Origin of the sequence: Rubidibacter lacunae KORDI 51-2 (assembly GCF_000473895.1) — a bacterium.
GTDB classification, from domain to species: Bacteria; Cyanobacteriota; Cyanobacteriia; order Cyanobacteriales; family Rubidibacteraceae; genus Rubidibacter; species Rubidibacter lacunae.
On record NZ_ASSJ01000017.1, the window covers coordinates 1 to 115,343 of the forward strand.

General features: G+C 56.0%; 95 protein-coding genes, 2 tRNA genes and 3 pseudogenes (1 of these 100 running past the window's edge). 67 read left to right on the forward strand and 33 right to left on the reverse strand.

Annotated features, from left to right (window positions below; all coding sequences use genetic code 11):
* Positions 1-22: 22 nt before the first annotated feature.
* Positions 23-220 (reverse strand): hypothetical protein, encoded by a 198-nt coding sequence (locus KR51_RS20505; protein WP_232214521.1) that lies wholly within the window; start codon positions 218-220, stop codon positions 23-25.
* Between KR51_RS20505 and KR51_RS03270 the strand changes: the two genes are divergently transcribed.
* From KR51_RS03270 to KR51_RS03290, 6 genes are all read left to right on the forward strand, one after another.
* Positions 125-808 (forward strand): thioesterase II family protein, encoded by a 684-nt coding sequence (locus KR51_RS03270; protein ID WP_232214514.1) that lies wholly within the window; start codon positions 125-127, stop codon positions 806-808. The genes KR51_RS20505 and KR51_RS03270 overlap by 96 nt on opposite strands.
* Before the next feature lie 240 nt (positions 809-1,048).
* Positions 1,049-2,116 (forward strand): helix-turn-helix transcriptional regulator, encoded by a 1,068-nt coding sequence (locus KR51_RS03275; RefSeq protein ID WP_022604824.1) that lies wholly within the window; start codon positions 1,049-1,051, stop codon positions 2,114-2,116.
* Positions 2,117-2,508: 392 nt separating this feature from the next.
* Positions 2,509-3,135 (forward strand): beta-ketoacyl synthase N-terminal-like domain-containing protein, encoded by a 627-nt coding sequence (locus KR51_RS03280; protein WP_232214515.1) that lies wholly within the window; start codon positions 2,509-2,511, stop codon positions 3,133-3,135.
* On the forward strand, positions 3,113-3,532 hold the full coding sequence (locus KR51_RS20070; protein ID WP_051358054.1) for a hypothetical protein: 420 nt from the start codon (positions 3,113-3,115) through the stop codon (positions 3,530-3,532). The genes KR51_RS03280 and KR51_RS20070 overlap by 23 nt, the downstream gene beginning before the upstream one ends.
* Positions 3,421-3,906, forward strand: coding sequence for a sucrase ferredoxin (locus KR51_RS19145; RefSeq protein ID WP_198016678.1), 486 nt, complete (start codon positions 3,421-3,423; stop codon positions 3,904-3,906). Before KR51_RS20070 ends, KR51_RS19145 begins: the two co-directional genes overlap by 112 nt.
* 51 nt (positions 3,907-3,957) lie before the next feature.
* Complete coding sequence (locus KR51_RS03290) at positions 3,958-5,310, forward strand: MFS transporter (RefSeq protein ID WP_022604829.1); 1,353 nt, start codon at positions 3,958-3,960, stop codon at positions 5,308-5,310.
* Positions 5,311-5,674: 364 nt separating this feature from the next.
* On the opposite strand, the gene KR51_RS03295 is transcribed toward KR51_RS03290, so the two are convergent.
* Positions 5,675-5,896: a hypothetical protein gene (locus KR51_RS03295; RefSeq protein WP_022604830.1), complete on the reverse strand. Its 222-nt coding sequence runs from the start codon at positions 5,894-5,896 to the stop codon at positions 5,675-5,677.
* A 269-nt stretch (positions 5,897-6,165) separates the two neighbouring features.
* On the opposite strand from KR51_RS03295, the gene KR51_RS03300 reads away from it, so the two are divergent.
* Entirely contained in the window at positions 6,166-6,363 is a 198-nt protein-coding gene (locus KR51_RS03300) for a hypothetical protein (protein WP_040655021.1), read from the forward strand.
* A 682-nt stretch (positions 6,364-7,045) separates the two neighbouring features.
* Here the strand turns inward: KR51_RS03300 and KR51_RS03305 are convergent.
* On the reverse strand, positions 7,046-7,735 hold the full coding sequence (locus tag KR51_RS03305) for a riboflavin synthase (RefSeq protein WP_022604834.1): 690 nt from the start codon (positions 7,733-7,735) through the stop codon (positions 7,046-7,048).
* 405 nt (positions 7,736-8,140) lie between these two features.
* On the opposite strand from KR51_RS03305, the gene KR51_RS03310 reads away from it, so the two are divergent.
* The 6 genes from KR51_RS03310 (at position 8,141) to fni (ending at position 15,087) form a co-directional block, all read left to right on the forward strand.
* The gene (locus tag KR51_RS03310; protein ID WP_022604836.1) at positions 8,141-8,656 is read left to right on the forward strand and encodes a bifunctional nuclease family protein; all 516 of its coding nucleotides are present in this window, start codon (positions 8,141-8,143) and stop codon (positions 8,654-8,656) included.
* Positions 8,657-8,659: 3 nt separating this feature from the next.
* Positions 8,660-9,784 carry an aldo/keto reductase gene (locus KR51_RS03315; RefSeq protein WP_022604837.1) on the forward strand — a complete coding sequence of 375 codons (1,125 nt, stop codon included), beginning with the start codon at positions 8,660-8,662 and terminating at the stop codon, positions 9,782-9,784.
* A 75-nt stretch (positions 9,785-9,859) separates the two neighbouring features.
* Positions 9,860-10,402, forward strand: coding sequence for a bifunctional pyr operon transcriptional regulator/uracil phosphoribosyltransferase PyrR (pyrR, locus tag KR51_RS03320; protein WP_022604839.1), 543 nt, complete (start codon positions 9,860-9,862; stop codon positions 10,400-10,402).
* 91 nt (positions 10,403-10,493) lie between these two features.
* On the forward strand, positions 10,494-12,122 hold the full coding sequence (locus KR51_RS03325; protein ID WP_022604842.1) for a B12-binding domain-containing radical SAM protein: 1,629 nt from the start codon (positions 10,494-10,496) through the stop codon (positions 12,120-12,122).
* 231 nt (positions 12,123-12,353) lie between these two features.
* Positions 12,354-13,778 carry an MFS transporter gene (locus tag KR51_RS03330; protein ID WP_022604843.1) on the forward strand — a complete coding sequence of 475 codons (1,425 nt, stop codon included), beginning with the start codon at positions 12,354-12,356 and terminating at the stop codon, positions 13,776-13,778.
* 256 nt (positions 13,779-14,034) lie between these two features.
* Positions 14,035-15,087: a type 2 isopentenyl-diphosphate Delta-isomerase gene (fni, locus tag KR51_RS03335; protein WP_022604845.1), complete on the forward strand. Its 1,053-nt coding sequence runs from the start codon at positions 14,035-14,037 to the stop codon at positions 15,085-15,087.
* Positions 15,088-15,115: 28 nt separating this feature from the next.
* On the opposite strand, the gene surE is transcribed toward fni, so the two are convergent.
* On the reverse strand, positions 15,116-15,793 hold the full coding sequence (surE, locus tag KR51_RS03340; RefSeq protein WP_022604847.1) for a 5'/3'-nucleotidase SurE: 678 nt from the start codon (positions 15,791-15,793) through the stop codon (positions 15,116-15,118).
* Between the two features lie 15 nt (positions 15,794-15,808).
* Here surE and KR51_RS20510 point away from each other — a divergent pair, with 15 nt between their 5' ends.
* A complete protein-coding gene (locus KR51_RS20510; RefSeq protein ID WP_156914950.1) occupies positions 15,809-16,036 on the forward strand; it encodes a hypothetical protein in 228 nt (75 codons plus the stop codon).
* Between the two features lie 208 nt (positions 16,037-16,244).
* On the opposite strand, the gene KR51_RS03350 is transcribed toward KR51_RS20510, so the two are convergent.
* Both KR51_RS03350 and KR51_RS03355 read right to left on the reverse strand, forming a co-directional pair.
* Positions 16,245-18,032, reverse strand: a complete 1,788-nt coding sequence (locus KR51_RS03350; protein ID WP_022604851.1) for a M61 family metallopeptidase — start codon at positions 18,030-18,032, stop codon at positions 16,245-16,247.
* A 125-nt stretch (positions 18,033-18,157) separates the two neighbouring features.
* Positions 18,158-18,835: a Crp/Fnr family transcriptional regulator gene (locus KR51_RS03355; RefSeq protein ID WP_022604853.1), complete on the reverse strand. Its 678-nt coding sequence runs from the start codon at positions 18,833-18,835 to the stop codon at positions 18,158-18,160.
* 128 nt (positions 18,836-18,963) lie between these two features.
* On the opposite strand from KR51_RS03355, the gene KR51_RS03360 reads away from it, so the two are divergent.
* A complete protein-coding gene (locus tag KR51_RS03360) occupies positions 18,964-19,284 on the forward strand; it encodes a hypothetical protein (protein ID WP_022604854.1) in 321 nt (106 codons plus the stop codon).
* A 106-nt stretch (positions 19,285-19,390) separates the two neighbouring features.
* On the opposite strand, the gene KR51_RS03365 is transcribed toward KR51_RS03360, so the two are convergent.
* Complete coding sequence (locus KR51_RS03365; RefSeq protein ID WP_198016680.1) at positions 19,391-20,743, reverse strand: WD40 repeat domain-containing protein; 1,353 nt, start codon at positions 20,741-20,743, stop codon at positions 19,391-19,393.
* A gap of 499 nt (positions 20,744-21,242) precedes the next feature.
* On the opposite strand from KR51_RS03365, the gene KR51_RS03375 reads away from it, so the two are divergent.
* The 9 genes from KR51_RS03375 (at position 21,243) to KR51_RS03410 (ending at position 29,563) form a co-directional block, all read left to right on the forward strand.
* Entirely contained in the window at positions 21,243-21,983 is a 741-nt protein-coding gene (locus KR51_RS03375) for a cytochrome c biogenesis protein CcdA (RefSeq protein ID WP_040655023.1), read from the forward strand.
* 226 nt (positions 21,984-22,209) lie between these two features.
* Positions 22,210-23,505 (forward strand): cytochrome c biogenesis protein, encoded by a 1,296-nt coding sequence (locus KR51_RS03380; RefSeq protein ID WP_051358057.1) that lies wholly within the window; start codon positions 22,210-22,212, stop codon positions 23,503-23,505.
* Positions 23,506-23,676: 171 nt separating this feature from the next.
* Positions 23,677-23,886, forward strand: coding sequence for a hypothetical protein (locus tag KR51_RS19155; RefSeq protein ID WP_156914951.1), 210 nt, complete (start codon positions 23,677-23,679; stop codon positions 23,884-23,886).
* Positions 23,887-24,341: 455 nt separating this feature from the next.
* Positions 24,342-25,238 (forward strand): phosphate/phosphite/phosphonate ABC transporter substrate-binding protein, encoded by an 897-nt coding sequence (gene phnD / locus KR51_RS03385; RefSeq protein WP_022604858.1) that lies wholly within the window; start codon positions 24,342-24,344, stop codon positions 25,236-25,238.
* A gap of 142 nt (positions 25,239-25,380) precedes the next feature.
* On the forward strand, positions 25,381-26,157 hold the full coding sequence (gene phnC / locus KR51_RS03390; RefSeq protein ID WP_022604860.1) for a phosphonate ABC transporter ATP-binding protein: 777 nt from the start codon (positions 25,381-25,383) through the stop codon (positions 26,155-26,157).
* Positions 26,135-26,968: a phosphonate ABC transporter, permease protein PhnE gene (phnE, locus tag KR51_RS03395; RefSeq protein WP_022604861.1), complete on the forward strand. Its 834-nt coding sequence runs from the start codon at positions 26,135-26,137 to the stop codon at positions 26,966-26,968. The genes phnC and phnE overlap by 23 nt, the downstream gene beginning before the upstream one ends.
* A 57-nt stretch (positions 26,969-27,025) precedes the next feature.
* Positions 27,026-27,691 (forward strand): class I SAM-dependent methyltransferase, encoded by a 666-nt coding sequence (locus KR51_RS03400; RefSeq protein WP_022604863.1) that lies wholly within the window; start codon positions 27,026-27,028, stop codon positions 27,689-27,691.
* 939 nt (positions 27,692-28,630) lie between these two features.
* Entirely contained in the window at positions 28,631-29,113 is a 483-nt protein-coding gene (locus KR51_RS03405; RefSeq protein ID WP_022604865.1) for a hypothetical protein, read from the forward strand.
* A gap of 9 nt (positions 29,114-29,122) precedes the next feature.
* Complete coding sequence (locus KR51_RS03410) at positions 29,123-29,563, forward strand: TFIIB-type zinc ribbon-containing protein (protein WP_232214517.1); 441 nt, start codon at positions 29,123-29,125, stop codon at positions 29,561-29,563.
* Here KR51_RS03410 and KR51_RS17980 read toward each other — a convergent pair.
* A complete protein-coding gene (locus KR51_RS17980) occupies positions 29,560-31,581 on the reverse strand; it encodes a DNA polymerase III subunit gamma/tau (protein ID WP_022604868.1) in 2,022 nt (673 codons plus the stop codon). The two genes, KR51_RS03410 and KR51_RS17980, sit on opposite strands and share 4 nt — an antisense overlap.
* A 217-nt stretch (positions 31,582-31,798) precedes the next feature.
* Here KR51_RS17980 and KR51_RS03420 point away from each other — a divergent pair, with 217 nt between their 5' ends.
* The 8 genes from KR51_RS03420 (at position 31,799) to KR51_RS03455 (ending at position 50,744) form a co-directional block, all read left to right on the forward strand.
* On the forward strand, positions 31,799-33,088 hold the full coding sequence (locus KR51_RS03420) for a hypothetical protein (protein ID WP_040655024.1): 1,290 nt from the start codon (positions 31,799-31,801) through the stop codon (positions 33,086-33,088).
* 735 nt (positions 33,089-33,823) lie between these two features.
* The gene (locus KR51_RS17240) at positions 33,824-41,488 is read left to right on the forward strand and encodes an ExeM/NucH family extracellular endonuclease (RefSeq protein ID WP_022604870.1); all 7,665 of its coding nucleotides are present in this window, start codon (positions 33,824-33,826) and stop codon (positions 41,486-41,488) included.
* Between the two features lie 251 nt (positions 41,489-41,739).
* On the forward strand, positions 41,740-44,001 hold the full coding sequence (locus tag KR51_RS03435; protein ID WP_022604871.1) for a cadherin domain-containing protein: 2,262 nt from the start codon (positions 41,740-41,742) through the stop codon (positions 43,999-44,001).
* A 142-nt stretch (positions 44,002-44,143) separates the two neighbouring features.
* Complete coding sequence (locus KR51_RS03440; RefSeq protein ID WP_022604873.1) at positions 44,144-44,884, forward strand: hypothetical protein; 741 nt, start codon at positions 44,144-44,146, stop codon at positions 44,882-44,884.
* Positions 44,885-45,036: 152 nt separating this feature from the next.
* The gene (locus KR51_RS03445) at positions 45,037-45,846 is read left to right on the forward strand and encodes a peptidylprolyl isomerase (RefSeq protein ID WP_022604876.1); all 810 of its coding nucleotides are present in this window, start codon (positions 45,037-45,039) and stop codon (positions 45,844-45,846) included.
* Positions 45,843-48,896, forward strand: a complete 3,054-nt coding sequence (locus tag KR51_RS03450) for a peptidase domain-containing ABC transporter (RefSeq protein ID WP_022604878.1) — start codon at positions 45,843-45,845, stop codon at positions 48,894-48,896. Before KR51_RS03445 ends, KR51_RS03450 begins: the two co-directional genes overlap by 4 nt.
* 48 nt (positions 48,897-48,944) lie before the next feature.
* Positions 48,945-49,109: a hypothetical protein gene (locus tag KR51_RS19160; RefSeq protein WP_156914952.1), complete on the forward strand. Its 165-nt coding sequence runs from the start codon at positions 48,945-48,947 to the stop codon at positions 49,107-49,109.
* A 54-nt stretch (positions 49,110-49,163) separates the two neighbouring features.
* Positions 49,164-50,744 (forward strand): HlyD family efflux transporter periplasmic adaptor subunit, encoded by a 1,581-nt coding sequence (locus KR51_RS03455; protein WP_022604880.1) that lies wholly within the window; start codon positions 49,164-49,166, stop codon positions 50,742-50,744.
* Between the two features lie 588 nt (positions 50,745-51,332).
* Here KR51_RS03455 and psb28 read toward each other — a convergent pair.
* On the reverse strand, positions 51,333-51,671 hold the full coding sequence (gene psb28 / locus KR51_RS03460; RefSeq protein ID WP_022604882.1) for a photosystem II reaction center protein Psb28: 339 nt from the start codon (positions 51,669-51,671) through the stop codon (positions 51,333-51,335).
* 190 nt (positions 51,672-51,861) lie between these two features.
* Here psb28 and KR51_RS03465 point away from each other — a divergent pair, with 190 nt between their 5' ends.
* The 3 genes from KR51_RS03465 (at position 51,862) to KR51_RS03475 (ending at position 53,744) form a co-directional block, all read left to right on the forward strand.
* Positions 51,862-52,893, forward strand: a complete 1,032-nt coding sequence (locus tag KR51_RS03465; protein ID WP_198016683.1) for a glycosyltransferase family 4 protein — start codon at positions 51,862-51,864, stop codon at positions 52,891-52,893.
* A 225-nt stretch (positions 52,894-53,118) separates the two neighbouring features.
* Positions 53,119-53,559 carry a PPC domain-containing protein gene (locus tag KR51_RS03470; protein WP_022604886.1) on the forward strand — a complete coding sequence of 147 codons (441 nt, stop codon included), beginning with the start codon at positions 53,119-53,121 and terminating at the stop codon, positions 53,557-53,559.
* Between the two features lie 111 nt (positions 53,560-53,670).
* A tRNA-Asp gene (locus tag KR51_RS03475) sits at positions 53,671-53,744 on the forward strand.
* A 482-nt stretch (positions 53,745-54,226) separates the two neighbouring features.
* Here KR51_RS03475 and KR51_RS03480 read toward each other — a convergent pair.
* From KR51_RS03480 to psaM, 3 genes are all read right to left on the reverse strand, one after another.
* A complete protein-coding gene (locus KR51_RS03480; RefSeq protein WP_022604887.1) occupies positions 54,227-54,691 on the reverse strand; it encodes a hypothetical protein in 465 nt (154 codons plus the stop codon).
* 314 nt (positions 54,692-55,005) lie between these two features.
* On the reverse strand, positions 55,006-55,365 hold the full coding sequence (locus KR51_RS03485) for a slr1601 family putative cell division protein (RefSeq protein ID WP_022604889.1): 360 nt from the start codon (positions 55,363-55,365) through the stop codon (positions 55,006-55,008).
* A 338-nt stretch (positions 55,366-55,703) separates the two neighbouring features.
* Entirely contained in the window at positions 55,704-55,796 is a 93-nt protein-coding gene (gene psaM / locus KR51_RS17985) for a photosystem I reaction center subunit XII (protein ID WP_022604891.1), read from the reverse strand.
* Between the two features lie 237 nt (positions 55,797-56,033).
* Here psaM and KR51_RS03490 point away from each other — a divergent pair, with 237 nt between their 5' ends.
* From KR51_RS03490 to KR51_RS19170, 6 genes are all read left to right on the forward strand, one after another.
* Positions 56,034-56,495: a hypothetical protein gene (locus KR51_RS03490; protein WP_022604893.1), complete on the forward strand. Its 462-nt coding sequence runs from the start codon at positions 56,034-56,036 to the stop codon at positions 56,493-56,495.
* 107 nt (positions 56,496-56,602) lie between these two features.
* A complete protein-coding gene (locus KR51_RS03495) occupies positions 56,603-57,295 on the forward strand; it encodes a hypothetical protein (RefSeq protein WP_051358058.1) in 693 nt (230 codons plus the stop codon).
* A 98-nt stretch (positions 57,296-57,393) separates the two neighbouring features.
* Entirely contained in the window at positions 57,394-58,647 is a 1,254-nt protein-coding gene (locus KR51_RS03500) for an RNA-guided endonuclease InsQ/TnpB family protein (RefSeq protein ID WP_022604898.1), read from the forward strand.
* Positions 58,648-58,726: 79 nt separating this feature from the next.
* Positions 58,727-59,509 (forward strand): hypothetical protein, encoded by a 783-nt coding sequence (locus KR51_RS03505; protein WP_198016681.1) that lies wholly within the window; start codon positions 58,727-58,729, stop codon positions 59,507-59,509.
* Between the two features lie 151 nt (positions 59,510-59,660).
* Positions 59,661-59,804, forward strand: a complete 144-nt coding sequence (locus KR51_RS19165; protein ID WP_022604900.1) for a hypothetical protein — start codon at positions 59,661-59,663, stop codon at positions 59,802-59,804.
* Positions 59,805-60,164: 360 nt separating this feature from the next.
* The gene (locus tag KR51_RS19170) at positions 60,165-60,380 is read left to right on the forward strand and encodes a hypothetical protein (RefSeq protein WP_156914953.1); all 216 of its coding nucleotides are present in this window, start codon (positions 60,165-60,167) and stop codon (positions 60,378-60,380) included.
* Positions 60,381-60,503: 123 nt separating this feature from the next.
* On the opposite strand, the gene KR51_RS03510 is transcribed toward KR51_RS19170, so the two are convergent.
* Both KR51_RS03510 and KR51_RS03515 read right to left on the reverse strand, forming a co-directional pair.
* On the reverse strand, positions 60,504-60,980 hold the full coding sequence (locus KR51_RS03510; RefSeq protein ID WP_022604902.1) for a YraN family protein: 477 nt from the start codon (positions 60,978-60,980) through the stop codon (positions 60,504-60,506).
* 206 nt (positions 60,981-61,186) lie between these two features.
* A tRNA-Leu gene (locus KR51_RS03515) sits at positions 61,187-61,270 on the reverse strand.
* Between the two features lie 549 nt (positions 61,271-61,819).
* On the opposite strand from KR51_RS03515, the gene murA reads away from it, so the two are divergent.
* The 6 genes from murA (at position 61,820) to KR51_RS03545 (ending at position 66,613) form a co-directional block, all read left to right on the forward strand.
* Positions 61,820-63,169 (forward strand): UDP-N-acetylglucosamine 1-carboxyvinyltransferase, encoded by a 1,350-nt coding sequence (murA, locus tag KR51_RS03520; RefSeq protein ID WP_022604906.1) that lies wholly within the window; start codon positions 61,820-61,822, stop codon positions 63,167-63,169.
* Between the two features lie 57 nt (positions 63,170-63,226).
* Positions 63,227-63,604, forward strand: coding sequence for a hypothetical protein (locus tag KR51_RS03525; protein ID WP_156914954.1), 378 nt, complete (start codon positions 63,227-63,229; stop codon positions 63,602-63,604).
* A gap of 27 nt (positions 63,605-63,631) precedes the next feature.
* Positions 63,632-63,835: a DUF751 family protein gene (locus KR51_RS03530; protein ID WP_022604908.1), complete on the forward strand. Its 204-nt coding sequence runs from the start codon at positions 63,632-63,634 to the stop codon at positions 63,833-63,835.
* A gap of 92 nt (positions 63,836-63,927) precedes the next feature.
* Complete coding sequence (gene rbfA / locus KR51_RS03535; RefSeq protein WP_022604909.1) at positions 63,928-64,326, forward strand: 30S ribosome-binding factor RbfA; 399 nt, start codon at positions 63,928-63,930, stop codon at positions 64,324-64,326.
* Positions 64,327-64,450: 124 nt separating this feature from the next.
* Entirely contained in the window at positions 64,451-66,112 is a 1,662-nt protein-coding gene (locus KR51_RS03540) for a glycoside hydrolase family 3 N-terminal domain-containing protein (protein WP_084202383.1), read from the forward strand.
* Between the two features lie 249 nt (positions 66,113-66,361).
* The gene (locus KR51_RS03545; RefSeq protein ID WP_040655026.1) at positions 66,362-66,613 is read left to right on the forward strand and encodes a DUF4327 family protein; all 252 of its coding nucleotides are present in this window, start codon (positions 66,362-66,364) and stop codon (positions 66,611-66,613) included.
* Positions 66,614-66,944: 331 nt separating this feature from the next.
* Here the strand turns inward: KR51_RS03545 and alaS are convergent, their stop codons facing one another.
* Positions 66,945-69,602, reverse strand: a complete 2,658-nt coding sequence (gene alaS / locus KR51_RS03550; protein WP_022604915.1) for an alanine--tRNA ligase — start codon at positions 69,600-69,602, stop codon at positions 66,945-66,947.
* Between the two features lie 915 nt (positions 69,603-70,517).
* On the opposite strand from alaS, the gene KR51_RS19175 reads away from it, so the two are divergent.
* A complete protein-coding gene (locus KR51_RS19175) occupies positions 70,518-70,655 on the forward strand; it encodes a hypothetical protein (protein WP_156914955.1) in 138 nt (45 codons plus the stop codon).
* 11 nt (positions 70,656-70,666) lie between these two features.
* Here KR51_RS19175 and KR51_RS03560 read toward each other — a convergent pair whose 3' ends face one another.
* Positions 70,667-71,365 carry an HhH-GPD family protein gene (locus KR51_RS03560; protein WP_040655066.1) on the reverse strand — a complete coding sequence of 233 codons (699 nt, stop codon included), beginning with the start codon at positions 71,363-71,365 and terminating at the stop codon, positions 70,667-70,669.
* Positions 71,366-71,727: 362 nt separating this feature from the next.
* Positions 71,728-73,494 (reverse strand): ABC transporter substrate-binding protein, encoded by a 1,767-nt coding sequence (locus KR51_RS03565; RefSeq protein ID WP_022604924.1) that lies wholly within the window; start codon positions 73,492-73,494, stop codon positions 71,728-71,730.
* A 130-nt stretch (positions 73,495-73,624) separates the two neighbouring features.
* On the opposite strand from KR51_RS03565, the gene KR51_RS20870 reads away from it, so the two are divergent.
* From KR51_RS20870 to argZ, 3 genes are all read left to right on the forward strand, one after another.
* The gene (locus tag KR51_RS20870) at positions 73,625-73,759 is read left to right on the forward strand and encodes a hypothetical protein (protein WP_269634872.1); all 135 of its coding nucleotides are present in this window, start codon (positions 73,625-73,627) and stop codon (positions 73,757-73,759) included.
* 31 nt (positions 73,760-73,790) lie between these two features.
* The gene (locus tag KR51_RS17245) at positions 73,791-74,861 is read left to right on the forward strand and encodes a hypothetical protein (RefSeq protein WP_022604926.1); all 1,071 of its coding nucleotides are present in this window, start codon (positions 73,791-73,793) and stop codon (positions 74,859-74,861) included.
* A 288-nt stretch (positions 74,862-75,149) separates the two neighbouring features.
* Positions 75,150-77,261, forward strand: a complete 2,112-nt coding sequence (gene argZ / locus KR51_RS03575) for a bifunctional arginine dihydrolase/ornithine cyclodeaminase (RefSeq protein WP_022604928.1) — start codon at positions 75,150-75,152, stop codon at positions 77,259-77,261.
* 290 nt (positions 77,262-77,551) lie between these two features.
* Here argZ and KR51_RS20515 read toward each other — a convergent pair.
* The 4 genes and pseudogenes from KR51_RS20515 to KR51_RS03590 all read right to left on the reverse strand — a co-directional run.
* A pseudogene (locus KR51_RS20515) lies at positions 77,552-77,650 on the reverse strand (transposase family protein); the annotation flags it as partial.
* 754 nt (positions 77,651-78,404) lie between these two features.
* Positions 78,405-78,716 carry a P-II family nitrogen regulator gene (locus tag KR51_RS03580; protein WP_022604932.1) on the reverse strand — a complete coding sequence of 104 codons (312 nt, stop codon included), beginning with the start codon at positions 78,714-78,716 and terminating at the stop codon, positions 78,405-78,407.
* Positions 78,717-78,720: 4 nt separating this feature from the next.
* Positions 78,721-79,689 (reverse strand): sodium-dependent bicarbonate transport family permease, encoded by a 969-nt coding sequence (locus tag KR51_RS03585; RefSeq protein WP_022604935.1) that lies wholly within the window; start codon positions 79,687-79,689, stop codon positions 78,721-78,723.
* A gap of 753 nt (positions 79,690-80,442) precedes the next feature.
* Complete coding sequence (locus KR51_RS03590) at positions 80,443-81,480, reverse strand: agmatinase family protein (RefSeq protein WP_022604936.1); 1,038 nt, start codon at positions 81,478-81,480, stop codon at positions 80,443-80,445.
* A 135-nt stretch (positions 81,481-81,615) separates the two neighbouring features.
* On the opposite strand from KR51_RS03590, the gene KR51_RS03595 reads away from it, so the two are divergent.
* Positions 81,616-83,892 carry an ankyrin repeat domain-containing protein gene (locus tag KR51_RS03595; RefSeq protein ID WP_022604937.1) on the forward strand — a complete coding sequence of 759 codons (2,277 nt, stop codon included), beginning with the start codon at positions 81,616-81,618 and terminating at the stop codon, positions 83,890-83,892.
* Between the two features lie 291 nt (positions 83,893-84,183).
* Here the strand turns inward: KR51_RS03595 and ureC are convergent, their stop codons facing one another.
* Positions 84,184-85,893 (reverse strand): urease subunit alpha, encoded by a 1,710-nt coding sequence (gene ureC, locus KR51_RS03600; RefSeq protein WP_022604938.1) that lies wholly within the window; start codon positions 85,891-85,893, stop codon positions 84,184-84,186.
* A gap of 153 nt (positions 85,894-86,046) precedes the next feature.
* Between ureC and KR51_RS19185 the strand changes: the two genes are divergently transcribed.
* Both KR51_RS19185 and KR51_RS03610 read left to right on the forward strand, forming a co-directional pair.
* A complete protein-coding gene (locus KR51_RS19185) occupies positions 86,047-86,229 on the forward strand; it encodes a hypothetical protein (RefSeq protein ID WP_156914956.1) in 183 nt (60 codons plus the stop codon).
* 63 nt (positions 86,230-86,292) lie between these two features.
* A pseudogene (locus KR51_RS03610) lies at positions 86,293-86,523 on the forward strand (transposase); the annotation flags it as partial.
* Between the two features lie 196 nt (positions 86,524-86,719).
* Here the strand turns inward: KR51_RS03610 and KR51_RS03615 are convergent.
* A complete protein-coding gene (locus KR51_RS03615) occupies positions 86,720-88,048 on the reverse strand; it encodes an aminotransferase class I/II-fold pyridoxal phosphate-dependent enzyme (protein WP_022604939.1) in 1,329 nt (442 codons plus the stop codon).
* Positions 88,049-89,016: 968 nt separating this feature from the next.
* Entirely contained in the window at positions 89,017-89,244 is a 228-nt protein-coding gene (locus tag KR51_RS03620) for a glycoside hydrolase family protein (protein ID WP_040655035.1), read from the reverse strand.
* 332 nt (positions 89,245-89,576) lie between these two features.
* Here KR51_RS03620 and KR51_RS03625 point away from each other — a divergent pair, with 332 nt between their 5' ends.
* Together KR51_RS03625 and KR51_RS18630 are read left to right on the forward strand one after the other, a co-directional pair.
* Positions 89,577-89,807 (forward strand): hypothetical protein, encoded by a 231-nt coding sequence (locus KR51_RS03625; protein ID WP_040655037.1) that lies wholly within the window; start codon positions 89,577-89,579, stop codon positions 89,805-89,807.
* Between the two features lie 476 nt (positions 89,808-90,283).
* Positions 90,284-91,129: a hypothetical protein gene (locus tag KR51_RS18630; RefSeq protein ID WP_022604940.1), complete on the forward strand. Its 846-nt coding sequence runs from the start codon at positions 90,284-90,286 to the stop codon at positions 91,127-91,129.
* Positions 91,130-91,676: 547 nt separating this feature from the next.
* On the opposite strand, the gene KR51_RS03635 is transcribed toward KR51_RS18630, so the two are convergent.
* The gene (locus KR51_RS03635) at positions 91,677-92,645 is read right to left on the reverse strand and encodes a GDP-mannose 4,6-dehydratase (RefSeq protein ID WP_022604941.1); all 969 of its coding nucleotides are present in this window, start codon (positions 92,643-92,645) and stop codon (positions 91,677-91,679) included.
* A gap of 63 nt (positions 92,646-92,708) precedes the next feature.
* On the opposite strand from KR51_RS03635, the gene KR51_RS19195 reads away from it, so the two are divergent.
* Positions 92,709-92,942, forward strand: coding sequence for a hypothetical protein (locus KR51_RS19195; RefSeq protein WP_156914959.1), 234 nt, complete (start codon positions 92,709-92,711; stop codon positions 92,940-92,942).
* Positions 92,943-93,017: 75 nt separating this feature from the next.
* Here KR51_RS19195 and KR51_RS21085 read toward each other — a convergent pair whose 3' ends face one another.
* Both KR51_RS21085 and KR51_RS03645 read right to left on the reverse strand, forming a co-directional pair.
* Positions 93,018-93,200, reverse strand: coding sequence for a hypothetical protein (locus KR51_RS21085; RefSeq protein ID WP_040655038.1), 183 nt, complete (start codon positions 93,198-93,200; stop codon positions 93,018-93,020).
* 13 nt (positions 93,201-93,213) lie between these two features.
* Positions 93,214-93,522: a hypothetical protein gene (locus KR51_RS03645; RefSeq protein WP_040655039.1), complete on the reverse strand. Its 309-nt coding sequence runs from the start codon at positions 93,520-93,522 to the stop codon at positions 93,214-93,216.
* Here KR51_RS03645 and bioF point away from each other — a divergent pair.
* Positions 93,521-94,705, forward strand: coding sequence for an 8-amino-7-oxononanoate synthase (bioF, locus tag KR51_RS03650; protein WP_022604942.1), 1,185 nt, complete (start codon positions 93,521-93,523; stop codon positions 94,703-94,705). The two genes, KR51_RS03645 and bioF, sit on opposite strands and share 2 nt — an antisense overlap.
* 154 nt (positions 94,706-94,859) lie before the next feature.
* On the opposite strand, the gene apcB is transcribed toward bioF, so the two are convergent.
* On the reverse strand, positions 94,860-95,369 hold the full coding sequence (gene apcB / locus KR51_RS03655; protein ID WP_022604943.1) for an allophycocyanin subunit beta: 510 nt from the start codon (positions 95,367-95,369) through the stop codon (positions 94,860-94,862).
* 220 nt (positions 95,370-95,589) lie between these two features.
* Between apcB and glnA the strand changes: the two genes are divergently transcribed.
* The 5 genes and pseudogenes from glnA (at position 95,590) to KR51_RS03680 (ending at position 102,389) form a co-directional block, all read left to right on the forward strand.
* Entirely contained in the window at positions 95,590-97,014 is a 1,425-nt protein-coding gene (glnA, locus tag KR51_RS03660) for a type I glutamate--ammonia ligase (RefSeq protein ID WP_022604944.1), read from the forward strand.
* A gap of 487 nt (positions 97,015-97,501) precedes the next feature.
* A pseudogene (locus KR51_RS18635) lies at positions 97,502-97,919 on the forward strand (LptA/OstA family protein); the annotation flags it as partial.
* A 249-nt stretch (positions 97,920-98,168) separates the two neighbouring features.
* On the forward strand, positions 98,169-98,897 hold the full coding sequence (lptB, locus tag KR51_RS03670) for an LPS export ABC transporter ATP-binding protein (protein WP_022604946.1): 729 nt from the start codon (positions 98,169-98,171) through the stop codon (positions 98,895-98,897).
* Positions 98,898-98,982: 85 nt separating this feature from the next.
* On the forward strand, positions 98,983-100,161 hold the full coding sequence (locus KR51_RS03675; RefSeq protein WP_022604948.1) for an LptF/LptG family permease: 1,179 nt from the start codon (positions 98,983-98,985) through the stop codon (positions 100,159-100,161).
* 632 nt (positions 100,162-100,793) lie between these two features.
* A complete protein-coding gene (locus KR51_RS03680; RefSeq protein ID WP_022604952.1) occupies positions 100,794-102,389 on the forward strand; it encodes an ArnT family glycosyltransferase in 1,596 nt (531 codons plus the stop codon).
* A gap of 783 nt (positions 102,390-103,172) precedes the next feature.
* Here KR51_RS03680 and KR51_RS03685 read toward each other — a convergent pair.
* The 5 genes from KR51_RS03685 to priA form a co-directional block, all read right to left on the reverse strand.
* Positions 103,173-104,378: a phosphoglycerate kinase gene (locus KR51_RS03685; protein WP_022604954.1), complete on the reverse strand. Its 1,206-nt coding sequence runs from the start codon at positions 104,376-104,378 to the stop codon at positions 103,173-103,175.
* A gap of 216 nt (positions 104,379-104,594) precedes the next feature.
* A complete protein-coding gene (locus KR51_RS03690; RefSeq protein ID WP_022604956.1) occupies positions 104,595-105,308 on the reverse strand; it encodes a hypothetical protein in 714 nt (237 codons plus the stop codon).
* 205 nt (positions 105,309-105,513) lie between these two features.
* Positions 105,514-106,341 carry a 4-hydroxy-tetrahydrodipicolinate reductase gene (gene dapB / locus KR51_RS03695; RefSeq protein ID WP_022604958.1) on the reverse strand — a complete coding sequence of 276 codons (828 nt, stop codon included), beginning with the start codon at positions 106,339-106,341 and terminating at the stop codon, positions 105,514-105,516.
* A 413-nt stretch (positions 106,342-106,754) separates the two neighbouring features.
* On the reverse strand, positions 106,755-107,510 hold the full coding sequence (locus tag KR51_RS03700) for a tetratricopeptide repeat protein (protein WP_022604962.1): 756 nt from the start codon (positions 107,508-107,510) through the stop codon (positions 106,755-106,757).
* A gap of 1,308 nt (positions 107,511-108,818) precedes the next feature.
* Positions 108,819-111,392 carry a primosomal protein N' gene (gene priA / locus KR51_RS03705; RefSeq protein WP_022604964.1) on the reverse strand — a complete coding sequence of 858 codons (2,574 nt, stop codon included), beginning with the start codon at positions 111,390-111,392 and terminating at the stop codon, positions 108,819-108,821.
* 479 nt (positions 111,393-111,871) lie between these two features.
* Here priA and KR51_RS03710 point away from each other — a divergent pair, with 479 nt between their 5' ends.
* The 4 genes from KR51_RS03710 to KR51_RS03730 all read left to right on the forward strand — a co-directional run.
* The gene (locus tag KR51_RS03710; RefSeq protein WP_022604966.1) at positions 111,872-112,978 is read left to right on the forward strand and encodes an RNA polymerase sigma factor, RpoD/SigA family; all 1,107 of its coding nucleotides are present in this window, start codon (positions 111,872-111,874) and stop codon (positions 112,976-112,978) included.
* A 167-nt stretch (positions 112,979-113,145) separates the two neighbouring features.
* Positions 113,146-113,655, forward strand: a complete 510-nt coding sequence (locus tag KR51_RS03715; RefSeq protein ID WP_022604968.1) for a YbjN domain-containing protein — start codon at positions 113,146-113,148, stop codon at positions 113,653-113,655.
* A gap of 55 nt (positions 113,656-113,710) precedes the next feature.
* Positions 113,711-114,376: a lipoate--protein ligase family protein gene (locus KR51_RS03720; protein WP_084202385.1), complete on the forward strand. Its 666-nt coding sequence runs from the start codon at positions 113,711-113,713 to the stop codon at positions 114,374-114,376.
* A 930-nt stretch (positions 114,377-115,306) separates the two neighbouring features.
* Positions 115,307-115,343 carry the start of a Calvin cycle protein CP12 gene (locus KR51_RS03730; protein ID WP_022604974.1) on the forward strand. It continues 185 nt past the right edge of the window, so only the first 37 of its 222 coding nucleotides appear in the window; the start codon lies at positions 115,307-115,309; its stop codon lies beyond the right edge, outside the window.

Below are 115,343 nucleotides of genomic sequence, written 5' to 3' on the forward strand. Positions count from 1 at the left end.
CGCGGGGCTTCCCGTCTAAAAGCTAAACTAATAGAATAAATTGATAATCTCTTCCTCCTCCGCACGGAATTGCTGGATCAAAGCCATTACGGTTAGACCCAACGCCCGCTTGCGGCTCTTTTGCTTGCACTATGCTGGCGGCAATGCCTTTGTCTTTCGCAGCTGGGCCAATCAGGTGCTCGATGGGGTAGATGTGTATGCCATTGAACTTCCAGGTCATGGTACGCGACTAGCCGAACCACCCTACGATCGCATGGAACGTCTCATCCAAGATCTCAAGGCGGCACTGATGCCCCATTCAAATCAGCCCTTCGCCTTCTTTGGTCACAGCATGGGATCGCTAATCAGCTATGAGTTGGCCCAGGCACTCAGGGAGGAGAATTTGTGCCCGCTACATCTGTTTGTGTCGGGCCATCGCGCCCCTCACATTCCCGATGCTGAGCCTCCCATTCACGCCTTGCCGACAGCCGATTTCCTCAATGCCTTACGTCGTTACAACGGCACCCCAGAAGCCATTCTGCAAAACACTGAGCTAATGGAGCTCCTGCTGCCCACGCTGCGGGCTGATTTTGCGCTGCTGGAAGCCTATCAGTATCAGCCTCGTCTTCCCTTGGACTGCCCCATTACAGCATTTGGCGGTGCAAAAGACTGGAAAGCCTCCGCAGAAGAGATTAACGCTTGGCGCAGCCATACCCAATCCAATTTTTCCTGCTATCAGTTTCCCGGCGATCATTTTTTCATCCATTCCGCTCAGTCCTCGCTGCTGCGGGTACTCAACGCCGCGTTACAATACCCGGTCAAGGTATAACAACATCTCAAATAACTAGCATGTATAGCGCTCAGCGCTTAGTAAAACTAATCTTTTTGGGACAGCTACACTCCGCACGGCTTTCCCAGAAAGATATGTCCTGAGCTACGGGCGTAGTGCCAGAGCCATACCAGTTCATAACCGCCGCCTATTCAAACAGATTGGTTGATCTTTACAACAAACTAGTGTAAAACTTGATCTTAATGAGAATTAATTTCAACTAAGACAAGCGCGTTTGTAATGACAATGGGAATTTCTTCGGCCTGTGACACGTATACGCTGACCTCAACAGAACTGAATGAGCTACTCGAACAGGCCCAACAACAGGGTGAACCAATCTTTCGGCAAATGGAGCTGGGCACGCAGATCAATCTGCCCAAAGCGCTCGGGAAAGGGTGCGATCGCATTATCAACTTGCGGGGGGGATTAACGCTTCATCTTCGCCATGCTACTCTTCATCAGACCATCCGCGTGGAGCAGCAGCATGCGGCTGATTTTCCCTTAACGGCAAAGTTTTATTTGTCGGGATCGTCCAAAGTTCTAACTCAAGGCGTTCCAGGCATTCGCTCTGAGTGTGAAGAACAAGCCGATGTCCACTATCTCTACTACCTACCGGATTTGATTGAAGTCGAAGAATGGCAGGCTCAAGAGCCAATAAAAATCGTCATGATTTATGCAGAAACAGACTATTTTCAGTCGTTTCAGTGGACGGATGGCACTCTGCCAGAACCGCTACAGTACCTCATGCAAGTGCAGTCTCAGCCAGTTACTGACCTCCGGTTTCACCAAACCCTGGGTAAAGTCACCACCGCGATGCATCAGGTGCTCCAGCAAATTCTTCATTGTCCGTATCAGGGCATGATAGAGCAGCTTTATCTGGAGAGCAAAGCGCTGGAACTGTTAGCCCTACAGTTTGCCCATTGGCAAGCGGATGGAGTCGTTTCTGAACACAAGCTGTCTGGAGAGGTGCTATTGCGCTCAGAAGATCTGGGGCGGCTTCATGATGCCAAAGAAATTCTAATTGAACGGTCAGTTGAACCCCCATCACTCGTGGAATTAGCTCGTCAGGTAGGGCTGAACGATCGCAAGCTCAAACAGGGCTTCCGTAAACTGTTTGGCACAACTGTTTTTGGGTACCTGCAAGACTACCGGATGCAGCAGGCCAAGCAGCTACTGCATGACTCAGACTTATCGATTGCTTCGGTTGCAACAACTGTCGGCTACAAAAATCCAGAGGCTTTCAGTACGGCCTTCCGGCGAAAATTTCACATCAGCCCAAAAGGATATCAGTTAAGTCAACGAAATTAAATGCACGGTTAAAGGTGCAAGCTCAGTATCTTCGTAGAAAGTCCGGTTGACAAAGGGAAAAGTCCGGCTTGCAAAGAAAAGCTAGGCGTTTGTCCCCTATGATTTGGAAAGAAGTATTTGAGAATTACTCTTATTTGCTTTGCTGTCGCCGAAAAGTTTGAGGGAGTTGCTTTTTTCGTTATAGGGCTAGCTACAGGTGAAACTCCCCACGGCTGGTTCCTTTTGAGCCACATGATGCTCATTTCGTTGCCCTACGTTGGAGTCGTCGCATGACGAATCAAGCTATTGGCATTTGTTCCCTTGCTGTGAGTTTTCCGAGTGTAATCCACACTCCAGAAGCTTGGGGTGAGACGTTTCCTGAGCTGGCAGCTCAGTCCCAGGCAAGAGTCCGGTTGCCGAGAAAACCTCAACCTGGCATTGCTCAGGATTCTGAGTATCAGGACGCTGAACCGGACTGGGCAATTTGGTCGCAGGAAGTGGCACCTTATCTAAGCGATCCGTTTCGGGGCAATGTCGAGCGATGCAGGTTGGCTGCGCAGGAGTCGCCGCGAGCGATTGAATGTCGGGCTGCCCAGGATGCAATGGTGGCGGCAGGTCTTCAGCCTGATGATATTGAGTTGGTAATTGCCAGTACGCTTTTCTCAGAATCGATGGGCGTGGGTAATGCCTCCAGCCTAGCTCGGCAATTGGGGTTGCGCTGTCCCGCCTGGACGTTGGAATCGGCCTGCTCCAGTGCATTGGTCACCCTGCAAGCGGCGCGATCGCTAGCGCAGGCTGGCGAGTATCGCACTGTGCTCTTCATCGTTTCCCACTTTGGATCGCGAGCCGTAGATCCGGCTGATACCCTCTCGTGGGCAATGGGAGATGGTGCAGGAGCGTTCATCGTTAGGGTACAGCCCGATCGGCAGGGAGTTCTCGCCACCCATGTGATGAGTACCACTGATACCTGTGGCGCCTATACCTATGAATTTATTGCCGACGATCGGGGAGTGAGATGTGTCAGTCAGCCAAGACCGTAGCTATCCTGACCGTGACTATTCTGTTGCCGAATACACGCGCGTCTTGCTTTTTCAGCGCCCAGCTCCGTTCTTTGCCCAGTTCGACAAACAGGAATTTCTCCTTCCGTTTGTGCAACTTCCCCATTTGGTGCAAACCGTTCTCACCCAACCCACCGATCTGCAAATCTTCGACTGCTACAAACAGCCGACTTCGCCGACCCGCGATCTCTTTATTTGCACCCACGGCAACGTCGATGTAGCCTGCGCCCGCTTTGGCACACCAGTCTATTACGCACTTCGAAAATATTGCGAGAGGATCGAAGACGAAGGGAAATCTTCGCCAAAATCCAAAATCCAAAATCGCTTCGCGTCTGGCGCTGTTCTCACTTTGGCGGACATCAGTTTGTGCCAACTCTAGTTGATCTGCCCACCGGACAAATTTGGGGACGTTTGGAGACGGAGGTGCTCGACACGCTGATACAGCGGCATCGTCCCGTTACGGAATTGCGGCAATTTTATCGGGGTTGGTCAGGTCTGCCTCAGTATGCCCAAATTGTGGAACGGGAAGTCTGGATGCAGCAGGGATGGGACTGGTTGACCTACAACAAATCAGGGCGCATCCTGGCTCAAGATACTGACCATGAACAGTGGGATGCGGACTGGGCCGACGTGCGCCTAGAGTTTGCCGCGCCGGATGGCTGCGTTCAAGGGGCGTATGAGGCCAGGGTGGAAGCGAGTGGTTTGGTCATGACTGTCTGGAATTCCGGCGAGGAGCCAGAAGCGGTAAAGTAGTACCGCGTCAATCAGTTAATTCGTGTTGCCTAGCAATTTGTTGAGTCTAGCGTGCGTACGTTCATCTTTCTCTGGCTAGGACAACTTGCCTCTTCAGTTGGCAGCAGCATGACCTATTTTGCGCTCAACCTTTGGGTATGGCAGCAAACTCAGTCCGCAACGGCGATCGCCCTCATCCTAGTCTTTTATCAACTACCTCAAATTGCGATCTCACCTCTGTCTGGTCTGCTGGCCGATCGCGTTTCCCGTAAACGCCTGCTGATACTTAGCGATACAGCATCTGCTTGCTGCACCGTTGCCGTGGGCATACTGGCCGCTCTCCAAATCCTGCAGCTTTGGCATGTGTATTTGATTGCAGCAGTTGTAGGCAGCTTTGGCAATATTCAAGCCCTCACCTATTCAACTCTGATTCCCCTGATTGTGCCCAAACAACACCATACCAGAGCCAGCAGTATGGGGACGATGGTGGGTTATGGAGCCAATATTTTTTCTCCGGCTCTGGCGGGACTCCTGTATCCGCAGATTGGACTGCTGGGAATTACCTTGATTGACATGAGTACGTTTGCGATCGCAATGTTGACGCTGTTGATAACCCCCATTCCCGCGATTGTGAACCGTTATCAGGACACGCAAAAGCAACAATTTACACTGCAAACGACTCCTCAAAAAATCGAGAACGTGGAAGAAACAAAACGGAACATCTGGCATGAGGTGACGTTTGGGTTTCGCTACATTGCCTCGCAGCCCAGCTTATTAGCGATGGTCGTCGCTATGTCTGTCTTTGCGTTTCTCCACCAAGTCAGTGAAACCCTCTGTCAGCCGATGATTTTGGCTCGTACAGGTGGCGACACGCAGATCTTAGGCTTAGTCGTAGCTGTATCGGGGCTGGGGGGAGTAGTTGGGGCAATTGCCCTCAGTATTTGGGGTGGGTTTCGGCGGCGATTAGCTGGCATATTGGCGGGATTTATAGGAACTGGTTTCAGTTACCTCATGTTGGGACTTGGACGTTTGTCTGGACTCTGGGCAACGGCTCGGTTTGGGTCATCGTTTCACAATCCACTGGTTATGAGTTCTTACATGGCCGTCTGGTACGCTAAAGTCGCACCAAAGTACCAAGGTCGCGTTTTCGCGGCTGACTATCTAGTGGGAATTGTGATTGAATCTACTGCCGGTTTGAGTGCAGGGTTATTAGCCGATCGTATACTCGAACCTGCCCTTCAGTCTGGGGGCTGGCTGGCTGTATATCTGGGAGGATGGATTGGCACAGGCCCCGGCAGTGGCATGGCGTTGTTAATCACGATGAGCGCGATGGGCATGGTACTGATTGGCATCATGGGATTCACGGTTCGGCAATTACGGGAGGCCGAAACCCTCATCGTTGACCATGACTCGATTGGAAGGTAGCAACATTGCTACTAATTAATTCCTGATATATCTTCTCCTGGTAATGCTGGAAGGTTGATGACTTCCGCTTCTTACAGCATAGTACAGCCTTTATGTGAGCCTCTTGAATAAGAAGATGAATAACCAAAGTATTGCCAGCGTTCGCGTTGAAGTTGAACACCACATCGGTGGCATTTAGCGATGTCAGATTTTGGTGCAGCCATTTTGCAATTGGCGCGACCATTACGTCGATGAGGTGATGGAAACGGCCTGCGGCTTACACAATTTCCGCTTGACTTATCGGAAAACGCAAGGTGATGCTTTAAGCCAAGCTGCTTAGTTTCCAAAGAATTGGGAGAGATGCTGACTCACAACAATCTCTTCTCTATTTCCGATAAAGTCTAATAGATTTTTCAAGCTCATCAATCTTATCCAAGTTGTGTTTCTCGATTAGTTTCTGCTGTTCAGGTTGCGACAACCACAACTCCAATGCCTCATTGAACAGTTCAGAAATACTGGTATTTCTGAGCGCGGCCAAGGTTTTTACCAGTGTTGCCAATTCTTCATCAGTGAACGCTCTAAATTCTGGTTTCCTTTTCGCACTCATTCTAGACTCAGCTTTAACGTTTCTTTCTCTCACATTGTCTTATACGGCAGATCTATTATGTGGCAATGTGGCGTTTTCGGTGCGACTATGATTTCCCTCACTCCAGATGAGGTTGCTCTCATCAAATCTGTTCTGATCGCTCTTAGAGGTATTAAAGTTCGTGTTATTGATCGGGCGTTGCTCATTCTCAGCAAGAACGACAGTTCTTGTAGTTCAACTTTTGAACCTAGATCGCCTAAATCCACTGATGAGGTGTAGTAATGCTTGTTATGAATGATGCTCAAGCACTCGTAATTGAAGACCTGCTAACGAAGATGCTGGTTAACGATCCCTACTCTGTTGCTGAACTGGAAGAAGCGATTACCTGGTTTCAGCGCGATCGCGATCGTGTTTCTTGTCCATTTGAACAGGTATGGAGCCGGAATTTAGCTCGGGAAATTGTTCGAGAGCTACGCGAACAAGGTTAAGCAATTTAGATCGGTCTTGAACAAAAGCATTTTACCTTAAGGCGCATCTTATGTAAGACAATATAATACAGATGCAATGCAAGGGTGGTCGTAAAGTCGTAGTGCTAACCAGAGCAATGGATAGTACCTAGAAGGTTTCGATATGCCAAATCTTGTAAATTTTGATAAACATGCTCATAGGTAGTAGTTGTAGCTTTGCCGTCAGCAAAGATGGCAAAGCTACTAAATTTTGCTGTGATGACACGATTTCCTTCTAAGCTGAACATCAGACTGGAAGACCAATTAGCGCTTTCAGATAAAGAAACTTGTTCAAGAAATATTGCTCCAAACTCAAACGTAAAATAAATTCAGTCATTATCAGTCTGGTATGGGCATGAATTGAGTATGAAGTTTGACGAGCTATGTTGAAAGCCGTTATCAAATAAGAGATTCAAAGCTGAGACTCTCACCTTGGGGTGGTGGGGGTCGTGGGTTCAAATCCTGCCGCTCCGATTGAGATTAAAGATCGCATGAAAAAGCCGCCAGCCATTTTTTTGCCAGCGGCTGTTTTTTAAGCAGCATTTTTTAAAAGTGTTGTCTTGATGCCATGGTTATGGTGACAGGCGGCACGTAGTTTGGCAACGAGTTAATGCCGGCCGGCGAGACTGCACGACGGCAACGCGCCGATCGGGCGCGCAGTTGTTTAGACGTATCCATGTTCGGATAGAAATGCTAGTTCGACTCCATCAGCATCAGCCGCCGCGTCCGGCACGCGGCCATGGAGCAAGCGTTCGACGTACTTGCCGAGGATATCGGCTTCTAGGTTGACCCAGCTGCCGATTGCCAATCCTGCCAAGTTTGTGTCGGCGTAGGTTACGGGAATGACAGCCGAGGAAAACCAGCTCCCGTCCGGGGCGCAGTCGGCAACGGTGAGGCTGATGCCGTTAACAGCAATACTGCCTTTCGGCAAAATATAGCGCGCGAGCCTCGAGTGCCATAGCTCTTGTCGATCTGGTAGTGCGGCGAAGGTCATCTCCCAGGCACGATTGCGCTGCAGCGACTCGACCAACTGCCCGAGGGCATCCACGTGCCCGGTGACAAAGTGCCCGCCTAGTTTGCCACCCGCTCGTAACGACGGCTCCAGGTTGACGCTGGCGGCCGCGCGATCGCGGTGGCCCAAATTCGTGCGTGCCAGGGTTTCCGAGGATGCCGTTGCCACAAACCCGTCAGGCAGCAACTCCTCTACGGTCAAACAAACGCCGTCAACGGCAACACTATCGCCAAGTTCCAGGTCTTGGAGAATGTCAGATTCAGCGGACGATAATAACACGGCATAGCGTCCGAGCCCCTGCGGGCGCAGCTGTCCCTGCGCGCGGATCAATCCGGTAAACATCTGCTGAGGAATGAGGGAGTTAGCTAGATAGCGTCACGGCCGAATGGCTAGCAATCCGGTACGGTTAGATGGGCATTTGAGCCGTCAGTCGCTAACAGTGTTTGCTCCAGGCTAGCACTACCGTAAGGGGTCCGTTGCAGCGCGATCTCGGTGAATTTTCTTTATAAAGACGAACGGCAAAAAAATTTATACTGAAGCATACTTGGATAGGAGAGATGCCCAATCGCCACCTGCGGTCGTCCGCTGCCATCTACTTACTCGCGTCTGCCCGAAGTATCCATGAGAACGCGAGTCTGGCAACGCCATTCTAGTCTTCTCCAGGCTGGTGCTCGTGCAGCCGATCGTTTCTGGTAGACTCGAGCGGGCCGGGATTACAAAGACGTCGACTTACCCCGAGGCTCAGTCATGATCGAAATGAAAGTCGCCGGTATTGCTCTCGATGCCGTCACCCGCAGTCCGATCGCGCTGCTTAAAGACGGGTCGGACCGCCGGGCACTTCCAATCTATATCGGTCAAGATCAAGCCAAAGCAATCGTCAGTGCCCTCGAGAAGCAAACGCCACCGCGTCCCCTGACCCACGATCTGATCGGCAATATTTTATCGGCGTGGGAGATGCAGGTTACTCGCACGGTGATCCACTCCCTCCAAGACAATACTTTCTATGCCATCCTCTGCGTGCAACAGGGTGAGGAGATGCGCGAAATCGACTGCCGTCCCAGCGACGCGATCGCGATTGCCCTGCGGACGAATAGCCCGATCTGGGTGATGGAAGAAGTGATTGCCGAAGCATCAATTCCGGTCGACCGCGATGCCGATGAAGAAGAACAGCGAGCGTTTCGCGAGTTCGTCTCCAATCTGCGACCGGAAGATTTTACGCGCGGTAGCTCCTCAGGTAGCAGCAACAGCGAAAGCGAGTGCTAGACGGTGCGCTACCGGCGTTACGGGCGCACCGACCTCAATTTGTCGGTCTTCTCCCTCGGGACGATGCGTGCTCTGACCGATGAGGAGACCTTTCGGCAGACGTTTCAGCGCGCGATCGCGTCTGGTATTAACCATATCGAAACAGCAAACGGCTACGGTGCCAGTGAGGACTACCTCGGGCGAGCGCTGCAGACAGTCGATTCGGACGTCCGCGCTCGCCTGACGGTTACCACTAAGATTCCGCCGACGCCGGATGCCGCCGCCTTCGAGCGCCAATTGACGCGATCGCTGCAGCGCTTGCAGACCGACACGATCGATTGCGTGGCGCTCCACGGAATCAATACATGGGAGCACCTGCACTGGGCGCTCGCGTACAATCTACCTCGGTTGGCTGCTGCCCGCGCGGACGGACGCGTCCGGCACGTGGGGTTTTCCACGCACGCGCCCTTGGATGTCGTGCTGGCCGCGATCGCCTCCGATGCCTTTGCCTTTGTAGAGCTGCACTACTATTTACTCTTTCAACGCCAGGCCGAAGCGATCGCGCGCGCCTGGGAACGCGACCTCGGAATCTTCATTATTTCCCCAGCTGACAAAGGCGGACAGTTATTTTTTCCCTCCGAGGCACTCCGAGCGGTTTGCGCGCCGAGCGCGCCGCTGACCTTAAATTATCGATTTCTCTTGAGCGACCCGCGCATAACGACATTGAGCTGCGGGCCGGCAACGCCAGTCGAGCTGGATCTGCCGCTGCTAGTTGCCGACGCAGACGGACCCCTCGACCATGCCGAGCAGACCGCGATCGCTCGCCTCGATGCCCAGCTCGACGCTAAACTAGGCAGCGACCGGTGTCGGCAGTGCTACCAATGCCTGCCCTGCCCCGAAAGCATCCACATTCCAGAAGTGCTGCGCCTGCGCAATTTGGCAGTTGGCTGCGATTTGCAAGCGTTCGGCACCTATCGCTACGGCATGTTCGAACGCGCCGGACACTGGTTTCCCGGTCGACGCGGCGATCGGTGCACGGACTGCGGCGACTGTTTGCCACGCTGTCCGGAGCGTTTGGATATTCCCGCCCTGTTGCGCGATGCCCACAACCGCTTGAGCGGTCCGCGCCGCCGCCGCCTCTGGGAGTGACGCGTTCCGCCTGCAGTCCCTTTCGACCGTCGGCTTGCTCTCGTTCTTGTCGTCCACCCTCGCCAGACACTGCCGATGCCCGCTTCCGTTGTCGAGATCCTCTCTGCCGACGAGATCCGGCGGACCCTAACCCGCCTCGCCTCGCAAACAATCGAAAAGGCAGGCGATCTCTCGGATGTCTTGTTGGTGGGGATTCACACGCGCGGCGTGCCACTGGCGCACATGTTGGCGGAGCACATCGAATTGCTTGAAAATACGCGAGTGGCCGTGGGCGCGCTCGACATCACTTTTTATCGCGACGATCTAGATCGACTCCCGACCCGGACGCCCGAGCGAACGGACATCCCCTGCGACCTGACGGACAAGCGCGTCGTATTGGTGGATGACGTAATTTACAGCGGTCGGACGGTGCGGGCCGCACTGAATGCCGTGCACGAGTTCGGGCGCCCGGCAGCAATATGGCTGCTGGTGTTGGTCGATCGCGGCCACCGCCAGATCCCCGTACACCCGGACTTTACGGGTAAGACCCTGCCGACAGCCAAGGACGAGCGCGTCAAGGTTTATCTCAGTGCCGTGGACGATCGCGATGCGGTCGAGTTGATCCGCGCCGAGGCTTAGGGAAGGGTGCCCCCCGACCGCAGGTGGGTTGCTCGAAGGGTACAAACTTTACAATTGAAACCGAGACGCGCCGCATTCTCCGAATCGCCCCGTGAATTTTGCCAGCGAACGCCTGTTGTTTGCCCCCGCTCCGCCAACTGACGGCGCTATTCCTACGATTTTTTCCTTCCCCAGCGATTATTCGGTCGGGATGACCAGCCTCGGCTATCAGATTGTGTGGGCGACCTTGGCGATGCGGCCGGACGTGCGGGTAAGCCGCCTGTTTACCGACGATCGCGAGGTGTTGCCGCGATCGCCCGAGCTGTTGGGATTCTCCTTGTCCTGGGAGCTCGATTACGCCAACGTGTTGGGGTTGTTGGAAGAACTAGACATTCCCACGCGGGCTGAGGCGCGATCGGACGCCCACCCGCTGGTATTTGGCGGCGGTCCCGTGCTTACGGCCAATCCCGAACCCTTTGCGGCGTTCTTCGATGTCATCCTTCTCGGCGACGGCGAAGACTTACTCGGAAACTTCATCGATGCGTACAAGGAAGTCCGCAACGCCGATCGCCGCACGCAACTGCTGCACCTCGGAGGGGTTCCGGGTATTTACGTTCCCAGCCTCTATAGCGTCACCTACGACGCACCAGATGGGGAAATCATCGAGATTGCGCCTGTCGACGAGTGCATACCCGCCACTATCCAAAAGCAAACCTATCGCGGCAAGGTGCTCTCGGCATCGACAGTGGTGACCGAAAAGGCTGCCTGGTCTAACATCTTCATGGTGGAAGTAGTGCGCAGTTGCCCGGAACTGTGCCGCTTCTGTCTGGCCAGCTACCTTACCCTGCCGTTTCGGACCGCTAGCCTTGAAAGCTCATTAATCCCGGCAATCGAGCGCGGACTGACCGTCACCGATCGCATCGGACTCTTGGGCGCGTCGGTCACGCAACACCCCGAGTTCGAAGACCTACTAGCATACTTGGGGCGATCGCAATTTGCCGACGTGCGCCTAAGCATCGCCTCCGTCCGCACCAACACCGTGACCGAACAGCTCGCGCGGACTCTGGCCGAGCGCCAGACGCGATCGCTGACCATTGCTGTCGAAAGCGGCTCCGAGCGCGTGCGCCGCATTGTCAACAAGAAGCTCGCCAATGCAGAAATCGAACGCGCGGCTGCCAATGCCCAAGCCGGCGGACTCAAAGGACTCAAACTCTACGGTATGGCTGGCATTCCCGGCGAAGCGCACGAGGATATTGACTCGACTGTCGCGATGCTTGCCGCTGTCAAACAAGTCGCTCCGAACCTGCACCTCACCTTCGGCTGCAGCACCTTCGTTCCCAAAGCCCATACGCCCTTCCAGTGGTTCGGCGTCCGCCCCGACGCACAAAAGCGGCTGAAGATCCTGCAAAAACAGTTGGGCAAACGCGGCGTTGACTTCCGTCCGGAAAGCTACAACTGGTCCCTCGTTCAAGCTCTAATCGCCCGCGGCGATCGCCGCCTAACGCCCGTGCTGGAGTTGGCGCGCGAGTTTGGCAATTCTGCTGGCAGCTACAAACGTGCCTGCAAGCAACTGCGCGGGCACGTCCCCGACTTCGATACGATCGTCCATGCCGACTGGTCGGGCGATCGCGTGTTGCCTTGGAGCCACTTGCAAGGACCGCTACCGCTGGCGACCTTGCAGAAACACCGCGACGAAGCCGTCGGTCACTTTCGTCCCGAGCGAGCGGTGCAACCGATATAACCTGTTACGATGAAGGGCGGTTAAATCCTCAGCATGCCCTGGCAGAAAGAGCTTTTGGGCGTTCGGTCTTGGGTTCCCCCGAAACTTCTTTAGGGCGAAACAGGTTGCTGTCATTACTGCAGGGCCGAGAACCTCGACCCCGAATAGACTTACAGATTGAAATCGGTTCCCACCCTACTGCTGCGAGAGGTGTCTATCGGAGCACTAGATCGTCGATATTAAGCACAATTCATGAGTCAAGACACTGTTCTTAAAACCGTCGTGCCCCTTGGTATCAAGACGAAGCTGGGATATGGAATCGGCGAGATCGGCAAAGAGATTCCCAGCAGTATCATCGTCTTCTTCCTACTATTTTTTCTCACCAATGTTGCGGGTCTGTCTCCGGGATGGGCGGGTAGCGTCCTGCTCGTTGGAAAGGTGTGGGATGCAGTCAACGACCCCCTCGTCGGCTGGCTCAGCGATCGCACGCGATCGCGGTGGGGGCGCCGCTTCTCGTGGATGATGTGCGGGGCATTTCCCTTGGGACTGAGCTTCTGGCTGCTTTGGCTGGTGCCACCGTTGACCGGTCAGGGCCAGCTTGCTATCTACTACAGTGGCGTGATGATTTTATTCTTCGCGGCTCTGACGGCGGTCGCTATTCCGCACTCCACCCTGGCTGCCGAACTCACACAAACGTATGACGAACGCACGCAGCTAGTTAGTTTTAAAGCCGCCTTCAGCATAGGCAGCAGTATTTTAGGACTGGTCATTGCGCAGATTATCTTTGCGACGGTGACGGATGTGAGCCGTCGCTATGTATTGATGGGAGGAATATTCGGAGCTATTGTCATCGTTGCTGTATACGCATGCGTTTGGGCAACCTATGACCGTTTTTGGCAGCTTCAAAGCGCGCGCGTTGACGTAAATAAGATAACTCCTCGTAGCTCCATCGTGCAGCAATTACGCGCCATCCTCAGACTGAAACCCTTTCTTTACATTATGGGTGTTTATCTGTGTTCTTGGCTGGGTCTACAAACAACAGCTGCAATTTTGCCCTATTTTGTAATCGACTGGATGGAGCTGCCGGATCGGCATTTTACTCAAATGGTCTTGGTCGTGCAGGGAACGGCCTTGCTCATGATGTTTGTTTGGAGCCCTGTCGGTCAGAGAATCGGGAAACGCGAGATTTATTGTTTGGGAATTCCCCTGACAGTTGCAGCCCAAATCGGGCTCTTTTTTCTGAGACCTGACCAAATTTTCTGGATGTATGCTCTGGGTGCGATGGCCGGGATCGGACTCGCGACAGCATACCTAGTGCCGTGGTCCATGCTGCCAGACGCGATCGATCTCGACGAACTCCAGACCGGACAGCGCCGAGAAGGAATGTTTTGTGCGTTGCTAGTGCAGCTGCAAAAACTAGGCACTGCGCTGGCGATCTTTTTGGTAGGGAAAACTCTAGAGGCAGCCGGCTACGTTGCTCGCAGCGGCGGTGACGACCTTGTCTTGTCCCAACCAGACAGCGCACTTACAGCCATTCGCTGGATCTTAGGGCCCTTGCCTGCAATAGTCTTGAGCGCTGGCATTTATTTCGCAGTAGGCTACCCGATTACTCGTCAGGTTCACGACAGCATTGTGTTGAAGCTCCACGCCCGCCGAGAACGTTCGGGCTCGGCTTGAATCGGGGTGCAGTCGTCTCCCACCTAGACGCAGAAGTAAGGGGGCGCGGATCCCTAACCTCCGGGTCGTGGCGGGATACTGTGACCCGTGATAAAAAACAAGCAGCCTCATCAGATCGGTAACGCTGGCGCTTCATATCAGTAGCGATAGAGTTGCCATATTTATCTTGGAACAGAACTCGGTGCTCCATCCCCGAGTCCGCGCTCGACACTCTTGTATACGTTACGTTGCGGTTTAACTGCCCGCGAGTAGTCTCATGCATGACATGCAGGAAACGACCGCCGATCGCAAAAGCGAACACATCGATGTCGTCCTCCAAAAAGACGTTCGAGCTAAAGGTATCACCACCGGCTTCGAGCGCTTCTCCTTCGACCACGTAGCCTTACCGGAACTCAACCTCGACGCGATCGACTTGAGTTGCGAGTTGTGGGGACGCTCATTGCGATCGCCCCTACTGATCGGCAGCATGACTGGCGGTACGGAATCCGCCCGCACCATCAACCTCCACTTGGCTGAAGCCGCTCAGGAGTTGGGCATTGCGATGGGGGTCGGGTCGCAGCGTGCCGCGATCGAGCGCGAAGACCTTGCCGTTACCTACCAAGTGCGTCGGGTTGCGCCGGATATTTTGCTGTTCGCCAACCTCGGTGCCGTACAGCTCAACTACGGTTACGGTCTCGACCAAGCCCGCCGTGCAATCGACATGTTGGAGGCCGATGCGCTGTTTCTGCACTTGAACCCCCTGCAAGAAGCTGTTCAACCGCGCGGCGATCGCGACTGGCGCAACTTGTACGATAAAATCGCGCAACTCGTCCACCAGCTTGACGTTCCCGTCATTGCCAAAGAAGTCGGCAACGGCATCGATGCAACCACTGCCCGACGGCTAGCCGAGTGCGGCATTGCGGCGATCGACGTGGCTGGAGCCGGCGGCACGAGCTGGAGCGAAGTCGAAGCCTATCGACAAAGCGATCCGCTCCGCCGCCATGTCGCCCATTGTTTTGCCGGGTGGGGTATTCCCACGGCCCTATCGTTACAGCTGGTCCGCCATGCCGTTCCGGACCTGCCGGTCTTCGCCAGCGGCGGCATCCGCACCGGCATTGATGCGGCTAAGGCAATTGCTCTCGGGGCCGTGCTCGTCGGGAGTGCTGCCCCCGTCCTCAGTGCGGCCATCGATCGCCCCCAAGCCGTCCGCGATAAATTTGCCGCGATCGCCGAGGAGCTCCGCATTGCTGCTTTTTGTGCGGGGGCAGGCAGTCTCGCTAGGCTACGAAACACGCCGCTGCGCCGTACGGATACCTGGGAGTCGATCTAGAAAAGTGTGGAAATGCGATCGCTCGAGCCTACAAACTCAACTGCACGATCGCGATGCTGCCTGAGAAGCAGACATCAACGTCGGTGCCGGGAGTGCGTCCGCGATCGGGATACGCGCCGGTGTAGTGATAGCGATCGCCCTCAACGCGGTAGGTCACCGGGAGCGGTTGCGTACTCGGCGTGCAGAACACCAACTCCGGATCGGGACTGCCGGGGTCGAGGTGAGGGAAGTTAACGTTCCAGAATTTGCCGGGCGGCAGCGATCGCCCCATCAATTCGTCTAACACGTGCCGCGTCCAGCGCGCGGTCGTCTCCCAATCGATCGGCAGCGGCCGCCGAATCCAGTGAGACAGGGCGATGCCGGGAACGCCCAGGATGGCTGCTTCGCGCACGGCGGCAACGGTACCGGACATGTAGACGTCGATGCCGAGATTGCCGCCGGCGTTAATGCCCGAGAGCACCCATCGGGCATCGGGATACTTTTGGGTCAGGGCGATGCGGGAGCAGTCGGCAGGCGTTCCATCCAAACAGAAGGCGCGATCGCCGCGCTGTTGCAATTTCAGCGCTCGCTGGGTAGTCACTTGATGCCCGCAGCCGGAATATTCCCGGTCGGGTGCGAACATGACGCCCTTGCCGTCGATCGCGTCTTGAAGCGCTTGTAACCCGGGAGCGTCGATGCCGTCGTCGTTGGTCAAAATGATGGTCATCGGTGGGATTGCATCGTGCGAGGTAAGGACGCGATCGCGCACCACCATTCATTCCGAGCGCTCGGCGATCGCGGTGCCGTGCATTCAAAGGTCGGGCCGAGGGGAGCGCGCCAAGATTTTAGCGAAGAACGGCCGCGATCGCCTGACGAGCAGTCAAAACCCCAAGCGATCGCGCTCCTCAAAGGCGGATCGCTGCCGCTTTCCCGCTCGGACCTGCGTGCTCTGGGGAGCGAGAACGAATAGCAACGACCCGATGGCAAAGGCAATGCTTCCAATGAAATACAGCCACGCCCGCGGACCGGGCGACGACGCGATCGCGATCCCGGCATCGATGGTCAGCAGCACGCTCCCGAAGGAAAACAGCCAACTTCCAAGGCGATAGTATCTGTCTGACATCAGTCCCTAGCAAAGATTCAGATCGGGCGCATGCCTGGCCAAGTGGTCGCGCGGGCTAAAGCTGATTTGGCTCTACGCCCAACCAACCGCGACAGAGGCGGATTTGGTCGTCTGTCGGCTCCGCGATCGCGGCAATTTTATAGCCGCTCGGTTGAGGTTCTGCTAGGGTGACGCGGTGCTCGACGAGTTCGTCTTGGTGGAAGACTGTCACGGCGATCGCGGCGCCCGGCTGGAAATCCTTCAAGCGATCGCTCAGGCGATCGGCAGTGGCGCGGAGCCCTGCGACCGCTAGCAGTTCGTCGCCGGCATCGAAACCGACTTTACCGGCAGGCGAGGAGGCATCGACAAATTTGATAATGTTCTTGCCGCCCTCATTCACAACTTTGAGGCCGAGATAAGGGGCCGGATCGTCGTCGAGAACCGGCCGCAGTTTTAGTCCGAAGGGGGCAAGGTAGTCATCGAGCGGCAGTTCGTCCAGGCCGCGGACGTACCGAGCAAAGAAGTCGCTCAGATCGGTGCCAATTGCGGTTGCGATCAGGGTTTCTAATTCGTCGGTCGTGAAGCCAATTTCATCCCGGCCAAACTGCTCCCACAACGCTCGCATGACGTTGTCGAGGGAGCGCTGGTTGTCGGAGCGCGATCGGGCCAATAAATCTAGTTGAAAGGACACGAGTTCGCCTTTCAGGTAGTAAGAAATCTGGTTGTTGTCGCTGAAGGCGTCGCGGCGGTAGAGCTTGATCCAGGCATCGAAACTGGATTCGCCGAGCGGTTGAACTGCCCGTCCCGGTGTCGCGAAGTACCGGGATATATCTTTGCTGAGATTTTCCAGGCAGGTCTTCGCATCGTACACGCCTGCTCGTAGCGGAATGATGGCATCGTAGTAACTGGTCGTGCCTTCGCAAAACCACAGCGCGGTCGTGTAATTCTCGCGCTCGTAATCGAAGGTTTCCAGCTCCTTTGGGCGAATGCGCTTGACGTTCCAGAGGTGAAAGAACTCATGGGCGACCAGTTGCATAAAGCGATTGTACTTATCCCGCGCGCGGAAGCCGAGGCGCGGGTAGTTCAAGGAACACGCATTCTTGTGCTCCAGCCCGCCGTATCCGCTGCCGGATAAATGCAATAGGAACAAATAGCGATCGTACGGGAGACCGCCGAAGATCTCGGCTTCGGTTTCGATCAGTTTTTGCGTGTCGGCAACGATCTGTTCTGGGTTGGCGTTGCCTTGCCCCCAAATGGCGAGCTCGTGGGGCTTGCCACCCGCCTCGAACTCGAAGGTGCGATGGGTGCCGATTTCGAAGGGGCTGTCGACTAACGTATCGAAATCGGCAGCGATGAAGGTATTGGCTGCTCCTTGAACGGCTGGTAACGGCGTCGAAATCTGCCAGCCAGCCGGGGGGCGAATTGTAATGCGGGCGGGTTGTTGCTCCCATCCAGGCACGAACATCAGTAGTGCTGCTGGATTGAAGTACCCGTGGGTGGCATCGAGGTGATTGGTGCGAACGGTCAGGTCGTTCGCGTAAACCCGATAGCGGATGGCGACATCTGAAGCTCCTTCTTTGCCGATCGCAATTTGCCAGTGGTTTTTGCCGAGTTTCTGCCCAGTAGCTGGCCGACCTGCGACCGTAGCGCTCAGGTCCTGGACGTGGCGGGCGTACTCCCGTAGCAGGTAGGAGCCCGGCGTCCAGGCGGCCATTTTGAGGTCGAGGTGAGGGTCGCGCCACCCGCGCGCGTAGAGCGTAACGACAAATAAATGTGATGCCGGCTCCGGCATCGCCACCTCGTAGGTCAACTGGGGAGCGACTTCGGTCGCATCTGGTGCGCGCACGGCAGTAGCGTCGGTCATGGGCTGCGTAAACTCGACGGGGTAAATCGACGGTAACCGATCGCGACTGGCACTCGCGCGATCCGCGGGCGAGTGCGTTATCGAGGGTCGCGCTCTCCGAGGTTGGAGGCGGCCGGTTTAGACCCCTACAACCCGCCGGTCAGGTGTTCGAGCTGCTTGAGATTGGTTACGCACATGATGCGATCGCCGAGTTCGAGCCAACCTTTCCCCTGCCACTTGGCAAGTAAATTAGCGACATCGTCGACTCCGATGCCGCTCAGGTCTGCCCAATCTCTCGCCGGCAGGTTGACGATCTCCATTCCCTCTTCGGTTGGCGTGCCGTATTCCTCGGCAATCGTCACGATCGTCCATGCCAAGCGGACAAGTACGGGCTGGTGGCGCAGCGACAGCAATGTATGGGCTTGTCGCCAGCGCCGGACAACATGCTGCAACAGCTTGTGGTGGAGTTGGGGGTCTTTGAACAGCGCTTGGATGAAGCGTTGGGCCGAAACCCCTAACGTGCGGACGTCGGTAAGGGCAATGGCTTCAGTGGCGCGCGGCGGCTCGTCAAGAATGGCGGCATCACCGATGAAATCGCCGCGCCCGAGGACCGCTTGCGTTATGGCGCGATCGCCGTGCTTGCGCTGCATCCGCAGCCATCCCGATTCGATGAAATAGACAGCTGTACCCCAGGATCCGTCTGTTAAGAGTGTCGTGCCTGCAGAAAACTCGCATTCGTCTGCAACGGATAGCAGCCATTCCAGCGTTTCTGGTTCGGCAACAGTAAAAAGCGGGAAAAGCTCGCTGAGCTCGGTGGTCTCCATTCAGCAGTCTGCTAAATCAGGCGATCGCGAGGGCGTTGCTCGGCCGTCCCAGGCGGGCAAGTCGGTCGCAGCCGCATCCCAATCCACTCCATTACATCACAGATACATCCCGGAGTCTGCCTGCGTGGGTGACGCGCCCAGGGAAACGCATACCCACTGAGCTCAAAATCTATTCTGGGAAAGATTCCTCAATCATCGCGAAGCTGGGTGATGATGTTTGCGATCGTGCCGAGGAAATCGAACCAGCGACGCCGGCACTGATGGCGATCGTGGATGCTATGGTGCTGCCGATCGCTCTCATCGTTCAAGAATTTGAAATCGAGGTCCGGCTTGCGATCGCGGGGGACGGCGATCGCTCATGGCAGCAGCAGCGTTTTCAAGCCGAGCCGGAAATTGCTCCTGCGGCTAAACCTGTCGGACCGAAAGTGGGAGTGACATTATCCCGATAGCAATGCTTCGCATATAGATCCGGAAATGTCGCCCCTTGCAAACCCCCCTTGGTAGCTTCGGGTGGGGTGTCGGGGTTGGTCATGTAGTCGCGCAGCCTATTGTTGATTAGTCGTCGCGATCCAGGTTCCAGAGAATCACGGTGCCATCATGGCTGGCGCTGGCGAGTGTCTCTCCATCCGGGGCAAAACTCGCGCTCAAGACCCAACCCGAATGACCGGTGAGAGTCAGAAGTTCGCGACCGCTGCGGTCCCACAACTTTACCGTGCCATCATTGCTGGTGCTGGCGAGGGCCTCCCCATCCGGTGCAAAACTCACGCTATTGACCCCATCCGAATGAGCTGCGAAGGTCTGGAGTTCGCGACCATTGAGGTCCCAAAGCTTTACCGTGCCATCTAAGCTGGCGCTGGCGAGAGTCTTCCCATCCGGTGCAAAACTCACGCTATAGACCCGATCCGAATGACCTGCGAGGGTGTGGAGTTCGCGACCGCTGCGGTCCCACAACTTTACCGTGCCATCCCAGCTGGCGCTAGCGAGGGTCTCCCCATCCGGGGCAAAACTCACGCTATAGACCGGACCCGAATGACCTGTAAGAGTCAGTAGTTCTCGGCCGCTGAGGTCCCACAGCTTCACCGTCCGATCCTCGCCGGCGCTAGCGAGGGTCTCCCCATCCGGGGCAAAACTCACGCTCCTGATAAAACTCGAATGACCTGCGAAGCTCTGGAGCTCGCGACCGCTGCGGTCCCACAGCTTCACCGTGCCATCCTCGCCGGCGCTGGCGAGGGTCTCTCCATCCGGCGCAAAACTCACGCTATTGACAAAACCCCAATGACCCGAAAGGGTCTGGAGTTCGCGACCGCTGCGGTCCCACAGCTTCACCGTGCCATCAAAGCTAGCGCTGGCAAGAGTCTCTCCATCCGGTGAAAAATTCACGCCCAAGACCCCAGACGAGTGCCCTGCGAGAGTCTTGAATTTGCGATCGCTGCGGTCCCACTGCTCCACCGAGCTAACAGTTCTGCTGGTGCTGACGAGGGTTTCTCCGTCCGGTGTAAAACTCACGCTCCTGACCGGATCCAAATACCCCTCGAGGGTATTCCGATGCCGATATCCGTCAAGTTGATAAGCTTCGCGTAAAGCAGACATTAAATGTAGCTGAACCGGCAGATTGATTTGCTTTGCATCCTCTGCTCGAAGATGTTGTCCCAGTTTCACCCCCGTCAGTAAGGCTTTAAAGTTTTGATCTAAAGCCATCAAGTTCTCAACAGCAATACTCTCCGCCCGGATGTCTGTATTCAAAGCTGCGATCTCTACTTCCTGTTGTTGCTGCCCAGCGCAAACCGGTAGGGCTCCCAGAAACGCTACGACAACAGAGAGTCCTGCAATGAAGGCATCAAACACCGGCTTGCATCCAGGATTGGGGGACAATCCCTCGATCGCTTTTGTTCGAAAAGCTCCTTCCACTAGCCTTTCGCAGGGTCTGATTTCTTGTGGTGACATCGCCGCAGCACGAAGCTTTGCATTCACTTTCATCAGCTTGCTCCGAGAAATCCCTTTTTCTTGGACGGGGAGGAATAGGTTTGCGAGGGGGAGGGTTCGGCGCCCACAACACGAGCAGAGTGGCATTTCGAGAGGTCAACTCGACTTTTGATTTGGCAAACTTCCCAACCCTTTTCCAGCTCGTGTTACCCACCGAAACTCGATTTTGGGAAATGGTTACTTCGCAAAGAGCCTCCGCCAAACCTATGGTTTTGAATCAGTCCTCTGCATTGTTGTTGCCCTCGGCTGCAAAGCTTATGAGCACTTCGATTGATTCGCTCAAGACTGTAGGTCGGCACGGCATCACGGACATTTCAACTGTCGTCACGCCATAACCTGGCAGTTTTTTTCGAGATGCCATTTAGCTCAACTGCGCCAAAGTCCTGAGATAAGATCCGATCCAGTAGTCGCATGCGTGCCATCCGTGCTGGAATCCCTACAGCTTTCACTCTACAAAATCGAGCAGTTTGCCGACGCGCTCGTATCACAACAATTGACGCATCTCAGCGCGCTCAGTCTGGCGATCGTCTTTGCGGCCGGGTTGCTGACAAGTCTGACGCCATGCATGCTTTCGATGCTACCGCTGACTGTCGGATATATCGGTGGCTATCAGGCACAGGGGCGCGCCCGCGCGGCAGTTCAGTCGATGTGGTTCGCGCTGGGCTTGGCGACGATGCTCGCGGGATTGGGCGCGATCGCAGCCGCCGCCGGCAAAGTATACGGACAAATCGGCAGCGGCTTACCGATCGTCGTCAGCTTGTTGGCGATCGCTATGGGGTTAAACCTATTAGAGATTTTGCCTCTCCGCTTTCCGTCTCTGGGTGCGACAACTTGGATTGCCGAAGACTGGCCGGCTGGGTTGCGATCGTACTTGTTGGGTTTGACCTTTGGATTGGTGGCATCGCCTTGTAGCACGCCAGTGCTGGCAACGCTGCTGGCTTGGGTGGCGTCGTCGCAGAACCTCGCGATTGGATCGGGGTTGTTGCTAGCCTATGCGATCGGCTACGTCGCGCCGCTGGTCGTTGCCGGAACGTTTGCTGCCGCCATTAAGAAATTCCTAGAATTCCGTCGCTGGTCGGGCTGGATCGTTCCCACGAGCGGGGCACTGCTCCTGGGGTTTGGCGTCGTTTCGCTGCTAACGCGCTTGCCCTCCGAGCTCCTTTAAACCGACAGCATTTGCCTCCCATTGAGGCGATCGCGCACGACTGCTTTTTAGTCTTAAACTTCACCTTTTTCAACCTCGTTTATCACTCGTCAACCAGCTACCCGCTCGCGCGCCGATGTCTTTAAAACCGCCTTTAGAAACTGAGTCGTCCCCGGAAACGCTTTTATCAACTCCGACCGAGACGGATGGCAAACCATCGCTACTTGTCTCGGGACGTCGTGCCTGGATGCGACTACTACGCAGCATTGCCGACCTGAGGTTGGCGATCGCGCTCCTCTTAGCGATCGCGTTATTCAGTGTCAGCGGGACGCTCATCGAACAAGGGCAAGCGATCGCCTATTACCAGCAGAACTATCCTGAAAATCCAGCCCTCTTCGGATTCCTGTCCTGGAAAGTCTTGCTGTTCCTAGGGCTGGATCGCGTTTACTCGACGTGGTGGTTCTTGTCACTCCTGGTGCTGTTTGGCTCAAGCCTGACGGCTTGCACGTTCACCCGTCAGTTGCCAACGCTCAAAGCCGCGCGCCGCTGGCAGTTCTTCAAACGCCCCGGCAATTTCGAGAAGCTAGCCCTGAGTGCCGAATTGCCAGCGGGAACGACCGACGCGATCGCGGATCTGCTGCAGTCGCGCAGCTACAAAGTCTTTCGGGCCGGCGACACCCTTTACGCGCGCAAGGGAATCGCCGGACGCATCGGTCCGATCGTGGTTCATGCCAGCATGTTGCTGGTTTTAGCCGGGGCAATCTGGGGTACGCTGACCGGTTTCACCTCGCAAGAGATGATTCCAAGCGGCAACCGTTTCCAAATCCACAACATCACCTCTGCCGGTCCTTGGGCGCAGTCGCCGATGCCGCTCGATTGGTCCCTGCGTGTCAACCGCTTCTGGATCGACTATGCGCCTGATGGCAGCATCGACCAATTCTATTCGGATCTGTCGGTGCTAGATGGAGAGGGCAACGAACGCGATCGCCAAACCATCCACGTCAACCAACCGCTGCGCGCGAGCGGCGTGACTTTTTATCAAACCAACTGGGGCGTTGCCGGCGTTAAAGTCCGCATCAACAATAGCCCGCAGTTCCGCCTGCCCGCTGCCCAGCTCGACACGGGCGGTAACGGTCGTATGTGGGGAACCTGGGTTCCGATTAAACCCGATATGAGCGCCGGGGTTTCCTTGCTGACCCGCGATCTCCAGGGAACCCTGATGGCCTATGACTCGGCCGGCAACTTAGCCGGTGCCGTGCGAACGGGCAGTTCGATCCACCTCGACGGCGTTACCCTCTTCGTCGACGAACTGATCGGCAGCACGGGCTTACAAATCAAGTCCGACCCTGGCATTCCGATTGTCTATGCCGGCTTCGGATTCTTGATGCTCGGCGTAATGATGAGCTACGTATCGCACTCGCAAGTATGGGCGCTACAGTCCGGCGATCGCCTGTTCGTGGGCGGTAAAACCAACCGCGCGCAGTTGACCTTCGAACGCGAATTGCTGGGCATCCTCGAACGATTAACGGAGCAAAAGCTTTAACCACCAATTCGTTGAGGTCTTCTGCCGACGGGGCTACCTTACTGAGGTCCGGCAGAACTGCCGGCAACCTTATCGCGAAAGCCAGGGCATCCGCAGTATCGAGCGTTTTACAGGATCTGGAATAACGCAGTCATCAGCTGGGTTCGCCCGAGCGCAGCAGCCTGCCCGGACTTGTCAACCAACAATACCCCCCTACCCGAGATTGGAGAACTCGACGAAATGCAGACGTTTGTGAACTCCAACAGAAAAAGCGATCGCTCTGTACTGCCGTCAACTACCAACAACAGAGATTTAGGGTTTACCGAGGGCGACCCTGGAGCGGGAGGTTCGATCGCGTTGGGAGCGAGGGAAGATCTGGGATTGCTTCAACTGGCTAAGTGACGGCTACCGGGTCTATGAGAAGGGCATCGACGCGGTCAGCCATGGAGCGAGCAAGACCTTACATGTCGCGGGCGGATGGAGAGAACACGAGGCTGAGGCACTACCTCGCGAGGCAGAAGCGGAAGAGCCTGTAACAACCAAAGTCCAAGGCAGGCTGAAGCGATCGTTGAGACTACTGCTGCACTATTTAACCCACTGGGAGGTTCCGATTTTCAAGGAAACCATCGGTTACCGTGGCTGGTGCGTTTGTGTTTGTGAGATTTGAGATGGTCCTAGAAGGGGCAATGCATTGCAACTCACTTAATCTGTGTATTTTCTATTAGCAATCCCAAGCTTCTTGAGTTCGGTACCGGCTTGAATCAGGTTTAACTTGCTGATAACCATTTATTAACCCGTGATTTGGTACTTTTCAGGTAAGTTAGGGTGATATCAATTTGGCCAACTCTTTATCCACCATGAAAAGACGTTCCTTTTTGCAATCTACTGCGCTTTTTTTCGCAGGGTTGGCTATTGCTGCTTGTACAAATTCTCAAACCACTAGCGATCGCACTCCGGACACTATCAAATTCGCCGTCACGGATGTGCAAGGGCTGGAAGAATTACAGCGAGATTATGAACCTTTCCGCGATGCATTGACTGAAGCCTTAGGCAAAGATATTGAATTTTTCCCGGTAGCCGATCGCACCGCGGCTGCCGTTGCTCTACAGTCCGATCAGGTTGATGTGGTTCTCACCGGTCCTGCCGAATATGTTGTAATTCGGGCCAAGACCAATGCAGTCCCCGTTGTGGCGCTTACCCGGCTCAACTATCGTTCCGCGATCGCAGTTCAGCCTGACAGTGGCATTCGAGAAGTTAGCGAACTGAAAGGGAAGAAAGTCGCTATGTCTGACCTAGGTTCCACCAGCGGTCAGCTTGGTCCTACCAAGATTTTGGTGGATGGCGGCATCGATCCGGAGGCTGATGTAGAAATTCTGCTTTTGGGCGACACCGATTTACAAGCCTTTAAGAATGGTGAGACCGATGCCTGGGGTGGGTCAGCGTTAGACTACGAGCGCTTCCTAGAGGCAGAAGGACTAAAAGAAGAAGACTTTCCATTAATTGAAGTCGGTTCAGCACTCCCCAATGATGTCTTTGTGGCCAGCAGCAGCCTTGCACCTGAAGTTGTGGATGAAATAAAACAGGCAATGGTTGAGAATCAAGAGATATTGGTCAATGCCATTATTTCCGTAGATGCCAACCAGAAATACACGGGCTCTGAGATTATTGAAGTCCAAGATTCTGACTATGACTCCATCCGTGAGGCATACCAGGCAATCGGCATCGATGACTTCACTGAATTTGTCGGTGATTAGTAGTTAATTTGAGTTGGGTTTGCGGCAGCGCAACCCAACCATTCTTTTCAGTTGAGTTATGACTCAAGTGGGTTATGGCTAACGATATCGCATCCGCCAATTTTCTTCAACTCACCTTCCACATTTCAGGCTGTTAGCATTAATGCTTTCCTTAGCGGTTGACCGATTATCAAAAACCTACCCCAATGGAACGGTTGCACTCAACCGTGTCAGTTTCAGTGCTCAGCCGGGGGAAGGTATTGTATTGCTGGGATCGAATGGTTCTGGCAAATCCACATTATTACGCTGTATAGTGGGCCTAGAAAAACCTACCTCTGGCCGGATCGGAGTAGGGAATTCTCAACTAGAAACGGCGAATGCTTGCCAATTGCGTCAGTTGCGGCAACAGATTGGCATTGTGTTTCAGCGATTTCATTTGGTGGCTAACCTGAGTGCTTTTCATAATGTGTTGCAGGGTTCTTTAGGTCGCAGCAAGGGACCACGCTACTGGTTTCCCGCCACGGCTCCCAAACAAGAACGGGATCGGGTTATGCAATGTTTGGAGCGGGTAAATCTGGCTCATTTGGCCCAACAGCGAGTGGATACCCTGTCTGGGGGGCAACAACAACGGGTGGCGATCGCCCGGATGTTAATGCAAGACACCAGCCTACTACTGGTCGATGAGCCTGTCGCTAGTCTCGATCCCAAATCCGGTCGGGAAGCGATGGACTTGTTGTGGGATATTGTGCGAGAGCGTCAACTTACAGCAATTTGCACCCTACACCAACTAGATTTAGCCAAAGATTATGCCGATCGCATTATTGGGTTGCGACAGGGCGAAATCCAAATCGATGCTCCCGCCCATATATTAACTGACCGCGAACTAAGCTGGCTCTATGAATCATCCCCAATCTCCAATGCGGTCGAAAGCAACGCCTAATTCCAACAATCGACTTTACTCCGCTCCTCCTCGCTGGCGAAAACCTTCCTCCCTGGTATTTGTAATTTTGGTAATTGGCTCGGCTTTCTTTTTTCATGGCCTCTGGATTAGTGAACTTACCCCCCTCCGAATTTGGCAAGGCTTTTCTCGCCTCTGGAACTTTCTCGATCAAGCCATTCCCCCTAATCCCAAGCGCTTAGGCAGTACGATCGAAGCTACCTTGGAAACATTTGAAATGGCACTTGTGGGGACCGTATTCGGGGCGGTTTTGAGCCTGCCTCTGGCGATTCTCGCAGCGGAAAACACCACTCCCCATCCAATTGCCTTAGGCTTCACTCGCAGTTTTATCACGCTTCTGCGAGTGATCCCAGACTTGGTGTGGGGACTGATTTTTATTATTGTCGTTGGACTTGGTCCCGTCGCCGGCATTATGGCCTTGACCGCCGATACGATGGGTTTTTGCGGCAAGTTTTTTGCCGAACGGATTGAAGAAGTCGAACCGGGACCTGTGGAGGCACTCAGCGCGATCGGGGCCTCGAAAGCCAGCATCATCATGCTGGCTATTTTTCCCACCACCTTACCTTCATTTGTCGCGTCTACCCTATTTGCCCTGGAATCCTCGGTGCGATCGGCAGTGGTTTTAGGATTGGTGGGAGCCGGAGGTATTGGCGTGGAGTTGTCTACCTCAATGCAACTCTTGCGCTACGATGAAGCGTTCATGGTAATTATTGTGATTTTCGGCGTAGTGCTGCTAGTCGAACAAATCTCCAGTTTTATCCGCCGCAATATTATTGGTAATGCCTACGGGTAGTAGGTTGCCATAAACAACCTACAGTCAAAATTCACTGCTTCACTGTAGGAAAAGATAATGGACAATACTGCAACAGCACATTTGGCTTGGGATAGCCGCTGGCAAACAGATTCGGGTCGAGAAGACTGGTTGCAAGCAGAGCCTGACGTGGTCGAATTTTCCTCCCATCTCTTGACTCAATTGTCCCAACTAAGTACCAAACGGGCATTAGATTTAGGGTGTGGCGTGGGTCGTCATGCGATTCAGTTAGCTCAATTGGGTTTTGAGGTCTCCGGGCTAGATGGCAGTAGCGCAGGACTAGAATTCGCCACTAAAACTGCAGAGGAACAAGGAGTTGCCATTGATTTTATCCAAGGTTCAATGGAGTCACTTCCTTATCCAGATATGACCTTTGATTATGTGCTGGCGTTCAATGTTATTTATCATGGCGATCGCCCAGTCGTATCCCGCTGCATCAGCGAAATTCATCGTATTCTCAAACCAGGGGGATTTTTCCAAGGCACCATGTTGTCTAAGCGCAATGGGAACTATGGAAAGGGCACGGAAATTTCTGCCAATACCTTCGTCGATCTGAACAACGGCGATAAAGATCACCCTCATTTTTATTGCAATGCTGAAGAACTATGCGAGCTATTGCATAATTTTGAACTTCTCAGCTTGATCGATCGGGTGCACAAGAAACCCAATTCTTGGCATTGGCATCTCATTGCAGAACGGTTCTAAAAAAAGATTTGAAGCTCGGCAGTTGAGTGCGCCCCCTTTTTTTGCCCAACAAATTTTCATCTAACCCCTTTTCCAAAGAGTCGGCTAACAAAAATTCATCTCGTCAATTGGCAACTTTAAGATTTTAAGAGAGTTCATCATATTTGATATGCGCTCAGCATGAGTTCGCTAGCTCGAAAATCAACTTCCGGTCGTGGCAAACACTTTTGTTGGAATGGTGAGACCCAATTAATTTGGGAAGTAGTGTTTGATATCTTTTCCCCAGGTACAAATTATAGAAGTCCCCTTTACTTAGGGCTTGCTGAAAAAGTCCACAAAGTGAATTTAGGGGACAGAGAGCTCATGAAATTAGGCTTTCGCCATCTAGCCCCAGATTTTTGCCCCTAGATCTCGGCTCAAGTGCAAGGGTTTTGAGGCTCTAGCAACCATAACCTTGCACTCCTCTGACGCAGAAAACGCTGGAACCTTCTCGCTGAAACAATTCCAGCCTTTTTCAGCAAGCCCTACTTAAAAGTATGCCAACTCCTGATGAAGCAACTTTTTTCCATAACACCGAAGGAATGCACTTTCGGGTACATTACGATCCCAATCGACAATCCAATCAGTGTTATGGCGGGGCTCGAATAAATGGAGTACTCTTCAAGCCATACAAAAACAATAGGCTCTATCTTTTCTGTGTACCTCATCCACTGAGCAGAGCTATGCCGAGCCGCAGTCAGTTGCCGAACAAGTATCCGTGCCGGACCTATCTAAATCTGCCTGGTAACATTGCTTCTCCGCACGCACGGCAGCGATTGCAGCGCTCAACTGTACCCTCGGTGAGTTCACCTGAATTGGGTCAGTCTTGCCAAATTTGGACTGGGTCGCAAGCACCGTCGCTCAAGACCGGTCATAATAGGTAATTTGCGGTAACTCTCGCGAGCAGGAGTCACGAGTTCGATGGCAACGAGCAATACGCAGGTCAAGAAGGCAATCGCGCAAAACGTTAAGGACGCCCTGCGCAAGGCCGAAATCAATCCGACGACGAAGGCTGGCAACCGCGAGCTGAGTAAACTCATCCACATGTTGATGGAGGAGGATGAGTTGCCGAGCGACCTAGCTGCAGCGAGCGAGCAGCTTAGCAAACACGTGGTGGCTACTCTCCAGGAGCGCAATAAGAAGAACATCGACGGTGCGGCTATTCGGACGCTGATCGCGCAACGGCGATCGCTGTTCGGCGACGCAACGGAAGCAGCTGTCCCCGAATCCACCAAGCCAGCAGCAGCAATCGAATCAGACCCGCCTACCAGCGAGGCCGCTGACGCCCCCGCTAAGCCAGATGATGCCCCTGCTGCGAGTGCAGATGCGGAGGCTGGAACCAAATCAAAAACCAAGTCTAAAGCCAAGTCAAAAACCGCAGAAAACAAGACCGCAGAAGAATAGACGAGCGCGTTGTGGCGCCGAGTCGTTGTCCAAGCTGAAGACACGAATTTGTGCAACCGACGGATGGCTCTCTCCTGTCCGAAGTGTGGCGATCGCTTTGAGGTAGTAGTTTTCGCCGAGATCGAAGTCGATCGCTGCATTGGCTGCGGCGGTCTTTGGTTCGACTGCGAAGAAGTCGAGCACCTCAAGCTGGCGGCTGGCTCGGAAGCGATTGACGTGGGCGATCCGCAGTGCGGCCGCCAGCTGGATCGCTTGGCGAGCGCGGTCGCTTGCCCGCGCTGCGGGGATGCCATGACCCGCATGCTAGACATGGACGCTCACGCCATTTGGTACGAGCGCTGTTGTGTCTGTTGCGGCATTTGGCTGGACGCTGGCGAATTTGTCAAATTCAAGGACAACTTCCTGCCCCAATCGGCAATCGCTCGCATTCGCAATTGGTTTCGCCCCTAAAACGGAACCTCGTCGGAGAAGGTATCCGCTGCGTCAGCAGGTATCTCCAAGTCGATACTGTTGCCGGCAACTGCGGTGAGGTCGAGTTGCTCGGCTGCCGGACTTTCGGGCAAGGGCATGTCGGGCAGGACTTCGCCATTGAAAGCGCTGGCAAGACTGCGGGCCGCCCGGTCGATATCGGCGTCGGTCGGTTTGGATCCGGACGGCTGGGTTTCATTAGCAGGCACTGACGGTGCTTGCGTTTCTATAGGTAGGGCAGACAATTCTGGGGCAGTCGGCTTGGAGACGAGAGTCTGTGAGTCCGGTGGCGGTGATGGCGCGATCGCTGCGGTCTGGGCTGGTAGATCGGCCGGGGGTCGATCTACTGGTACTTTTTCAGTTGGTTTTGGCTCGGCGTCGATAACAAACTGAACTTTAAAAGGACATTCACAGGCCCGCGTGAACGCTTCCTCAAGGGCGGCCTTGCGATTTTCTGCTTGGGCGAGGATACCTTTGGAGCTAACGCCAATCAGCGCAATGCTGCGGTCGAAGTCGATCCCGATTGGATGGCATTGCTGCCGGAGCAGCGCCTGAGTAAACCGCGGTAGCGATTCGATGACTTGCTTCCAAACAGCCGGATAGGCCGTTGGGGTGGGAGCAGGACTGGGTGACGGCAATTCCGTTGCTGCCGGTTGCGAAACTGTTACGGGTAGCGGGCGATCGCTCGCTGCGGGGGGGGCAGAAGCCGTGCGCCCCTGCGGTTCGGCAGTCGGGGTGCTTGGCTGGCGATCGCGTGACGGGGTTGGCGGGGTTGGAGCCGTGTCTGGTCTCGGGCGCGACTGGGCAGCCTGTAGGGGCGGTTTGCGATCGCGCGGTACGACTGCCGGTGCCGGTTCCGGACGCTCTTGCGACACGACCGTTGGCTCGGCGGTCGGTGCGACGGGTTGGCGATCGCGCTCGAGCAATCCGAGCAAGGTCACTTCTAACCAGAGGCGCGGCTGTGTAGTGTGGCGCAACTGCGGTTCGCCATCCCGGAGCACTTGCTGGCCGCGCATCATGTCTGTAATCGTCCAGCGATCGGCTTCTGCAATCAGTTGCTCCCAAGTCGGCGTCGTCAGCGCCACGAGGTTGGCGTGTTGGGGAGCGGTTTTAGCAATCAGCAGGTCGCGATAGAAACCGGCGAGATTGTGTAAAACAGTGAGCGGTTCGCGGCCGCGATCGAGCAAGTGGCGGCTTTGTGCCAGTACGTCGGCAATTGCGCCGGTGCGAATCGCCCGCAACAGCGCCAGCAAGTCGCGTTCGGGAATCGCCCCGACCAAGTCCCAAACCCGTTGGGGCGTCACCGTTCCCGACAGCAAACTCAGTTGGTCGAGCAAGCTTTCTGCATCTCGCATGCCGCCGTCAGCCACTTGAGCCACCAGCGTTAGCGCTTCCGGAGCGATCGCGATCTGCTCGCGGCGGGCGATCTCGCCGAGGTGCGTCACCATTGCCGCGAGCGGAATCCGGCGGAAGTCGAAACGTTGGCAGCGCGAAATAATCGTCGGCAGCACGCGCTGCGGGTCGGTCGTTGCCAGGATAAACACCACGCGCGAAGGGGGCTCTTCGAGGGTTTTCAGCAGTGCATTAAACGCGGCTGCACTGAGCATGTGTACCTCATCGATCAGGTACACCTTGTAGCGGCACAGCACTGGAGCAAACTGGGCCCGTTCGATCAACTCGCGGATGTTATCCACGCCCGTGTTGCTAGCGGCATCAATTTCGATCGCGTCTAGAGCCGTACCCCGCGCGATCGTCTGGCATGCTTCACAGCGGCCGCAGGGCGTTGTGGTCGGGCGATCGCCGCTGAGACAGTTCAGCGACTTGGCAAAGATGCGTGCGGAGGAGGTTTTGCCGGTGCCGCGCGGTCCGGCGAACAAGTAAGCAGGGGCAATGCGTTCGGTAGCGATCGCGTTGGCAAGCGTGGTGGCGATCGCGTCTTGCCCGACGAGGTCGGCAAAGGTCTGCGGACGGTATTTGTGGTGAAGCGGTTCGTAGGTCATGGAGCGAACGGCGTCCTGGACTTACGAGTGTAACGAAGAGTCGGAGCGCGAGCGCCTGGCTCTGGGTAGCTCGCGCTCTCCGAACCGCTCGCTCGGGCGGTAAGTTCCTGCCAACCGAAGCACATTCGCAGCAACCGCTCGGCGCGTTCTGGGACCCGGATCGCGGTTGTAGAATCGAAATTGCCTCGGGCACAGGTTCCGGGAGAGATTTGCCGCGATGCGACTCAATGCCGTCACGACGTTTCAATACGATCGCAAAACCTACAGTTGTGCGGTCAAACAGCAAGATTTGCACCTGGAGTTGCGCGTGCAAAACTTCAAAACCAAGTATATTCTTGCCGTTCGCCAAGGCGAAACCCTCGGATTGCTCGGTCGCGACCGGGCGACCGCCCGCCCGATCGATATTTCACAACCCTATTTCTTTAACTTGATCAAAGCTGCACTCGGCGCGCTAAAAATTGCCGAACTCGAAGCTGAAGCCCGCAAGACAGACGCGCTTTTTGCCGAATTAAGCAAAGCGGTGGAGTGCCAAGCCGAGCAAATCGAACTATTAGAAACTCAATTGCAACTCCTAGAAACCGAAAAAGATAAACTTTCTGCATCCGCACAACAGCGACTCGGGGGGCTGCGCTCCGAGTCAGCTGCCAGCGACCGGCGAACGCGCAGCGAGCGGGAACTCGTTGCCAAACTGCAGGCCGAACTGGCGGCCGAGAAACAGAAGGCGATCGCCCTCGAAACCGAACTCGACCGCGCCATCCCGCGGGTCAATCGCCAAGAGTTCTGGCAGCAAGTCGAGGGCGAACTGGGCGAAGATACGTGGGCGAATCTCGATCGCGCCGTCCGAGGTCCGCTCTTTGAGAAATTACTCGAATCCGAACAACAAGCCGCGGTTATCGAGTCGCTCAACTGTGTTGGCGCAGACATCTTTGCCGGCAGCACACCCGCGGCCGACTATTCGACGGCGGGATTGCCTCTTTGCGAAATCGTCGAACGCGCGATCGTGAACGACTTCTTTACCGAGCTGTATCGGTTTTTGTGCGATCGCTACCCCGAGCGCCGCACGCCATCCGGACACTGCGAACTCGGCGGTCTGAAAATTCGCGCTGCCCATCAAAGCGGAACGCGCAGTGCGCCCTGGGGTAACCTCGCGCAATTGCTCGCACCGAATTGGCACTGCCTGCGACGAGACGCACTCGACGCCGATCGCCCGCCTGCTAGGGACGTTTACGTAACCGCCCGCGCCCGCGAGCTTACCGAACGCGATCGCCAGATCGTTCGCGACTGCCTGGACGCCTGGGACAGCCCGATTGCGCGCTGGATGCAGCGCAGCACTTTGGCCGCATCGGCGCTCGACCAAATCCGCCAGCTCCGCAACCGCATCGCACATCCCGGGCCGCTCCACATTTGGCAGTACCGCCACCTGCGCGCCTCAATTATCGGTGATGCTAGCCGACGCGGCATCCTCGCACAGATCTATTCCGCTTCGACCGCGCGCACGCTTCCATAGCAGCACTGCCATGCCCTCATAGCAGCTGAGGAGCTGCTGTGGACACTGCAAGTCAGTAAAGACATGTAAAATGACCTCCCATGGTGGAGATTGTCCGGACTAACTTTTCCGCTGGCATACCTCGCCGTCCGATGCATGACGCCATCTCATGCCTGGGAATATTTTCTGGTGTATTGATGCCATGAGTGTTGTCCCGGAGCATTGATGTCTGATGCACCGATCCCTGGAGCGTTGCTACCCGGATGAGCATCGGTGCTGGGCGCGAACTCGTCATCGCTGCTTGCAAGCTTTTTACAATCCTTTTGCAAACACTGTATAGCCCTGCGCTTGACATTTCTCCCTGCCAAGAATAATGCAGAATTGCATGTCTTGATTTTATTTTGTCCATAAAAAAGACCTGCGTTCTCCTAGCGTTCCCGTCAAATCTGGCTCCAAAACAGTCACTTGACAACAACCCACAAGCTTGGTTAAGAAGGGGTTAACTCGACAATAACCACCTCTTAAGCTGGCTGGGTTCATCTCTTAATGTTTCTGGGCTAGTTTGTGAAAGGCATTTTTTTTGCTCGCTGAGGACAGTGATGCCGGCGATCGGGGTAAGCGAGTTGTGGCAAGCGATCGATGCGATCTGTCTGCCCACTACCCGTCACCGACAAGCCCCGCACAACTGCCGTCCGAGCAACGGCACGCCTAGGTGCAGACTGCTGCCGTAATGACGAATTCCTGGAATAAGGCTAAATGGAAGAGCTCACCGCCCCGCAACCGTCGAACGCGATTACTCTGACGCCAATCGGAACGTTCTCTACGGGCGTTTTCGATGAGAGCGCCGCTGAAATCGTTGCCTTTGACCCCGGCAGCCAGCGCCTCTTCGTCGTCAACGCCAACAATGCCACGATTGACATCCTCGACGTTAGCGACCCGAGCAACCCGGTCGCCAACCCGATGAGCGAGGACCAGGAAGTACCGCCCATTACCGACGGGCCGGCAACCGGTGACTTTACTTTCACCATAAGCAGCACCAACGTCCTCACCGTTACCGGCACGTTCAGCGGTCTCTCCAGTGCGCTGAACCCAGTCGGTGCCGTTGATGCTGAAGGCAATCCGGTAAGCGCGATCCACGTTCACACGGCGGATGCGGGGACGAACGGTCCGATCCTTCGCAATCTGACAGTAACGACCTTCGGCGACGGACTCTCGGGCGTTTATAGCGGTGAGTTTCAACTGACTGCAGACGAAGCCGCTGCCGCGCTCGACGAAGGGTTTTACGTTAATCTCCACACCATTAACAACCCAAGCGGCGAGTTGCGCGGTCAGTTCGTGCAGTCGTCGATCGACGCCACCAACCTCGGCGGCGGTGCTAATAGCGTCGATGTCGCGAACGGCATCGTGGCGGTTGCAATCGAAGCCGATAATAGCCAGGACCCCGGCACGATCGCGTTCTACACCACCGATGGTGACTTTCTCAACTCCGTGACGGTCGGCGCGCTGCCCGACATGGTGACCTTCACGCCCGATGGCACCAAGCTGATCGTTGCGAACGAAGGCGAGCCCAACGACGACTACAGCGTCGACCCCGAAGGTTCGGTCAGTATCATCGACATCAGTGAAGCTGGCAACGATTTAGCGGGCTTAACTCAGGACAACGTCTCTACAGCAGACTTCATCGCGTTTAACGATCGCATCGAAGACCTCCGCGGTCGCGGCGTGCGGATCTTTGGACCGAACGCAACCGTCGCACGGGATCTCGAGCCGGAGTACATCGCAGTCAGCGGCGACGGCAGCACTGCCTACGTATCCCTGCAGGAAAACAACGCCTTCGCGGTCGTCGATATCGAAACATCAACGGTTTTGGATATCCTGCCGCTCGGCTTCAAGGACTACAGCATCGGCCTGCCGACCCTGACGGAATTCAGCCTCGACGACGCGATCGCTGCTGAATCCCTAGGGTCCACCCTGGAGGGTGAGGACATCCCCCTCGGCGGGCTGTCGGGTTTGTTCTTCGAAGGCGTCGATGAGAACGGGTTCTACACCTTCATCACCCACCCCGATCGCGGACCGGATGCCGGTACCAGCGACGTGGACGGTGACGGTGACAACGAGCGCATCTTCAAGTTGCCGGAATTCCAACCTGAAGTCGTGCGCTTCACCCTCGATCCGGAAACGGGCAACATCGCGATCGTCGATCGCATCGGTTTGACCGATGGCAACGGCAATCCGCTCACCGGTTTGCCGAACCTGGAGGGCGACGATAATGGCGCAGCTCCGGCCGATCTCGAGGGCAACCTGCTGGAGTTCGACCCGCTGGGTGCTGACCTGGAGGGCATCGTTGTCGATGGGAGCGGCAATTTCTGGATGGTGGACGAGTACCGCCCGGCAGTCTACCAGTTCGACCCGAACGGCGCGCTGCTGAACCGCTTCGTTCCCGAGGGCACCGATCCGAACGGCGCGGACACCTTCGGTACGGAAACGCTTCCGGCTGAGTACGCCACCGCTCGCGACAACCGCGGCTTTGAAGCCGTTGCCCTGGACACGACGAACGGCATCCTGTACGCCTTCATCCAAACCCCGCTGGGCAACGACGGCACCGGCACCTTCAACCGCGACGTTTCCGACGAATCCCAGGTGATTCGCATCCTCGGCATCGACCCCGCCACTGGCACCCCGGTCGCCGAGTACGTTTACTTGCTCGAACGTCCGGATGTCCGCCAGGGCGGCAGCGTCGATAAGATCGGCGATGCAGTCTTTGACCCAGCAACGGGGAACTTCTTTGTCATCGAGCGCGACTCCGGCTCCTCACCAGAGAGCACCAAAGCGATCTACGAAATTAGCCTATCAGGTGCAACCAACGTGCTCGGGGCCGTACTGCCGGCCGGCCAAACCCTGGAGACTCTGACGCCCGACGAATTAGGAGGCATCCGCCCGGTCAGCAAGCGGGAAGTCACCAACCTGCCGTCCTTGGGTTACCTGCCCAGCGACAAACCCGAAGGTCTCGCGATCGTGCCCGGTCCGACCGCCGGCAACTTCGCGCTGGCGGTGCTCAACGACAATGACTTCGAGCCGGAGGACAAAGCTACGGTGCTCGGCATCGTGGAATTTGCTAAGAGCAACAAGCTCGACGCCAGCGACGAAGATGGTATTAATCTGCAGAACTTTCCGCTGCTAACTGCCTACCAGCCCGACGCGATCGCCACCTTTGAAGGACTCGACGGCCGCACCTACATCGTTACGGCGAACGAAGGCGACGCGCGCGACTACGACACATTTTCGGAAGAAGCCAAACTCGCCGACCTACAGGCAGCCGGACTGCTCGACCTCAACGACGATGGCGTGCCCGACTCAGTAACCGACTCGCCGTTTGCCGAACTCAACGCGGACGACCAGCTCGGCGAGAAGAACCTCACCAATGTTAACGGCGACCTCGATGGCGACGGGCTGATCGAGCAGCTGGTTGCCTTCGGCGGTCGTTCCTTTTCGGTGTTCGACCCATTCGGCAACCTGGTCTTCGATAGCGGCGACGATTTCGAATTAATCACTGCCGAGGTTCTGCCGGAGGACTTCAACTCCAATAATGACGAGAACGACTCCTTCGACAACCGCAGCGACAACAAGGGACCGGAGCCGGAGGCCGTTGACGTCGGCTTTATCAACGGTATCCCCTACGCCTTCATCGGCTTCGAGCGCGTCGGCGGCATCGCAGTCTACGACTTGACCGACCCGAGTGCGCCCGAGTTCGTGCAGTACCTCAACAACCGGACTTTCCGCGACGGCGACGGCAACCCGATCGATGCAGTTTTCGAGATCGAGAACGACCCAGCTACCGAGGACGATAACGTACTCATTACCAACCCGGCGGTCGGCGACCTCGGTCCCGAAAGCATCACCTTTATTCCCGCAGAAGACAGTCCTACGGGCGCACCGCTGATTGCTGTCGGCAACGAAGTCAGCGGGACGACCACGCTCTTCTCAATCGATGCGCCGGTTCCCCAGCGCACCACCTTCGAAATCCAGGGCAGTGGCGATTCCAGTCCCCTGGAAGGCACGGTCGCCGTGGTTGAAGGTGTTGTTACCGGCAGCTTTGAAGGGCTGGACGGCTTCTTCATTCAAGACCCCACGGGCGACGGCGATCCGGCAACCTCTGACGGACTCTTCGTCGACGCACCAGGCGTGACGGTCTCCCCGGGCGACATCGTCCGGGTTACCGGCACCGTTGTCGAGTTCTTCGGTCAAACCCAACTCGGCGAAAACGTCGTGGTCGAGACGCTGGGTACAAATGGCGGAGTCACACCCATCGTAATTGACCTGCCGGTTGCCTCCGTCGGCGACTTGGAAGCCCTCGAAGGCATGCTCGTGACCTTCCCCGAAGCGCTCTTCGTCACGGATGTCTTCAACCTCGGTCGCTTCGGCGAGGTGCTCCTGTCGTCCGATGGTACGCTGCCGATTCCGACGGAGGTTGCCCAGCCAGGCGCTGCCGCCAACGACGTTGCCGCCGCCAATGCGCTGCAACAGATCTTGCTCGATGACGGCAGCAACGAAAGCGACCCAGAAACAACACCGTTTGTCGATCGCACCGGCGACAATCCGGTAACCTTGCGGCGTGGCAGCACGGTGGAAGGACTAACCGGAAACCTCGGCTTCGGCTTTGGCAACTATCGCGTTCAGCCGACTGAGGAGCCGACCTTCGACTTCGCAGAACGCCCGGCGGTGCCGGATGTGGGCGATGCCGAGGTCACGATCGCGGCCTTCAACGTCCTCAACTACTTCACCACGATCGACGACGGCAACACGCTGACCGGTCCGAACGGCGACCAGAGCCCGCGAGGTGCCGACAGCCAAAACGAGTTCGAGCGCCAAGAAGCCAAGATCGTGGCCGCACTGCTCGAACTCAACGCAGATATTGTGGGCTTGGTCGAAATCGAGAATAACGGCGACACGGCAGTCTCGACGCTGGTCGATGCGCTCAACAGCGCCATCGGAGCGACCACCTACAGCTTCATCAGCGATCCGGCTGGCTTCACCACCGTGCCCGGCGGCGACGACGCCATCAAGACGGCGTTTATCTACAAGCCGGCAGTTGTAACCCCGGTAGGCGATGCTCAGACCATCAACGACGAGTCCTTTGCGATCGGACGCGCACCGGTTGCTCAGACCTTCGAAACGGTCGCAGACGGGGAGGTGTTCACGGCGATCGTCAACCACTTCAAGTCCAAGGGTTCCTCGGGTGCTGAGGGCGACGACCTCGACCAAGGCGACGGACAGGGTGCGTTCAACGCTACGCGCGTCCGGCAAGCGGAAGCACTGGCTGGTTTCGTCACTGACTTGCAAGCCAGCACGGGAGACAGCGACGTCATTGTCATCGGCGATATCAACGCTTACCCCACCGAAGATCCGATCGCCACGCTCGAAGACGCCGGTCTGACGCGCCTGGAAACCGACCCTACCTTCGTTTTCTTCGGTCAGGAAGGCGCGCTGGACCATGCATTGGTCACCAGCAGCCTGAACGGGCAGGTCACTGGGGCCGCTGCCTGGGCGATCGATGCCGACGAGCCTCGCTCCCTCGACTACGAAGACAACATCGAAGACAACACGGACGATAACTTCGAGCGCACCAACGCCGATCCTTCTCTCTTCCAACCGGATCCGTTCCGTTCCTCCGACCACGATCCGGTTCTCGTCGGACTCAACCTCGATTCCAGCGCTTTCACCTTGGAGTTACTTCACGGCTCGGACCAGGAAGCAGGCTCGGCTGCCGTTCGGGATGCACCTGGCTTCTCCGCCGTTCTCAACGCCCTGCGAGCGCAGGATGTGGGCGACGACGGCCTCGAAGACAACACCATCACCCTGTCTTCGGGCGATGCCTTCATCCCTGGCGTATTCTTCGATGCCTCCGAAGCGGTGTTCGGCGCACCTGGTATTGCCGACATCCTGATTCAGAACGAGCTGGGCTTCCAGGCGATCGCGCTGGGCAACCACGAGTTCGACTTCGGTTCTGAAGTACTGGCTGATTTGATTAGCGGTGCGGCCGGCAGCGAATTCGAGGGCATCGACGGGTTGGATGACTTCACGGGCACCAATTTCCCGTACCTGTCGGCGAATCTCGACTTCTCCACCGATGTCAACCTGGCACCGCTGGAAACCGAAGGCGGTCAGCCCCCTGCGCCCAACACGGTGACCTCTTCAACGGTCATCGATGTCAATGGCGAATTAATTGGTGTGGTCGGTGCGACCACGCCCACCCTCGCTAGTATCTCCAGCCCGGATGGTGTCGGCGTCTTGCCGAGTCCGTTCGACTCCAACCCAACGCCGGAACAGCTCGACGCTCTGGCAGCGGTGATTCAGAGTGAAGTTGACGCGCTGCTGGCGGCTAACCCCGAGATGAACAAGGTGATTCTGCTGTCGCACATGCAGCGGATCGCTATCGAAGAAGAGCTGGCAACGCGGTTGACGAACGTGGACATCATCGTGGCAGGGGGGTCCAACACTCGCCTGTTCGATGAAAACGACCGCCCCCGCGATGGCGACAGCGTCCAAGGCGAGTATCCCAAGTTCTTCACGAACGCGGGCGGCACGCAAACGGCGCTGGTGAACACGGACGGCAGCTACAAGTACGTGGGTCGCTTGGTGCTGGACTTTGATAGTGCAGGCAACATCATTCCCGAAAGCTACGACCCGTCAGTCTCCGGTGCCTACGCGACCGACGACCAAGGCGTCGAAGACCTGAATGCGGGCGACTTAGTCGATCCCGAAGTGCAAGCGATCGCCGATGCCATTGGGGAGCGAATTTTCGAAATTGAAGGCAACATCTTGGGCGTCTCCGAGGTGTTCCTCAACGGCAACCGCTCTGGCGTTGACGACGACCCCACCGATCTCGATGGCGTCCGTACCCAGGAGACCAACCTGGGCAACCTGACCGCCGATGCCAACTTGGCGGCGGCGAAGGAGTCCGACGCGACGGTGGTGCTGTCGCTCAAGAACGGCGGCGGTATCCGCGCCTCCATCGGTCAGACCTTGGTTCCTCCAGGTGGTGACGAGCCGGAACGCCTGCCCACCGAGGAAATCCTCGATGATGAGGGCAACGTAGTCAAACCCGAGGGCGGCATCAGCCAGAACGACATCCAGACGACCCTGGCATTCAACAACGGCTTGACGTTGCTGACCCTGACCAAGACCGAGTTGATCGATTTGCTCGAGCACGGCGTCAGCGCCATTCCCGGTGTCAGCGGTCGCTTCCCCCAAATTGCAGGAGTCGCGTTCTCCTACGACCCCGATTTGGAAGCAGGCGATCGCATCCTGACCGCCAGCATCCTCGACGAGAATGGCGAGCTGCTGACCGAGCTGGTGCGCGATGGCGAAATCGTAGGCGATGCCAATGAATTGTTCCGCATCGTCACCCTGAACTTCCTAGCAGCACCCCGCTTTGACGACGACGGCAACTTCATCGGAGGCGGCGACGGTTATCCGTTCCCCAATACCAACACCGACCCAGACCTGGGCGAAGTGGGCGACCCCGACGTCATCGAACGGGTCAACACGGTGCAGCTGGAGCAGGAGGGCGTCACAACGGGCGATGCTGTCTTCGCCGACGACGGTACCGAGCAGGATGCCCTGGCGGAATACTTGCTCGACAACTTCCCGAACGACGACGACCCGAACACGCCGGTGTTCGGTGAAGAAGACACCGGCCGCGACGTCGACGAACGCATCCAAAATCTCAACTTCCGCGAAGACACTGTTCCAACCGGCGATGACGGCGAGCCCTTTGCCGGTCCGATACCCACCTTCGGGACGCTTGGGGACGATGTCCTCGACTCGGCACTAGGCGATTTCGACGGCACAAACGCGCTAGTTTTCGCCGGCAGCGGCAACGACCTGATCGACAACTCCACCAGTGGCGGCAGCCGCCTGTTCGGCGGTTCCGGGAACAACGAGATCCTCGCCGGCACGAACGATCGCGCGTTCGGGGGAGCGAATGACGATATCCTCGATAGCTCGGCCGGTGGCGGCGGCAACCGCCTCTACGGTCTCGCCGGCGACGATTTCTTCTTCCTCGGCAGCACCGATCGCGCCTTCGGCGGCGGCGACAACGATGCCTTCTTCTTCCCGAACGGCGGCGGCGACAACCTCGTCACGGGTGGCGAAGGGGACGACCAATTCTGGGTTGCCAATGCCATCCTGCCGACCTCGGCGAACACCTTCACCGACTTCACCATCGGCAGTGATGTCATCGGTATTGCCGGTATCGACGGCATTACCGAGTTCGAGGACGTAATCCTCGGCGGCACCGATGATGCGACGATCTCGCTCGGGGAAGCCGGACCGATCGCCGTGTTGTTGGGTGTCACGCCCGATAGCCTGAGCTCGTCGGACTTCCTCATTCTTGAGGGTCCGGTGACTTTCCCTGCTTAAACCTGGGTGGCGAGTGACGCTACTTGCCAGTAGCGTCACTCGCATCGCTCTGGAGAGCGAGCGCGCGGAGATCGCCTCGTATCTAAAAAACTCCGAAGACATTTCCGCTGCCGTGCCGGGCAGCTATTACTATCCGGAAGGGCAAGCCGCGAGCCGCATCCCAGTTGCCAAAGCTGCAACTCACCGGATCTCAAACACACACGAGCTATTCGCCAACACCGACGAGGCAATAACGAGGAGGACGAACGAGCATGGCAGAGCTTTTTGCTACCGAAGACGGTCAAATTTTAACCGGCACCCTGGAAAACGATATCCTCGACGCCACGGGGTTTTCAGACAACACCCTGAACGGTCTTGAAGGCGACGACGAGCTATTCGCAGGGACTAACGGCCAACTTTTTGGCAACGAGGGTAATGACTCCCTATTCGGGACAGCCGGTGGCGGCGGTAACAGCCTCGATGGCGGTTCCGGTAACGACTTTTTGTCCTCTAACACGAACGACACGCTCATTGGCGGAACGGGCGACGATACTTTGAGTGCCGGGGGGGGTGGCGATAACTCGCTCACGGGTGGAGAGGACAACGACCTGTTCATCCTGACTTCGGGCGAATTTCCCGCCTCGATCAACTTCATCGAGGATTTCACTCAAGGCGACGATCTCCTGAGCATCGGTGGCACCGATATTGCCAACAGCTATGGCGATCTCACCTTCACCCTGACCGATGACGGTACGCTGATTACCGTTACGGAATTCGACCAAGACATTGCATTATTGCGCGGCTTCTTCGGGCTGTTGCGGGTTAGCGATTTCCTCTTTCCCGACGATGACGAAAACTACCCGCCGACGGTCAGAGACGCCACCTTTGAACTCGATGCCAATAGCCCTAATGGCACGAGTGTCGGCACGCTGTTTGCTGCGGACCCCAATGACACTCCCGACGAAACCTCGTTAACCTTCGATATCACTGCAGGGAATGTCGATGGCGATGGCGATGGCATTACACCCTTTGCGATCGATGCCGAAACGGGCGAAATCACCGTCGCCGATAGCGACGACCTCGATCTCGAGACCTTGCCAACCTTCTCGCTAGAGGTGACGGCGACCGACCCCGACGGGCTGAGCGACACCGGCACTGCGACGGTAGACCTGGTCGAAGACTCCAACGAACCACCGGTCGTTGCAGACGATACCTTCAGCGTGCCCGAAGCCAGTGCAAACGGCACGTTTGTCGGCACGGTTGTTGCCACCGACCCCGACGATGACGCGTTGACCTTCGCGATCGCTAGCGGCAACGTCGACGCAGATGGCGACGGCATCGCTGCCTTTGCGATCGATGAAAGTACGGGCGACATTACGGTTGCTGACAGCGACGACCTGGATTTCGAGACGCGCGATCGCTTCGAATTAGTCGTCAGTGCCACCGACCCTGACGGGCTGAGCGATACCGGCGAGATCGGCATCGATATCACCGACGTTGCCCCTACCGCCAGCCTCGGACCCGACAGCACGATCGACATTTCCGCACCGCCTGGCGAAAGCGCCACCTTCCGCTACACCCTGGAAGGGAACACTGCTCCGAGCGTCTTCGAAATCGGCTTCTTCGACCAGCAAGATAGTGACTTGGGTGGAGTGGTGCCTGGCGATGCTGGCTTCAACGAGATTGCCGCCTTGGAAGACGCCACCACGATCTTCTCGGTATTGGCCGGTGGAGATGCTCTTGAGGTACTGCCTCAACTGCTTTCTGGGTTGGCACGCACGATTCCCGACCATGGCGGGCGCATCAGTTATTACGTAATTGAAGACGCGACGCGCGATGAAGTGTTGGAAACGGGAGATACTGACGGGTTGTCCTTCGGCAGCGATGTGCTCGAGATCGTCACGGCAGACAACGAGACCTTCGACCTCAGCTTCTTCGGTGGCGACTTGCTGGTCACTGCCGATTTGACCGGTGACGTACCCCCGCTGGGAACTAACAGCCAAGGCAACGTTGAAGGCGAGTCGATCGACCTCCGCGGCAGCGGCAACGCAACAGCAACCCTGGGTTTGGGCGGCGTCGACTCATTTGCAGTGTTTGATAACCTTGCCGGTTTGTACGTTGTGGACGACCTGAACGGCACCATTGACGGTCTTGCTCCCGGCCAGGACGGTTACGACGCTGCCGTGCTTGAGCGGGCCTTAGAAGACTCGCTGATGCGCGGGGGCTCGGGCGGCAACACCAGTGCGGCAGAATTCGGCTTGCTGGCCCTTGAAGGAGGAGCAATTTATGCACCTTTCCTTCTGTCGGAAGGCGGCAGCCTCTTCGACTCCAGCAACGGAGGTTCGGTGCTGCCCGACACGAGCGACGGGAACGATCCCGACTTCCCCGTGTACACGCCATTCCTGGCATCCGACGGCGGAATCGACCACCTGCGCGTGCTCGGCGACAACACGTTTGCTTTCGAAGACCAGTCGGGCGGCGGCGATCGCGACTTCAACGACTTCGTTTTCCAGCTCCAGATCGAGGTCGCCTAGCCTCGCCGGGCACCCTACCATTACACTGCGAGCAGTCGGTCAGTCGCGGCCGGCCGCTCGCTTCCACGCAGCTTTATTTACGGGATTTTTAGTAAGCCCATAGCGAACCGTTTGCTCTTTTACGTCTGTCAACACCCGTCTTATGGATGCAGCCACGCTACCGACTTTGCAGACCCAAACAAACGTCAGCGAGCTAGCGATCGCGATCGCCGCCCAATCGCTGACTCCAAGCCTGATAGCGCCGGAATTCCTCACCTCCAGCGGCGTCGTCCCCGGTGACTGGGAATTCGCAAAACCGCCTCAATTTAATCAAACCCAGGGACGACTGACTTACAAAAACGGTCTGGGCGTCGTTGCCCAACCTCGCCTCGTTACCTTCGCTGAAGCCCTGTCCGACAGGCGCGCGCTGGTTGCCCCCGATACCGCGCGCCGCTTCGCCGAGCGGCTGCCGAATGCGGACTATCAAGGTGTCAGCATTGCGCCGAAGACGCTCGTCCCCTTTCCCGACGCGGCCGACGGACCGCGCAACTTCATCGTCGGGCAACTGCTGGCTGCCGGTCCCTGGCAGCAAATCGGTACGAAGCCGCCTCAAGCAGCGGTTAGTTTGGTGTACCAATTCGAGCGCTGCCAACTCAGCCTCACCATTACCGAGGTGCGCCTGCGCCCGCAAAACCAAACCGCCGGCGTTCCAGCCCTTCTGTTCTCCGGCAGCTTCAACTACGCGATCGTGCCCGACAGCCCACCTGGCGAGCGGCTCGCGCAGTTGCAGTCCGCAATTGGTAACTGGCAGGACGACCTAGTGGCGTTTGCAGATCTGGTGCAAGCAAAATTCTTAGGTAAACCCGACAATCCCCTATTTCCTTCGGGAGCCTTGCCAACGTGAGACCGAGGAGTTGGTTCCGGTAAGCCCTCCAGTTAGCAGCAACCGGAAGCTGGCTATTGCACGATCTGACAGACGGAAAGCGAGAGCGTACAATTGCCTAAAGGCAGGCAAAACCCGCCATCACTGCGAGAGAAGCACTTCCGAGATAGCGCATGAGCGTCGTACTCAAGATCGATCGAGAACCCGTCGCCTCCGACCATTTACTGCCGTTGCTGGCCGGATATCAACTCCTTCCCCAGCTAGCGCGCGAGCTGCTGATCGACCGCGCGATCGCATCGGTCGAGTGCCCGCCAGAAGAAGAGCAGCTGGCACGAAAGCAGTTTTTCGAGCGCAACCAACTGAGCGATCCACAACAGATCCAGCTCTGGTTAAAGCGCTTTGGGATGACCCAAAATCAACTCGATCGCCTGGCAGTGCGAGCGCAAAAGATCGAAACCTTCAAGCAGCAAACCTGGGGATTGAAGCTCGAATCCTACTTCCTCAAGCGCAAACGCGAACTCGATCAAGTGGTGTACTCGCTGATCCGCATTCGAGATGCCGACCTCGCCAACGAGCTGTACTTTCGCATCCAGGACGGCGAAGCAACATTTGCCGAAGTCGCCCAAGAACACTCCCAGGGCTCCGAAGCCCAAACCGGCGGACTCGTCGGTCCGGTTTATCTCAGCACCCCGCATCGAGCGCTGGCCCAGATTCTAGCCTCCAGCCAACCGGGGCAGCTCTGGCCGCCGCAGCGCATTGAAGAATGGTACGCGATCGTGCGGCTGGAGAAATTGATCCCCGCCCAGCTCGACGATGCCATGCGACGCCGCCTGTTGGACGAATTATTCCGCAAGTGGATTGAAGAGCAGATCCAACAGAAGGTCGCCATCGAAGCGGACGATAGCGACGCGATCGCGTCCCCAGCTGCGAATGCTCCGCCCGCCTCTGCCCATCCGACCTCAGCGGCTGCGCCCTCATCATGAGCTATACCACTACCGATTTTCAAACTTTTTTAGCCTGCCAAGAGCCGTTCACCTGCTTGTCCTCAACGGCCCTGACCGAGCTGTCGGGAAAGCTCAAACCCCTGCGCTATCGCATCGGGCAAGCAATGCTCGTCCGCGATAAATTTCCGGCCCAAATCGCCATCATTTACGAAGGTCAAGCACGATTGCTCGGTTACGATCCGCTCACACAGATGCCCGTAACCCTATCGCGCTTGGAACCCGGCGCGATTGTGGGCTCTGCAGCGATCGGACGCGGACTGCCGTGTGAAACGGCGATTGCCTCGACAGCATCCATCTGCTTGACGATTGCTACTGACGAGTTCCAACACTTTCTCGATCGCTATCCCGAACTCCGCGATGCCTTCGCGCAGCAGTGCAGCTTGGCAGAAGCTTACGACCTGCTCGGTAAAGACTTGGCACGGCAGCCCCAAGGTGGCTTCGACCTGCGAGGAACTGTTCTAGACGCTGCACCCGCCGCTCGCGTTGTTTCGTTGTCGCCGGGTCACACGCGCGTCAGACAGCTATCTGACGACCATCTGTTGCTCGACACGCAGCGCGTGTGGTTGCTGAGCAGCGGAAAGGTTGTCGGCTGTGAAATCGGCGAGCGCCTCCACCTTTCCCAGTCTGATGAATTCGAGGTCCGCGAGCGAGCGGCACGCGCGATCGGTTTCCGCATCGACGATCTGCCGTGGATGAGCGCACCCGTTGCCGATACCGACCCCCCACCCCGCGTTGTTGCCCCCGCCGAGTCCGGTAACGGCAGCAGCATGGTTGCTTTTCCGGCCGATCTCGGCGACATTCCCGAAGCCCCTGCCGACATCACCTCCGGTTCGTCGCCGTGGGATACCGACGCCGACACCGACGACCGCGGTGGCGCCCGCCGCAACGCGATCGTTCGCAGCAAAAGCGATCGGCCGTTGGATACCGCCATGGCGGTTTACGAAATGCTCAGCCGCCACTTCGGATTGCCCTTCCGCCGCGAGGTGATTCGCCGCATCCTCGCCGACCAAATTCAACGAACCGGCAGCTTGTCGATTCCGATGGCAGGTGCCGTGGCCGAGTTGATGGGACTTAAAGCACAGCTTGTAAACGTCCCGGTCAAAGCCGTCTCGCGTCTGACACCGCCCGTTTTGATCCGCTGGCAAGATCAACTGGCCATTTTGTATCGAACGAGCGATCGCGAACTCGTGCTCGGCGTTCCCACACAGGGGCAAGTCCGGATCTCGCCTTCGGAATTTGCCGACAGCTGGGGCGAAGGCGGTCAGGTTCTCTTGCTAGAAGCGACGAAGGAAACCCCCCAGCAGCGTTTCGGGCTGCAGTGGTTTTGGCCTTCGCTCCAGCGGTATCGCGGCGTATTGATCACGGTCTTCATTGCCTCTTTCTTTGTCCAATTGCTCGGACTGGCCAACCCGCTCATGATTCAGGTGATCATCGATAAGGTGATCGTCCAGAATAGCCTCGATACCCTCAATGTTTTGGGGGTTTTCTTGCTCGTGGTCGGACTCTTTGAAGCCGTCCTGGGTACGATGCGGACCTACCTATTTGTCGATACGACCAACCGCATCGACATGACCTTGGGTTCGGAGATCATCGACCACTTGCTACGCTTGCCCTTGCGCTATTTCGAAAAGCGCCCGGTTGGCGAACTGTCCAGCCGCGTTAACGAGTTGGAGAAGATCCGTCAGTTCCTAACTGGCACGGCGCTAACCGTGGTGTTGGACTCGATCTTCTCGGTGGTGTACATCTTCATCATGGCAGTGTACAGCCTGTTGCTCACCGCCGTATCGCTGTCAACAATTCCGCTTTTCATTGGCGTCACCCTCATTTCGTCGCCGATCATTCGCCGCCAGTTACGCGCGAAAGCCGAGCGCAACGCCGAAACGCAGTCGCACCTGGTTGAAGTTCTCTCGGGCATCCAAACTGTCAAAGCTCAGAACGTCGAGTTGCGGGCGCGCTGGCGCTGGCAGGAACGCTACGCGCGTTACGTTTCAGCCGGCTTCAAGACGGTTATCACCTCAACCCTTGCCGGTTCGGCGAGCAACTTTCTGAACAAATTTTCCGGCTTGATCGTACTTTGGGTCGGCGCGTTCTTGGTCTTGAAACAGGAACTCACCCTCGGTCAGCTGATCGCCTTCCGCATCATTGCCGGTTACGTCACCAGCCCGCTGCTGCGCCTGGCACAGCTATGGCAGAACTTCCAGGAAATTGCACTGTCTTTAGAGCGTCTCAGTGACATTGTCGATACGCCGGAAGAAGCCGAGCAGGATCGCGACAACATTCCCATGCCCCTCGTAACCGGTAACGTATGCTACGAAAGCGTTGCGTTTCGCTTTAAGCCCAACGGGCCGCTGCAGCTCAACAACGTCAGTCTCGATATTCCAGCCGGCAAGTTCGTTGGCATTGTTGGAGAAAGCGGTGCGGGTAAGAGCACGCTGACCAAGCTGCTAGCGCGCCTTTACGAGCCAGAAAGCGGTCGGATCTTGCTTGACAACTACGACATTGCCAAAGTCGAGCTGTATTCGTTGCGCCGCCAAATTGGCGTCGTACCGCAAGAAACCTTGCTCTTCGACGGCACGGTCCAGGAAAACATCGCGCTCACTAACCCCGACGCTACTACCGAGGAGATTATCAACGCTGCCGAAGTTGCCGCCGCCCACGAGTTCATCATGGGATTGCCCAGCGGCTACAACACGCGCGTCGGCGAGCGCGGTTCGGCACTCTCGGGCGGCCAGCGCCAGCGGATCGCGATCGCGCGCTCGGTTCTTCAGCGGCCCCAGATGCTGGTGCTCGACGAGGCAACCAGTGCCTTGGATTACAACACGGAACGTCAGGTCTGCATCAATCTCGCCGAGGAATTCGGCGATCGCACGGTGTTCTTCATTACGCACCGCTTGAGCACGATCAAAAATGCGGACGTTATCCTGATGATGGACGCCGGTCGGGTTGTCGAGCAAGGCACCCACGACGAGCTCATGGAGATGCAAGGTCGCTACTTCTACCTCTACCAGCAGCAGGAGTCCAAAGTTTAGGTCTTGATTCGAGTCGCGACAGACTGCGCTCGAGCTCGGTCTTCGCGAGTGGCGATTGCACTGCCGAACCGCCCCACAGTAATCGAGATCGAGTCAATTGGTTGGCGCATGACCATGCGGGCAGTTCGTCCCAGCGAACTTGTCGCGATTATTGCAAATTTTCCCGAATTTGATGCCGAGCATTTGAACTCTTGCCCGCATCCGATTCTTTAAAAATATCTAGGGCAACACTCAGACAGCAATCGGAAGCACCAAGGAGATTTCCCCATGTCCAAAGGCACCGAAGAACGCGAACGGCAGGATCTTTTGCCTGGAGGCGGCGAACAACCTCAGCAAGCCGGCGGCTCCGCCGGTACGATCGTACCGAGCGGGCAGTCAACGCTGACCTTGGCCAATCAAACTTTCGATCAGTCGGTCGTGTTGCGCCAGTCGCCGATCTGGCCGCGTGCCCTGACTTGGACGATATTGGGCGTCATTTCCTTTGCCGTCGTATGGTCCTACTTTGCCCGCATCGAGCAGGTGGTGCAGGCAACCGGTCAGCTCAAACCGGTAGGCAAGGTCAAAGAGATTCAAGCTCCTGTCGAAGGTCTGATTCGCGAGGTGAACTTCGACGATGGCGAGACGGTTGAAGCCGGCGACATTTTGGTTGCTTATGATTCGGACATAGCCACTAAACAACTCGCTTCCCGGACGAGCATCCAGCGATCGCTCAATAACGAGAACAGTTTCTACCGACAGCTCATGGCGAGCGAGACCGTGTCTCCGGTCGAACTCGAAACCGCGATCGCGCGCTTGGAGCTCCCGCAAGAAGTGGCGTTCCTCGCCCGCAACCGCACGGCGTTGCTGGCGGAGAACCAGCTATATCGCAATATCTTAGCCGGACGGCTCGACCGCAGCATGAGCCGGGAAGAATTCGGTCGCTTGGAAGCGTCGCTCCAGGAGTCTGCATCACGGGTGGCAGCCGCACGCCTGGAAGTTGAGGAGCTGCAGAAGCAATTAGCTCAGGTTAACGTCCGTTTAGAAGACGCCCGACAGCAGTTGCAAACGGAGGAAGAGATCCTCGATGAGTTGAGTCCGCTGCTTGCAGAGGGTGCCGTCGCCCGCCTTCAGGTTACGCGCCAGCGGCAGCAAATGCAGGAACGCGCCAGCCAAGTCGGGCAACTGGTAGAGGAAAAGTTGCGACTCGATTTTGCCATCCGGCAGGCTGGGCAGGAAGCGCAGAATGCTATCTCGATCTCTCGCAAGGATGTCTACGATCGCATCGGCGAGAACATCAAGCAGATCGCGCAAATCGACAGCCAGTTGAACAAATCGATCGTTGAAAACGACAAGCGACTGGCTGAGATCGCTAGCGAGATCGGTCAAATCGAGCAGCAGCTGGACTATCAAGAAGTCCGAGCACCGATTTCTGGCACCGTGTTCGATATGCAAGCCTACCCCGGGTTCGTGGCGAGTCCGAGCGAAGTGTTGCTCAAAATCGTTCCCGACGACGAGCTCGTGGCTGAGGTCTTCATTACCAACCAAGACATCGGCTTTGTTGAACCGGGTCAAACCGTTGACGTTCGTATCGACACCTACTCGTTTAGCGAGTATGGCGACATCAAAGGCACGGTCATTTGGATCGGGCACGATGCGCTCGAGCCGGATGAAATTTACAACTTCTACCGCTTCCCTGCCAAGGTCGAGCTGGACGCTCAAGAACTCCGTCTCAAAGAACGCGAAATTGAACTTGGATCGGGCTTGGCAGTCAATACTAACATCAAGATCCGCGAAAACCGACGCGTCATCAGCTTGTTCCTCGAACGCTTCACCACATCAGTGATCGAGCCGCTCAAGAGTACGGACTAATCCCCTGCAATTTCCCAGAGTTCCACAGCGGCTTTTCTCTTAATTCAACAGTTGCTCGAACAAGTGCTTACCCGCGGGGTGACATGCAGGCACCCTTGCGCAGTTGTGTTCGGGAACTGAGGTTCTGATTCAATTGATTAGGCGCTGTTGCCATAGCAATATATATTTAGGGCTTGCTGAAAAAGGCTGGAAACCCTGCAATGAAAGGATCTCAGCGTTTTCTATGCCAGAAAAGTGCAAGGTTATAGGCACCAGAGCCTCAAAACCCTTGCACTTGGGCCGAGAATCCGAGGCAAAAAGCTGGGGATAGATGGTAAATGCCAGATTCCATAAGCTCTCTGCCTCCTAAATTCGTTTTGTGGACTTTTTCAGCAAACCCTATTTATACATTGCTGCAACTGACTTGCAAGCGAAAATTCAGGCCAGGCGGATTGCACCTTGCTGCAGATCGCCCGAGTTAACTTCCCAGTTCCGCACGCTTCAAAATGCCCAAGACGCCGACGGCCGAGCGCATTCGGGACCGAACCGGGACGTAATTGGCAAGCGGCTTTCCACCGAAGCAATGACATCCCGCGCTCTCTCGGCAAATCAGGTGGCAGAACTGAACCCGAGTCCGTTCTGGGCAGCATAGCGCTCCATAAAGCGCATAAACCGATCCCACTCTTCCTGGGAGCGCATGTATAGAATGGCTTCCACCGCGCGGGCCTGACCGTTGCGGAACTTGCCTTTCACTTCCAGGGTGGAGATTTCACCTTCTTCGTCCACCAGGTACATGCCAGTGATCTCATCGGAATATTCGCTGCTGAGCACCTGCGGGTCCTCGAAGCGAAAGGTTGCCGTGCCACTGCTACCGTCGCGCGATCGCGTCAGCCGCACGTCAGGCACTGTCTCCTCGTTAATGCCGCGCGTGAACTGAATGTTAGCCATGATTGTTAGCCGTGATATAGTTCTTTTGCTCTGACGATCCATCCATCTTCTCATAGCGCGATTGCGGACGAAACCTACTGCCGAATGGGGATGTAGGGAAAGCCCTTTCGCCCGCTGGGTTTCTATCACTGCCGTGTCGCACCCGCTCCTCATCAACTGCGCGTTCCTTAACGCCCGCCCGACCGGCTTGATGACCTATGCCACCAATCTCCTGCCTTACCTGCATGCACCTGGGTTGCAGCCGCCCCTTTGCTTAAGCGCGCGCGATCTCGCTGACGTGACATGCTATTCCGTTCCAGGCAACATGAGCGCTGATGACGGTTCGCAGGGACATTTTCGGCGCTTGTTGTGGACGCAATGGCAGCTACCGCAGCTATATCGCCGCCTGCAGGCGGACCTGCTGTTCTCGCCCATTCCCGAGGCCCCGTTGGCAAGTCGCTGTCGTTTTATCGTTACCCTCCACGATTTGATCCCGCTTCGCTACCCGGTCAGCCGATCGCCGTTGTCGTTCTACTGCCGTTACTACGTCCCCCGCGTCCTCAGCAGCGCGCTGCACGTTCTCTGCGACTCCGAGGCAACTGCTCGCGATGCTACCGATCGCTTGGGCATTCCTGCAGCCAAGACGACTGTCATTCCTCTAGCCTGCGATCGCGAGCGTTTCCGACCTCTCGCTATAGAACCGGGTAATTTTTTCCTCCACCTCGGTCGCCACGATCCTCACAAGAACCTGGCGCGGGTGTTGCGCGCCTTTGCCGCCCTACCGCGATCGTCGGCTTCGGATCCGGAGTTGTGGCTGGCGGGGTCTGGCGATCGCCGTCATACGCCGGTGCTGAAGGCATTGGCGGACGAGTTGGGCATTGCAACGCGGGTACGCTGGCTCGACTACGTAGGTGCCGACGAGTTGCCCGTCCTGCTCAACCAAGCGATCGCCTTAGTGTTTCCAAGCCTGTGGGAAGGATTTGGATTGCCCGTTCTCGAAGCAATGGCCTGCGGTACGCCCGTTATCACCTCCAATTGCTCGTCGCTACCGGAAGCGGCTGGCGATGCTGCACTGCTTGTCGATCCGCTATCGGTTGACGAACTCAGCGCTGCATTGCAGACAATCGCCTCAGATCGCTCGGTGCAACAACAGTTGCGCGTACGCGGGCTGCAGCGGGCGGCGCAATTCAGCTGGGAGCGGACCGGACGCGAGACTTCAGCCTTGCTGGCACATTGGCTTTGAACGGTTAACCCAACCCGACCGCCGAGCGGCGGTAGAAGTATGCTTCGGTCAATGAACTAAGCTGCGGTTGATTGTGCGCCTGAAGCAATGGAACTCGCACTGAATTCGTGTTTTGTTGCGCGAGCTAGCAGCACGCCTGGCGACCGAATTGAGACATAATGATACGAGCTTGCGCGCTGCAGAGAGCGTGCCTGCCGAGTCCAACCTTAGTCCACGAGAGAATCGATGAATCGTTTTGCGCGTAACTGGCTGATGTTGTTTGGAGCGACCGGGCTGCTGCTCGGCTCGGGTCCGAGTCATGCCGAACAGCTGTACAACCCGATCGAAATTTCAGACGAGCCAGAAGTGGTGGATCGACTGACTGCAGACGATATTCCTACGGGCGATGGCGGTTTTGCCCGCGATTATTTGGTTTCATTCGAGCGAGGCAACCAAGTTTCGATCGACGTGGTTTCTGAGGACTTCGACACGGTCATCGTCTTAATTGCCAGGGACGGCACAACCATCGCTCAGAATGACGACGGTCCCGATGGCACGACCAATTCACTACTGTTTACGCGCATTGACGAATCCGGGGAGTATATCGTGCGCGTGCGGGCATTTGGCGAAACGGGTGGCGGCGAGTTTACGCTGCGGGTCGTACGTCTTGTGCCCGTCCAAGACTGACCGCAGGGACGCTCAACCCCACTCACTTGAGCAGCGGACGACGCAGTCTTAAGAGCACGTTGACAAACACGGATTCGGTCGTTACGATAGAATCCGGCTCAAAAACAACATGGGGCTGTAGCTCAGTTGGTTAGAGTGCCTGCCTGTCACGCAGGAGGTCGCGGGTTCGAGCCCCGTCAGCCCCGTTTTAATAAGCTTGTAACTAGTTCCTTGAGCTTGTTGCTATCTATCAAGAGCCTTAAATAACCCGCGTACCCTTCTCGGCACGCGGGTTATTTGCAGTATCGCAGGTAAATTGCTGCATTAAATTGAATGCTGCGTCGATTGTCCTACTCTAGTCTGGATTATTCATGAACTCTTATGTGGAGACCCTAAACCTTTTGGCGTGCGAGGCTGGCAGGCTTTTTCGCTCAATGACAGTGGGTTTCTATACACCTAGATTGGAGCCGAGTCAGAGCAAGGGTTTGAGGCTTCGTCAAAATCTTCGTAAATAATCCAGGCTAGATGCCTACATCTCTAGGTGCTTAAACTTGCGGCAACATGCATCAAGACCCGCCGATAGCTTGCAAGGATACTCCCGTGCGAGTCTGGTGACGAGTATTTGATTTTAGTGCTGGTTGATACTTACGTGCCACCGATGCGATTGCTTGCACCGAGTGCGATCGCTCTACAGCACTTGGTGCGTGTACGAATGCTGCTTGACATTGTCTTCTGCGCTTACAACCCGCTCGGCATTGAGCACGCGCTTGCGCTCGGTGGAATAATTGAAGTCGGAGCGGGTCGTGCCCAGCGGTATGTGCTGGCTGGCATCGGGATTGCGCTTGTAGGTGCGAGCGGCGGCTACGGCACGGGTAGCGAAATCGCTACCGAAGCTGGCATTGCTTGGAAAGTCTGCAGGTACCTGCAGCGTACCGTCGGCGAATACGGCCCCCAGCGTCGTCCCCACCGCGAGGCGGTAGGACGTAGGAACGCCCGCTGCGATCGCTTCTAGGGCAGCTGAAGGAATTGGCTCGATCGCTTCGACTTGTTCTACCTCGCCGTCGGCTTTGACGAAACAGGTTGCCAATCCAAAAACGCAGTAGTCCTCAGCAGAGATGTCGGGGGCGTTGGGGAATAATGTTGGTGCAGTCATTGCGATTGGTAGTTTCAGATTGTATTGACAGTATTTTCTTACAAGTTTCAGTTCTTATCGGTTTCGACGGCTCCGATCGCTGCTGGAACTCGCCAGGATGCTAACATCGCTAGACGTACAAACAGGATTGCGACCCCTGAACGCGCGAGCCGCTGTGATGGTTTGGTGAATCGTCAGAGCACTTCAGTTGAAAGTTTGAGCGTTGCTTTAGTCTGAGGTTCTGCCCGGTCGATATCCTGCCAATACGATCGACATCTGGGAAAACGCCTGGATGCGGCTGCCATCCGCACCCAATGGGCTAAAAGAAAAGTTTTTTAGTTCTGAACTTTGTCTGATTCAACCCAGATCACGCGCCGCATTTCGGGGCTGATGCGCCCGGTTTCATCCTGCATCACGCGACGTGCCTGCTCCGGATCGAAACTGCGATCGAACTGCTCTCGGAGCAAATCGACACGATATTTGGTGACGGCAACTTCGTGCTGTACGGAACGCAGTCGAGCTTGTTGCGCGCGATGGTGAGGAACAAGCTCTGCCAGTGCGGCGATCGCTGCTCCAGCAAGTACCCCACTGATGCAAAGCTTACAGGTAATCTCTGCAAGCACTCCCCAGTAGGGGTAACCGCGACGTTGCGTTTTCTTGCGCGGGCGTCGAGCGGTCGATTTTAGTGCGGTCATGATGTCCGAGCACTTGTGATTTTGGCAGGGCGAGCGCGATATGCTCCATATAAGAATCGCCGAGTCTAGCGATCGGCTTCCCGGCTGTTCTAGACCATCAGGACAGTTCCTCCAACGGACTGTCCATGAAGTCGTCATAAACCGTGATGGAGCGACAGCAGCAATCTAGTAGGTTGCATACCTACCACAACTGTACCTATAAGTCTAGCTAGATTGAAATTAGCTAGATAGGGATTGCGTGCCAAAAGTGCCCGCCACTGCACAAATTTCAAGTATTCATCCGCGCAGTAGCTCGATTTAGACTCGCGCGGCGCGAAATCGCAAGGCTGCTCGGGCGTTTACTTATATAGCTCGGTAGACAGACGGAAGGCGAGAACGCCGGGAATTATCGCGATTGTCAGCGCAATGAGAACCTGGAAGTCCGAAAGCATAGAAACCAACTCCTGACGCAGTAACTCTCCTCACTTTGCGCCAAGAGGGATGCCCCTCAAGAGCTTTCTTAACAAATTGCCATAAAGTTTCGTACGAACCAGTTCGACGCCAAATTGACCGTTAACGCTCGATGCCAGTGGGACTGAATGTTGAGTCTTGCCATTGCTCCTGCGCGATCGCGCCGACCAGCCAACCGGCTCGTTACAGTAAGGAGCGGAAGTGGAACGAGAACGCTTATGTCCGACGCACTGCGAGGAATCCTGTGGTTACCGCTCCTTGCCCTGTTCGTCTGGCTGGCGCGAGCGGGTTGGTGCGAATACCAAAACGTCGAGGCTTACCGGCGTTGGTCTGCTTCTTTCGAACGCGCCAAGTACGACATCTATGCGGTCTTGGGGCAGAAAGGTGCACTTGTGACGTGGGGTAAACCCGCGCGACCCGTTCCTGCCGACATAGAATCTTTCTCCCTTGCCGACGTGGAGGCCGTTCAACTCCTCGTCGACGAGCGACCCACCAACCCCAGCACGGCACCCGAGCAAGGTAAAGCCGCGATTGCCTTTGCACTGAGCGATCGAACGATCGCCGTGCCATTTACGCAACCGCGCCTCGCCGCCCGTTGGACTGAAGTTCTGCAACAAGAATGGCAGCTATGGCATACCGACTCGACAAACCCCAGTTCCTTCAACCAGTCAGACGCCTGAGCGCGGTCGCCCTATGCGGAGCGCTTGCCGGCACGGTCTTATCTTGCCAGCGATTGCCGCATGGTAGGGAACCAACAGACCCCCGCCCCGCCCCGCCGTCAGCATCCGTGCCCGAGACATCTGAGGCGCAAGATACCACCTGTCCGCAACCTCCAGCCGATTTCGTACCGACCCTCGTGCCGCCGCCCCCGGAGCTTTTTTGGGAGCAATTTGACTTTCGCATCCGCTCGATCGCAACCGATGCTGAGACCGTGCGCTTCGTTTCGCCGGGGCAAGATTTCGTGTTTTGTCGGGGCGATCGCGTTTGGCAGATTTTTCCCAGTACTTGGAAGCGTGCTCCCGAGCAAGACTGGGAGAGTTATTCCGCCGAGCTAGCCGATCCCCCCTTTGCAACGATCGAGCTAGACGGTCGGACTTATCGGTATCGCGTTCTGTTGGACCCCAACCCGTTTTCGGATGTCCAGGGTGTACGAGAGCGTGCGGTCTTCGAGCTACAGACTCCCGACAGCGACGCGCTTCGGCGTACCGTCCTCTACACCCAAGCAGAGGTCGAGCGCTCAGGCGGCCTTGGAATGGGCATACCGCGCGTGACGGCCGCCGAAATCACACCGGCGGGCGATCGCCTGGTGTGGTCGATAGCTTTCTCGCAAGGGGAAGGCGATACCGGCATTGCGACGCTGGCGAGCTACACGCCCGGTGAAAATGCCCTGGTTCTCCTGCAGCCCGAGGCAATCGCCGACCAGCAGATTACCGATGTCGCGATCGCATCTACCGAGATCGTCGCAATGCTCCGCCCATAGCCGAAGGCTTGGGGGGTGGTGAAGCGGCGCACGACCGAAGGGAGTAATTTAGCCAAGCCTAAGAAGCAAATATTTATTTCTTAGGATATGATGGTTTCATGCTAAACATGACGTGGGAATTTAAGCTAGAGCCAACCGCCGAGCAGGTTTCAGAGATTGAGTGCATGTTGGATGTGTGCCGCAATGTCTGGAACTTTGCACTGCGGGAGCGCAAAGACTGGCTGGATTCTCGCAAATCTCCAGTGAATGCGTGTTCGATTCGGCAAGAGTTCATCTTGCCTGCGGATGCGCCATTTCCCAGCTATGCACGACAGTGCAAGTCACTGACTGCGGCAAAAGCTGATTTCCCCAGACTCAAGACCGTTAATGCCCAGGTGCTTCAACAAGTTATCCGAAAGCTGGAAGCGGCTTGGGAGTCGTGGCGATTGAAGCGGTCGGGGATCCCACGATTTAAGAAGCCCAATCGAATGCGTAGCTTTGTCTTCCCTCAGATGCTCAAAAACTGCATCACAGACGAGGGAGTTAGGCTGCCGCAGTTGGGTCTTGTCAGGGTTCGGTGGTCGCGGGAAATCCCCGACCTGTTCGAGGTCAAGCAATCTCGGATTGTGCGTAAAGCCTCTGGGTATTTTGTCATGCTTAGTCTTCAGGCTGATGTTGATATTCCCGTTGTTGCTCCTCATGGGCATCCGGTGGGGATCGATGTTGGCTTGGAATACTTTCTTTCGACTTCCGATGGAGAACAGGTCAAACGACCTCGCTTTTTCAACAATCTGCACCGCAAGCTGAAATTGCTGCAACGCCGATTGAAGACTAAGCAAAAGGGGTCAGCCAACTGGCTAAAGCTCCACAAGAAGATTGCGAGAGTTCATCAACGCATTGCCGATGCCCGCAAAGACTGGCATTTCAAGCTAGCACATCACCTCTGCGACGATGCAGGGATAGTGTTTGTGGAAGCTCTCGACTTCCGCATTATGGCCAAAGGGATGCTGGGCAAACACACGCTGGATGCTGGGCTAGGGCAGTTTGTGAATCAAATCCTGCCGTGGGTATGTTGGAAACGCGATGTGTATTACGGCAAGGTTGATGCGCGGGGCACGTCTCAGGAGTGTCCAGATTGTGGTGTAGAGGTTCGCAAAGATCTCTCAACTCGAATTCATCACTGTGACAACTGCGGGTCAATCAAGCCCCGTGATGTGGCCAGTGGACAAGTCATTTCTTCCCGTGGGCAACGGGTGATTGAAACTGCCTGTGAAGGGGCTGCGGCGGGGGCTGAGGTCACTCAGTCTAGCTGGCACCTGTTGAAGCAGGAAATCTTTGGGGTGACCCAGGGAATCTCCCTGCATACTCGATAGGGTTGCTGGGAGAGGATGTCAATTTCTGGGCACGCAAATCAGTGGCGAGGGCAATCCCTTTCTTCCGGGAGTCGGGTTGGTGGCGTATCGTCCCGGTACGGCCAATCCCCTCCTCATCTATCACCTCCGCAATAGCCCGATCGTCGGCGCGATCGTCAGCCATCTATCGCTTGATGGTGAAATTTTGTGGGTCGGCACTGGCAACGGTATCTGCGCGGTAGGGTGGCAGCGTATCGAGTATGCAAATGCTTGGGAGTGCTGGCGCGTGGCCCTCCAAGCCGAGTTACCCGTTGAGGGCATCACTCTTTACAAGTCATTGTTGAGCGGGGAAACGGGCGCGTCATTGACTCCAGATTACGAAACTGAGACGGTGGAAGTGCTATGGGAGTCGCCACTGGATTACGATTTCTCGGCAACACGCTATGAAGTTCGCTATGCGTCGGGTTTTGCAGTGGAACTGCCCGAAACCGGTGCGTCGACATGGTCGGAGTTATACGGCGATCGCGGCCGGGTCGACAGCAACCGCCTGCCACCGGTCAATTGGGACGGATTGGCTTGGCGATGGAACGGCGAGCGCTTCGTGCGTGGATTCGACGCGATCGCACTCAATTACGTCGGGTTAGGTCCAGCGGGAATCGCTAACTTTCAGGACTTCGATCCAGAACGCCCGGTAGATGTTTATGCCTTGCGGGGCGACTTGCAGCTCGATCGCCTGACGAATGACAGTACTAGCCTGACTTATTTCTCCGGTTGGGTTGATGCGGACGAGCTCGTTCCTCGTGCGAGCCTAGTTCCCGTGCAGTTTCCGAAGTCCCCGCAACCGAATCCCCTCATCGCCGTTGCTAAGGAACTGAGAAGATAGGAGACCGATCCCATCGAGTGGAAGGTAGCTGAAGGCAGATCGGATGCTGAGAGTTACCTGTTCGGCACCTGGCTGACGGACAGAACGCCTGAAAACCCTGCCATACTGTCATTGCGGCATACTAAAATGAGTCGCCGACCACTGAGGGGGTATGCCCGCTTCCCTACTTGTTTGCAGCCAACTGTTTGCTTGGTTGCAACAGCACTTTCGCCACCAAGACCTGCGTCACCTCATTACCTTGGCTTGGATGGTTCTGGGTCTCATTGGCAGCGCACGGTTGAACCTCATCGCCTGAGAAGCCCACGTTCGCAGTCGCTCCCAGCAGGGCCCAGAACTCCTAGTGTCGCTGGCACCGCTTTTTAATAACCCTCGCATTCCCGTGCCAGCGCACCTCGGAAAATTGCTGGATTGTGACGTGCCGGCGGCTGAAATGCTACATGCTGCCCTGCCGACCTTCTTCGGTCTTGAGAAAATTATCGAGGTGCCTGCACATAAAGCTAACGCATCGTTATTTCGACTGGGTGCATGTCACAATTCTTGGGAGAAAAATCGGAAGCTGCCTAAGCCCGGAAACAGTCTAAGTTGCCCAAACTAGCTTGTTTTTATTGCACTGCGAGGAGTCTTGCACGCTGGTGCAGAATTATCGTTCTAGAAGGTGACACGCACCCGTAGTTGTCGCGCGCGGTGGATCGTGCGATCGCCTACGGGTATGGGTCGCGTCCCACAGCGCCCGAGCTTGAGCAATACGACGCCGAGTTCTTCCTATAAAGGGGAGATTGCGTGGTTGATGTTCGACAGGGACAAGTCCAGTTACAGCGCTGCTTCGCTGAAGTTCCCACAATCGGCTTCTGCAACCAGGGCGCGCAGCTGAGAAACCTTTAACCAGTAGGGGACGATCCCGCTCATCCGAACCGTCCTGCCCCAGGTCTCGGCACGATATCAATGGTTTGCAACCTCGGCATGTTGGGTGCAAGCAAGATCGATGTATTTATTACTATTCGAGCACGATCGCGCCCGGCAGATAGTCCAGCAGTGTTAGTCGGTAACCATCCCGGATTGCAGATGGCGTACGGACGAGATCTCGAGAACTATCGGCGTTCGAGACGGACTCAGGTGGCGCGCCTACCAGCTTCTGCGCGCGGACAAGCGCCACGTCGAAGCGACAGGTGCAGTCGGCCAGGTGGGGATGTTCGGCGAGAAAACACCTGGCTGCCAACCACAATTTGCGTTGCTTGGCTGGCGCGATCGCTAATAGTCCGTCGGCATCCCAACTGGCGCGCCCGCGAGTCTTCACTTCCACAAATGCCAGGGTCACACCGCCAGGGCGATCGGCAACCGGTCGGGAGACGACAAGATCGAGTTCGCCCCCGCGACAGTGCCAGCGGCGCGCGCGTACGTCCCAACCTCGCCCGCTCAACCAACCGGCAACGAACTGCTCTCCAAGCTCTCCGAGTGCGTTTGAACGTGCCATTGGTCATTAACTCGTAACTTCGGTGCCCGCAACGCGCATGCGGCAACAATCGCGCCTGAAGCTGGATATCGAGTTTACCGCACCGCCTCCCGTCCGGTTGCCTCGAAACTCGTCCTCGAAAACTCCCTAAAAACTATTGGAGGCGACCGCTGCAGCGGTCGCCTCCAACTTGATACCGATTCGGTATGCTTTGCGCCTTCGAATGATGCGGAACCGGGGACTTGAACCCCGACAGGAAAACTCCCACTAGAACCTGAATCTAGCGCGTCTACCAATTCCGCCAGTTCCGCTCATAACTTCTGACGCGATTTTCCATCATTCCACAAGAATCTCAGGGTGTCAAGAGCAGCGAGGTAGGGCCGCGAGCGGGGTATCTCCAAATCCATGCTGTAGTTTCGCAATAACGGGGACTCGAGTTCGGCTAATTGAGAATGAATCCGATCCCTCACACCTTCCATTACATGGAATAAATTGCTAAAGATCGATCCTTATTGGAGCGTAGGTGAGTTTTATTTCCACTGTTGGCGGGTTGGGGGAATGTTAACGGGTAGGAGATCGCGAAGCAAGTCGGGATTCTATTGCCGATCGCGCGAAGTGTTGGGGTCTGGCACGCCAATGTGGTCCGATCCGCAATCTTTAAGCTCAATAAGGCGCGATCGGACGCCCGTTCTTGAGAATAAGAGTATAGATTCGCACGCGCCCTTTGCCTGAGAGTGAAGTGGGGAATACTAGACAATACATGGCTTTCCGGTAGAATCGGAACAAATTTTGCCCCGCGCTCGTACATAGTGTCAGAGATCTATCTATAGTGTCAGAGGTCTGTGGTGGAGGATAGAGCCATGAACGTGTCATCGAGTTCCGCGGCCCCAACGCACCTTAATGCCAGTGAGTCCGCGCTCAAAATCTGGGGGGGAACACCCCTGAGCGGCCACGTCAGAGTAAGCGGTGCCAAAAATTCCGCCCTCGTAATTATGGCTGGGACGCTCTTGTGTCCGGAGCCCTGCCGCCTGAGTAACGTGCCTTCGCTGGTGGATGTGGCGCGCATGGGTCAGATGCTGAGCGCGCTCGGCGTGCGGGTCGAGCGAAACGGCGACGTGCTCGACATCGATGCCAGTCACCTCCACTCTGCTACTGCTCCCTATGAAGTAGTCTCGAAATTGCGCGCTAGCTTCTTTGCAATTGGACCGCTATTAGCGCGATATGGTTCGGCTCAGATTCCGATGCCTGGCGGCTGCGCAATCGGTACGCGGCCGGTCGACCTGCACGTGCGCGGGTTGCAGCAGCTAGGCGCACACGTTCGTATCGAGCACGGCATTGTCTACGCCAGCCTAGCCGGACGCAATTGCCGCTTGAAGGGCGCGCGTATTTATTTGGACTATCCCAGTGTCGGCGCGACAGAAACGCTGCTAATGGCAGCCACTCTTGCCGAGGGCGAGACGATTATTGAAAATGCCGCCCAAGAACCAGAGGTTATCGACTTGGCAAACTTCTGCCGGTCGATGGGCGCGCGCATTCGCGGAGCGGGGACAAAGGAAATCGCGATCGTTGGAACGCCGCGGCTGCACGGGACGGAATACGCGATTGTGCCCGATCGCATCGAAGCTGGAACGTTGCTCATCGCTGGGGCGATCGCCCGTTCGGAAATTAGCCTGTCACCAGTGGTGCCGGAACACCTATCGCCAGTTATCGCCAAGCTGCAGGAAGTCGGTCCGCAAGTCGTGCGCGATGCCGAAGACTGCTTGCGCGTTTTGCCGGCAGAGTTACACGCGACGGACATTGAAACCCTGCCGTATCCAGGCTTTCCAACCGATATGCAGGCACAGTTCACGGCGCTGTTGGCTTTGGCAGAGGGGGATAGTGTCGTCACGGAAACGGTTTTCGAGAACCGCATGGGACATGTTGCCGAGTTGGCGAGGATGGGAGCGGACATGCGCGTACGCGGTCGACACGCCCTGATTCGCGGCGTTCCAACGCTGACGGGTGCGCCCGTGATGGCCACCGATCTGCGCGCATCGGCAGCCTTGGTACTGGCCGGTCTGGCGGCGAAGGATGTCACCATCGTGCAAGGATTGCATCACCTCGATCGCGGCTATGAACACCTCGATGGCAAGTTGCGGAAGCTAGGCGCGCGCATGGAACGCATGGCGATGGCTGCTGATGAAGTTGTTGCAGCCGTTCCTGCCTCGTAACGAAAATGGACAGCGATCGCCGCGCGGCTGCAATGGGTTAACATCCGACCATTGCGCTTGTCCGGGACGTCAATCGACCCGGACGATTCTGCTGCCACTAGGCGATCGCTACACTCCAATGTGAATCTTGACCCCGAGCTTCCGTGCCGCGCTCGGGCAACGTTTCCTCAGTCTTTCGCCTTGCCGTTGCTGACTCTGCGAGGTGCAAGCGCCATCGCTAGCTATGATTTGTCGCCAGCTTACAACGCGCAAATCGACCTACCGACAGATGCTTTCTTGCAGCAGTTTGCCTGCCGGAGCACCCCCAACTCGATTCGGCATCTTGGCATTATTAGTTGTCTCGTTTCAGCGGTCTGGGCGGGTCCTCCTCAACGGGCGTTAAACGTTTGCCTGCGCGACGCGGCTGCCGAGGTTATCGAGAACCGACTAGCATAGGTCCGAGAGAGCACTGGAGCGATCGCTATGGAAGGTTTTTGGGAAAACGTGTTGCGCTATCCGCGCTACTTCATCACAATTTCACTCGGCATTTTTTTTGCCCTGTTCGAGCGCCTGCGCCCGCTCTTGCAGCGGCCCTCAACGGCCATCGCCTTAGTCGGCGCCATTGTCGGTGGATTTGCATTTATCGCCTTTACCCTCCAGGCTATGCTCGGCTACTCTGCACCGTAGCGTGAAGAGCTTCGTTATGCTGGGTGTCGGGCCGTCGGTCACGGACGCACGGACAGTCGCGCCCTTGCAGCCCATCTAAGGAGTATCGGAGCGTGGCTACTAATCGTCGCATCGCACGTGTTGCATCGCTGATCCAGCGCGAGGTCAGCCAAATGCTAACCAGTGAAATTAAAGACGACCGCGTAGGAGCGGGAATGCCAAGCGTTACGACGGTTGAGGTGTCGGGCGATTTGCAGCACGCCAAGATTTTCGTCAGCGTTTACGGGACTGAAGACGCTCGCGCTGAGACGATGGATGGGTTGCGCGCGTCAACGGGTTTCGTGCGCCGCGCACTGGGCCAGCGCATTCGTTTGCGGCGAACCCCTGAGATTGCTTTTTTCGAGGATCGTTCGCTCGAGCGGGGGGTTCGGACTATATCTTTGCTGGACGAACTGCGTCAAAAACGCGAGTCGCGCGAAGATATTCTTGATTCCGCCGAAGATATGGGCTGAATCCAGGTTGGGTTACTGACCGACCACCTGTCCCCGAAGGGACGATTCGATTCTGACGATTCGATCCTGAAGCCCTGCAGTCGAGTTGGGCGATCGCCTGCCATCGGTAGTGGAGGCTCCGACGATGCCCGCGCGTGTTTCTTCACCCACATTGCCGACTAAATCCCTGCCGGATTTCAGGCAGCTGCCGCTTCCCGAACAAGTTGCGCAGCTCATTGTCGTGCGCGCCTCCGGCCAGCTATTCGATCGCCAAATCCGCTATCCGCAATGGGAACCGCCAGCCGCAATCTTACGGCATTGGTTGAGCGACTTGAACGTCGGCGGGGTGATTCTTCTGGGTGGGAGCGCTACTGAGGTGGCTTGCCGAACGCAACAGCTGCAGAGCTGGGCAAGACTGCCGCTGGCGATCGCAGCCGACATCGAAGAAGGGGTCGGACAGCGCTTTCCTGGAGCAACATGGTTTCCGCCGCCGATGGCGATCGCTGCGATCGCCCGGCGCGACTTGCCACATGCATGCGCCCTATGCGAGCAAATGGGTGCGACGACTGCCCGCGAAGCACTGGCACTCGGCATCCATTGGATTCTGGGTCCGGTCGCCGACGTAAACAATAACCCGGACAACCCAGTCATCAATGTACGCGCTTTTGGCGAGGCAGCGGCGACGGTTACCTCGTTAGTTGCTGCCTTCATTCGCGGTGCCCAACAGTATCCGGTGCTGACCTGCGCCAAACACTTTCCCGGTCACGGGGACACTGCCGTCGACTCGCACCTGACGTTGCCAACTGTTACGGCTGGTCCCGAGCGCCTGGCACAAGTGGAGCTGCCTCCGTTTCAAAGCGCGATCGCGGCCGGGGTCGACAGCATTATGAGCGCGCACTTGCTCGTACCGGCTTGGGACGCAGAGTGCCCGGCAACCGTTTCGCCTGCAGTCTTGACCGAGCAGCTGCGCCGGCAGCTGGGCTTCACAGGACTTGCCGTCACTGACGCGTTGATCATGGGCGCGATCGCCGACATTGCTCCGCCCGAAGAACTACCAGTGCTGGCTCTGGAAGCCGGCGCTGATATCCTGTTGATGCCTGCCGATCCGGTTGCCGCGATCGCGGCGGTCTGCCGAGCCGTAGAGTCGGGTCGCATCGCACGCGATCGCCTGTATTGTTCGCTCGAACGCCTTTGGCATGCCAAGCAACGCATCTTGACAGGAGCGTCCCTCGAGCCCGCTACCGACCTAACCGCTGAGCTAGCGCGACCGGAAGCCGTGGCGGCAGCCCGCGCGATTGATGCTGCCGCCATGCAGTTTGGGGGATCCCTCCCCGCCAGCTTGCCGCCCGGTACGCGCAACCTCGTTATCGTCGACGATCTGCTGAACAGTCCGTTCTTGGACCGCCACGTCCCCGCGATTGCCTTTCCGGAACAGCTCGGTTGCAATTTGCACCTGCTGCCCCGGCACCAGCTTGCCGACTGTCGCGATCGCCTCTGCGATGGCACGCCGACGTTCTTGCAACTGTTCGCACGCGGCAATCCTTTTCGCGGCGCGGCTGGACTCGATAGAACGACCCGCACCATCCTTCAAACTCTGATTGCCAGCGGCACGCTGCAAGCGATCGCCGTCTACGGCAGCCCGTACCTCCTTGACTGGTTACACCCGCACCTGCCGCCCGAGCTGCCCTGGACCTTCACTTACGGGCAAACACCTGACGCGCAGGAAATCGCGATCGCGCGGCTGTGCCCGTCGGCGGGCGAGAAAATGTCAGGCTCCCCTGACACCACGACAGCGGTTTTCCTGTGATCTGTCTTAACCTGCTTTTAGCCACTTCTTTACTTTGCTAGGAAGGTTGGTTTTTACAGCCAAGCCAAAGTCAAACCGGCCTTCGCTTTCGGTTTTTGACTCCTGCGCACAATTCCTAATGCTCGGACGGAATCCTTAATATTTGCAAACAAGCCTGCGAACTGTAGCTCAGAATACTGAAAATTCCGGGTGTATCCCCAAGTCATTTGAGGTTAATATTTATGTTGAGGCTGCATTCCTTTGAGAGCTATGAGCGTATTGACCATGCCAACTGCTGCTCCCGCTGCACCCGAGCGCTACTCGATCGAGACGCTCCGCGAGGAAGCTCGCCACTTAGTCGATTGCGGTCACGTTAGCCCGCATCAACCGCTTTACATCCTTTGTCAATTTATTCCTCCGCGCGAGTGGATTTGTGTCGAATGCGAACTGGAGCGCAACGATTTTCTGTTGCGCGATTGTGTAGCCGATCTAATTGGCGCTCAGACCTGGCAGAACGACTGAAAACCTGTGCGGGACTCCGAGCCGTTTCGAGCTCGCCCTCGCCCTGACGCGAGCTGTTCTCCTGCTGATTTCCCGATGGGTGCAGTGCGAATGTGATAACTCAGGCAATGCGGTTCACACTCGAAGATCCTGTAGCATGTCAGCCACCAATCATCTTCAGAGCCGAGGCGTGCAATTGCACGCCTCGGTTATTCATGCCGGGCTGTTTTTGATGGCTTGCCGCGATCGCTCGCGGTTTCGACACATCAGGGACACAACACTTGAGCGAGCGCTATGGTCTGCAGCGGTCCTTCAAACTGTTACGGGTTGAGTTTTAGCGGCGACCGCGTCTTTACTGCAAACTGTCGAGCAGTTGCTGTTTGGCTGTGGCTAGCGCCTTTGGCAACTCGGTTGGCTCGCGCCCGCCTGCTTGTGCTAGGTTCGGGCGCCCGCCGCCGCCGCCGCCGCACAATTTTGCAATACCTCCGATAAACTTCCCGGCCTGCAGCTTTTTTTCGTTGATAATCTTCGCAGCGAAGGCTGCCACTAGGCTGACTTTGCCTTCTGCCGGTACCGAACCCAGCACGACCGCACTTTCGCCTAGCTTCTGCTGCAAGCGCTCTGCTGCTGTCTTGAGGCTTTCTGCATCGAGTTCGCCCATGTTCGCGACGAGTACCTGGAAAGCACCGACCGTTTCGGCCGTATCGAGCAAGCTATCTGACTTTGCGAGGGCGAGTTCCCGCTTGAGCGTTTCGAGCTGCTTTTGGGCTGACTTGAGGTCGCTTTGCAAGCCATCGACGCGTCCTAGAACCTCTTCGGGTTTGACCTTGAAGCGATCGGACAGATCGCGGACGATGTCGTCGCGGACGTTCAGATACTCCAGCACTGCCGGTCCAGCCACGGCTTCGATGCGCCGCACGCCCGAGGAAATACCTGTTTCCGACACGATTTTAAACAAACCAATTTCTGCCGTGTTGTTGACGTGAGTGCCGCCGCACAACTCCATCGACACGCCGGGTACGTCAATGACACGAACGACATCGCCGTACTTCTCGCCGAACATGGCTACGGCTCCCTTGGCTTTGGCATCGGCGATCGCCATTTCTGCTGCTTGCGTGTCGTGGGCTTCAGCAATCCAAGTGTTGATTTGCTCCTCGATTTGTTGCAATTCCTCAGGGGCGATCGCGCGCGGGCAGTTGAAGTCGAACCGCAGGCGATCGAAGGCGACGAGCGAGCCAGCTTGAGAGACGGCCGGATCGACCATTTGCTTTAGGGCGGCTTGCAATAAGTGTGTAGCCGTGTGATGGGCTTGGGCACGACGGCGGCAGGAGCGATCGATCTGCGCGTTGAGTAGCGTGCCGAGCTCCAGCGTGCCGCGTTCTACGCGCCCGTGGTGGACGAAAATGCTGCCTTCTTTCTGAACGTCCTCAACACGCACGAGTACGTCATCGCTGCTCAGGTAGCCGCGATCGCCGATTTGCCCGCCGGACTCGGCGTAGAACGGGGTCGAATCGAGGACGATTTGCACGGTCGTCCCGGCTGCTGCGCGCTCGACCTGCCGTCCACCGGCAACTAATCCCATCACTTGCGCCGGACTGGCGTATTCCCTGTAACCGAGGAATTGGGTCTTAGTCCCACTGGCCGCGATCGCGCCGATGGCATTTTTCGCTGTCAGGTCGATAGTTTCGTGGGCGGCTTGGTTTTGCTCTCGATGTTCATTCATTGCTGCATCGAAGCCATCCATGTCAACCGTCAACCCGCGTTCTTCGGCTGCTTCTTGAGTCAGCTCGACGGGATACCCGTAGGTTGCATAGAGATCGAAGGCATCGCGCCCGTCGATCTGCTTGCTGGCTGTCTGCTCGGTTTTGGCGACAATTGCAGCCAGTACCGCTTCGCCGCGTTCCAGCGTTTTGAAGAAGGCGGCTTCTTCGCGTTCGATTTCGCCGAGGATGTAATCGGCGCGATCGCGAACATTGGGGTATGGCTTGGCAGCAAGGTCGATAGCGGTCTCGGCAACTTGCGTAATGAATGCGGTGGTAATGCCGATCGCGCGGCCGTGGCGGACAACGCGGCGGAGCAGGCGGCGCATGATGTAGCCGCGTCCGAGGTTGGAGGCGCTGACGCCGTCGGCAATGAGGTGAACGATCGCGCGGACGTGGTCGCCGATGACCTTGAGCGAGGTTTGGGTGGAGTCGTCAGTGCTGGTGAAGTCGATATTGGCGATCGCGGCGGCGGTTTTGATGATGGGGAGAATCAGGTCGGTTTCGTAGTTGTTGGGCACGTCCTGCAGGATCTGTGCCATGCGCTCCAACCCCATCCCGGTGTCGATATTTTGGGTCTGCAGCGGCGTCAGGTTGCCCTCGCGATCGCGGTTGTACTGCATGAACACGAGGTTGTAGAACTCGATGAACCGCGTGTCGTCTTCGAGATCGATCGCGTCATCACCGTGTTCGGGATGGAAGTCGTAATAGATCTCCGAGCAGGGACCGCAGGGACCGGTCGGACCGGCAGCCCAGAAGTTGTCTGCTTCGCCCAAACGCTGAATGCGGTGCGCCGGTACGCCAATTTTGTCACGCCAGATAGCAAATGCTTCATCGTCTTCGCGGAAGACGCTGGGGACGAGACGCTCTGGCGGCAAACCGAAGACTTCGGTAGACAGCTCCCACGCCCACTGAATGGCTTCTGCTTTGAAGTAGTCGCCGAAGCTGAAGTTGCCCAGCATTTCAAAGAACGTGTGGTGGCGTTTGGTGCGGCCGACGTTCTCGATGTCATTGGTGCGAATGCATTTTTGGGAGGTGGTAGCGCGCGCGTAGGAGGCGCTGCGCTGGCCGAGGAAAATCGGCTTGAACTGCAACATCCCGGCGATCGTCAGCAGCACGGTGGGATCGTCCGGAACGAGAGATGCGCTGGGCAGCTCCTGATGATGGCGCTGGACATAAAAGTCGAGGAACTTACGCCGAATGTCGTCGCCGCTCAGGTATTGCGGGCGAAATTGTGAGGAGGTGGGCATCGCGTCTGCTCGAAATCGGGGTTACTGCAATCTGACGGTCAGGTTCTTGCGGATTTTGTGGAGTGGGACTTAATCTCTCTGTCCAAGAGGATTCTGCGGTGAAACACCTCCAGATTCCCCTTCCAGCTAAAACATCATGGCAATCTCTTCAGCGGGACCCAAAACCATTTGCATTCCCATGGCATCCGTAGCTGCATATCTGCCGCTGATGAAGATAGTCAAGTGCGTTCAGCACCTACCCCGATCCCATGTTTGAAAAACACCCGAGCTGTTTCCAGACGGGAATTCCAGCGGCTACTGGCTCCATGATACGCTGCATTCGAAGAAGCTCGGCTTCACCAGGCGCCGGATCGAATTGGCAAGCATGGGGGACGTTTGTGAAGTGCGTCCGGATTTTGCGATGTCCTCCATGGTTTGAATAACCGATGAGGTCGAGAAAGCGCAGTAGATAAAGCGCTTTGAGGTTCCCTTTACGGTTCTGGTCTATGCCTTCGATCGCGAGCGGCACTGGTCTGCTTACGGTAAAGATACTGAAACACTGCACGTGAAAGCATTCCCATCAACGAGACCGGTCTGTTGCTGAAACCAATTGCCCGCAACTTGCTCGTCATCGACAAGGATGATGAATTCATTGCTTTGAGAAATGCCACGATCGCTTCCTCGAGCTGCTGCTTCCAATCGAACGCTCGAGCTTTGCGCATCCGATAGCCGTTCAACGTTTGCGGCGTCCGCCGGCTGCACGAGCCTTCGGACATCATCGCTTTTGCGAGCATTTAAGTCTTTGAATTGCTTGATAAACCCAGCTGCAAATCGGCTCTCGGACAGTGATGCGTTCGGTGAGGAAATCCAATATTAAGACCGGACGAGCCGTCACCGTCGAACGTGCTGGCATCGCAGATATTCAGGCTGTTACCCATGGAAAGTCCTCCTGTGGGAATTGCCTCAATTATTCAAACCGCCCACTGCAAGTCCGCACCCGGACGGCGATCGCACCCCGTTTTGCACCAATGTACTATTCTTTGGTACCCGCTCTACCACAACCCGACCGAATGAGTCGGGAGGGTTTAGGCTTGATGAGTTTCAGGGCCTTCGCGGGAGAAGTGGCAGCGAACGCGGAGCGGACACCTCGGGCAGTGCGGCGATCGCGCGCGACACACTAACGCCCCAAAGTCGATGAGGGTAAGGTTCCAGCGATCTACGCGATCGCTGGGAGCGACGGCATCGGCCGCCGCCCACAGCAACGGGTCGCGGGACTTCACCCGACCGCCGTGCAAGCCCAAACACCGCTCCAGAATGCGCGCGACGCTGGCATCGAGCACCGCTGCCGATTGCTCGAAAACCTGCGATAGCAATGCTCGCGCCGTGTACATGCCGACGCCGGGCAGTTGTAGCAACTCTGCTTCCGTGTCGGGCAAACGTCCTGCGTAAGGCGGACCGAGAAGCGCACGAGCTGCTGCTGTCAAACGTTCGGCCCGGAAGTGCAGTCCGAGCGGGCGCAGCACGTTGCCCAACTCGCGCTCGTCAGCGGCTGCTAAATCGAGCAGCGTTGGGTAGCGTGCGAGTACCTCCAAATACACGGGTACGACAGACTTTGCTTCGGTTTTCTGGAGCAAGCACTCCGCTACGAGCAGTGCATACGGGTCGCGCGTCTGGCGCCAGGGAAAATCCCGCAGGTTCTGCTGCCCCCACGCCTGCAGTTGCGAGCGAAACCAACCCACCATTGTCGGATCGAGATCGAGTTCTGGGATCGGATTGCGTGCCAAGTCGAACCTACCGCGATCGCCTCCAGCAACGATATAGCAAAGGGCGCATTGTGAGATCGCAAGCAAATTCAGCCTGGTTCGGGCAAGCAATCCGTGCAAGCAATCCGTGCAGGCGATCTAAGAATTTGGTTGCGAAGCAAAGCGGTGTGGGGATGTTTGTCATAGGCGATCGACCCTTCGTGTCACGATACCTCCATGTTCTTCAGGGATTGTCAGGGTTTTTGTTTGACTCCCAGGGCAGAGTCAGGCTTTGAACTACCTCTGAGCCGAAATTTCTGACACCCCCTGCCATAGATCGACTGAGGAGGGTGCGCCCGCTGCAATTACCGACAGCATTTATCGCGACGTTTCTTGCTAGCGAACTACTCTGGCTCGACGTCGAGTTCGTAGAGATTCCACAAGGCACTGTCGAGCGCCGTGTACTTGATATTCTGGATGCGATCGCGAATAGCCGAAAGCGAGAGCGGATTGATGAGGTAGATGAACGGCACTTGTTCGGCAACGATTTGCTGGAACTCGCCGTAGATTGCCTTGCGTTTCTCCTCGTCAAGTTCTCCCACCCCGGCAATAAAGAGGCGATCGATCTCGCGTTCCCAATCGGAAACCTCCCACCCTTGAATCGGTGGCTGTCCGGGAATCGGACCCTGATTGAACGTATGGAGCGACCCGCCAGAATACCAAACGTTGAACCCGCCGTGCGGATCGAGACTGCCGCCGCCAAAGCCCAAAAGGCAGGTGTCCCAATCGCGGCGGTCGAGCTTCTTTATCATTGCATTGAACTGAAGTACTTGTAAGTCCGTCCGGATGCCGATTGCTTCAAGATCCTGCACGATTTGTACTGCTGAATCCGGGCGCGTTACTAACATCCGAAAGCGCACGCGATTGCCATCGGCATCAAACAGCAACCCATCTGCATCGTACTGAAAGCCGGCATTTGTCAATAAAGAGTGCGCGCGCTCGGGATCGTAGCTGTAGGTTTTAAGTCCCTCTTCAGGAGACAGATAAAACGGACTTTGAATTACAATCGGCGAGTGTTGGATGGCACCCAAACCGCGATACGTCGTATTTTTAATCTGCTCGCGATCGATGGCATACGCTACTGCCTGACGGAACGCTTTGTTCTGAAACCAACGCTGCTTGACCGGATCGACAAACGGTGTTCCGTTCTCATCTAGGGCGCGATTGAGATTGAAAGTCAAGAAACTCTTGCTGTTTACAGGGCCGCCATTGTAAATCGTGTAGCCGCCTCGTGCCTCTTCGCGCTTGAGCAATCGAAATTGCTTTGGCGAAACGGAGAGAATATCCAGGTCGCCCGTGCGAAACGCGATCAATTGATTGTCGGCGGATTCGATGGTTTGCACTACGAGGCGTTCGATGTAGGGCTGGGGTTCGCCATCTTTGCCTTTACGCCAATAGTAAGGATTGCGCTCCAAGATCGTGCGCTGAGATGGCACGTAGCGGACGATACGATACGGACCGGCTCCAATAACCGTCCGCGGATCGGCTCCTGTCGTCCAGGTCGATAAATACTTCAAATTCCCGCCAGCATCGGAGTCTTCTAGGGACGATGCGAGCACGTGCTCCGGCAAGATGTACAGCCCGCCCGCAAAACGCAAGAAGGGTGCAAAGGGTTCGGGGACGGCGAACTCCACGCGACGATCGTCGAGTTTGCGGACGGCCGGAAATGTGCCAGACTCGCCAATTCTTAGGATGTCACGCACGCCGATGGGAATCTTTTCGTTGAGGTAAATTTTGTCGTAAGAAAATACAACGTCACTAGCCGTCAGGGGTTCACCGTCCGACCACTGCAGTCCCTCGCGCAACGTAAAGATAATACGCAAGCGATCGTCGGAAATCTCCCAGGATTCAGCCAGTGCCGGAATGACCTCGCCCGTGAGACCGTCGATGTCGATCAGACCCTCGTTAATCGGACGGAGGACGTAGCGACTGTACAGCGAGTCGTTGAGCGGTGCATTAAATGTGGTTGGGTCGCTCGGAATAGAAAACACTAGTTGCGAAACAGCTGCTGTTGGCGTTCTGTCGCCGCAGCCCGCGATCGCGACCGCAAGCCAAAGTGACAGTAGCACTGCGATCGCCCGACACGCGCGCTGCCATCGCAGCGGAGCCATGAAGCTCGATCGGTTCTCCGCCGGTCGAAAATCCTGAGGGCCTGTCGTGATTCTTGGCATAGTTTGGCATGGTAAGGGATACTTCTAGCATCGGCAAATCCTTGGCACGTTGGTCCTCGCTTGCCAACCCTTGCCCCAACTCTTGCTGGCCACCGCGATCCTGGCGATCGCATCTCCGCTACCGTCGGACGCGACGGGCGCGACTAGCTACGGCAGCGTCGGACGCCGTTACGCCACCGGGGAAACGGTAAACTGTGAGCGTTGAGCGTCCCGCGTCACCGCGCGGAACTTAAAAGATGGCAGACGGTATGGCTGACGACGAGGTAAGAACGGATGCAGACGATGCTGCTGCCGGTCGCCCGCCGGTCGAGCCGACTGCGGGTGCACCTGCGACCGAACCGCTGGCCGCACGATCTGCTCCCCCGGCAACGGCTCTCGCCATTCGTTTGCTGCGGGCACTTGTTTCACTATTAGAAAGCATTATCGCCGGCCTCGAAGCCACCCCACCAGCAAGGACATCCGACGCATCTGGCTCTGATGCAGACCTAGGGGCCCTTGCCGCCCTGGCAGATCTCGAAGCGGTTGACTTCGACGAGTGCACCGACACCACCACGACCTTATCAGCAGGAACGGACACCGAGAGCGAAGAAGCAACGCAACCCATTGCCGATTTGCACGGTGCCCTTGACTCCGAACCGTCCGAGGTTACCCAACCGCTCCCGAGCACGGCGGGCGACCTGCCCGTGGACGAAGGTTTTGCTATTGGGGAAACCGCGGACAGTCCACGCGGGTGGAAACGCGTGTTGGCGTCTGTTCGCGCCGCACTCCCCAGAGAGATCGACGCGATCGTTCCAGATTGGGCGCTAACCGGCATCCTCGTTGGTTCGGTTGTTGCCTTCGTCTGGACGGGGGTTACGCTCTTCACTGGCGGGTTCCCCTCCGAGGTTGCAACCGCACCCCCAAAAGCACCGCCTAAGCAAGAGAGACCTGCACCGCCCCCCAAGAAGCAACCGCCCGCACCGCCAGCACCTGCTTTGAAACTAACGCCGGAGCAGAGTTTGATTGCGGCAATTCAGGAGCGCGTGGCCGAAATTGCCAATCGCTATGCCGAAGGGTTGATTCAGTCGATCGAGGCTAACTTCCGCGACAGTCGCTTGACCGTCGCCGTCAGCGATCGCTGGTACGAACTGCCTCCCAAGCGCCAAGATCGCATCGCGCGCGAACTATTCGAGCGCTCGCGCGAGCTGGACTTCACTAAGCTCGATGTGGCCGACACGCGCGGCGAACCATTGGCCCGCAGCCCTGTTGTCGGGCGGGAGATGGTGGTACTGCAGCGTCGAGATGCTAACGCTCCACAAGGTAGTTAACGTGCGGCAAAGCGAGAACTGCGGCAAATGTCAGTTTGTCCGCGACTTGGCTATGACTTGAAAAAGCCTATTGTTCGGGTCGCCGAACTATTGCGTCACGAATCCTCACGAATCATTGACAGGGATTGGGGGATCGAGAAGTCTAGATGTTTTCGGATCTGCCGAACACGAATCCTTGATTAGAATCGGGGGGATCGAGAGAGCTGAGTCTTTGCAAATCTGCCCGATCGGCGATCGCGCGCGCCACGATCCAAACCGGCATCGCCCTACCCACATTTAACCCCTACCATGACCAACTCCCCCATACGCTTTCTGATGTGCGCTCCGCAGCACTACGACGTCGATTACGTCATCAATCCGTGGATGGCGGGCAACATCCACAAATCCTCACGCGATCGCGCTGCCGAGCAGTGGGATAGGCTCTTTCACATCATCGACGCGCGCGCGCAGGTGGATCTAGTTGCGCCGCAACCGGGCTGGCCGGATATGGTCTTCACCGCCAACGCCGGTTTGGTGCTGGGCGATCGCGTGGTGCTCAGCCGCTTCTATCATCCGGAGCGCCAGGGCGAAGAGCCGCACTTCCGGCAGTGGTTCAAAGACAACGGATTTGAAGTCTTCGAGTTGCCACAAAATTTACCCTTTGAAGGTGCGGGGGATGCGCTGCTCGATCGCGAAGGGCGCTGGTTGTGGTCGGGTTACGGTTTCCGTTCGGAGTTGGACTCCCACGCCTACATTGCCAAGTGGCTCGATATCGAAGTGCTGTCCCTCCGCTTGATCGACGAGCGCTTCTATCACCTCGATACGTGTTTCTGTCCGCTCAGCGGCGGCTACCTAATTTACTATCCGGCAGCCTTCGACGCCTACTCCAATCACCTGATCGAGATGCGCGTCCCTGCGGAAAAACGTATCGCTGTCGAGCAAGCAGACGCGGGAAATTTTGCCTGCAACGCCGTCAATATCGAGCAAACCATTATCCTCAATCGCGCGAGCGACAACCTTAAGATGCACTTGACCGCAGCGGGATTCGAAGTGGTCGAAACACCTCTCACGGAATTTCTTAAAGCCGGCGGAGCTTCAAAGTGCCTGACTTTGCGCGTAACCGAGCCGGTGCGAACCGAATTGCACGCCAACGAACCGCTCGCCAGCCGCACGGTCCACCTCGAAGGACATTTACTGGATGCCGGCATCATGAACCGCGCCCTTGACACGATCGTCGAGGAAGGCGGTTCGTTCCAGATCCTAAATTTCCAACTGGGCACCCAGCGCCAGAGCCTCTCGGCAGCGGACGTGCACGTGTCTGCCCCATCGCCAAGCATCCTGGAGACGATCGTGTCGCAACTGATCGAATTGGGTGCGGTGAACCTCCCGACCGAAGCACGCGACGCGCAACTCGCGCCCGTGATGCAAGCTGGCGTTGCCCCCAACGACTTTTACGTCACAACCATTTATCCAACGGAAGTCTGCATCGACGGAACCTGGGTGCCGGTTACGCACCAGCGCATGGATGGCGCGATCGCCCTGCTCCAAACTCCGCAAGGCTGGACCGCTCGCTGCAAGCTGCTACGCGACTTGGAAGTCGGCGAGTCAGTGGTGGTCGGTGTGGAAGGCATTCGCTCGCGACGCAAATCCAGCACGCGCGATCGCCAAATCAATAACGAGCACGAATTCGCCTTCATGGGCGCGGGGGTGTCCAGCGAACGACGCGTGGAAATTGTGGTCGAGCAAATTGCCTGGGAGATGCGCCGCATCCGCGATCGCGGCGGCAAGGTCGTGGTAACGGCGGGACCGGTGGTGATTCATACGGGCGGCAGCCATCACTTGGCACGCCTGATCCGCGAAGGCTACGTCAACGTGCTGCTCGGCGGTAACGCGATCGCCGTCCATGACATCGAACAGGCACTGATGGGAACGTCGTTGGGCGTGGACATGCAGCGAGGCACGCCAGCCCGCGGCGGTCACCGACACCATTTACAAGCGATCAATCTAATCCGGCGTTGTGGCGATATTGCCAATGCGGTCGAGCAAGGCGTTCTGACGCGCGGCGTGATGTACGAGTGCGTGCGCAACAACGTGCCGTTTTGCCTGGCCGGGTCGATTCGCGATGACGGTCCGCTGCCTGATACCCTTATGGACTTGGTAAAGGCACAGCAGGAATACGCACGCCTGTTGGAGGGCGCGGACATGATCTTGATGCTCTCGACAATGCTGCACTCGATTGGCGTCGGCAACATGACGCCGGCTGGCGTAAAGCTAGTGTGCGTGGACATCAACCCGGCTGTGGTGACGAAGTTGAGCGATCGCGGCTCGGTGGAATCAGTCGGCGTCGTAACGGACGTCGGCTTGTTCTTGAGCTTTATGGTCGACCAGCTTGAAAAGTTGTCGCTTTCAGTCAGCGTATAGGGCAACGATGCAGTCCAGTCTGTTTTGGCGAGCCGCCCGTTGGTGCTGGTGAAGTCTCGCCCTTGCCATTGATGGTGGGGGAGCATGTTATTGACCTCCTGCAATTATGCTGGAAGTAGGAATAGGCAATTGGAGTCTTGCAGAGATTAGCAGTCTTCGATTCGGAGTTGTATAGTGCGGAGTTCGAGCTACACCATCACCCAACGCAACGTCTACAATTGCATGAACGTTTCTGCAAGATCCTGATAAATATGAGTCGACATGAAAACCTCTGCTACCCGATAGTCATCACGACAAATTGTTGACTTTGAAACTCCCCAATCCCTGGCAATATGGAAGAAAGTTCGATACTCTCGCAAGTATTCGCGAGTATCGGGCACCTGGGCTTGAGGGACAAAGCATAGAGAAGCCCTACTTTTTTGAGATTCGCACTCTCTTGTTAGCGGCGTCAACCATGCAGTTGAGCCTCTGGCGTTTACTGCAAAGCGCTGCTTGAATTGAGAGAAAGGCTTTGGGCTTGGGCAATTTCTGGAGTCATTGGGAAGAGGTAATGTCAGGATAGCTCGTTGCCGTAGCACACTTTGAGTTTGCAGGAGGTCTAATCGTAATGTGGTGCGTTCGAGTCGGAATGCGGAGCCATCGAGTTCTTTAAAAACATCGCCAATTCCCATATCGAACAATATCTCGAGCGGAACCCGAGAATCAACGCAGCTTAGAACAGTTGTATGTGGCTTTTGGGCAAGCGAAACCTCCTTCTCGCGAGCTCGCGACCGATCCGGATACTGCGGCTGGTGCTGCACAAGCCGCTGGTTTACACCCAACAATACTTGCAAAGCTACATCTGGAGAAACATTATCAGGAACGAGCGCTGACAATATTGCACTGCCGCATTCGCACAGCCCGGGTTTCTAGGTACATTTCTGCTGTTGCAGCAACACCAAATGCGCAAACTGACCGCAGCTTTAGAATGTTGCGGCGATAAAACAGGCATTTTCGTCACTCAAGGCTGCTATTCAAAGGCTTTAAGACGATCGAAAGCTAAGGGAATCAAGAAGATTTAAGTCAAAATATTGAAAACATACTTCTCTATTCAGGAAAAAGCACTGGATTTTGTTTCTCAATTTTCTATATTCAAATTTTGACTTAGGTGGATGCTGTGCAATTAATAGAACGAATTTCAGTCGCGTCGGAAATATAACACGTTCCGCCAAACTTATCGAGCAGTGGACGTACGTTTTCAACAACACATTTAACCTGTTCGGGCACGCAGAAAGCTATGATATAGACATTGTCGAGCATCGTCATGTCTAGATCTTCAACATCACCCCGCAGTCCTTTACCAGAAACATTTCGAATCATTACATGGCCGTGGACGCCAGATTTTTCTAGTCCGTCCAAAATCTTACTGAGCTCAACAGAACTGGCAATAACTTCTATCTTTTTAACTAAATGCATGGAATCAGCTCCACATAAGGTTGATGCCGTACAGATACAGTGGAATTCCCACAATTATGTTGAATGGAAATGTAACTGCAAGAGCGGTAGAAACGTAGAGGCTCGGATTGGCCTCTGGCACGGTCATTCGCATTGCGGCAGGAACAGCAATGTAAGAAGCGCTGGCACACAATACGGAAAATAAAAGAGCATTTCCTGGCGACATGCCTATCAATCTTGCAATCAGCAGCCCCACAGCCGCATTGAGGATGGGTATCAGGATTGAGAACAAGACCAGAAACGCGCCCGTCTTTCGCAAGTCTTTGATTCTTTTCGCGGCGACCAGACCCATGTCTAACAAAAAGAAAGTTAAAACACCGTAGAACATCCCTTGGGTAAACGGCGATAATAGTTCCCAGCCATGCTCTCCAGTTAGCGTTCCAATCGCAAGGCTGCCCACCAACAAAAACACGGAGCTGTTGAGGAAGGCTTCTTGCAACACTTCTCCCCAGGAGAACTCTCGTTTCTCATCGGTTGTGAACAGATTGACCAGAATCAATCCCACAATGATCGCAGGAGACTCCATCAATGCAAGTGCTGCCACCATGTAGCCATCAAAGCCAATACCCAACTCCGTCAAAAATGCACTGGCAGTAATGAACGTTACGGCACTGATGGAACCATAGGTTGCGGCGATCGCTGCTGCATCATAAGTATCTAGCTTGAGCTTCAGAATAAAGTAGGTATAAAGAGGTACAACACAGGCCATAAACATGGCTGCCAGAAGGGTCAACACCACTTCCTGGGTTATCCCACTTTTGACCAACTCGACTCCACCTTTAAAACCAATTGCCAGCAATAGATAGAGTGACAGTAGCTTAGGAATTGGTGGTGGAATTTCTAGATCGGATTTGACAAAAATCGCGGCCATCCCCAAGAAAAAGAACAGGACTGGGGGATTCAGGATATTAGAAACGATCGAATTGGCATCCATGTTTATCTTTCTGCGCCCAAAAGACTTGAAAATTCATGAAAATTTATATTTTGACATACCTCAAAAATTGAGTTGAATATTCATCTACCATGTATGACTGCTTGCTGTCAATGAACTTGCAGTTTTATGAAACCATCAGGTAATTGTTCGGCTTGTATAGTATGCTCAAAGGCTAATGTGCCGCCTCAAATGCATAATTTCGGGCGCTCCAGGGAAGCAAAAATTCCTCTGTTACAACAGCACTGCCTGCAATAATTATGCCCGAAGAACACCAACACCCTCGATATCTTTAGCCCAACCTATTCAGGTACTTGAGGCGGAGAACGGTCCAAGCAAGAGTTTTCGCCTGCGTTTACTTTGGCGGCTGGCCGTATCAGAACATAATTTGTTTGACTTTCATGTTCTCTCCCTAGCACTCTAAAAGGCATCTCCCTGTCTTGTCTGCCCCCACAAAGGAAAGATTAAGCCACGAGTCGAGTTGGCATCAACGGCATCATCCCCAAGTTATTCACTACTACGCTTACAGCTGGTATCCGCACGAAGTCCTTACTGAGCCGAAGCTGTTTCTCTAACCAAGCAAAGCTTCTTTTCACCACCCATCGCCGCGGCTGCAACTCAATGCTCCCTTGCTGTCGGCGCACTACTTCGAGGAATTGAGGCCTTTGAAAAGCGGTTTTCCAGCAGGACGTTGCCATGGACCCGTATCCAAAGTGGCTGAATTTCTCGAACCTCTGCGTGACTCATCCGCAGCCCTCACCTCTTCGGTTGAGATAAGAGTGCTAGATTTGAGAGTTTGTAGAGAACGCGCGCGCCGACATTGCCATCCCACTCGTCATCGCCGGGCGAGACTTCGCAAAGATCGAAGCCGACGATACGCCGGCCGGATTTAACGATCGCCTGCAGCAAGAAGATCGCGGCATTAAAGCTCAGTCCGCCGGGAACTGGCGTGCCAGTGTGCGGGCAGAATTCCGGACTCAAACCGTCGATATCGAAGCTGACGTAGACGTCATTGGGCAGTGTGGAGACAATCGCCTCACATTGAACGGCCCAGGGTTTCCCAGAAAAGGCTGCGGCTTGCAGCTGCCAGTCGTCGAAAAGCGTCACGCGTTCGTCCTTGCGAGCGCGTTCGATTTCGCGGGGGGAAACGTCGCGGATGCCGACTTGGGTCAGGTGCGTCACGCTCGGCAGCCCTAGGGCGTGATAGGCGATCGCCGCATGGGAGTAAAGAAAACCGCCATAGCCCGCGCGCAGGTCGCAGTGGGCATCGATTTGCAGGATCCCGTAGTGACCCGAGACTTCGCCGAGCGCGCGCATCAATCCCAGCGGAACGCTGTGGTCGCCGCCGATGATGCCGACAAGCTTGCCGGTGTCGAGGAGCGAGCGCGAGCGCTCGTAAACCCAGACGTTCAGATCGGCACACGCGCGGTTAACTGCTGCCAGTGCCGGTTGGACTTCAGCATCTGCTGTCGTGCCGCCGCGTTCTAAGTATTCGTAGACGGATTTAGCAAGCGCGCGGACGTGGCGGTTGCGTTCGTAGATTTCAGCATCGATCGGGACGGTAGCCCGCGGGACTTCCCAAGCCTTGGGCAGATCGAAATCGTACCAGTCCAGTTGCGGCGAGGCCGTCAGGATAGCTTGCGGTCCCTCGGCAGCACCGGCATTGTAAGACGTGGTGACATCCCACGGAACCGGTAGGTAGACCAGGCGCGCGTCTGCGAGCGAGCCCTGTAATGCAAAGTAATGGCCGTTTGCAGGCGGGACGGCCTCGAGATCGAAAGGCGGGGAGGACATGGGTAGGTTAAGTGTGGGCAACGAACGCGATCGCCGTTCGTTTAAAATCCTGCCGAGCTACCAGACAAAACTCAAGCGATCGCTGCGCATCCAGACGCGTATCCCGAACACATAGCGGGCAGTGGAGCAACAGCCGTGACTTCTAACACCGAGAACCTTTCTGCCACAATCGCTAAACTCGCTAGCACTCACAGTAGCAAGCAATTGTTTGCCGAGCAGCTAGGCGATCTCGTCAAAGCAGTCGCGCACGCAGCAGTGGGTGAGGCACCAACTGCCGAGATGCAGCGCGAGACCGAGGCCGTCTTTTCCGTGCTGGACGAAGCCGCCCGCTCCGGGCGGGATGAGGTCTTCGGCGAGCTGTTGACAGCAGAGCGGCAAACGCGCCACGCGAACGAACCGACGCTGTTGATGGCGGCGATCGCGGGCGGTCGCTCTGACGTAGCAAGGGCGCTGATCGCGGCTGAGGCGGATATCAACATTCGGATCGAACGGATTTTTCCCTTCGATGCCCTACAGCTAGCTGCTGACCGCGCCGATTGCGATCTCGTTGGAGTGTTGCTGGCAGCGGGGGCCGACCCTAACTGGAACGACCCCGATCTCCGTCCCCTGGCAAAGGCCGTCGCGCGCAATGACGTCGAGCTGGTAAGGGTCCTCCTGGCTGGCGGCGCCAAAGTGGGTCAAGCGTCCCTAGCCGATGCTGCCCGGCAAGATGTAGCGATCGTACAACTACTACTCGACGCCGGCTGCGAGGTCGACGCTACAGACTTGATGGGCGACACGGCACTGATCGTTGCCTGCGCCCACGGTCGCGCAGATGTCGCGGGCGTGTTGTTAGCTGCCGGAGCGGACCCGAATTATTGCAACGAGCGTCAGGGATCGTGCCCGCTTGGTGCCGCGCTTCAGTCCCCGAACGTCCTCGCAGTTTTAAACGATCGCGGCTTGGGCACCCAAGCGCCGGCCGAGCTGCTCGATCGCGTCGCGGAGATCGTGCGAGCGCTAGCAGCCAACGGGGCCGATTTGTCCTTGCGAGATGCGCGCGGCAGAACGGCCCTCATGCAAGCAGCCGAACAAGGCTACACGGCCGTCGTTGTCGCCCTGCTTGACTGCCACCCCGATATCAACGCAGTTGAAGATCCATCTCAAGGGCTGCTGCCCGAGATCGCGCGCGGGATGGAGACCGCGATCGCCTCCCAATCCGAGGGCAAAACCGCTCTCTTGCTCGCAGCCGAGAACGGCCACGACAACATTGTTGTTGCGTTACTCGCCGCTGGGGCCGATGTGATTGCAACTGATGCGCGAGGACGCACAGCACTGGATGTTGCTATCCAACAAGGCTATGGCGCGATCGCGCAGATGCTGAAGCAGTCTGGAGCGGTATTGCCTGCAGTGGAAAACCTTGCAGAGGCAGCATTGCTAGGTGCAGTCAAGCAAGGCAATCTCGACGAGTTGCAAGCGGCATTGGCAGCAGGGGCGGATCCAAACGCAAGCGAGCAGCAGACTCGCGACCGCAATCCACGCCACAAAACCGCCCTGATGTTCGCAGCAGAGAGCGACCGCGTCGCGACCGTGCGCATGCTCCTAGAAGCAGGGGCTGATGTTAACCTGAGCGACTGCCCCGTCAGAAAACAAGGCAGAACGCCCTTGATGTATGCGGCGATCGCCAATGCACCGGAGGTGTTGAATCTGCTGCTGGCAGCCGGTGCCGAGGTCGACGCACGCGACAAACGCGGTCAGACCGCATTGTTCTTCGCCGTCCAGGAAGAGTGTTTGGACGCAGCAAAGGTGCTCTTGAAAGGCGGAGCCGACCCGCACCAAAAAGGCTGGGATGGCTCGCCATGTTCCATCGCGGCCTATGCGGGTCCAGACATCGCCGACGCGATCGCAGCAGCGGATCCGGGCGAGGAAGGCACTACCAGCGAAGCCGCCCAGGCGGAGATGTTGGTTTCGGCTGCCTTTGACGGCAACGTGGAGCTTGTGAACAAGTTGATTGCTGAGGGTGCCGATGCGAATGCCCGCGAGCACGACGACGGGTGGACGGCGTTGATGTTGGCAGCAGCTCGCGACGCGATTGAATGCGTCCGCGCTTTGCTGGATGCCGGTGCCGACCCAAATGCCAGCTGCCACTCCGGGCAAACGGCGATCTCTGAAGCCGCATATTGGGGTCATGTCGAAGTTGTCGAGGTCCTGCTGGCTGCCGGTGCCAATGTGAATGCCGCTGATAATGAAGATGGTTGGACCCCACTGATGAAGACGCTCGTGTTCGGTAATGCCGACATCGCACGCCTGCTGTTAGCTGCTGGTGCCAACCCCAACCTCCGCGACAGTGAGGGGCGCACGGCATTAAGACTGGCATTGGACGACGATCGCTCGGAGATCGCGTCGGTGTTGCGATCGGCAGGAGCTAGCCAATAACACGCGGCGATCGCCCTGCTTGCACTCAGTTTCCAATTCGAGCCGGCGTCACGAACGGGTTACGTTATCGACCCGAGCCAACTACGGAACGGTGACCTCCAAGTCCTAAGGTGGCAAGTAGATTCCGGATTCAACTAACACGTCATCGAGGTATCTGGCGATCGCCTCCAGGTTTGCACGCGGAACTTCAACGATTCAGAGCGTCCTTGCGGGATCGAACGTAACCGGTCTCGACCTAGCGCGGCGAGCGAGAAGCTGGTATCGGAAGGGGGTGCATGGGGCACCAGCAAACTAGAACAAGAAATAGCGCTGCGCCATTGGGAGTTCGCTGGCTGGCTCGCAGGCGAGCAGTTCGCCATTGGCGCGGACTTCGTAGGTTTCCGGATCGACTTCGACGTGTGGCATGGAGTCGTTGAGTTTCATCTGTGCCTTGCCGATGTTGCGCGTGTTCGCTACAGCTACGGCCGGCGTCTGGAGTTCGATTTGTTCGGGAATGCCCGCCGCGATTGCCGCTTGCGAAACGAAAGTCAACGAGGTGGCCGCGATCGCGCCGCCGAAGCTGCCGAACATCGGGCGCATGTGCACCGGCTGCGGCGTCGGGATGCTGGCGTTGGGGTCGCCCATTTGCGCCCAGGCGATCGCACCGCCTTTGATGACAAGCTCCGGTTTGATACCAAAGAAGGCCGGTTTCCAGAGACAAAGGTCCGCTAGCTTGCCTGCTTCGATGGAGCCGACGCGATCGGCGATACCGTGGGCGATCGCCGGGTTGATGGTGTATTTGGCGACGTAGCGCTTGGCGCGGGCGTTGTCGTTGCGTTCGGAGTCTTCGGGAAGCTGACCGCGCTGGACCTTCATTTTGTGGGCGGTCTGCCAGGTGCGGATAACGACTTCGCCGACGCGGCCCATGGCCTGGGAATCGGAGGCGATCATGCTGAACGCACCCAGATCGTGGAGGATGTCTTCGGCGGCAATGGTTTCGCGGCGGATGCGGGATTCGGCAAAGGCGACGTCTTCGGGTATGCCGCGATCGAGGTGATGGCACACCATCAACATGTCTAAGTGTTCTTCGAGGGTGTTGGTGGTGTAGGGGCGCGTGGGGTTGGTCGAGGAGGGTAAAACGTTGGCTTCGCCGCATACTTTGATGATGTCGGGGGCATGGCCGCCGCCCGCACCTTCGGTGTGATAGGTGTGAATCGTGCGATTCTTGAAGGCGGCGATCGTGGTTTCGACGAAGCCTGCTTCGTTGAGCGTGTCGGTGTGGATAGCAACCTGCACGTCGAATTCGTCGGCGACATTCAAGCACGTGTCGATCGCCGCTGGGGTCGTGCCCCAGTCTTCGTGGAGCTTTAAGCCCATTGCACCCGCGCGCACTTGCTCGATAAGTCCTTGGGGCTGGCTGCTGTTGCCTTTGCCGAGGAAACCCAGGTTCATCGGGAAGGCGTCGGCGGCTTGTAACATCCGCCAAATGTTCCACGCGCCGGGCGTGCAGGTGGTGGCGTTGGTGCCCGTGGCCGGACCCGTGCCGCCGCCGATCATCGTGGTGATGCCCGAGGCGATCGCGGTTTCAATTTGCTGGGGGCAGATGAAGTGGATGTGGGCGTCGATGCCGCCGGCCGTGAGGATTGAGCCTTCGCCGGCGATCGCTTCGGTTGCCGGACCGATGATGATATCGACGTTGTCTTGAATGTAAGGATTGCCTGCTTTGCCGATTTTGTGAATCTTGCCGTCTTTGACTCCGATGTCGGCTTTGACGATGCCCCACCAGTCGAGGATCAAGGCGTTGGTGATAACCAAGTCGACGGCACCGTCCGCGCGGGAAATCGGCGACTGTCCCATGCCATCGCGAATCACCTTACCGCCTCCGAACTTCACCTCGTCGCCGTAGGTGGTAAAGTCGCGCTCGACCTCAATAAATAGCTCGGTATCGGCCAAGCGCAGGCGATCGCCGGTGGTGGGTCCGTAGGTTTCAGCGTAGGCGCGACGGTCGATGCGATAACTCACGGGCACTCCTCGAGGCGGACAGTTTCAATCGGATTTTAGGTCAAAATTGCTCGTGAATAGCCGTAAACCTTTATGGGTTTTGACTTTGGTGAGGGACTTTAAGGTGATTTGAGTAAGCGGTCAAAGCAAAGCCCCATCAGGAGACCGCCACTCATGCCACGCCGAAAGCAAGAACTCACCAAAACCCACCAACTCCTCGACGAACTTCTTCAAGATTTTTCCGGTCCCGACGAAATCCTTGGCAATGACGGGCTGCTCAAGCAGCTCACTGCCCGCCTCGTCGAACGCACCCTCCAAGGCGCGTTGAACCCAACATCTCGACCAGACCGCTGCTGAGCCCGACGCTGCCCGCATCTGTCGAAACGGATGTTCACAAAAACCGTTTAGACCGATCGGGGCAGCCTCGACCTGCAGATTCCCCGCAACCGCCGCAACGAGTTCCAACCCGTGCTCGCGTCCAAGGGGCAGGGTCACTTCTCCGGACTCGACGAGAAGATTCTCAACCTCTATGCCCGAAGAGCCACACCGGCGATGTTAAAACCCAACTGCAAGACCTCTATGGTGGACATTGCCCACGAGTTGGTTAGCCTAGTCACTGACAACGTCCTGCCGGAACTGAAGCGATGGTAAGCCCCCCCGCTCGATGCGTTCTACCACATCATCTGGCGCGACGCACTGCAGGTGAAGGGACTCCGCACTAGGACGAGCCTGGGCTGTGATTATCTGATTCGGGATGTTCTGAACATTCGGTTCGCTCCTGCACATTCCCGCATGGCTTACATGGATTCTTTAGTTGGCGTCACAAATATCCCAAATTTAACCCTATTTATGAAGCATATTCTTGTCTCAATTTACTTATACCTTCGATATATTCTCTATTCGCTTCAGAAAGGTAAGTGCTTGTAGCCTCAGCCATGATGTGGCAAGCATCATCAATATCTTGAGATGAGTGTTCTCTCATGACCTGGAAGCGGAACCTAGCCTCGCCACGTGCCACTGCTGGAAATTCAACCAGATTAGCCAGCAAGTTCCTATCCTCAAGGGCTCTGGATGTCAAGCGAGCCTTTGCTTCATTTCCAACAAATACAGGAACTATGGGTGATGGAATCCCACCAAGTCGAAACCCTTTACTTGTCATGCCATCTCGAAGCCTGATGATATTCTCTCTTAGTTTCGAACGTAAAGCCTCGCCATCTTTGGAGAAAATAACATCGAAGCATGTCAGGACAATCGCGCACTGTATTGGAGAGAGAGCATTTGTGAATGTGAAGGATGGTGAATAGTAGCGCAGGTATTCAATAACCTTTGATGACGCTGCAACAAACCCTCCATTCGAAGCGAAACTCTTTGAGAAAGAGCCCATCACGATATCTGGCCAGTAATTTTCTGCTGTATTGTCGAGAACACCCAAACCCTTATTACCCATACAACCAAAATCATGTGCGACATCCAGGATGATGATTCCACCGTATTCTCTGGTTACTTTAGAGAAAGATTCTAGATCCGGGGAGTCAGAATCCATAGAATATAAAGATTCAAGCAGAACGAATAGCCCTTGTTTAGGGTTCTTCTCTCTTGCCTGTTGTACTACGGAATGAAATTCTTCTAGATTGTTATGCTGAAACCAATTTATGTTCTTGGTTGAATGTCTAGCGCCTTCTGCTATGCAACTATGTGCAAGACGATCGATTACAACAGAATCATTTGGACGAACCAAACCGGAAACAACTCCAAACCCAGCTGACCAGCCGGTTGCATATATGGCGCAGCTATCTTTTCGAAGCACGCTTGACAGGCGTTTTTCGAGTTCAAGCATATACTTAGTACGCCCAGAGAGTACAGGGCTTCCAGCGGAGTGAACCCCAAATTCCTGGCAAGCTTTTACCGCTGCTTCAATAACAGCCGGATGACCCGATAAACTTAAGTAATCCTGCGAACCAAAGTTGAGTGCCCTGCGACCACCACTTTCAAACTCATCGAAAACATCCGCTACTACTCCATTCTTGTGTAGTACTCTGCTGTAGGGCCAGACCTCATTTTGCCTACGCTTGGAAATCCAATCAGAAAATGCTGAGGTACGCTCTTCCAGGTCAGTCCCTTTCTGCCTAATATAGTTTAGTAGACTTCCTTTCAACCATCCGGGTATTTCTTTCATGTTGCTGCTTCTAACTGTGTAGTTGTTGTCAAACAAAACTAGCTCGATTGCCTCATAGGACAATTCGAACACCTAATCCAGAAACTAGTTCTCCGAACGCATATTGAACCGACGTGTAGGGCATCCTGGATACTGAGGGTGGTACAGATGCAGAACCCGCAAAGTAACTATGCTCCTAACCCATCAGGGGTATCACACTTCAGGAACATCCGGAGGTGTATTCCTAGTCACTTAACTGAGCCTCACGTCAACCATGTGAGAGATGCTAGGTCACGGTTCATCTCCACGTGTTGATATTCGACGAAAATACCAATCTGGAATCACCGAGAAACAAGCTTGTAGCCCAATCAAAACTCTAAGGAATCATATTGTATTCTTTAAGATTTTGGCAACCCCTTTGGTTAAATGATTACGGCTTCAGAACCACATCAAGAAAAATGATAAAGCGTTGCTGGCAGTGGTGAATGAGATACCACAACAAACTAATCTGATTGACAGATATTAACAAAGCTAAACTCCGCCACCTAAACCTTGAGAGCCAAAATCGCAAGATGTAGTTGAAACCATAGATTTCTCTGCTCTTGGCTCTCTTATTAGTGGCGGACAAATGGCGTTTTTCCCAGTTTCAACCTGGGATAGTACAAACTCTGATGCAGATATTTTCAAATTGAAGCTGGTTTCCCCAAGGAGAAAACCTTCTTGCCAAAGTCAGTTACCGATCCTACGCATCAATCTTCGTAATAATAAAGTGACGCCTCCTCACGCCGCCGCCTCAAAATCTCCTCCACTATTGCCGAGCCTGGATCCGGTGCAGCGAAAACACCTGTTTCCGTACTCCAGATCGCTGCACTTGCCAAGATTGTCGAGTAGCCCAGTAATGGAACGAAACTCACTCTTCCACTAGAAAAATGAGCCCAAGTTGTAGGCGAAGCTGCAGATGCTGCGTGCTGGTTCGAGTTCACCAGTGCCTACGCTGGGAATTTCTGAATGTAAGGTATGACTTCCGTTGCCACAAAATGAATCAGGTAGCTCATGGAAGTAGGTTGGTCGACAATATCGCCGCGCTTAACCCGAACACCATCTGGATAAACGGTTGTCCCGTAAACGATGGTCGGCACCGCCCACCCGTGAATGGCATCGGCGTATGGGTTGGCGCGGAATCCCTCGTAATTTTTTGATCGGCTCGATAGCCGCACGCGGGACTTGGCTAATGCTGCCAGCGCGATCGCTGTTGCAGATTTTGAGCGCCTGTAGTCGCTCCTGTTCCGTTAGCGATCGCCACACGAATCGAAACGTTTCCGACTGATTCGGCAAGGCAGAGTAGCGCCCGTATCAGTCAGCAGCAATGGCCAGGAATTCGAGGCCCATCTTCAGACGATCTCTTTTATGCTGAGTACTCGAAGAAATAAGTACATATATACTTATATTAGATGTCCGCTGCAGGTTGGGTGATTGCGCCGGTTCATAGGAAATTGCAGATGCCTCGAAGTTTTCGCGGCGCGATCGCATCGTCTGGCGCGATCGCGGTTTGGCGGGGGGCGACCCGACGACCGGAGCGTATGGGAGCAACTCGCCCATCCTACAAACGCTGAGGCACTATTTACGCGGTCCGTCGAACCTCGACGTTGCCGCAGTTGCCGAGGGGGACGAGTGGGTCTCGACGATAATGCCTGCCGAGTGGGCCGCTCGAGCAGGGACGATCGCAAGCGTGCTGCTATTGGCGATCGCCTTTACCTCAGCTTATAAAGCAGGTAATTAGCGCACCTCACTTAGGTGACATTTGCGGACAGGAACTCTGAGCAATCGCAGCTCGCAGCACTCTCGGTTCATACAGATCGGAAACACAGCACGCGAAGTCCTGATTCATAAATCTGTATTTCTACGGATATGGATTCCTCAATCATCGCGCCACTTTCCAGGGAATCTAGTCTGATATGGCTGACAGCTTGTTCGGTGCTGCTTAGCGATCTAGACTTACGTTATAAGTCGAGTTCCAACAACAGCTGTGCTTCCGCTCTTTCTCTTTAGCTGCCCCCCATTTGAAGGTTTATTTCAAGAGCAGAGATATTGAGTGTAGTTCGGTATCCTGCTAGCAAGTGAGCTAATGAACCACACCCCCCCTGTCGGAGAGGGTTGATTGAATATCCTTTCTCCAACTTTCCTCTATACCACGACTCGCCACAAAAGTTGGACATAATAGTCGATGCTATTTGCGAAGATGAGGTCTCACGAAAAATGAGCGATCCAAAAATCTGGGCTGCATTCGTCAGTGGAGGTTTTGCGCTTGCGGGGACGATTTATGTTGCGATATTGAACCACTTCAGTCGCAAAGAGCACCAACGATTCAAAGCAGCTACAGACGAAAAGCTAGCAACTTTCAGAGCCAACGTTGGGAAAGATATCGCCCGATTCGAGGCACAGACGGCCAAGGAACTGGCAAAGCTAAACGCAGACTTCCAGAACGAAAGAGACGAGCGCCTTGCAAAACAACAGTCAGAAAAGGTTCTATCAAAGTTTCGCGCTCCATTGCTACAAGCAGCCTACGATCTTCAGAGTCGAATATTCAATATCTTGAAACTCGAATTTCTCCCAACGTTCTACTCAAATGGCTCGGATTTAGAGCAAGAATATGCAGTCGAGAATACAGTGTTCTTGCTCGCGCAATTTTTGGGGTGGACCGAACTCATACGACAGGAAATCCAGTTCCTGGATCTCAGAAGCGATGAGGAGACAAGGAAACTACGCAGCTTACAAGACAGCATATTTACCAGGCTTCGGACCGATAAATTCGGACAAGGATTCCGACTATTTGCAGGCGAACAACGTGCTGTTGGAGAGTTGATGATCGACCGAACTGGAGAACTGCCTCGCTGCATAGGATTTGCTACTTTTTTGACAGATCGAAATCCCAATCTAGATCGTTGGCTCGATCTACTTCGTGAAGACGTGAAGAAAATGGCTGCCGATGTTAAGCCATATGAAAAACGCCTTATCAGCATCCAACATTCGCTCATTGATTTGCTTGAATTCCTGGATCGAAATTATGTCTACTTTCCCATGAAAAGCCGTCTGAAAATCTGAGACTCTTTATGAAAATGCGGCAAATGGTGTGGAAAAGAAGTATTGAAGATAAAAAATTCACAAGGAACAGGCTCGAAATCTAGCAGATTTCGAGCCTCATGGGCACCTCAAAAAATAATGAGCATCTTCGAGGAAGGAATGCTGATAGAGGGTGGTTGGATGGGACAGATGGGCCGTTTGGATTGGGAGTAACCTCTAGCCAAGCTGGCAAAACAGAACCACTTGCTCGTGCAGTTAAGAGCTCACTTTTTGGGATAGTTTCCGCCCAACCCTCAAGCAAATCTATGAGAAAGAAAGCAGCAGCAACACTGGATGCAAGCCGTGGGATTATTAGGTGCAGATGTGCAAGCTTTTGATTCTGCAGCAGGTGTTCGATACTCTGCGCTTGGGTTATGGCGTTTTTCCACAGAGCGTACTCCGAACAGACAAGCTGGAGGGTGTCTAGCCACGATCGTCTTCGGGTGTATCTGATGTGTGGAATTGCGACGGGAGCAAGACCGTCGTTTTTGAACTAGATGCTAGGGCAAGCTCCTGGCAGCACGGGCATTTACGCGCTGTTTTGCTGCCAGGCGGAGACCATCATCCGCACGATATCGGGCATGGTGTAGCGCGCTTGCCAGCCGAGACGATCGCTGGCCTTGCTGGGATCGGCAGAGCTGATGGCGATGTCGGTAGGACGCAGCAGGCTAGCATCGGTCACCACGCGATCGCGCCAGTCGATACCGATACTCGCAAAGGCTTGTTCGACGAAAGCTTTGAGGCTGTAGGAAGCGCCGGTAGCAATCACGTAATCGTCAGGTTCTGGTTGCAGCAACATCCGGTGCATGGCATCGACATAGTCCGGTGCCCACCCCCAGTCGCGCTGGATTGAGAGATTGCCGAGATGGAGTTGTTCGACGCTGCCGCTGGCAATGCGGCTGACAGCAGAGACGATCTTCTGAGTCACGAAGCGGGCTGGGCGCAACGGCGAGTCGTGGTTGAAAAGAATGCCGGAGCAGGCAAAGAGCCCGTAGGCTTGGCGGTAGTTGGCGACAGTCCAGAAGGCGGTCGCTTTAGCAGTAGCGTAGGGACTAAGCGGCCGAAAAGGCGTGGTTTCCTTAGCAGCTAGGTCGCCCGTATCGCCAAAGCACTCGCTGGAGCCAGCGCTGTAGAAGGCAATCTTGGCACCAGTGAAGCGGATAGCTTCCAGGAGGTTGAGGGTGCCGATGGCAATGCTTTCGAGTGTTTCAACGGGCAGCTGAAACGAGAGACCGACGGAGCTTTGACCGGCGAGATTGTAGATTTCGTCCGGTTCAACTTTAGTAATGACTTGCAGGACGCTACGGAAGTCGGTGAGCGACATCGATTCGAGTTTAACTTGCTCTTTGATACCCAGGCGCACGAGGTTGCGGAAGCTCGAAACCTGGGCGTCGCGGGAGGTACCGCAGACAGCATAGCCGCGCGCGAGCAAGTGTTGGGCGAGGTACGCGCCGTCCTGACCGGAAATGCCGCAGATCAGGGCTGTTTTCAAAGTCACTTCCCTCCGTCAGTAGTTGCTGAGGCGTTGGCATGCGCGCAAATTTGGGAAATTTTATCACGCATGGTGTTCGCTCGCGGTGGCGATCGCAAGGATGCTCACCACACCAAACGCGCGCCGACCAGTGCCGTCCTCGGGGCGGTCTCTATCACCACCACCAATCGTGTGGGTAACCAACGCATCAGGTCAAGGAAACAGCCCGGACGTCCGCTGTCGAAACCGAGTTCGAAGAAGAAGCAATCGCCGATGCGCACGCCAGCAACCCTGCAGCGATCGCACCCCGCAATGCCTCCTTAAGCGGCGCGTCCGGCAGCACCACCGACACGCTGCTGAGATTCGAGAGCGGCGCGTCTCGGTTTTTTCGAGAGATGGTTATGGCGAGGTTGCACCGAACTCATCCTGGAAGTTACTACCCGCAGCGTTGCGTTCTACCTGCACGACAAGCTGCAAGTCTACCGCCGCCAGGGCGTTCGAGAATACGTAGTGTGTCGTGTCGGCGGTTGCGAACTGGACTGTTTTTCTGGCGCGCCGGCGATCGCGTGCGACTAGCGCCACATGTCAGCGGCACTTAACGCAGCGGTATTATTGCAGGACTGTGGCTGGACGACGCAGCGCAGCTAGCTAGCACCTGGCGCAAGTGCTGGACGCGATTCGGGAAGGAGCGCGGCAGCAGCTTACCGGGCGTTAGGGGCGCTTTTGACCGAGCATCCCCTGGCATCGCAAACGGTTGCTCGCCGAGAAAAGAGACAGCGGCACTATGAGATAAGTGCATCTTAGATAAATAGTAAAGATAGTAAGACTGCTGGTAGTGCAACCAGCGCGATCGCGACCGGCGAGCGCTGAAGCTGCCAAAGACTTCCGCGTTTGTTCGCCCCATGCACGACAGCTTGCCCGCTCGCCATAACGATCCTTACGATTGGTTGCCCCCAGCACTGGAGACAATTCGCCGCGCCCACTGGCATCGGTCGGTACAGCCCCTGCAGGGGCGGCCGGGTCCTCGCGTGCACCTCAACGGACGAACGCAGATCAACTTTGCCAGCAACGACTACCTCGGTCTGGCCGGCGACGAGCGGTTGGTGCAGGCCGCGATCGCCGCAACGCAAGAATTTGGCACGGGCAGCACCGGCTCGCGGTTGTTAAGCGGTCATCGAGAGCTCCACCGGGAACTCGAGCGGGCGCTCGCCGAGCTCAAGCAAACCGACGACGCGATCGTCTTCAGCTCGGGATATCTCGCCAACCTCGGCACAATTGCCGCCCTAGTTGGACCGCGCGATCTGATTCTGTCGGACCAATATAACCACTCCAGCCTGCAAGCCGGCGCGCGCTTGAGCGGTGCGACGCTCGTTAGCTACCGTCACGGCGATCCAGCTGACCTCACCGCACGTTTGCAGGAACACCGCGATCGCGCCCGCCGCTGCCTGATCGCCACCGATAGCGTTTTCAGCATGGATGGAGACCTTTGCCCGCTGCCTGATATTCTCGAACTCGCCGACGCGTGGGACTGCATGGTGGCGATCGACGACGCCCACGCCACCGGTATTCTCGGCACCACTGGCGCTGGCTGTGCCGAGCATTTTGGCTGCCGCGATCGCCCGCTGATTCAAATCGGTACTCTCAGCAAAGCCCTGGGCAGCTTGGGCGGTTACGTAGCGGGGTCGGCCGCGCTGGTCGATTTCCTTCGCAATCGCGCGTCGAGTTGGATTTACACTACAGCACTGTCGCCAGCGGACGCAGCAGCTGCCCTAGCTGCCCTATACGTCTTGAGGGCAGAACCGCAGCGCCGCGATCGCCTGTGGCAAAACACTGCCTGCTTGGCACGCGAACTGCATGGACTTGACATGCTGCCCTCAGAGTCACCGATCCGCTGTATCCGCCTCGCTCGTGCCGAAACTGCCCTCGCGCTCGCGCGCGACTTGCAAGCAGCGGGCATCTTTGCCCCGGCCATCCGGCCGCCCACCGTGCCGACCAGCCGCATCCGACTCTCGGTAATGGCAACCCATACGCCCGAGCAAATAAGCCAGGCAGGAACCCTATTGCGTAAGCTGTGCGCGGGTTCGTAACTTGCATACCGCTGGGCCCGTTCTCCAAGTTGCTTGCTCGGCACGAGCGCCAAGATCGGCAGCTCGACATCGGGGCATTGTCGGGGATGTGCCAGCAAAAACAATGGCGACCCCCCGCAGGACGATCGCCAGCCGTCGCGCGAACGCATCGCGACTAGATATCGACTTCGCTGAGCTCGCGGGTCAGATGGTCGAAGGGGCGATCCACAAAGCTCGTCTCTTCAATGCCGACGTCCGCTGCCATCTCTTTCACGATTTCTTTGAGAATCTGGATGCCGTAGACCGTCGGCGAGATCGGGACGCCCAAGGAATTGTATGTCTCTCGCAATCCCTGCAGTACCCGTTCGTCGAGGACGTTCGTGTCACCTGCCACTAACGCGTAGCTGGCATACCGGAGGTAATAATCCATGTCGCGCAGGCACGCCGAGAAACGGCGCGTCGTGTAAGCATTCCCCCCCGGACGGATGAGCTCGGGCTGCTCGTCGAACAACTGCGTCCCCGCCCGCCGTACGATCGCGGCCGCATTGCTGTTGATCAGGGCAGCGGTTCGAACGCGTGCCATCCCTGTATTGAAATAGGCTTTCAGGCTTTCGATCGCGGTGCGATCGAGATAGCGTCCCGCGATGTCATATGTTCCAATTAGGTTCGTTACGGCATCCCGCATCTTGGCTTCGCTCCCAACAGTGTTTTCTTCTGTACTTTTAAAGCAGCAAACAGCTTTCCACATTATCCCCGATCGCGCGGCCTGCTGCGGAACAGTAATTGCAGCAGGCAATTGCGATCGCCATCGCCTAACTTCTGTAGCGCCGGATACAAAAAAACTGCCGAGGCACTCTCTAGGATGAGTCGAGTATTGTCCAGAGACCCCGCAACAAGGAGCCACTATGCCTCAGACCCCTCAAGAAGTCCTGCAGATGATCCAGGACCAAGACATCAAGATGATCGACTTAAAATTTGTCGATTTACCCGGCATGTGGCAGCACTGCTCGTTCTATCGGACGCAGATTGATGAAGCGTCTTTTGTTGACGGCGTCCCCTTTGACGGATCCAGTATCCGGGGCTGGAAGTCAATTAACGAATCCGACATGGCGATGGTGCCAGATCCGAACACGGCGTGGATCGACCCTTTCATGAAGGAACCTACGCTGAGCATGATCTGCAGCATTCAAGAACCGCGGACCGGCCAGCCCTACGATCGCGACCCGCGTACGATTGCTGCAAAGGCAATGCAGTATCTGGCGAGCACGGGCATCGGCGATGAGGCTTACTTCGGTCCCGAGCCCGAATTCTTTGTATTCGACGGCGTGCGCTTCGACCAAGCCGAGAACAAAAGCTATTATTATGTCGACAGCATTGAAGGGCGATGGAACTCCGGTCGCGAGGAAGCCGACGGCAACCTCGGTTATAAGCCGCGCTACAAAGAAGGTTACTTTCCCGTAGGTCCTGCCGATTCCATGCAGGACCTTCGCACCGAAATGTTGCTGACGATGGCGCAATGCGGCGTTCCGATCGAAAAGCACCACCACGAAGTTGCCACGGGCGGTCAAGGCGAACTGGGTTTTCGTTTTGTGCCCTTGGTGCAGGCAGCAGACTATATGCTGACCTATAAGTACGTTATCCGCAACGTCGCGAAGAAGCACGGCAAGACCGTCACCTTCATGCCCAAGCCGCTCTTCAACGACAACGGCTCTGGCATGCACACTCACCAATCGATCTGGAAAGGTGGCAAGCCGCTGTTCTTCGAAGCAGGCACCTACGCAAACCTCAGCACGCTGGCGAAACACTACATTGGCGGCATCTTGCGCCACGCCCCGGCACTGCTGGCGTTCACCAACCCGACAACTAATTCCTACAAGCGTCTGGTTCCCGGCTTCGAGGCACCAGTAAACTTAGCCTACTCTCAGGGCAACCGCTCGGCATCGATCCGCGTGCCGATCACGGGCATGAATCCGAAGGCCAAGCGCATCGAGTTTCGCTGCCCCGATGCAACCTGCAATCCGTACCTGGCGTTTGCAGCCATGCTCTGCGCGGGTCTCGACGGCATTATGAACCAGATCGATCCTGGTTCGTCCCTCGATGTCGACATCTACGACCTCAGCCCCGAGGAGTTGAGCAAGATTCCCTCGACACCGGGCTCCCTGGAGAAAGCTCTGGAAGCTCTGGAGAGCGATCGCGAGTTTTTGACGACGTCGGGCGTATTCTCCGAGGACTTCATCGACAACTGGATTGGCTACAAGCTTGACAATGAAGTCAACCCGATGCGTTTGCGCCCGCATCCCTACGAGTTTGCCCTCTACTACGACGCCTAAACCACACGCAAGGACCGCGATCGTCCCTCCGGAACGACTTCAACTCGACTCCGAGTGGCGCGATCGCGCACCAACCTCCAAGCCTACAAAGCCATCCCTGCAGCATCTCAGTCCTATTTGATACCCGCCTTCCATTAGCATGCAAAAGCTCGCAACCAATCCGACACTACTTTCCCGAGTATCTTGTTACGGTGCCAGCGATGGCTCTCCTGCGAGAGTGCGCACCTCGGTAGTTGCCGAACCAGTTTCGCCAGTCCGGTCGGGACTTTCTCGGTAGCTATAGGGTGTACCAAATGGCGATTGATGAGGTGTTGGGGAGTCCGATGACGGGCTATGGGTCTTGCCGAACCGGCCGCGGATGCATCCTCGGAGCAGTCTGTCAAAACTTGCAAGCAACACAGCAGCAACCGTTATCGGTTCCCGTCCCGAAGTTCGCTACACTGGCTTCATCCTGATTGCTGGCATGGCGAGCGCTCAAAACCAAGTCATGATCTTACTTTTGTCGCGCGGACGTTACTGGTTACTGCAATTCCTTCTCGGTGGTGCATTCGTTTTTGCCGCTGCCGCACAGCTACCCGCGCAAACACCGAATTCTGTCAGTAGAACCGACGAAACCGGTGGTTCTATAACCGTTCGCTCCGACATCCAGGAAGCCAACTCCGAAACCGGCATCATCACTGCTCGTGGGAACGTACAAATCAGCTACCCCGAGCGGCAGCTGGAAGCGACTGCAGCCCAAGTGCAGTTTTATCAAAACGAACGCCGGCTCGTTCTCAGCGGCAATGTCTACGTCCTGCAAGACGGCAATAGCATCCGTGCTGAGGTCATTACGTACCTCATTGACGAAGGTCGCATCATTGCCAGCCCAGAGGATCTCAGTCAAGTCGAATCCACCTATATCGTTACTGAAGAGCAGGCGATCGCTCCAGCCGATGGAGCCAACGCGGGCAAAGTCGATACGGGCGATACCAACACAGCGACTTCCGATGATAGCCCGCCTCGGGTTCCTAACCCGACTGTGCCATCATTGGAGTCTATTCAGGACCCAACCGCTAACTAGCCCACCGCGCGTAACAACTGCGTGCCGTCTTCTGGCTCGCGAATGCCATTAATTTCGTATGACGCTTAACAGGTAATAGAGCGAGGCACCAAGCGTGGGGCTGACCCTCAAAAACGTTCTCAAAGCCTATAACAAACGCGTGGTTGTCAATCGCGCCAGCCTGACCGTTGCCCCCGGCGAGATCGTCGGTCTGCTCGGACCCAATGGCGCAGGTAAGACAACGACCTTCTACCTTGCTACCGGCATTGTCAAGCCCGATGAAGGTTCGGTGTGGCTGCACGATACCAACATCACCGATTTGCCACTCCATTGCCGGGCTCGTCTCGGACTGGGATATCTGCCCCAGCAGCCCAGCATCTTCCGCCACCTGAGCGTTCGAGACAATCTGCGCCTTGTTATCGAACACGGAGGACTTAACGATCGCACGGCTGCGATCCGCCTGCAGCAACTGCTAGACGATTTTCGCCTGCAAGTTGTCGCCGATACGCTTGCCGATCGCGTTTCCGGAGGCGAACGGCGGCGCACTGAACTGGCTCGCGCTCTCGCTGTCGGGCTCGAAGGGCCGAAGTTTTTGCTTCTCGACGAGCCTTTTGCCGGGATCGATCCGATCGCCATGAACGAGATTCAGTCCATCGTGCGGGAGCTCCGCGATCGCCAGTTGGGGATTTTAATCACCGACCACAACGTGCGCGAAACGCTAGGAATCGTGGATCGCGCCTACATCCTGCGCGATGGCGAGCTTTTTGCATCGGGGGCTCCCCAGGAGCTTTACGACAACCCACTTGTCCGGCAGTACTACCTCGGGGAGAAATTTCAACTCTAGGCATCCGCTCCCAAACGCTAGCCTTCCCTCCAAACTGCACGTTCCTGACTGTTTTCCGCCGGGTGTTGCCGCCCGCCATACCTGCATGGGCACCGTTATTGCAACTTCTACCAAATCCAGACGCCTAGGCTCGCGATTTCGAATCTCCGTCTTGGACCGCTACATTGCTCGCGAACTCGTGATGCCATTTCTATTTGGTGTCGGGGCCTTTACGTCTGTCGGCATCGCAATCGGCTCGGTCTTCGAGCTCGTAAGCTTGGTTGCCGAATCGGGATTATCGCTGTGGGTGGCAGCTCGCATTTTTGTCTTGCGGATGCCCCAGTTCCTGGCCTACTCCTTCCCCATGGCAACCTTGCTTTCGGCTCTGATTACCTACAGCCGCATGGCGAGCGACAGCGAAGTCGTCGCTCTCCGCAGCGCGGGGATTAGCATCTACCGACTGGTTGCCCCGGCGCTCGCCTTCAGTTTAGCCGTCACCGGTGCGACTTTTGTCTTTAACGAATTCGTAGTCCCCGCTGCCAACTATGAGGCATCGATCGCCCTAGAACGCGCTCTCGGTCGGGAAAAGCCGCCGTTCAGGCAAGAGAACATTCTCTACACCGAGTACGATGACGTACGGGACCCCGGCGGTCACAAGCGTGATGTCCTCGTGCGCCTATTTTATGCCGAACAGTTCGATGGCGATCTCATGCACGATCTGGTCGTGATCGACCGTTCGCACGAAGGCATCAACCAGATCGTTGATGCCACCTCCGCAACCTGGAACCCGCAAAAAAACTCGTGGGATTTTTATGACGGTACGCTTTATGCCGTAAATTCCGATGCATCGCTTCGCAATGTCGTGCGTTTCGACCACCAAACGCTTAACTTGCCGCGTCAACCCTTCGACCTTGCCGAACGCGGTCGCGACTACGGTGAAATGAACATCCTCCAATCCCGTGAATACCTCAACACTATCCGAGAAGGCGGCAGCGAACGCAGAGTTCGCAAACTGCGCGTCCGCATTCAGCAAAAGATCGCGTTTCCGTTCATTTGCTTAGTTTTTGGGGTCGTTGGAGCAGCACTTGGCACTAATCCTCACCGTACGGGGCGCGCGACGGGTTTTGGGATCAGCATTATCGTCATTTTTACTTATTATTTAACGTCATTTGTTACTGGGGCAATGGGTCAGCTCGGAATTTTGACGCCCTTATCGTCTGCATGGATTCCTAATGTTTTGGGGCTTGGTATTGGTGGCTGGCTACTTCTGCGTGCGTCTCGCTAGCACTGCAATTTGTGTTGGAGCTCGGCAATAAATTTCAGTCCACTCCACAGCGAGCTAAGCAATCGCCATACCGAAGTCAACTGTGATGCTGCTCTACACTCTGCATCGAGGGCGTTTATGCGTTCAGCCCAGGTAAGGACTGAACGACATACAAAAGAGCATTGAGCTAGAAAGAAGCATTGAGCTTTAGGCACCCCTGCGCTTGGGCTTGCCACTGACTGCTGGATATGGCCGCCGATCCGGTTGCTTCTATGCCTTACTGCGCTATGTCAAAATAACGAACTCGACATCTAGCATAATTCCTTCAGCAAGATATAGCTGGACGGGAGTAATTCTCGTTTCATGCTGATTAGAAATATCCAAATTTACTGGGAGAACCGTGGTTTTAACTTCGATCCACACTACGAAAACTTTAAAAACACGATGAATTGGAAACAATGCCAAATCGAGCTAAGATAATTCTAAATTCACGATCGGTGTTGGGAGGCTATTTAAAAGGGGTCCAGCCGGGCATCAAACCCCCAGAGTAACTCGCAGAAAATCCCACAAAATCCTAATTTCTCGTCGCGAAGCCTATGCCCAATTTCGCGCAGCTCGACTTTTCAAACGGCTTCTAAGGAGAAACATTCATAATGAATCCAAATCGCATCCGCAAACTCATTTTGGGAACGCAGTTCTCTTATATCGACTTTATCATTCCTTTACTCCTAGCTGGGTCAATTCTACTGTTGGCACCGATAGCAGCAGATTGTGAATTCAACACCGATGAAGGCATCAACTTAATGAAGGCAGTGTTATATGGACAAGGTTTTGCACTCTATCAAGATATTTGGAACGACCAACCCCCAGTTTTTACAATCGCCCTGTCATTCTGGATGTCACTGTTCGGAAATACCCTTGTCAGCGCGCGGCTGATGACGTGGGCACTCAGTTTCTTATCGATCTTTTCTTTTTATCAATTAATACGACTGCAATTCGGTCGGATGTCTGCATTTTTTGGCGCATTATTTCTGATAAATTCATATCAATTTGTTGATTTAAGTGTCTCGGTTATGATCGGACTGCCGGCCATTGCCCTGATGTTGTTCGTGGTTTATTTACTTGTTTCAAGTCACTCTGCGTTTACACACAAAGGTCAGCAAACTAGAAGGCTGGCTGCTGGTTTCGTGTTGGCACTTTCTCTTCAGACGAAGCTATTTGTATCTTTCCTGATGCCAATTATTCTTATTTTAGTACTTCCACTTGGGAGGAACTTCCGAATCCAGGTAGACAGAAAGTCACTATCGCAGCTGTTGCAATTTTTCTTGCTAGTACTCTCGACTTACATATTTATCAGCTTGACCTCTCAATCGCTCAATAGCTACGATCAGCTAGTAGCAACACACGTTTCTGCACGAGAGGTTCTTGGGTATCAACATAAAACGCTTTTCTTTATGCTCCGCAAGGGATGGTTGAATGATTACTATTTATATATTCTTGCCGGATTAGGGTGTTTTTTCGCCGTTCGTTCGTGGAAGCTATTTACGTTAGTTCCTATCGTTTGGATCCTAGGCTTCCTAGTTACTTTCTACAATCATTATCCCGTTCGATTGCATTACTACACGTTACTTGCAATCCCGATGTCTTGGCTGGCGGCAATGGCAGTTTATCATTCAACCGTCATGATTTCGAACTACATCGCAAATAGATTTGCAGCCAGCAATAATGACAGAAGTACAATCGTGACATCTAAATCGGACCGGCTTTATGGATACTTGTTCAATGTTCTAGCGTCCCTTACTGTTTTGCTGACAATTTATAGCATATCACTCGAAATTCACCGTTCAGTTGTTTATCAACACTCGTTCTGCGAACAACCAATAGATGCAGAAATTGTTTCCCGTCTTCGGGAATACCCGAAGGGTGTAGATCGGAGTTGGCTTCTCACAGATCGACCGATCTATGCTTTCTACGCAGGATTATTGCTACCACCAGAAACAGCTGTTTTTTCTCAGAAACGTATCTCAGTCGGCTCTCTTGACAGCAAAGAAATCATAAGAATATTAGAAGAATACAAGCCAGAACAAGTGTTGATTGGGCGCTTCAAAGAGCTACTTTTAAATGACTACTATTTCCAGAAATATCTCCAGGATAATTACTTAAAAACCCCAATCGGAGAGGAGCTAGAGTACTATACTAGAGTCGATCGACGATCGGATCGAGGAATTCGTAATGAGCGGTACTTGTAAGCGGCACGGATAGTAGTTCTTCGACTCAGTCGATGCGGAGGCTGTCGAAATATTTTTTGAACATGTTATTTTTAGTTCATTTAATTTTGCCGTCTCTTTTGCAGGGTTGAGAGTGGGAGAATTGTCACCGATCTCGGTTTCGTTGCCGCTGTCTTTGCAATGTATGGGGTTGATGGCAACTAAGTTTAGTGGCAGTTTGACTCTGGGTCGTCCACCTATGAAGCATTCGAGGTGTGCCTCTGACGCCGCATTTAGAACCTGTTCCCTTAGACAGGCGCGCTCTTGATACATCCTCCCTTTGCATCACGGTAGACTCGAACCCAGGGCCCTGACCCTTCAGACCTAAAGTTACTCTTTGATATAGCAACCGAGAGTTACCTTAAAACGTAAGTTGACCTAATAGTTGGAGATCCATCAGTGCCTTTCGTCTGAGATAAATGTCAGTTGAAAGGTTTAACGCAAATGCTCTCCGCATTGGCTGGACTGGAGTCTGAGCGTCAGTCCGCTTAAGGGTCGACGAGATGGCTGAGCTGTCGGCACCGAGGATACATGGTGACTTTGCCGACCGAGATTAGGGGAGTTACCAACCGCCTATTTTCGGGTGCTTCATCCGTTGAACCTGGATCTTCTCTGGAGCACCATCTGCCTCTGGGTGACATGAAAAACATTCGCTTGTTAATTTCCTGGCCATCTCCTTAATCTCTTGGCCCTCTCCTTGCTTATGAAGGAGAGGGCGGGAGTGAGGTTGGCAGCAAGCGATCGCGCCCTGCAACCGAAGCGTGCTTATACTTCGTCGAGAGCGACGATGCCGGGCAGTTCCTTGCCTTCGAGCAGCTCCAAACTGGCGCCGCCGCCAGTGGAGATGTGGCTCATCTTGTCCGCTACGCCGACTTTCTCGACTGCTGCAACCGAGTCGCCGCCGCCGATGATCGTCGTTACGCCCTGGCCGGTGAGCTCGGACAACGTGCGGGCGATCGCCTCCGTACCCTTTGCAAACCGATCGAACTCGAACACGCCCATCGGTCCGTTCCAAATGACAGCTTTGCAGTCGGCAAGCCCGGCTTGGAACGCCTCGATCGAGGCGGGACCGATATCTAGACCCATCCAGCCATCAGGGATATTTTCGACCGCAACGGTTTTGGCGTTGGCATCGGCAGAAAAGTTATCGGAGATCGCCACATCCGTCGGCAGCAGCAGCGCGACGCCGCGCTCCTTGGCTTTGATTTCCAAAGACTTGGCGAGTTCGAGCTTGTCTTCCTCAACCAAAGACTTGCCGACGCTAATGCCGCGAGCTTTGTAAAAGGTGAAGATCATGCCGCCGCCGAGCAGCAGTTTGTCTACTTTATCCAACAGCGTTTCGATAACGCCGATTTTGCTAGACACCTTGGAGCCACCGACGATCGCCGCCAGCGGACGCTGAGGATCGTCGATTGCACCTTTGAGGAACGTCAGCTCTTTTTCGATCAGATAGCCGCCGACACTGGGGCTGAGATATTGGGTGACACCTTCAGTAGAGGCGTGAGCCCGGTGTGCTGTTCCAAAGGCATCGTTTACGTATACGTCTGCGTTGGCTGCCAGTTGCTTGGCAAACTCGGGATCGTTGGCTTCCTCTTCATTGTGGAAGCGGAGGTTCTCCAGCAGCGCTACCTGCCCGTTTTGAAGCGCGCCCACTTTTGCTGCCACGTCGGCACCAATGCAGTCGTCACACTTGACCACGTCTTGACCGAGCAATTCGCTCAAGCGAACGGCTACGGGCGTCAGGCGCAGATCTTCCTTGACCTTGCCCTTGGGACGGCCCATGTGGCTGCACAAAATGACCTTAGCTTGCTTTTTGATCAGGTCTTGAATCGTCGGCAGAGCGGCGCGGATGCGCGTATCGTCAGCGATCTTACCGGTGTCGTCAGTAGGGACGTTGAAATCGACCCGAACGAGCACGCGCTTGCCCGCCAAGTCCGATTCGGTTAAGTTTGCTAGCGTTTTCTTAGCCACAGCCTAGTTTCCTCCGCGTTGCGTCTGCTCGTGCCCGAGTGCCCCCGATCGCCTGCCAACACCCCGCGGTCGGGTGGTCTCGAAACGGGCAGTCGGCTGCAGATGCGATTCGGGATCGGACTCTGCCGATTGTACCGTCGCACGGCCCGCCGGGGATCCCCGTCCCGAGGCGATCGCGTTTGTCTACTCCCTCGACCAATGCTGTCGCGGGAAATGCTAGCGAGCGTAGGAATTGCGAGCCGAGCGGCGGCGGCGGGCGGCCCGCCGTGTATCGCGCGGGGGAAACTCTTCCGCAAGATCTGCACTCACTTGCTCGAACGAGAGATGCTGCAGCTGCGGGTAATCGCCCACCCACAGGGGGATTTCAGGCAAATAAACATCGGTGTGCTTGACAATGCGGCTGAGATCGGATCGCGAAGACAGCAGTAACATTTCAGCATCCTGACCGCGCCGGATGAGCTTGTGCTCGCGACGCAAAGGAGCTTGAAGTTGAGTTGAAAATCCGGACTCGTCGCCGACTTCGAGGTTGATACAGCGTTCGCGGTTCTCGACGATGACGAGATTGCCTTGTTCGTCGACGGTTTCCTCAACGCCAATCAACTCCTCCGTCACGAACGCATCCATAACGCGCCCGCGCCAGAAACCGCAATACGGTATCCGCCGAAATTCGGAATTACGCCACGTTGCTTGTGCGACTGGTGCCCACAGCCAGTAGAGCCCGGCTACAAAAATAAAAATCGACAGCGCGCCGTCCCCACCGGGTTCGAACATAACCTTCCCAACTATCAGCAGGATCAATACCGTTACGAAGGCAATCAACAGACGACGCAATAAATCCGTCCAATCGCCCCAGTAGTGGCGGTACTGCACGGCAGTTGCCGTTAGCGGAACGAGTTCCTCAAATTTGGCACGGGTCAGCGGTACGAGCATGAGCGGCACTGGGCGGCTGGGCGGACAAAGGGCGAACAAGCGATCGCGGGACGGTAGTCCTCAAAATCAAACTCAGTATCTGGTATGGCGGTCGTTGCGAAGGTTGCAGTAACGCGCGGGATTTGCGCGGGTAGCAACAAATGTGGCAATTGCAACACCCGAAAACCCGAACGGAAGGGTCGTTCGGGTTAGTTCCTGGAGTTGCTCAAAGCAACTTCTCGAGGCCGTAGACGAGTGACTTTAGCTCCGTAACCTTGCGAATCGATAGCAATACCCCGGGCATGAAGGCCGCACGATCGGTCGTGTCGTGACGTAAGGTATAAATTTGTCCCGGTGCCCCGATGATGATTTCTTGATGGGCAATCAATCCGGGCAAGCGTACGCTGTGGAGCCGCACGTTGTCGCCAGCGAGCGCCCCGCGAGCGCCGGGTAGAATTTCGCGTTCGTTGACGACAGAGGGATTGTAGGTCTTTCCAAAACCAGAGAGCATTTGTGCGGTTTTGATCGCCGTTCCGCTCGGCGCGTCGGCTTTGCGATCGTGGTGCAGCTCGACGATCTCGATATGATCGAAATAACATGCGGCGCGGACTGCAGCTTCCTGCATTAAAACAACGCCGATGGAGAAGTTCGGAGCCACGATCGCGCCCGTGCTGGCTTTCTCGGCAAAGTCGCTGAGTTCGGACAACTGCTCGTCGCTCAGGCCGGTTGTACCGACGACCGGACGGACGCCATAGGCAAGGGCAGCACGGACATTTTCAAAAACGCCGTCGGGGTGAGTGAAATCCACCATCACGCCTTGGATCGGCTGCTGTGTTGCCAGCACGAGCGTGCCTTGCAAGTCGTTCAAGATCGGCACTTCAAGCGGACCGCAACCTGCTACTTCACCTGAATCCTGCCCGAGAACACTGGGTGCGAGATCCACCGCCCCCACTAACATCATGTCCTCGGCCTGGGCGATCGCCTTGACGACTTCGCGCCCCATCTTGCCGGCCGCGCCGTTGACGACGACGGGAATCGGCGATCGATCGCTCATGGATAGCCTCTCTAGATACACACCTAAGGGTATTTTGGAGCATTCTGACACACCCCAGATGGCGATCGCCACGCGCAAGAACGCCGTTGTCCCGTATCTTCGGATGCAGTAAGGAACTGGGTTGGCGCTCCCTTGCCGAGTTCAAAACACGGTATAAATGTTGACCTCATGCATGCAGGCAAAACTTCATGGTTCCCCCGGTCGTGCGCCAGACACCGTCGAAAAAAAAATTGATATTCGCGTTGCCGCTTTGACGTTCGTTGGCAGTGTCTGTGGGATGGCAATTTTCACTCTGGTTGAGACAACCTCCTTCCCAGAGGCCATTGTTAGAAAAAGCGAGCTGTCTTGTCTGAATTGGCTACTGCTATAAAAGCGAGCTTACCAGCACAATGGAATGTTCGGGCAGACCAAACCTACTCAACAGAAACTTCGAGTTGCTGCTTGTCCGGAAATCTCTCGCGCAGCAATCGAATGATCTCCACCGTTTCCTCGAAGAAAATCGTGTCGCCGCGCTGCTGAAAGCGTTCAGCTGCCCGTCGAAAATCGTCCACTGCTCCGTCAATATCTCCGAGTTCGGCAAGAGCGATCCCGCGATTGTAGTAAGCCTCAGCGTAGTCCGGCTGTAGGGCGATCGCGCGATCGAAGTCCGCAAGTGCCAAACTCATTTGCCCGAGTTCTTGATAAATCAGCCCGCGGTTGCTGTAAGCGAAAACGTCATTGACATTGCGCTCGATCGCGGCAGTGAAGTCCACAATCGCGGCTTCGGGCTGACCGAGTTGGCGGTGGACGAGCCCTCGGTTGTTATAGGCAAACACGAGTTGAGGATTGAGGTCGAGAGCGGCGTCGAAGTCGGCGAGGGCGCGTTCGAAGTCGCCCAACTCGGCGTAGGCAACACCGCGATCGAAATACGTCGCCGCGCGATCTGGCCGCAGCTCGATCGCCTGGGTCCAGGTCGCGATTGCCGCAGAATAATCCTGCTGGTGGTAACGCTCCTGAGCCCAAACGACTAATTTGTCGGCTGAAGGTCCCGAACTCCTGTGGAGCGCCGCAACCGCAATTGCCGCAGACCCCGCCAAAACGATCAGTGCGGCAGGCAGGAGTTTATTGCGTTGCTTGCTAGATTTCTTATCTGCGGCCAGTTGATTGCCGCCCAGGCTCGCCAATCCCATATCGCGCTGTTCTCAAATTCTCTCGCATGCTCCAGATAACGCCCGGCATGGAACGTCTGGAGACGGGAATCGCAACCGCCCTGGGAGCGCAGTTGCCGGTGTTGCTGCGGAGGCTGCAACTTTATAGGTGAGATCGTGCCTTAACCATTACTGCGGTGTCGCGGGCTGGGCTCGAGCGTTCTTTCTCTAGCCAGATTCTAGCGCGATTTTCTGAGGTCGCGGGCGGCGAATCCCCCATGCGGACAGGATCTCAAGCAAGGTCTCGTTGCCCTATTGAAAATCTGAGAAATTCTGAAAATTTATTGGTACTGATATTGCCAGCGTTTTTTCGCGCGCGATCGCAGAATAGACCAACACCTTGGAGCGAGCATTCGCCAAAGGGATCGCGCGCGAACGGTCACCAAGCTGGCGCGCATTTGCGATCCTGCAGCAATTTGGAGTGAAGAGAAGCTGAGTGGGGAGGAGTGCGGAAATTACGGTGAATTTACGTTCGATTCGACATTGCCAGCATCGGAAAGGCGGCGCAATCTAGATTCACTAAGTTCGATGGGGTTCCGGCATACTCTTTTTCGCTCTCACTCCTCGAGCACAGGCGCGCGTCCGAGTGACGCCCAGGGTGGCACTGGCTTTTGATAATTCTGCGCTGGCGAGCTTCTTGTTGGAGAACCTTGCCATTCCATTTGATACCAATTTGCAGAATGCCTAGGACAGATTGTGTAAGCGAGCCCCGGGAGTAAAAGTTCCCGAGCTGCCATTTGTCGCAGCACTTCCTAGAGTTGGTATGAGTCAATCCAGTTCGCCCGCCGCCGCCATTGGGAAAATCCCATCTCTTCACAATGACGCTGTGCAGATTTGATTGGTCAGCTCGCAACTAGTTGAGCGCATCCCCGATTGGCAAGTATCTGCCGCCTGCTTGTATAAGCTGCCCTTTCTGAGTGCTGCAGCAAGTTCCCGTGCAGGCGCGCGCCCAACGCGGGAGTATGTCCAAAGGCAACTATTCAGATGTCTCACTAGGTCTCAGTGGCGTCGCGATCGAGTCACCCTTGCACTTAGGATGGCAATGCACTTTTAACTAACGGATGCTTTTCTTTAGGAAGCGGTGCCTATAGCGTTCCACGGTCCTTTCGCGAATTTCAACGTCTGTGACTCTTCTGATGAGAGTTTCCCCTCTCACCAGAGTTTCCTCGGGTCCTTGCCGCTACTTCTAGCATCCGTTACTCAAATTTATCAACTTGGTACGAGTGGCTCTGGAGCTGTGTATGCTTCCCCAGCTCATGCATTCCTCGTAATTCTCATTAGGCGATCGCCTCAACCAAAATCCAACGGGTCGACATCGATCGTCAAACTCACATCTGTCGGACAACACGCGCGTAATGGTTGCAAGTCGGGCAAGGCTTGGCGATCGCGCACCTTCAGCAATACTTGCCAGCGATAGCGCCGAGCGATGCGCTCCACTGCTGCCGGTGCCGGACCCAACACTTCGTACCCGTTGAAGATATTGACGCGATCGCATTCAGCCGCCACCGTGGCAGCTGCCTTAGCAACGGCTGCAACCTCGACACCGCTCAGTTGCAGCAACACTAACTGCCCGAAGGGCGGATAGCGCAACGCTTTTCGTTGCTCCAGTTCCGCCAGAGCAAACCGCTTGTAAGCGCGATCGCGGACCGCCTGCACAACAGGATGCTCGGGCACGTAGGTTTGCACGATTGCTCGACCCGGTTCTTCGCCACGCCCCGTTCGCCCCACCACCTGTGTCAGCGTTTGGAAGGCTCGCTCTGCTGCTGCAAAGTCCGAGCGGAATAGTAACCCATCTGCCGCGATCGCTGCCACCAATGCGACCTGAGGCAAATCTAGCCCCTTGGTCAGCATCTGCGTCCCGACCAGCAAGTCTGCCTCGCCGCGCGCGAATTGCTCCAGCAATGTGCGATGCGCGCCCTTGGTCCGCGTCGTGTCGCTATCGAACCGCAAGCAGCGCAAATGAGGAAATAACGTCGCCACTTCACGGACAACCCGCTGCGTGCCGCTACCAAAATGCTTCAAAAACGGCGACTCGCATGCCGGGCAACGCGGCGGCTGCGCTTGAGAGAAATTGCAGTAATGGCAGCGCAGGCGAGCGCGCGCCCGTTCCGGACCCATACCATCGAAATCGTCTGACACCAATCCTGTGGCTATCGACTTTCCAACAGCCGGACTCGCTCCCCCAGCAGCTGCGAAGTGATACGACAGCGATACGTCGCACTGCGGACACATCATTACGTGTCCGCAGCTCCGACACGAAACAAATGTGCTGTGACAGCGACGCGGTACGAACAAAATTCCCCGACGATCGCGATCGCGCAGCGTTCGCATAGCCCCTTGTAACGCGTGACTGAAAAGAGAGCGATTGCCTCGCTCCAGCTCCTGCGTCATATCGACAACCTCCACTGCCGGAAACGATCGCGCTTGTACGCGCTCGGGCAACGAGAGGTAGAGCCGCGCCGGATCCTCTGCCCCAACAATGCAACTGTCGTGCCAAGTCGTCAGTGCTGGTGTTGCCGATCCCAAAATCAGCGGGCAACCCGCTGCCTCCGCCCGCCAGCGCGCCACGGTGCGTGCGTGATAGGTGGGAGCCGGTCGCGTTTGTTTGAAGCTGGTGTCGTGCTCCTCGTCCAGTACGATCGCCCCCAGGTTTGGCAAGGGGACGAAGACCGCAGATCGCGTCCCGATCGCCACCTGCGGCGTCCCGACCAGCAGCTGCCGCCATGTGTCGTAGCGTTCGCCCTCCGAGAGACCGCTGTGATAGGTACGCACCTGTTCCCCAAACCGCGCCCGGAAGCGATCGAGCAGCTGCGGCGTTAGCCCTATCTCCGGCACCAAAACTAGTGCCGATTTTCCCTGTGCCAATACCGGCGCGATCGCCTGCAAGTACACCTCCGTTTTCCCGGAGCCAGTCACCCCGTGCAGCAACACCTCCACAGATCCCTCGGCAGCCGCGATTGCTGCCAGCGCCCGTGCTTGGGCCGGTGTTAAGTCCTTCGGGCGATCTCGCGGTACCGCCGGTCCGTCGTCGCGGCGCAAGACTTCTTGCGATCGCACCGACACGCAGCCCTTGCGCGCCAGCGCCGTCACTGTAGACGTACTAGTGCAGCAAGTCCTCAGCAACGCGCTCAGCCACATCTGCCCGCCTGCACGGCGCAACACCTCGAGCACCTCGCTCTGTCGGGGCGTCAGCTCGGCGCGATCGTTCAGCCACAGCACGGCCTGTTGCTGCTTCGGTCGCGGCAGTTGTGGCGGCTCCAGATAACTTTCCAACCAACCCCGCTGTTGGAGCTCCCGCATCCCAAGCCGTCCGCTCTTGACTTGCTGCTGCACGTAGCGCGCGCTGTAGTCGTTGTCTTTCTGCGATCGCAAGAGTGCCAACACCGCCCGCGCTGGCTCGCTACAGTCCGAGTCATCCACCGTCGCGACCGCTTCGCGCCGCAGCCGCACCCGTCGTTGCGACTGTCTCAACAGTCCCGGTGGCAGCGCAAGTTCGATCGCGCTCGCCAGCGGCACGCGGTAGTATTCCGCTACTCGCTCTAATAGCGTCCAATAGGTCGGCGAGAAAAAACCCGAAGCAATGGTGTCGTCGATCGCGCGGATGCGCTGCGGGTCCAACTCTGGCGGCAGGGTGTTACTCAAGCGCACGGCAATCCCGCCCGTCAGACGATCGCGCAGGGGTACGCTCAGCACGTCGCCCGGTCGAACCTGCGCGCCTGGTGGCAAGCGATAGGTCAGTAAACCTTGCAACTCCGGGCAATTGACCAACACGTCCACCCATTGCTCCGCTTCACCAGCTCCTGCTGCTCCAGCGGCCCCTCCCCGCCCAGCAGCCGCTGACGTTCCACCTGGGAACTCTGCCATCGGCATCACCCCCGCGATCGCGCATTAACAACCGATGTTATCGAGCCCGCCAAACAAATCGAGCTGGGCAGACCCATTGCCGCGAGGATCGCTGCGGGCAGTCGGGGACTATCGGTTGGGGCGTTACGTACTACCGCTGGGGGATACAAAAATTCAAAATTGTATGTGATTCTAAAGCTAATGGAAAACATTTATACCACTGAGCTGCAGCCATTACCTATCGCCCGGCTCGATGTTTGGCGATCGTGGCTACAGAAACATTTCAACAGAATTGGTAAGTGATACTCTAGCGTGCGATGGGCAAGCTACTGAGACCCTACCGCGACGCTATTCGCGAACCTTCTCGCTGGTGTGGCGGGTTTCGCAACTCCATCAGACACCTGCCATAGTGCTACTGTTTCCTGAGCTACAACGCGATCGTCTTAAAACCATTAGCGTTACGACGTTATCAAGTAACTAGAGATAAATTACATCGACCTATGAGCGCAACTGAAGCGAGCCAAATCGATACTGCAATTGATAACCTTAATCCCCTCGACGCTATCCCCCAGAGTGGTGAGACTGCCGAGGGGGTCACGCTTGTAGATGCAAATTTTTCTAACGATATCGGTTTAGGTCGCTCGGGCAGCTATGGCAAGGACGATGACACTGTCGGCGCGTTTTTTAAAGAGATGGCGCGCTATCCCCTACTGAAGCCGGATGAAGAGGTGGAGCTGGCTCAGAGCGTCAAGCAGATGGTCGATATCGAGCAGCATCGGCTGGACTTGTGCGAGCAGCTCGGCCGCATCCCGAGTAAGACCGAGCTGGCGAAGTCTTTGGCGATCGCTCCGAAGGCACTGGATCGATGCTTGTATCGCGGTCGCAAGGCTAAGCACAAGATGATTCGCTCGAACTTGCGCCTCGTTGTGTCCATCGCCAAGCGCTACCTGAATCGCGGCGTACCGTTTTTGGATCTGATTCAAGAGGGTGCGATCGGCCTCAACCGCGCGACTGAGAAGTTCGATCCCAACAAAGGTTATAAGTTTTCGACCTATGCCTATTGGTGGATTCGCCAAGCCATCACGCGGACGATCGCCAACGACGCGCGGACAATTCGCTTGCCCATTCACATTGTCGAGAAGCTCAATAAGCTCAAAAAAGCTCAGCGGACCCTCAAGCAGAACCTGCAGCGCAACCCCAGCGAGCAAGAACTGGCGGACGAGCTCGAATTGACGCCGGTACAATTGCGCCAACTGCTCCAAATGCGCCGCCAGTCGCTGTCGCTCAACCACCGTGTTGGGAAAGGGGAAGATACCGAACTGCTGGAGTTGCTCGAAGATCACGAGCTGCGCCTCCCAGAAGAGCAGATGAATGAGGCGATGATGAGCCAGGAAGTGTCAGCCGTCCTTGACGAAGTCCTCACCGAGCGCGAGCGTGACGTCATCGCCATGCGCTACGGACTTACTACCTGTCAGCCCCACACGCTCGAAGAAGTAGGCACGATGTTCAACCTCTCACGCGAGCGCGTGCGACAAATCCAAAGCAAAGCCATGCGGAAGCTCCGCCGCCCCCAGGTTGCCCGACGCTTGCGGGGCTGGTTGACTTAGAGGGGGGTCTTTCAGATTCTGCAGGGTTCAACCCTGCACGATCGCGTCGCACAGACGGATCGAGAGAATCCTCGGCACGTCATCGGCGGCACTAGCACCGCTAAGGTCGTAAAGCCGGTGAGGGAGTGGGTTAGAATTGCTGCGAAACGACGCAGGCGGAACCCGGTATGACGACCCAGCAAGCTTTGTCGGCAGACTCCCCTTCAGCAGCAGACAGTGCGACGGCTGCCGAACTCGATCCCGAAACCTTTGCCACCCATGCCGAGGCGATCGAAACGGTCATCTACAGTCTGGACCAGGACAACTCAGCGATGGTCCATCGCAACGAGGACGGTTCGAGACTTTGGCGTTTTCGGTACGGGACAGTTGAAGTGTACGTTCAGTTAACCGGCGAAACAGATGACGACCTGTTTCTAGCGTGGTCGAAGGTGATGGATCTACCCGCTAACGACGACCCTCGCCTGCTCCGAAAATTATTGGAGATGAACTGGAGCGCAACCTTCGAGACGCGCTTCGGCATTTTCAACGAAGATATCGTTGTGTTGAGCAACCGCTCTGTTGCCGACCTGTCGCCCGGAGAGATCGCTCGCGCGATCGCTCTAGTTGCCTCGATTGCCGACGAGCACGACGAATCTCTTCAGGCCGAGTTTGGTGCGTCCGATCGCGCCGGCTCCTAACAAATCCCCGACTTGGCGCGTTTTGCCGTTTCTGGAGGCTCCGGGGGCGTTGCAGATGGCAGTCGATCTCTGGATGCTACAACGCTGTCGGGCTGGCGGTCCCTCGTGCTTGCGATTTTACGCTTGGTCGCCACCCGCACTGTCTTTGGGCTATCACCAACGGCGCTTCCCGGCTCGCTGGCACGCGTTGTCAGCAACGGGCGCATTCGATTTGCTCCGCCGACCTACCGGAGGACGGGCCGTCCTTCATGCAGGCGACTTGACCTACGCGATCGCGACAACCGGCGTTGCGGGTAAACGTTGGGAGGCGTACGCGATACTGTGCGAGTTTTTAGTGCGCGGCTGGCGATCGCTCGGGGTGAAGTTGAGCTACGGCGAAACCGGACGCGAATACACTAGCGTCCCAAATTGTTTCGCCACGGCAACGGGTGCCGACCTAACAACGGCAGATGGGTACAAACTGATCGGTAGCGCACAGTTGCGTCAAGGCGAAGCTATTTTGCAACATGGTTCGATGCGCCTGGAGATTTCACCCGAACTATGGAAGCAAGTGTTCGAGACGATCCCCCCGCGATCGCCGATCGCTTCGCTGCCTCGAAATCGCATCATCTGCACGTTAAAAAATGCGGCTCGCGAGTGTCTTGGCGTCGAGCTCGTTGAACAACCGCTGACAGCTGCAGAGTGGACAGAAGTTCGCAAGATTGCCCTACCGCCTCCATAACGCAGCAAACATTAGCCATGGTGGCAAACCGCCAACCGTACTCAATCCCTAGGCTCCGAGCTGAAGCTGGGGGCGACACGACCGCAACTATCATCGATTCTCTACACGAATCCATCCATTTGCGGGCGGGCATTTGGTGCTGATGGACTCTTGGGACGTGAGTTTGAGGGAGTCAATCGCTGAAACCTCTGTTGTGAAGAAGCCGGATACCCCGACGATTGAACTCCGGTCGCAATCAGCCTCTCAGTTGGGAAACGCCTCAATTAACGCATTAACCGGGGCTTAATGAGGATTGTTATTGCTCTAATGAGCTTGGGAAGGCACGGAGAAAGATTTTCGAAATCTTGCCCTCCATCGACAGGACCTCCTGTTCGGGACCGGCGTGGGTTTCACTGCCCTCGCCGCACTGTTCGTCCCCCGAAAGCTCCGCCAGCGCTAAATTATTGTTTACGTAAGCCTCATTCCCAGGTTGTTTCACTAGGTGCGTTGTGCAACTGAGAAAACCTGGAAACAGCTAAAGGGTTGGCGATGGAGAGCGATCTCCAAACCCAGTCTGGATTGCGGTGCGTCCCTAAGATTCTCGGGAGTAGGTTCCGACGTGCCCGTACGAGCCAGTACGGCAGCATGAAAAAACCTTAAGAAATCGAGAAGAATTGCACAATACGCGGAATACGACCGGACAGATGCGCCATGGGAAGTGATGTGGAATAAAACCGAATCACTGCCCGGCGAATCGAACTGGCGCGATCGGCTCTCAACACTCGACAGATCTGTTGGTCCGAACGCTAGTGTGAGAGATAAGTTAACTCACAGCAGGTAGACGGTGGAGCGGCCCGCAAACTGTCCGCCTCCATCTGGATCGAGTAGGATAACTTCGATATCTTGCTGTAGATGTTTAAGCAACTTAAGCCAGAAGCGTGAGGGTTAAACATGACTGACATCCGCGAACGTATTGAGGAAGAACTGA

Excerpts from the sequence above, each read along its gene's own strand:
- KR51_RS03300 (WP_040655021.1), top strand. The coding sequence starts at position 6,166 with ATGAATGATGCTCAAGCACTCGTAATTGAAGACCTGCTAACGAAGATG.
- KR51_RS17240 (WP_022604870.1), top strand. The coding sequence starts at position 33,824 with ATGGAAGAGCTCACCGCCCCGCAACCGTCGAACGCGATTACTCTGACG.
- KR51_RS20505 (WP_232214521.1), bottom strand. The coding sequence starts at position 220 with ATGACCTGGAAGTTCAATGGCATACACATCTACCCCATCGAGCACCTG.
- KR51_RS03510 (WP_022604902.1), bottom strand. The coding sequence starts at position 60,980 with ATGGCACGTTCAAACGCACTCGGAGAGCTTGGAGAGCAGTTCGTTGCC.
- KR51_RS03445 (WP_022604876.1), top strand. The coding sequence starts at position 45,037 with ATGAGCGTCGTACTCAAGATCGATCGAGAACCCGTCGCCTCCGACCAT.
- priA (WP_022604964.1), bottom strand. The coding sequence starts at position 111,392 with ATGGCAGAGTTCCCAGGTGGAACGTCAGCGGCTGCTGGGCGGGGAGGG.
- KR51_RS03465 (WP_198016683.1), top strand. The coding sequence starts at position 51,862 with ATGACCTATGCCACCAATCTCCTGCCTTACCTGCATGCACCTGGGTTG.
- KR51_RS03675 (WP_022604948.1), top strand. The coding sequence starts at position 98,983 with ATGGGCACCGTTATTGCAACTTCTACCAAATCCAGACGCCTAGGCTCG.
- KR51_RS03470 (WP_022604886.1), top strand. The coding sequence starts at position 53,119 with ATGAATCGTTTTGCGCGTAACTGGCTGATGTTGTTTGGAGCGACCGGG.
- KR51_RS03480 (WP_022604887.1), bottom strand. The coding sequence starts at position 54,691 with ATGACTGCACCAACATTATTCCCCAACGCCCCCGACATCTCTGCTGAG.
- KR51_RS03450 (WP_022604878.1), top strand. The coding sequence starts at position 45,843 with ATGAGCTATACCACTACCGATTTTCAAACTTTTTTAGCCTGCCAAGAG.
- KR51_RS03310 (WP_022604836.1), top strand. The coding sequence starts at position 8,141 with ATGATCGAAATGAAAGTCGCCGGTATTGCTCTCGATGCCGTCACCCGC.
- KR51_RS03715 (WP_022604968.1), top strand. The coding sequence starts at position 113,146 with ATGACGACCCAGCAAGCTTTGTCGGCAGACTCCCCTTCAGCAGCAGAC.
- KR51_RS18630 (WP_022604940.1), top strand. The coding sequence starts at position 90,284 with ATGAGCGATCCAAAAATCTGGGCTGCATTCGTCAGTGGAGGTTTTGCG.
- KR51_RS03440 (WP_022604873.1), top strand. The coding sequence starts at position 44,144 with ATGGATGCAGCCACGCTACCGACTTTGCAGACCCAAACAAACGTCAGC.
- KR51_RS03645 (WP_040655039.1), bottom strand. The coding sequence starts at position 93,522 with ATGGGGCGAACAAACGCGGAAGTCTTTGGCAGCTTCAGCGCTCGCCGG.
- KR51_RS03590 (WP_022604936.1), bottom strand. The coding sequence starts at position 81,480 with ATGTCCTCCCCGCCTTTCGATCTCGAGGCCGTCCCGCCTGCAAACGGC.
- KR51_RS19175 (WP_156914955.1), top strand. The coding sequence starts at position 70,518 with ATGGAAAGTCCTCCTGTGGGAATTGCCTCAATTATTCAAACCGCCCAC.
- dapB (WP_022604958.1), bottom strand. The coding sequence starts at position 106,341 with ATGAGCGATCGATCGCCGATTCCCGTCGTCGTCAACGGCGCGGCCGGC.
- surE (WP_022604847.1), bottom strand. The coding sequence starts at position 15,793 with ATGACCATCATTTTGACCAACGACGACGGCATCGACGCTCCCGGGTTA.
- KR51_RS19165 (WP_022604900.1), top strand. The coding sequence starts at position 59,661 with ATGCCCGCTTCCCTACTTGTTTGCAGCCAACTGTTTGCTTGGTTGCAA.
- KR51_RS17980 (WP_022604868.1), bottom strand. The coding sequence starts at position 31,581 with ATGACCTACGAACCGCTTCACCACAAATACCGTCCGCAGACCTTTGCC.
- KR51_RS03275 (WP_022604824.1), top strand. The coding sequence starts at position 1,049 with ATGACAATGGGAATTTCTTCGGCCTGTGACACGTATACGCTGACCTCA.
- KR51_RS03350 (WP_022604851.1), bottom strand. The coding sequence starts at position 18,032 with ATGACCGACGCTACTGCCGTGCGCGCACCAGATGCGACCGAAGTCGCT.
- KR51_RS19185 (WP_156914956.1), top strand. The coding sequence starts at position 86,047 with ATGCCACGCCGAAAGCAAGAACTCACCAAAACCCACCAACTCCTCGAC.
- KR51_RS03435 (WP_022604871.1), top strand. The coding sequence starts at position 41,740 with ATGGCAGAGCTTTTTGCTACCGAAGACGGTCAAATTTTAACCGGCACC.
- KR51_RS03565 (WP_022604924.1), bottom strand. The coding sequence starts at position 73,494 with ATGGCTCCGCTGCGATGGCAGCGCGCGTGTCGGGCGATCGCAGTGCTA.
- bioF (WP_022604942.1), top strand. The coding sequence starts at position 93,521 with ATGCACGACAGCTTGCCCGCTCGCCATAACGATCCTTACGATTGGTTG.
- KR51_RS03580 (WP_022604932.1), bottom strand. The coding sequence starts at position 78,716 with ATGCATTTAGTTAAAAAGATAGAAGTTATTGCCAGTTCTGTTGAGCTC.
- KR51_RS03700 (WP_022604962.1), bottom strand. The coding sequence starts at position 107,510 with ATGGGATTGGCGAGCCTGGGCGGCAATCAACTGGCCGCAGATAAGAAA.
- KR51_RS03680 (WP_022604952.1), top strand. The coding sequence starts at position 100,794 with ATGAATCCAAATCGCATCCGCAAACTCATTTTGGGAACGCAGTTCTCT.
- KR51_RS03355 (WP_022604853.1), bottom strand. The coding sequence starts at position 18,835 with ATGGAGACCACCGAGCTCAGCGAGCTTTTCCCGCTTTTTACTGTTGCC.
- KR51_RS03330 (WP_022604843.1), top strand. The coding sequence starts at position 12,354 with ATGAGTCAAGACACTGTTCTTAAAACCGTCGTGCCCCTTGGTATCAAG.
- KR51_RS03530 (WP_022604908.1), top strand. The coding sequence starts at position 63,632 with ATGGAAGGTTTTTGGGAAAACGTGTTGCGCTATCCGCGCTACTTCATC.
- phnC (WP_022604860.1), top strand. The coding sequence starts at position 25,381 with ATGCTTTCCTTAGCGGTTGACCGATTATCAAAAACCTACCCCAATGGA.
- KR51_RS19195 (WP_156914959.1), top strand. The coding sequence starts at position 92,709 with ATGGTGTTCGCTCGCGGTGGCGATCGCAAGGATGCTCACCACACCAAA.
- psb28 (WP_022604882.1), bottom strand. The coding sequence starts at position 51,671 with ATGGCTAACATTCAGTTCACGCGCGGCATTAACGAGGAGACAGTGCCT.
- glnA (WP_022604944.1), top strand. The coding sequence starts at position 95,590 with ATGCCTCAGACCCCTCAAGAAGTCCTGCAGATGATCCAGGACCAAGAC.
- KR51_RS03500 (WP_022604898.1), top strand. The coding sequence starts at position 57,394 with ATGCTAAACATGACGTGGGAATTTAAGCTAGAGCCAACCGCCGAGCAG.
- KR51_RS03585 (WP_022604935.1), bottom strand. The coding sequence starts at position 79,689 with ATGGATGCCAATTCGATCGTTTCTAATATCCTGAATCCCCCAGTCCTG.
- phnD (WP_022604858.1), top strand. The coding sequence starts at position 24,342 with ATGAAAAGACGTTCCTTTTTGCAATCTACTGCGCTTTTTTTCGCAGGG.
- KR51_RS03490 (WP_022604893.1), top strand. The coding sequence starts at position 56,034 with ATGTCCGACGCACTGCGAGGAATCCTGTGGTTACCGCTCCTTGCCCTG.
- psaM (WP_022604891.1), bottom strand. The coding sequence starts at position 55,796 with ATGCTTTCGGACTTCCAGGTTCTCATTGCGCTGACAATCGCGATAATT.
- phnE (WP_022604861.1), top strand. The coding sequence starts at position 26,135 with ATGCGGTCGAAAGCAACGCCTAATTCCAACAATCGACTTTACTCCGCT.
- KR51_RS03690 (WP_022604956.1), bottom strand. The coding sequence starts at position 105,308 with ATGCTCGTACCGCTGACCCGTGCCAAATTTGAGGAACTCGTTCCGCTA.
- KR51_RS03420 (WP_040655024.1), top strand. The coding sequence starts at position 31,799 with ATGCGACTCAATGCCGTCACGACGTTTCAATACGATCGCAAAACCTAC.
- KR51_RS03615 (WP_022604939.1), bottom strand. The coding sequence starts at position 88,048 with ATGAAAGAAATACCCGGATGGTTGAAAGGAAGTCTACTAAACTATATT.
- KR51_RS03400 (WP_022604863.1), top strand. The coding sequence starts at position 27,026 with ATGGACAATACTGCAACAGCACATTTGGCTTGGGATAGCCGCTGGCAA.
- KR51_RS03720 (WP_084202385.1), top strand. The coding sequence starts at position 113,711 with ATGGCAGTCGATCTCTGGATGCTACAACGCTGTCGGGCTGGCGGTCCC.
- fni (WP_022604845.1), top strand. The coding sequence starts at position 14,035 with ATGCATGACATGCAGGAAACGACCGCCGATCGCAAAAGCGAACACATC.
- KR51_RS03455 (WP_022604880.1), top strand. The coding sequence starts at position 49,164 with ATGTCCAAAGGCACCGAAGAACGCGAACGGCAGGATCTTTTGCCTGGA.
- KR51_RS03405 (WP_022604865.1), top strand. The coding sequence starts at position 28,631 with ATGGCAACGAGCAATACGCAGGTCAAGAAGGCAATCGCGCAAAACGTT.
- argZ (WP_022604928.1), top strand. The coding sequence starts at position 75,150 with ATGACCAACTCCCCCATACGCTTTCTGATGTGCGCTCCGCAGCACTAC.
- KR51_RS03545 (WP_040655026.1), top strand. The coding sequence starts at position 66,362 with ATGAGCGTATTGACCATGCCAACTGCTGCTCCCGCTGCACCCGAGCGC.
- KR51_RS17245 (WP_022604926.1), top strand. The coding sequence starts at position 73,791 with ATGGCAGACGGTATGGCTGACGACGAGGTAAGAACGGATGCAGACGAT.
- KR51_RS03380 (WP_051358057.1), top strand. The coding sequence starts at position 22,210 with ATGCGACTACTACGCAGCATTGCCGACCTGAGGTTGGCGATCGCGCTC.
- KR51_RS03485 (WP_022604889.1), bottom strand. The coding sequence starts at position 55,365 with ATGACCGCACTAAAATCGACCGCTCGACGCCCGCGCAAGAAAACGCAA.
- pyrR (WP_022604839.1), top strand. The coding sequence starts at position 9,860 with ATGCCCGCTTCCGTTGTCGAGATCCTCTCTGCCGACGAGATCCGGCGG.
- apcB (WP_022604943.1), bottom strand. The coding sequence starts at position 95,369 with ATGCGGGATGCCGTAACGAACCTAATTGGAACATATGACATCGCGGGA.
- KR51_RS03540 (WP_084202383.1), top strand. The coding sequence starts at position 64,451 with ATGCCCGCGCGTGTTTCTTCACCCACATTGCCGACTAAATCCCTGCCG.
- KR51_RS03295 (WP_022604830.1), bottom strand. The coding sequence starts at position 5,896 with ATGAGTGCGAAAAGGAAACCAGAATTTAGAGCGTTCACTGATGAAGAA.
- KR51_RS03305 (WP_022604834.1), bottom strand. The coding sequence starts at position 7,735 with ATGTTTACCGGATTGATCCGCGCGCAGGGACAGCTGCGCCCGCAGGGG.
- murA (WP_022604906.1), top strand. The coding sequence starts at position 61,820 with ATGAACGTGTCATCGAGTTCCGCGGCCCCAACGCACCTTAATGCCAGT.
- alaS (WP_022604915.1), bottom strand. The coding sequence starts at position 69,602 with ATGCCCACCTCCTCACAATTTCGCCCGCAATACCTGAGCGGCGACGAC.
- KR51_RS03710 (WP_022604966.1), top strand. The coding sequence starts at position 111,872 with ATGAGCGCAACTGAAGCGAGCCAAATCGATACTGCAATTGATAACCTT.